The organism is Leeia oryzae DSM 17879, assembly GCF_000376945.1.
GTDB classification, from domain to species: domain Bacteria; phylum Pseudomonadota; class Gammaproteobacteria; order Burkholderiales; family Leeiaceae; genus Leeia; species Leeia oryzae.
On sequence record NZ_AQXU01000017.1, the window covers coordinates 57,672 to 162,628 of the forward strand.

The 104,957-nt window shown below is 54.4% G+C and carries 91 protein-coding genes and 1 tRNA gene (1 of these 92 only partly in view); 33 read left to right on the top strand and 59 right to left on the bottom strand.

Annotated elements, in window-relative coordinates; genetic code table 11:
- From F552_RS0104425 to F552_RS0104455, 5 genes are all read right to left on the bottom strand, one after another.
- A protein-coding gene (locus tag F552_RS0104425) for a nitrate/nitrite transporter (RefSeq protein ID WP_018150517.1) crosses the window boundary here: on the bottom strand, positions 1–12 show its 5' end (the start). The gene continues 1,200 nt to the left of window position 1, outside the view; 12 of the gene's 1,212 nt are visible here — the first part of the coding sequence; the start codon lies at positions 10–12; its stop codon lies beyond the left edge, outside the window.
- 354 nt (positions 13–366) lie between these two features.
- Positions 367–1,587, bottom strand: coding sequence for a CmpA/NrtA family ABC transporter substrate-binding protein (locus F552_RS0104430; protein WP_156802219.1), 1,221 nt, complete (start codon positions 1,585–1,587; stop codon positions 367–369).
- 328 nt (positions 1,588–1,915) lie between these two features.
- On the bottom strand, positions 1,916–2,470 hold the full coding sequence (locus F552_RS0104440; protein WP_018150520.1) for an ANTAR domain-containing response regulator: 555 nt from the start codon (positions 2,468–2,470) through the stop codon (positions 1,916–1,918).
- A gap of 202 nt (positions 2,471–2,672) precedes the next feature.
- Positions 2,673–4,868, bottom strand: a complete 2,196-nt coding sequence (gene katG, locus F552_RS0104450) for a catalase/peroxidase HPI (RefSeq protein WP_018150522.1) — start codon at positions 4,866–4,868, stop codon at positions 2,673–2,675.
- 659 nt (positions 4,869–5,527) lie between these two features.
- The gene (locus F552_RS0104455) at positions 5,528–6,148 is read right to left on the bottom strand and encodes a glutathione S-transferase family protein (RefSeq protein WP_018150523.1); all 621 of its coding nucleotides are present in this window, start codon (positions 6,146–6,148) and stop codon (positions 5,528–5,530) included.
- Between the two features lie 513 nt (positions 6,149–6,661).
- On the opposite strand from F552_RS0104455, the gene amaB reads away from it, so the two are divergent.
- From amaB to F552_RS0104485, 5 genes are all read left to right on the top strand, one after another.
- Complete coding sequence (amaB, locus tag F552_RS0104465; protein WP_018150524.1) at positions 6,662–8,161, top strand: L-piperidine-6-carboxylate dehydrogenase; 1,500 nt, start codon at positions 6,662–6,664, stop codon at positions 8,159–8,161.
- A gap of 90 nt (positions 8,162–8,251) precedes the next feature.
- The gene (locus tag F552_RS0104470) at positions 8,252–9,397 is read left to right on the top strand and encodes a branched-chain amino acid ABC transporter substrate-binding protein (RefSeq protein ID WP_018150525.1); all 1,146 of its coding nucleotides are present in this window, start codon (positions 8,252–8,254) and stop codon (positions 9,395–9,397) included.
- Positions 9,398–9,429: 32 nt separating this feature from the next.
- Positions 9,430–10,656 carry a D-amino acid dehydrogenase gene (locus tag F552_RS0104475; RefSeq protein WP_018150526.1) on the top strand — a complete coding sequence of 409 codons (1,227 nt, stop codon included), beginning with the start codon at positions 9,430–9,432 and terminating at the stop codon, positions 10,654–10,656.
- Between the two features lie 161 nt (positions 10,657–10,817).
- Positions 10,818–12,110, top strand: a complete 1,293-nt coding sequence (locus tag F552_RS0104480) for an NAD(P)/FAD-dependent oxidoreductase (RefSeq protein ID WP_018150527.1) — start codon at positions 10,818–10,820, stop codon at positions 12,108–12,110.
- A 392-nt stretch (positions 12,111–12,502) separates the two neighbouring features.
- Positions 12,503–14,164, top strand: a complete 1,662-nt coding sequence (locus F552_RS0104485; RefSeq protein ID WP_018150528.1) for a thiamine pyrophosphate-binding protein — start codon at positions 12,503–12,505, stop codon at positions 14,162–14,164.
- 210 nt (positions 14,165–14,374) lie between these two features.
- Here F552_RS0104485 and F552_RS0104490 read toward each other — a convergent pair whose 3' ends face one another.
- Together F552_RS0104490 and F552_RS0104495 are read right to left on the bottom strand one after the other, a co-directional pair.
- Complete coding sequence (locus tag F552_RS0104490; RefSeq protein WP_018150529.1) at positions 14,375–16,759, bottom strand: hypothetical protein; 2,385 nt, start codon at positions 16,757–16,759, stop codon at positions 14,375–14,377.
- 164 nt (positions 16,760–16,923) lie between these two features.
- On the bottom strand, positions 16,924–17,412 hold the full coding sequence (locus F552_RS0104495; RefSeq protein ID WP_018150530.1) for an Lrp/AsnC ligand binding domain-containing protein: 489 nt from the start codon (positions 17,410–17,412) through the stop codon (positions 16,924–16,926).
- Positions 17,413–17,673: 261 nt separating this feature from the next.
- Here F552_RS0104495 and F552_RS0104500 point away from each other — a divergent pair, with 261 nt between their 5' ends.
- Entirely contained in the window at positions 17,674–18,972 is a 1,299-nt protein-coding gene (locus tag F552_RS0104500) for a D-amino acid dehydrogenase (protein WP_018150531.1), read from the top strand.
- A 171-nt stretch (positions 18,973–19,143) separates the two neighbouring features.
- Positions 19,144–20,220, top strand: coding sequence for an alanine racemase (gene alr / locus F552_RS0104505; protein ID WP_018150532.1), 1,077 nt, complete (start codon positions 19,144–19,146; stop codon positions 20,218–20,220).
- A gap of 421 nt (positions 20,221–20,641) precedes the next feature.
- On the opposite strand, the gene rpmG is transcribed toward alr, so the two are convergent.
- The 3 genes from rpmG to radC all read right to left on the bottom strand — a co-directional run bounded on the left by rpmG (position 20,642) and on the right by radC (position 21,960).
- Positions 20,642–20,797, bottom strand: coding sequence for a 50S ribosomal protein L33 (rpmG, locus tag F552_RS0104510; RefSeq protein ID WP_013441158.1), 156 nt, complete (start codon positions 20,795–20,797; stop codon positions 20,642–20,644).
- Positions 20,798–20,864: 67 nt separating this feature from the next.
- Positions 20,865–21,098, bottom strand: a complete 234-nt coding sequence (gene rpmB / locus F552_RS0104515; RefSeq protein WP_018150533.1) for a 50S ribosomal protein L28 — start codon at positions 21,096–21,098, stop codon at positions 20,865–20,867.
- A gap of 187 nt (positions 21,099–21,285) precedes the next feature.
- Positions 21,286–21,960, bottom strand: a complete 675-nt coding sequence (gene radC / locus F552_RS0104520) for a RadC family protein (RefSeq protein ID WP_018150534.1) — start codon at positions 21,958–21,960, stop codon at positions 21,286–21,288.
- 204 nt (positions 21,961–22,164) lie between these two features.
- Between radC and coaBC the strand changes: the two genes are divergently transcribed.
- The 6 genes from coaBC (at position 22,165) to F552_RS0104555 (ending at position 28,038) form a co-directional block, all read left to right on the top strand.
- The gene (coaBC, locus tag F552_RS0104525) at positions 22,165–23,391 is read left to right on the top strand and encodes a bifunctional phosphopantothenoylcysteine decarboxylase/phosphopantothenate--cysteine ligase CoaBC (RefSeq protein WP_018150535.1); all 1,227 of its coding nucleotides are present in this window, start codon (positions 22,165–22,167) and stop codon (positions 23,389–23,391) included.
- 42 nt (positions 23,392–23,433) lie between these two features.
- Positions 23,434–24,162 carry a pyridoxine 5'-phosphate synthase gene (locus F552_RS0104530; RefSeq protein WP_026182391.1) on the top strand — a complete coding sequence of 243 codons (729 nt, stop codon included), beginning with the start codon at positions 23,434–23,436 and terminating at the stop codon, positions 24,160–24,162.
- Complete coding sequence (gene dut / locus F552_RS0104535; RefSeq protein ID WP_018150537.1) at positions 24,159–24,611, top strand: dUTP diphosphatase; 453 nt, start codon at positions 24,159–24,161, stop codon at positions 24,609–24,611. Before F552_RS0104530 ends, dut begins: the two co-directional genes overlap by 4 nt.
- Positions 24,612–24,853: 242 nt before the next feature.
- Complete coding sequence (locus tag F552_RS0104545; RefSeq protein ID WP_018150539.1) at positions 24,854–26,554, top strand: SulP family inorganic anion transporter; 1,701 nt, start codon at positions 24,854–24,856, stop codon at positions 26,552–26,554.
- A gap of 53 nt (positions 26,555–26,607) precedes the next feature.
- Positions 26,608–27,522, top strand: a complete 915-nt coding sequence (ylqF, locus tag F552_RS0104550) for a ribosome biogenesis GTPase YlqF (RefSeq protein WP_018150540.1) — start codon at positions 26,608–26,610, stop codon at positions 27,520–27,522.
- 57 nt (positions 27,523–27,579) lie between these two features.
- Positions 27,580–28,038 carry a DNA-deoxyinosine glycosylase gene (locus tag F552_RS0104555; protein WP_245546655.1) on the top strand — a complete coding sequence of 153 codons (459 nt, stop codon included), beginning with the start codon at positions 27,580–27,582 and terminating at the stop codon, positions 28,036–28,038.
- A gap of 12 nt (positions 28,039–28,050) precedes the next feature.
- Here F552_RS0104555 and F552_RS0104560 read toward each other — a convergent pair whose 3' ends face one another.
- Positions 28,051–28,665 (bottom strand): TetR/AcrR family transcriptional regulator, encoded by a 615-nt coding sequence (locus F552_RS0104560; RefSeq protein ID WP_018150542.1) that lies wholly within the window; start codon positions 28,663–28,665, stop codon positions 28,051–28,053.
- Positions 28,666–28,785: 120 nt separating this feature from the next.
- Here F552_RS0104560 and F552_RS0104565 point away from each other — a divergent pair, with 120 nt between their 5' ends.
- Positions 28,786–30,069, top strand: a complete 1,284-nt coding sequence (locus F552_RS0104565; RefSeq protein ID WP_018150543.1) for an MFS transporter — start codon at positions 28,786–28,788, stop codon at positions 30,067–30,069.
- Between the two features lie 82 nt (positions 30,070–30,151).
- Here F552_RS0104565 and F552_RS0104570 read toward each other — a convergent pair whose 3' ends face one another.
- Entirely contained in the window at positions 30,152–31,786 is a 1,635-nt protein-coding gene (locus F552_RS0104570; protein ID WP_018150544.1) for a methyl-accepting chemotaxis protein, read from the bottom strand.
- Between the two features lie 243 nt (positions 31,787–32,029).
- On the opposite strand from F552_RS0104570, the gene F552_RS0104580 reads away from it, so the two are divergent.
- Both F552_RS0104580 and ttcA read left to right on the top strand, forming a co-directional pair.
- Positions 32,030–32,272 (top strand): HP1242/YdcH family protein, encoded by a 243-nt coding sequence (locus F552_RS0104580; RefSeq protein ID WP_018150545.1) that lies wholly within the window; start codon positions 32,030–32,032, stop codon positions 32,270–32,272.
- Positions 32,273–32,494: 222 nt separating this feature from the next.
- Positions 32,495–33,439 carry a tRNA 2-thiocytidine(32) synthetase TtcA gene (gene ttcA, locus F552_RS18525; protein ID WP_156802220.1) on the top strand — a complete coding sequence of 315 codons (945 nt, stop codon included), beginning with the start codon at positions 32,495–32,497 and terminating at the stop codon, positions 33,437–33,439.
- A 279-nt stretch (positions 33,440–33,718) separates the two neighbouring features.
- Here the strand turns inward: ttcA and F552_RS0104590 are convergent, their stop codons facing one another.
- Entirely contained in the window at positions 33,719–33,901 is a 183-nt protein-coding gene (locus tag F552_RS0104590; protein WP_018150547.1) for a hypothetical protein, read from the bottom strand.
- Positions 33,902–34,121: 220 nt separating this feature from the next.
- Positions 34,122–35,438, bottom strand: a complete 1,317-nt coding sequence (locus F552_RS0104595; protein ID WP_018150548.1) for an NAD(P)/FAD-dependent oxidoreductase — start codon at positions 35,436–35,438, stop codon at positions 34,122–34,124.
- A gap of 258 nt (positions 35,439–35,696) precedes the next feature.
- Here F552_RS0104595 and gcvA point away from each other — a divergent pair, with 258 nt between their 5' ends.
- Complete coding sequence (gene gcvA / locus F552_RS0104600; protein WP_018150549.1) at positions 35,697–36,611, top strand: transcriptional regulator GcvA; 915 nt, start codon at positions 35,697–35,699, stop codon at positions 36,609–36,611.
- Positions 36,612–36,653: 42 nt separating this feature from the next.
- Here the strand turns inward: gcvA and mltA are convergent, their stop codons facing one another.
- The 8 genes from mltA to rpe form a co-directional block, all read right to left on the bottom strand.
- The gene (gene mltA / locus F552_RS0104605) at positions 36,654–37,832 is read right to left on the bottom strand and encodes a murein transglycosylase A (protein ID WP_018150550.1); all 1,179 of its coding nucleotides are present in this window, start codon (positions 37,830–37,832) and stop codon (positions 36,654–36,656) included.
- Between the two features lie 9 nt (positions 37,833–37,841).
- Positions 37,842–38,633, bottom strand: coding sequence for an indole-3-glycerol phosphate synthase TrpC (trpC, locus tag F552_RS0104610; protein WP_018150551.1), 792 nt, complete (start codon positions 38,631–38,633; stop codon positions 37,842–37,844).
- Positions 38,634–38,699: 66 nt separating this feature from the next.
- Complete coding sequence (gene trpD / locus F552_RS0104615; protein ID WP_018150552.1) at positions 38,700–39,743, bottom strand: anthranilate phosphoribosyltransferase; 1,044 nt, start codon at positions 39,741–39,743, stop codon at positions 38,700–38,702.
- Between the two features lie 54 nt (positions 39,744–39,797).
- Positions 39,798–40,367: an aminodeoxychorismate/anthranilate synthase component II gene (locus tag F552_RS0104620; protein ID WP_018150553.1), complete on the bottom strand. Its 570-nt coding sequence runs from the start codon at positions 40,365–40,367 to the stop codon at positions 39,798–39,800.
- 56 nt (positions 40,368–40,423) lie between these two features.
- The gene (gene trpE / locus F552_RS0104625; RefSeq protein ID WP_018150554.1) at positions 40,424–41,920 is read right to left on the bottom strand and encodes an anthranilate synthase component I; all 1,497 of its coding nucleotides are present in this window, start codon (positions 41,918–41,920) and stop codon (positions 40,424–40,426) included.
- A 311-nt stretch (positions 41,921–42,231) separates the two neighbouring features.
- Positions 42,232–42,897 carry a phosphoglycolate phosphatase gene (locus F552_RS0104630; RefSeq protein ID WP_018150555.1) on the bottom strand — a complete coding sequence of 222 codons (666 nt, stop codon included), beginning with the start codon at positions 42,895–42,897 and terminating at the stop codon, positions 42,232–42,234.
- A gap of 125 nt (positions 42,898–43,022) precedes the next feature.
- Positions 43,023–43,742: an SDR family NAD(P)-dependent oxidoreductase gene (locus F552_RS0104635; RefSeq protein ID WP_018150556.1), complete on the bottom strand. Its 720-nt coding sequence runs from the start codon at positions 43,740–43,742 to the stop codon at positions 43,023–43,025.
- A gap of 19 nt (positions 43,743–43,761) precedes the next feature.
- Complete coding sequence (gene rpe, locus F552_RS0104640) at positions 43,762–44,448, bottom strand: ribulose-phosphate 3-epimerase (protein WP_018150557.1); 687 nt, start codon at positions 44,446–44,448, stop codon at positions 43,762–43,764.
- A gap of 187 nt (positions 44,449–44,635) precedes the next feature.
- Between rpe and apaG the strand changes: the two genes are divergently transcribed.
- The 3 genes from apaG to F552_RS0104655 all read left to right on the top strand — a co-directional run bounded on the left by apaG (position 44,636) and on the right by F552_RS0104655 (position 48,226).
- Entirely contained in the window at positions 44,636–45,028 is a 393-nt protein-coding gene (gene apaG, locus F552_RS0104645) for a Co2+/Mg2+ efflux facilitator ApaG/CorD (RefSeq protein ID WP_018150558.1), read from the top strand.
- Positions 45,029–45,212: 184 nt separating this feature from the next.
- Positions 45,213–47,009: an ABCB family ABC transporter ATP-binding protein/permease gene (locus tag F552_RS0104650; RefSeq protein WP_018150559.1), complete on the top strand. Its 1,797-nt coding sequence runs from the start codon at positions 45,213–45,215 to the stop codon at positions 47,007–47,009.
- A gap of 218 nt (positions 47,010–47,227) precedes the next feature.
- On the top strand, positions 47,228–48,226 hold the full coding sequence (locus F552_RS0104655) for a serine hydrolase (protein WP_018150560.1): 999 nt from the start codon (positions 47,228–47,230) through the stop codon (positions 48,224–48,226).
- A gap of 162 nt (positions 48,227–48,388) precedes the next feature.
- Here the strand turns inward: F552_RS0104655 and F552_RS0104660 are convergent, their stop codons facing one another.
- From F552_RS0104660 to gltX, 18 genes are all read right to left on the bottom strand, one after another.
- Positions 48,389–49,816: a sensor histidine kinase gene (locus tag F552_RS0104660; protein ID WP_018150561.1), complete on the bottom strand. Its 1,428-nt coding sequence runs from the start codon at positions 49,814–49,816 to the stop codon at positions 48,389–48,391.
- Positions 49,816–50,496 carry a response regulator transcription factor gene (locus tag F552_RS0104665; RefSeq protein WP_018150562.1) on the bottom strand — a complete coding sequence of 227 codons (681 nt, stop codon included), beginning with the start codon at positions 50,494–50,496 and terminating at the stop codon, positions 49,816–49,818. Before F552_RS0104665 ends, F552_RS0104660 begins: the two co-directional genes overlap by 1 nt.
- A gap of 122 nt (positions 50,497–50,618) precedes the next feature.
- Positions 50,619–50,703: transfer RNA gene (locus tag F552_RS0104670), tRNA-Leu, on the bottom strand.
- 107 nt (positions 50,704–50,810) lie between these two features.
- Entirely contained in the window at positions 50,811–52,667 is a 1,857-nt protein-coding gene (locus tag F552_RS0104675; protein WP_033374732.1) for a polysaccharide biosynthesis protein, read from the bottom strand.
- Positions 52,668–52,729: 62 nt separating this feature from the next.
- Positions 52,730–53,323: a sugar transferase gene (locus F552_RS0104680; protein WP_018150564.1), complete on the bottom strand. Its 594-nt coding sequence runs from the start codon at positions 53,321–53,323 to the stop codon at positions 52,730–52,732.
- A 2-nt stretch (positions 53,324–53,325) separates the two neighbouring features.
- Positions 53,326–54,489: a DegT/DnrJ/EryC1/StrS family aminotransferase gene (locus F552_RS0104685; RefSeq protein WP_018150565.1), complete on the bottom strand. Its 1,164-nt coding sequence runs from the start codon at positions 54,487–54,489 to the stop codon at positions 53,326–53,328.
- Positions 54,490–54,497: 8 nt separating this feature from the next.
- Positions 54,498–55,724 (bottom strand): glycosyltransferase family 4 protein, encoded by a 1,227-nt coding sequence (locus F552_RS0104690; RefSeq protein ID WP_018150566.1) that lies wholly within the window; start codon positions 55,722–55,724, stop codon positions 54,498–54,500.
- Positions 55,721–56,830: a glycosyltransferase family 4 protein gene (locus tag F552_RS0104695; protein WP_018150567.1), complete on the bottom strand. Its 1,110-nt coding sequence runs from the start codon at positions 56,828–56,830 to the stop codon at positions 55,721–55,723. The genes F552_RS0104690 and F552_RS0104695 overlap by 4 nt, the downstream gene beginning before the upstream one ends.
- A 9-nt stretch (positions 56,831–56,839) precedes the next feature.
- Positions 56,840–57,940, bottom strand: a complete 1,101-nt coding sequence (locus F552_RS0104700; RefSeq protein WP_018150568.1) for a glycosyltransferase — start codon at positions 57,938–57,940, stop codon at positions 56,840–56,842.
- Complete coding sequence (locus F552_RS0104705) at positions 57,937–59,205, bottom strand: aminotransferase class I/II-fold pyridoxal phosphate-dependent enzyme (protein WP_018150569.1); 1,269 nt, start codon at positions 59,203–59,205, stop codon at positions 57,937–57,939. Before F552_RS0104705 ends, F552_RS0104700 begins: the two co-directional genes overlap by 4 nt.
- A 2-nt stretch (positions 59,206–59,207) precedes the next feature.
- The gene (locus tag F552_RS0104710) at positions 59,208–59,795 is read right to left on the bottom strand and encodes an acyltransferase (protein WP_018150570.1); all 588 of its coding nucleotides are present in this window, start codon (positions 59,793–59,795) and stop codon (positions 59,208–59,210) included.
- A complete protein-coding gene (locus F552_RS0104715; RefSeq protein ID WP_018150571.1) occupies positions 59,785–61,077 on the bottom strand; it encodes a lipopolysaccharide biosynthesis protein in 1,293 nt (430 codons plus the stop codon). Before F552_RS0104715 ends, F552_RS0104710 begins: the two co-directional genes overlap by 11 nt.
- A gap of 8 nt (positions 61,078–61,085) precedes the next feature.
- Positions 61,086–62,177: a DegT/DnrJ/EryC1/StrS family aminotransferase gene (locus F552_RS0104720; protein ID WP_018150572.1), complete on the bottom strand. Its 1,092-nt coding sequence runs from the start codon at positions 62,175–62,177 to the stop codon at positions 61,086–61,088.
- 62 nt (positions 62,178–62,239) lie between these two features.
- Positions 62,240–62,812 (bottom strand): acyltransferase, encoded by a 573-nt coding sequence (locus F552_RS0104725; protein ID WP_018150573.1) that lies wholly within the window; start codon positions 62,810–62,812, stop codon positions 62,240–62,242.
- A gap of 10 nt (positions 62,813–62,822) precedes the next feature.
- On the bottom strand, positions 62,823–63,968 hold the full coding sequence (locus tag F552_RS0104730) for an acyltransferase family protein (RefSeq protein WP_018150574.1): 1,146 nt from the start codon (positions 63,966–63,968) through the stop codon (positions 62,823–62,825).
- Between the two features lie 25 nt (positions 63,969–63,993).
- Positions 63,994–65,055, bottom strand: a complete 1,062-nt coding sequence (locus F552_RS0104735; RefSeq protein ID WP_018150575.1) for a Gfo/Idh/MocA family protein — start codon at positions 65,053–65,055, stop codon at positions 63,994–63,996.
- Between the two features lie 13 nt (positions 65,056–65,068).
- Positions 65,069–66,373 (bottom strand): nucleotide sugar dehydrogenase, encoded by a 1,305-nt coding sequence (locus F552_RS0104740; RefSeq protein ID WP_018150576.1) that lies wholly within the window; start codon positions 66,371–66,373, stop codon positions 65,069–65,071.
- 122 nt (positions 66,374–66,495) lie between these two features.
- Positions 66,496–67,905 carry a glutamate--tRNA ligase gene (gltX, locus tag F552_RS0104745; protein ID WP_018150577.1) on the bottom strand — a complete coding sequence of 470 codons (1,410 nt, stop codon included), beginning with the start codon at positions 67,903–67,905 and terminating at the stop codon, positions 66,496–66,498.
- Between the two features lie 144 nt (positions 67,906–68,049).
- Here gltX and F552_RS21135 point away from each other — a divergent pair, with 144 nt between their 5' ends.
- Entirely contained in the window at positions 68,050–70,551 is a 2,502-nt protein-coding gene (locus F552_RS21135) for a DNA translocase FtsK (RefSeq protein WP_033374772.1), read from the top strand.
- A gap of 113 nt (positions 70,552–70,664) precedes the next feature.
- Entirely contained in the window at positions 70,665–71,294 is a 630-nt protein-coding gene (coq7, locus tag F552_RS0104755) for a 2-polyprenyl-3-methyl-6-methoxy-1,4-benzoquinone monooxygenase (protein ID WP_018150579.1), read from the top strand.
- 82 nt (positions 71,295–71,376) lie between these two features.
- Here coq7 and F552_RS0104760 read toward each other — a convergent pair whose 3' ends face one another.
- The gene (locus tag F552_RS0104760; RefSeq protein WP_018150580.1) at positions 71,377–71,796 is read right to left on the bottom strand and encodes an OsmC family protein; all 420 of its coding nucleotides are present in this window, start codon (positions 71,794–71,796) and stop codon (positions 71,377–71,379) included.
- A gap of 279 nt (positions 71,797–72,075) precedes the next feature.
- Between F552_RS0104760 and rplM the strand changes: the two genes are divergently transcribed.
- From rplM to erpA, 6 genes are all read left to right on the top strand, one after another.
- Complete coding sequence (gene rplM, locus F552_RS0104765) at positions 72,076–72,504, top strand: 50S ribosomal protein L13 (RefSeq protein WP_018150581.1); 429 nt, start codon at positions 72,076–72,078, stop codon at positions 72,502–72,504.
- A gap of 17 nt (positions 72,505–72,521) precedes the next feature.
- A complete protein-coding gene (gene rpsI, locus F552_RS0104770; protein ID WP_018150582.1) occupies positions 72,522–72,914 on the top strand; it encodes a 30S ribosomal protein S9 in 393 nt (130 codons plus the stop codon).
- 188 nt (positions 72,915–73,102) lie between these two features.
- On the top strand, positions 73,103–74,131 hold the full coding sequence (argC, locus tag F552_RS0104775) for an N-acetyl-gamma-glutamyl-phosphate reductase (RefSeq protein WP_018150583.1): 1,029 nt from the start codon (positions 73,103–73,105) through the stop codon (positions 74,129–74,131).
- 98 nt (positions 74,132–74,229) lie between these two features.
- Positions 74,230–74,868, top strand: coding sequence for a hypothetical protein (locus F552_RS0104780; protein ID WP_018150584.1), 639 nt, complete (start codon positions 74,230–74,232; stop codon positions 74,866–74,868).
- Between the two features lie 11 nt (positions 74,869–74,879).
- Positions 74,880–75,305, top strand: a complete 426-nt coding sequence (locus F552_RS0104785; protein WP_018150585.1) for a bactofilin family protein — start codon at positions 74,880–74,882, stop codon at positions 75,303–75,305.
- 60 nt (positions 75,306–75,365) lie between these two features.
- A complete protein-coding gene (gene erpA, locus F552_RS0104790; protein ID WP_018150586.1) occupies positions 75,366–75,716 on the top strand; it encodes an iron-sulfur cluster insertion protein ErpA in 351 nt (116 codons plus the stop codon).
- A gap of 71 nt (positions 75,717–75,787) precedes the next feature.
- Here erpA and F552_RS0104795 read toward each other — a convergent pair whose 3' ends face one another.
- Together F552_RS0104795 and F552_RS0104800 are read right to left on the bottom strand one after the other, a co-directional pair.
- Positions 75,788–76,903 (bottom strand): anhydro-N-acetylmuramic acid kinase, encoded by a 1,116-nt coding sequence (locus F552_RS0104795; RefSeq protein WP_018150587.1) that lies wholly within the window; start codon positions 76,901–76,903, stop codon positions 75,788–75,790.
- 91 nt (positions 76,904–76,994) lie between these two features.
- Entirely contained in the window at positions 76,995–78,314 is a 1,320-nt protein-coding gene (locus F552_RS0104800) for a M23 family metallopeptidase (protein ID WP_018150588.1), read from the bottom strand.
- A 180-nt stretch (positions 78,315–78,494) separates the two neighbouring features.
- Here F552_RS0104800 and tyrS point away from each other — a divergent pair, with 180 nt between their 5' ends.
- On the top strand, positions 78,495–79,697 hold the full coding sequence (gene tyrS / locus F552_RS0104805; protein WP_018150589.1) for a tyrosine--tRNA ligase: 1,203 nt from the start codon (positions 78,495–78,497) through the stop codon (positions 79,695–79,697).
- Positions 79,698–79,796: 99 nt separating this feature from the next.
- On the opposite strand, the gene gabD is transcribed toward tyrS, so the two are convergent.
- The 5 genes from gabD to F552_RS0104830 form a co-directional block, all read right to left on the bottom strand.
- Positions 79,797–81,257, bottom strand: a complete 1,461-nt coding sequence (gabD, locus tag F552_RS0104810; RefSeq protein ID WP_026182395.1) for an NADP-dependent succinate-semialdehyde dehydrogenase — start codon at positions 81,255–81,257, stop codon at positions 79,797–79,799.
- A gap of 326 nt (positions 81,258–81,583) precedes the next feature.
- The gene (locus tag F552_RS0104815; RefSeq protein WP_018150591.1) at positions 81,584–82,858 is read right to left on the bottom strand and encodes a 4-aminobutyrate--2-oxoglutarate transaminase; all 1,275 of its coding nucleotides are present in this window, start codon (positions 82,856–82,858) and stop codon (positions 81,584–81,586) included.
- A 195-nt stretch (positions 82,859–83,053) separates the two neighbouring features.
- Complete coding sequence (gene recX, locus F552_RS0104820; RefSeq protein WP_018150592.1) at positions 83,054–83,542, bottom strand: recombination regulator RecX; 489 nt, start codon at positions 83,540–83,542, stop codon at positions 83,054–83,056.
- 101 nt (positions 83,543–83,643) lie between these two features.
- A complete protein-coding gene (recA, locus tag F552_RS0104825; protein ID WP_018150593.1) occupies positions 83,644–84,699 on the bottom strand; it encodes a recombinase RecA in 1,056 nt (351 codons plus the stop codon).
- Between the two features lie 153 nt (positions 84,700–84,852).
- Positions 84,853–85,608: a class I SAM-dependent methyltransferase gene (locus tag F552_RS0104830; protein ID WP_018150594.1), complete on the bottom strand. Its 756-nt coding sequence runs from the start codon at positions 85,606–85,608 to the stop codon at positions 84,853–84,855.
- A 144-nt stretch (positions 85,609–85,752) separates the two neighbouring features.
- On the opposite strand from F552_RS0104830, the gene F552_RS0104835 reads away from it, so the two are divergent.
- A complete protein-coding gene (locus F552_RS0104835) occupies positions 85,753–86,526 on the top strand; it encodes a helix-turn-helix transcriptional regulator (RefSeq protein WP_018150595.1) in 774 nt (257 codons plus the stop codon).
- 81 nt (positions 86,527–86,607) lie between these two features.
- Here F552_RS0104835 and astB read toward each other — a convergent pair whose 3' ends face one another.
- From astB to F552_RS0104890, 11 genes are all read right to left on the bottom strand, one after another.
- The gene (astB, locus tag F552_RS0104840; RefSeq protein WP_018150596.1) at positions 86,608–87,948 is read right to left on the bottom strand and encodes an N-succinylarginine dihydrolase; all 1,341 of its coding nucleotides are present in this window, start codon (positions 87,946–87,948) and stop codon (positions 86,608–86,610) included.
- Between the two features lie 21 nt (positions 87,949–87,969).
- Positions 87,970–89,349, bottom strand: coding sequence for a succinylglutamate-semialdehyde dehydrogenase (gene astD, locus F552_RS0104845; protein WP_018150597.1), 1,380 nt, complete (start codon positions 89,347–89,349; stop codon positions 87,970–87,972).
- A gap of 94 nt (positions 89,350–89,443) precedes the next feature.
- Positions 89,444–90,481 carry an arginine N-succinyltransferase gene (gene astA, locus F552_RS0104850; protein ID WP_018150598.1) on the bottom strand — a complete coding sequence of 346 codons (1,038 nt, stop codon included), beginning with the start codon at positions 90,479–90,481 and terminating at the stop codon, positions 89,444–89,446.
- A gap of 113 nt (positions 90,482–90,594) precedes the next feature.
- Positions 90,595–91,611 (bottom strand): arginine N-succinyltransferase, encoded by a 1,017-nt coding sequence (astA, locus tag F552_RS0104855; RefSeq protein ID WP_026182398.1) that lies wholly within the window; start codon positions 91,609–91,611, stop codon positions 90,595–90,597.
- Positions 91,612–91,631: 20 nt separating this feature from the next.
- A complete protein-coding gene (locus tag F552_RS0104860; RefSeq protein ID WP_026182399.1) occupies positions 91,632–92,846 on the bottom strand; it encodes an aspartate aminotransferase family protein in 1,215 nt (404 codons plus the stop codon).
- A gap of 242 nt (positions 92,847–93,088) precedes the next feature.
- Complete coding sequence (locus F552_RS0104865) at positions 93,089–94,084, bottom strand: GlxA family transcriptional regulator (protein WP_245546656.1); 996 nt, start codon at positions 94,082–94,084, stop codon at positions 93,089–93,091.
- Positions 94,085–94,210: 126 nt separating this feature from the next.
- The gene (locus tag F552_RS0104870; RefSeq protein ID WP_018150602.1) at positions 94,211–94,975 is read right to left on the bottom strand and encodes an ABC transporter ATP-binding protein; all 765 of its coding nucleotides are present in this window, start codon (positions 94,973–94,975) and stop codon (positions 94,211–94,213) included.
- 16 nt (positions 94,976–94,991) lie between these two features.
- Positions 94,992–96,110: a succinylglutamate desuccinylase/aspartoacylase family protein gene (locus tag F552_RS0104875; protein ID WP_018150603.1), complete on the bottom strand. Its 1,119-nt coding sequence runs from the start codon at positions 96,108–96,110 to the stop codon at positions 94,992–94,994.
- Between the two features lies 1 nt (position 96,111).
- Positions 96,112–96,837, bottom strand: coding sequence for an ABC transporter permease (locus F552_RS0104880; protein ID WP_018150604.1), 726 nt, complete (start codon positions 96,835–96,837; stop codon positions 96,112–96,114).
- Entirely contained in the window at positions 96,834–97,523 is a 690-nt protein-coding gene (locus F552_RS0104885) for an ABC transporter permease (RefSeq protein WP_018150605.1), read from the bottom strand. Before F552_RS0104885 ends, F552_RS0104880 begins: the two co-directional genes overlap by 4 nt.
- 156 nt (positions 97,524–97,679) lie before the next feature.
- A complete protein-coding gene (locus tag F552_RS0104890) occupies positions 97,680–98,459 on the bottom strand; it encodes an ABC transporter substrate-binding protein (protein ID WP_018150606.1) in 780 nt (259 codons plus the stop codon).
- 468 nt (positions 98,460–98,927) lie between these two features.
- Between F552_RS0104890 and F552_RS0104895 the strand changes: the two genes are divergently transcribed.
- From F552_RS0104895 to F552_RS20470, 3 genes are all read left to right on the top strand, one after another.
- Complete coding sequence (locus F552_RS0104895; RefSeq protein ID WP_018150607.1) at positions 98,928–103,748, top strand: NAD-glutamate dehydrogenase; 4,821 nt, start codon at positions 98,928–98,930, stop codon at positions 103,746–103,748.
- A 312-nt stretch (positions 103,749–104,060) separates the two neighbouring features.
- Positions 104,061–104,348, top strand: a complete 288-nt coding sequence (locus F552_RS0104900; protein ID WP_026182401.1) for a high-potential iron-sulfur protein — start codon at positions 104,061–104,063, stop codon at positions 104,346–104,348.
- A 49-nt stretch (positions 104,349–104,397) separates the two neighbouring features.
- Entirely contained in the window at positions 104,398–104,781 is a 384-nt protein-coding gene (locus F552_RS20470) for a hypothetical protein (protein WP_018150609.1), read from the top strand.
- Positions 104,782–104,957: the final 176 nt, after the last annotated feature.

The window sequence follows — 104,957 nt, forward strand, 5'->3', positions numbered from 1 at the left end:
ACGCTTATCCATCTTGTCAGTCCTCCAAATCGCTAAACCAAAAAAGAAAGGCGTCCGCGCATCACTCCTGTCAGGGAATGTGCGTGGACGCCTTTGTCCTGTTCCGTATCGCCCGTCATTGGGCAAATTGTTCAACTATCGATGGGCCGCCTTTGGCGCCAACATCACCAGCGGAGCATTGCACCTGCTGTGTGACTCACTCCTATATAAGCATCAACCGTGCCAGATGTTCAGATAAACCCATAACACATTGTTTTATATGTATTTATTAAAAATTCACCACCATTTTACCTGCTATGCGGGCCTGTTTTTAGCAGGTCATGTGCACAGTTGCAGTGCACCATTCCAAAATCTTGCACCATCCTGTTATCCGGCACGTATCTCAAAACCCGCCGCATAATCCTGCGGATTGCGGCCATCCCACACCCGGCCATCCATCAACCGGCTGCTGCGCATCGGGTCTGCCGGCACCGGCACCTTCAACTGGCTCGCCGCCTCGGCGTACAGGCCAATCTGGTTGACCCGCGTCGCCACGGCCAGATAATCCGGGTCCGTCTTCAGCATGCCCCAGCGCCGGTGCTGGGTCATAAACCACATGCCATCCGACAGATACGGGAAATTCACCCGTCCTTCATCAAAGAACTTCATGTGATGGGGGTCATGCCACTGTTTGCCCAGGCCATCGTCGTAGTCCCCCATAAAGCGGGGGGCGATGTCGGCTTCCGGCACATTCACAAAGGCCGGTCGGGCCATCAGGCTGGTCAGCCCCGCCCGGCTGGCACGGCTATCGATATACCGGCAGGCATCCAGCATGCACATCACCAGCGCCCGTGCCGTGTTCGGGTACTGCTGGACAAACGCCCGTGTCGTCCCCAATACCTTGTCGGGATGATCCGGCCAGATGTCCTGGCTGGTGGCCACGGTAAAGCCCACCTTGTCGTGGATGGCCCGCGCATGCCACGGGTCACCCGCACAGAAGCCATGCATGTGCCCGGCCCGCAGGTTATCCGTCATCTCCGGTGGCGGTATCACCACCGTGTTCACCTCGGTCAGCGGGTTGACACCCAGGCTGGCCAGCCAGTAATACAGCCACATGGCGTGCGTACCGGTCGGGAAGGTCTGCGCAAAGCAGTAGGCCTTGGGACGCTCATGGATTTTCTGCGCCAGCGATGCACCGTCCCGCACGCCGTCTTCCAGCAATTGCCTTGTCAGCGTGATCCCCTGCCCGTTCTGGTTCAGGGTCATCAGCACCGCCATGTCGTGAATCGGCCCGCCAATGCCCATTTGCAGGCCATACACCAGGCCATAGAGCACGTGCGCAGCGTCCAGCTCGCCACTCATCAGTTTGTCGCGCACCCCCGCCCAGGAGGCTTCCTTGCGCAAGGTAATATTCAGGCCGTATTTCTTGTCAAACTGCTGCATCACCGCCACTATCAATGGCGCGCAATCCGTCAGCGGAATAAAGCCGATGTTCAGGTCCGGTTTTTCCGGCGCATCGCTCCCGTGCGCCCAGACCATCGGCGAGCAGTTGCCGCCGCCCGCTTCATCGCCAGCGGCTTGTTGCATACATGGGGGACGATCAAACATCCGGGCTTCCTTATCACTCTGGGGGTCTCAGACAGAGAACACATCTAAAAAATGGGCGGTCGTCCCGCAACATCCAGGCATTTATTCCGGAGCATCGCGGCCATGCAGATAAACCAGCATTCAGGCTAACCGCTCATGCGCCATGGTGGCATCCACCACGGCGCAGAGCAGATTAGAGACTCTCTCCTGTCTGGCCACTTTATTAGCAATTGGTGTGCCAGCAGATTTACCCGGCTCAGGCAGGCTCATGCCGCCAAAGCCGGTCATCAAGCCCCATATAGGTGCGCCTGGGCCCGATGCCGGCACCACCAGAGTGCGTCATCCCGCCTTACAGCAAGTCCGCCATGGCCACCAGTTGGCGCGCTACCTCGCCCAGCTTCACGCCTTGTTTCATGGCCTGCTTGCGCATCAGTTCGTAAGCCTCCGGCTCCGTCAGCTGACGCTTCTGCATCAGGATACCTTTGGCTTTTTCAATGATCTTGCGGTCTGCCAGTTGCTGTTCGGCACTGGCCAGCCGCTCCCGCAGCTGCCGCTCTTCATCAAAACGGGCTTTGGCCACTTCCAGAATTGGCGCCAGACGAGACGGTGTCAGACCGTCCACGATATACGCGGTCACGCCAGATGCCACGGCAGAGCGGATCACCGCCTGGTCTGCCTCGTCAGAAAACATCACCACCGGACGGGGGGCGGAGGCATGCATGACAGACAATTGTTCCAGCGTATCGCGCGAGGGTGATTCCGTATCAATGATCACCACATCCGGCATCTGCGCTTCCACCGCATGCAGCAATGCACGTACCGACGATACCTCCGCGATCACCTCGTAGCCCACGGCCTCCAGTGCAGGACGCAGCGTACCCAAATGCTTATCGGTATCATTCACTAATAAAATTCTTAACTTCACACCACAAGGCCCCCATTGTCTCTCTTGCTGACTCAAGCAAGAAGCATGCGCGCCAAACGCCAAGAGGCCACCCAGTCATAAAAAAAGGCCTTGCGGGTCTTCATCAGACAATCCGCAAGGCCTTTCCAGCCGGTATTACCCGGCATACTACATCCTGATTTTCAAACAGCTACATGCTGCATCACGCCAGATCAAACCGGTCCAGATTCATCACTTTATGCCATGCCGCTACAAAATCCTGCACAAACTTCTGCCCGGCATCGCTGGCGGCATAGACCTCGGCCAGCGCCCGCAACTGCGAGTTAGAACCAAACACCAGATCCACGACCGTTCCGGTCCATTTCAACGCGCCCGTGGCACGGTCCCGCCCTTCCAGCACACCCTCGGCCGTGGCCGATTTCTGCCACGTCGTCCCCATGTCCAGCAGGTTCACAAAGAAATCATTGCTGAGCGTTTCCGGCCGCGTAGTAAACACCCCGTGTTGCGACTTGCCAGCATTGGCATTCAAGGCACGCATGCCGCCAATCAGCACCGTCATCTCTGGCGCGCTCAGGGTCAGCAACTGGGCCTTGTCCAACAACAGTTCTGCCATGGCACCTTCCAGCCCGGGGCGAACATAATTGCGGAAGCCATCGGCCAGCGGCTCCAGTACCGCAAAAGACGTTACATCCGTCTGCTCTTGCGATGCATCCATACGCCCGGCAGAGAACGGTACCGCTACCTCATGGCCAGCCTTCTTCGCCGCCGCCTCGATGGCGGCACCACCCGCCAGCACAATCAGGTCGGCCAGCGAAATCCGCTTGCCACCCGTCTGCTTGCCGTTAAAGTCTGCCTGGATGCCTTCCAGCGTCTGCAATACCTTCTCCAGTTCCGCCGGCTGGTTCACCGCCCAGTCTTTCTGTGGTGCCAAGCGAATGCGTGCCCCGTTGGCACCACCGCGCTTGTCACTGCCACGGAATGTCGAGGCAGACGCCCACGCCGTATTCACCAGTTGCGATACCGACAAACCGGATGCCAGCACCTGTGCCTTCAGGGCGGCAATGTCCTGGGCATCTACCAGCGCATGGTCAACTGCCGGAATCGGGTCTTGCCAGATCTGCACTTCTTTGGGCACCAAAGGCCCCAGATAACGCGCCACCGGCCCCATGTCACGATGCGTCAGCTTGAACCAGGCTCTGGCAAATGCATCGGCAAACGCTTGCGGGTTCTGGTGGAAGCGCCGCGCAATTTTCTCGAAAGCCGGGTCAAACCGCAGCGACATATCGGCCGTGGTCATCATCGGAGGATGTTTCTTCGCTGGATCATGCGCATCCGCAATCATGTGTTCCGGCTTCACATCCTTCGCCACCCACTGATGCGCACCGGCCGGGCTCTTGGTCAGTTCCCACTCGTAACCAAACAGCACATCAAAGTAACCGTTATCCCAGGTGGTCGGGTTGGGTTTCCAGGCACCTTCAATGCCGCTGGTGGTGGTATGCACGCCCTTGCCAGAGCCGAACTTGTTAATCCACCCCAGCCCCTGTGCCTCAATCGGTGCACCTTCCGGCTCTGGCCCCACCAAAGACGTATCCCCCGCGCCGTGCGCCTTGCCAAAGGTATGCCCGCCCGCCACCAGCGCCACGGTTTCTTCATCATCCATCGCCATGCGGGCAAACGTTTCCCGCACGTCCCGGCCAGACGCCACCGGGTCCGGGTTACCGTTTGGCCCTTCCGGGTTCACATAGATCAGCCCCATCTGCACCGCCGCCAGCGGATTATCCAGCTGACGGTCGCCAGAATAGCGCTTGTCACCCAGCCAGGTGGTTTCCGGCCCCCAGTACACGTCCTCTTCCGGCTGCCAGATGTCGGCACGGCCGCCGGCAAAGCCAAACGTCTTGAAGCCCATGGACTCCAACGCCACGTTACCGGCCAGAATCATCAAATCCGCCCAAGAAATCTGACGCCCGTATTTCTGCTTGATTGGCCACAGCAAACGCCGCGCCTTGTCCAGGTTACCGTTATCCGGCCAGCTGTTCAGCGGCGCAAACCGCTGCGCGCCCGCCCCTGCACCACCCCGGCCATCGCTAATCCGGTACGTACCTGCACTGTGCCACGCCATGCGGATAAACAGCGGCCCGTAATGGCCATAATCCGCCGGCCACCAGTCTTGCGAATCCGTCATCAGCGCCTGCAGGTCTTTTATCACCGCATTCAGGTCCAGCTGTTTGAAGGCTTCCGCATAATCGAAATCCTCCCCCATCGGGTTAGACTTTGGGGAGTGCTGATGCAAGATATTCAGTTTGAGCTGGTTCGGCCACCAGTCCGCATTAGAAGGCGCAGCCGCCACCGTATGCTTGATTTGACCGCTCGAGAAAGGGCACTTCGCTTCGTTTGACATGGCTATCTCCTGGCTTGGGTTATCCCCGCCACCACATTCCGTTGCATATCAGCACCTCAGAACCCGGCAGCACGGCAGATTGAAATGAGTCCAGCGATATACGTCCGGCGCACAGCGCCTTAGACCATACTCGCCCACAAACCGATCATCAGGCTAAAAACAGAAGATTCAACTCGCATCATGTTATTCCTCCTGAAGTTGTCTGTGTGAATCAATTTATGCTGATATCTTAGGCCCCATCATTCGATCAAACAAATTGATTGTTAGTATTTTATTGATAGTAAATTACTATCAATAAGGATTCCTACACACCCAGACTTGGGTTAAGAGATATTTTGATATGCAATGTGACGGGATGTTCCCGCGGGGGGAGTTAACAAGCTTGAGCGGGTTTGGGGAAGAGAGGAAGTGGCCAAAGAGCTGTATCTAGGCCAAGCAGATATTTTTCCTACTAATGCGTGGACGCCAGAGTCTCCCGGCTAAGTGGTGAGACACCTACCTTGAGTAAGTAGAGTCCCACCGACACCGGGAACAAACCAAACCACTACCTGTGGGTCAGGTCACCACCTAAGGACATTCTGGATGATGACCACACCCAGACCAGCAACGAGCACAATTCCATTTCGGGAGGGGACGTCAAAAAATTCTGCGACCACATATCAGGCACTGAACTTGGCGTAATACGCTGCAACCTCAGGGAGACTGGAAACCCGTCGCATGTGCTCGTTCAATGCGGGGGCGACCTTTTCTACAAGATCAGTGGGTACGTGGTCGAATCGTCCTGAATTGAGGGTGCGTACATCAACAAAGACTTTCAAGTCAGCCACAGTCAGGCGGTTGTCAGCAAAATATTCACCACCATGAGCGAGAAGTTGCTTCTGCAGCCAGCGCAAATAAACCGGCATGGACCCCTCAACCAATGCCAGTCGCGCAGCCTTTTGCTCTTCACCCTTCATACGGAATGTGGGTCCGATTTTGACGTTGGCTTCTTCAACCACGTACATGACTTCATCACACAAAAGGGCTTGAAACGGATCGGTAGGATAAAGACCGGCCAGCTTTCCTGCATAGCGTGTAATGGCATCGCACTGCGTGACCTGCACACCATCTACGGTCAATACCGGCACTTGGCCAAAGGGGGTAAATTTCCGAATCTCAGGGAATTCTGTTCCGGCAAACCGGTGATCCTCAAATGGAACCCCTCCGATGGAAAATGCCAGCCGTGCCGGCTCAGCGCGACCACCATGAAAGTCGAAATAGGTGAGCTTAATTGTGGGCATATCGGGTCTCCTTTGGCTAAATCTGCCGGCGGCAGTTTAATTGGTATTAACGCTCAGTTGCTCTTAGCGCAATTATCTGCTTAAACGTCAGCATAGGAAACCATGACTGCCTGCGCTTGGCCAACAATCTGCCCTTGTACAGAGTTACCCCACGTCCCCATGTTTCCAACTGTCAACACGCCCCCCTTTCCCACTAGAATCACCTTCATATACTCGCGCCAAACGAGCCTACGCTACACCCAAGTAGTATTACGTAGCGCGCACTTTTTCCAACCAGATGGCCACAACGCCAACAGGCCCATAACTGGCGCAACGCCTGCATCTGCCTGATTCTGCAATAAAAAATTTTCCGACCCTTTTAACCTTGCAGCGCAACATATAAAACCCGTCTTACACCCCGATCGCTCCTCCCTGTTTTCCGATCTGAAATTTTTTGTGCATCCATATTGACACCCGTCAACTTTACTCAAATAATAGGGCCTTAGTTTCTTATCGGAAATCTTTGGAGTTAATATGAAAATTGATGCCATTATGAGCGCCATGGGCGTGCCAGCTGCAGCCTACCAGGCACAAGGACTCACCGTATTCTCACCTGTTAATGGCGAGAAAATCGGCTCTGTCGCGACCATTCAGGCGAGCGATGCTGAAGCAGCGCTGGCGCTGTCTGTAAAAGCATCCAAGGAATGGCGTCATGTGACCGCCCCAAAACGTGGCGAGCTGGTGCGTATTCTGGGCGAATTGCTGCGCAAATATAAACAGCCGCTGGGTGAGCTGGTGTCTATGGAAGCCGGCAAGATCTTGCAAGAAGGTCTGGGCGAAGTACAAGAGATGATCGACATCTGTGATTTCGCCGTGGGTCTGTCCCGTCAGCTGTACGGCCTGACCATCGCGTCTGAGCGCCCGGGTCACCGCATGGCAGAAACCTGGCACCCGGTCGGTGTCTGCGGCATTATTTCTGCGTTTAACTTCCCGGTGGCCGTGTGGTCCTGGAACGCTGCGTTGGCGCTGGTTTGCGGTAACGCCGTGGTCTGGAAACCTTCCGAGAAAACCCCGCTATCTGCGGTGGCCGTGCAAGCCATCATGGATGAAGCCATCCGCATTTACGGCGCAGCGCCAGAAGGCCTGTGTCAAACCCTGATCGGTGGCCGTGACATTGGCGAACTGATGACCAAAGACCGCCGTGTCGGTATCGTCAGCGCAACCGGCAGTACCGAAATGGGCCGCGCCGTAGGCATTACCGTGGCACAACGCTTTGGCCGTTCCATTCTGGAACTGGGCGGCAACAACGCCGGCATCATTAGCGAAACCGCAGACCTGGACCTGGCCCTGCGCGGCATTCTGTTCTCTGCCGTAGGTACCGCCGGCCAGCGCTGTACTACCCTGCGTCGTCTGTTTGTGCACGAGTCCATCTATGATGGCCTGGTCAGCAAACTGAAAGAACTGTACGGCAAAGTGCGTATCGGCAACCCGCTGGAGAACGGCACCCTGATGGGCCCGCTGATCGACAAGGGTTCTTTTGAACGCATGCAATCTGCCCTGGCAGCTGCCAAAGAGCAAGGTGGCCAGGTAACGGGGGGAGAGCGCGTCACCGTGGCCGGCTGTGAAAACGGCTACTACGTGAAACCGGCCATTGCCGAAATGCCGTCTCAAACCGCGATTGTGCTGCAAGAAACTTTCGCACCTATCCTGTACGTGATGAAGTACAGCAACTTCGAAGACGCTATCGAAGCCAACAACGCTTCTCACCATGGTCTGTCTTCTTGCGTCTTCACCACCAACCTGCGTGAAGCTGAACTGTTCACGTCGGACTTTGGTTCTGACTGCGGCATTGCCAACGTCAACATCGGGCCAAGCGGCGCAGAGATCGGCGGCGCGTTCGGTGGCGAGAAAGAAACCGGCGGCGGCCGTGAGTCTGGCTCTGATGCATGGAGAGGTTACATGCGCCGTGCGACCAACACCATCAACTATTCCAAAGAACTGCCACTCGCGCAGGGTATCGATTTCAGCCTGTAAGCAATTTTCCAGTCTGTGAAGTAAACCGGGGAGCCCGCTCCCCGGTGCAGTGATGTTTTGCCTTAAAAACCTAAAAAATGGAGAGGGTTCATGAATAAGCAATTAACAGTCACAAAAGTAGCATTTTCACTGGCAATGGCCGGCATGATGATGGCCGCCAATGCAGATACGATCAAGATCGGTTTCTCTGCCGTGATGTCTGGCGCCTTTGGCCACTACGGCAAAGACATGGAAAACGCGGCCAAAATCGCGATTGAAGAAGCCAATGCCCAAAAGATCAAGATTGGTGGCTCTGTCGCCAACTTTGTGCTGGTGTCTGAAGACGACCAGGCCGACCCGCGTACAGGCGTAGCAGTTGCCCAGCGTCTGGTCGATGCAGGCGTTGCAGGTGTGGTAGGCCATTTTAACTCTGGCACCAGTATCCCTGCTTCCAAAATCTATGCATCAGCTGGCATTCCACAGATCAGCCCGGCATCCAGCAACCCGCAACTGACCGCTCAAGGCTTCAAGAGCACCTTCCGCATCATCAACACCGATGCGCAGATGGGCTCTTATGCCGGCAGCTATGCGGTAAAAGAACTCAAGGCCAAGCGCATTGCGGTCATTGACGACCGTACCGCTTTTGGTCAAGGCATGGCTGACGAATTCAGCAAGGCCGTCAAAGCCGCTGGTGGCACTATCGTGTCTCGCGAGTTCACTACCGACAAAAACACTGACTTCATGTCCGTGCTGACTTCTATCAAGTCTGCCAAAGCCGATCTGGTGTTCTTCGGTGGTCTGGATGCACAAGCCGGCCCGATGGCCAAGCAGATGAAACAGCTGGGCCTGAATGCCCCCCTGATGGGCGGCGGCGGCTTCACCACTGACAACTTCATCAGCCTTGCAGGTAAAGACAGTGCAGAAGGCACCCTCTCTTGGGAATACGGTCTGCCAGTAGACAAAATGCCAAAAGGCAAACAGCTGGAAGAAAAAATGAAGAAAAAGTTCGGGACCGATATCCTGGCTTACTCTCCATTTACCTATGACGCCACTTGGGCCATGATCAATGCCATGGCAAAAGCCAACTCTGCAGACCCGAAAGTCTACTTGCCAGCACTGGCCAAGATTGACTTCCCTGGTGTCAGTGGCCGTATTGCGTTCACCAACACTGGCGACATGAAATACGCCGCCGCATCCCTGTACAAAGTGAAAAACGGCAAGTGGGAAAACCTGCTGATCCAGCAAGGTAGCAAGTAAGCACGGTCGAATGACGTTAAAGGAGCTTTGGCATGAAAGTCATCGTGGTGGGAGCAGGCATTATTGGCGTGACCACGGCTTACTTTCTTGCCAAGGCTGGCCATGAAGTGACGGTAATAGACCGGCAATCCGGCCCTGCAATGGAAACCAGCTTTGCCAACGCAGGGCAGATTACCCCCTCTTACACCGGCCCATGGGCAGCCCCCGGCCTGATCATGAAAGCCCTTGGGTGGATCATCAAGGATGATGGCCCGCTCAAGGTGCGCTTCGGTTTGTCGCTGGAACGCTATCAATGGCTGTTTGCCCTGTACCGGCAATGCACTACCGACCGTAACGAGCAGAATTTCCGTCAGATGATGGCAATCTCCTGTCGCAGCAAGCAATTGCTCCAGGAAATCCGCACCACGCTGCCGCTGTCATTTGACCATGCCGCCAAAGGCAATATAGAAGTCTTTACCAACCCGGATAATTTCCGGGCGGTGAGCCAGCAAATTGGCCGCATTCGCGAGTTCGGGCTGGATTTTCAGGTACTGGACGCCGCAGCAGCGGTCGCACTGGAACCCGGTTTGAATCGGGATGTTCTGGCAGGTGCCATTGCCCTGCCGGCAGACGAAACCGGCGATTGCCACCGGTTTACCAACGAACTGGCCACCGTGTGCCAATCCATGGGGGTGGTGTTCCATTTCAATACCCCGGTCAGCCAGCTGATCCAGCGCGCGGGCCGCATTGTCGGGGTAAAAGCAGGTCAGGATGAGTACCTGTCGGACAAGGTCGTCCTCTGCGCGGGTAGTTACACCAACCAGCTACTGGACGGGTTTGGCATCCGTTTACCGGTATACCCGGTCAAGGGGTATTCCCTGACACTGCCGGTCGTCAATGCGGCACAGTCGCCACAATCAACCGTGCTGGATGACCAGTACAAAGTGGCAATCACCCGGCTGGGAGATCGTATCCGTATTGGCGGTTTTGCAGAAATCTGCGGCTTTGACTTGTCCCTGCCCGATAACCGCCGGCAGATACTGGAATCTGCGCTGCTAAGGTTATTCCCGCAGATTGCTTACCAACCGCAAGACGCCACTTTCTGGTGCGGCCTGCGGCCCATGACACCCACCGGTGTACCCGTCACGGGTCAATCCGGTCTGGAAAACCTATACATCAACACAGGTCACGGCACGTTTGGCTGGACCATGTGTTTAGGCTCTGCCGAGCGGCTGGCAAACGAGATGACCAGCACCACCAAGGCAGTGGCAATGCATTAACCGGTTTACTCTGCACCACGATGCTTTCTCTGGGCTTGTGGTTTTGACGGGCCTCTTCGGAGGCCCTTTTTCTGACAACAGATGGTTGAGCGCGGCGTTGTGCCGTGCTTTGATTCAGTTTTGGTCGGCTTGTATCGACAGTTGATAAAAAGGTTTTTGACATGCTTGGCGATAAAAAATCTCACGGCTTATGGGAAGCCTCCGCACCAACGCCCCCAGCAACAGCGCCATTAAACGAAGACCTGACAGTGGATGTGGCCATTATCGGCGGCGGTTACACGGGCTGTTCTACAGGTCTGCACCTGGCCAGAAACGGCGTATCGGTCGCGGTGCTGGAAGGCAATGAAATCGGCTTTGGCGGCTCTGGCCGCAATGTGGGCCTGGTCAATGCCGGCATGTGGGTGCAACCGCAAGATGTGCTGAAAGAACTGGGGGATGTATACGGCAACCGCCTGCTGACCCAGCTGGGCGCAGGCCCGGCCTATGTGTTTGAACTGGTCAATCGCTACAACATGCAGTGCGAGGCCGTCCCCAATGGCACACTGCATTGTGCCGTAGGCCAAAGCGGCCTGGAAGAAATCAAAGCCCGCGAAGCCCAGTGGAAAGCCCTGGGCGCACCGGTAGAGGTACTGTCTGCAGAAGAAACCGCCAGACGTACCGGTACCAACGCTTACACCGGCGCGCTGCTGGATAATCGCGCCGGCACCATCCAGCCGCTGGCCTACGTGCGCGAGCTATCCAGAGCCGCCATTCAGGAAGGCGTCAAACTCTATACCCATACCCGAGTCAAACATTACGAGGAAAGCAGCGACGGCTATGTGGTACGTACCGAAAATGGCCATTCCGTGAAAGCCAAATGGGTGGTACTGGCCACCAACGCCTACTCGGCCGAGGACAGCAACCTGCCCAAGCTGCGCGAAGAACTGGTACACCTGCCCTACTTCAACTTTGCCACCAAACCGCTGTCGGCAGAGCAGAAAGCCCGCGTCCTGCCGGGCCGCGAAGGCGCATGGGATACCTGTGAAATCCTGACCTCTTTCCGCTTCGACCAGCAAGACCGTCTGGTATTTGGCAGCGTGGGCGCGCTACGCGGCATGGGCAGCACCATCCACAAAGACTGGGCCAAACGCGCCATGTACAAGCTATTTCCGTTCCTGAAAGGCGTGGAGTTTGATTACGAATGGTTCGGCATGATCGGCATGACACCCAACAACCTGCCACGCTTTCACATGCCCGGCAAACGGGTCATTTCGTTCAGTGGCTACAACGGCCGCGGCATCTCCCCGGGTACGGTATTTGGCCGGGAAATTGCCCGCCTGATTCTGGGCGAAGTCAGCACCAGCGAGATGCCGCTGCCGCTGTCCGATATCGACGAGGCCAGCTTCCGGGGTGTAAAAGAACTCTACTACGAAGTCGGCTCCCAGGTTGCACACGCGGCAACCGCCAGACTCTAAGGCACACGGTCACAGACCATTGCGCCAGACATGAGGGCGATCGGGGATCAACACCAGATTCCCCCTCGCCCTTTTTTATTTGATCAGACACACGCACATAGCATCAGTCCTGATTGACTTACCATGATGTTGTTGCGGATGAGAAACCATCCAGACATCTGGCGACCAGCTTGGCAGGCTGGATAACGTCAGGCGCCCCATGGCCTCTGCCTTATAGCGTGCGAATCTTGACCAAAAGTGGTTGCCAAACCGGATACATGTTACTAATATGGAAACTAAGTTTCTTATAAGAAATATTTTATCCTGCACAACGTGAGATCAACCCCCATCATCCCGCCCAGGCAAACACAACACCGCCCGACCAGACCGGATGATGCAAAGAAGGTGAACAAATGACAGCAACTCAAGTAGAAAACCGCACAGGTGGACAATTGTTGGTCGATAGCCTGCTGGCCTTGGGCGTAAACACCGGTTTTTGCGTCCCCGGCGAAAGCTATCTGGCAGTGCTGGATGCGCTCTTTGATGTAAAAGAACAATTCGAGCTGATCACCTGCCGTAACGAAGGCGGCGCCGCCTTTATGGCAGAAGCCTACGGCAAGCTCAAAGCCAAGCCGGCCGCCTGCTTTGTCACCCGTGGCCCCGGCGCCTGCAATGCCAGCATCGGCATTCACACCGCCTTGCAAGACTCCACACCACTGTTATTGTTCATCGGCCAGGTATCGCGCGACCAGCTGGGCCGTGAAGCCTTCCAAGAGGTCAACTACCGCGAGATGTTCAAACCGCTGGCCAAATGGGTGACCGAAATCGACGACGCCCGCCGGATTCCGGAAATCCTGCAACGCGCATGGCAAATTGCCACCTCCGGCCGCCCCGGCCCGGTCGTGGTCGCCCTGCCAGAAGACATGCTGACCGACACCGTCGCCCGCAGTGTATTGCCAGCACAAACGGTACGTTTTGACCCACCACTGCCAGCCACCGCCCAAGACGCCATCCGTGCCGAGCTAGCCCAGGCCAAACGCCCGCTGATCATTGTCGGTGGCGGCGGCTGGACAGAAGACGCACGCCAAGCTTTGGCCAACTTCGCCAGCGACTGGCACCTACCCGTGGTCGCCAGTTTCCGCCGTCAGGATGTCTTTAATAACCTGCACCCCAACTACATTGGCGAACTCGGCACCTCCGTCAGCCCGCAACTAGCCAAACGGGTAGAAGAAGCAGACCTGCTACTGGTCATCGGCTCCCGCCTGTCAGAAATGACCACCAACGGCTACACGCTGGTGCAATCGCCCGTCCCTGCCCAGCGGCTCATCCACCTGCATCCGGACGAAGCCGAAATCAACAAAGTCTTCCGGGCCACCGTCGGTGTTGCAGTGAGCGTCAATGAAGCTTCCACCAGTCTGGCCAGCATGTCCGCCAGCCCGCAAGCCCCCGCATGGGCAGACTGGCTGGCCGCCGCCCAGACCGCGTATGCAGATAATCTGGCCTCTGCCAACATCATCGGCGACGTCAACATGTTTGCCGTCATGCAAACCGTCAACCTGCTGGCCCCGCACGACGCCATTTACACCAATGGCGCCGGCAACTACACCGGCTGGCTGCACCGCTTTCACCGCTACAGCACCTACCCGTCCCAGCTCGCCCCCACCAGCGGCGCCATGGGTTACGGCCTGCCCGCCGCCATCGCCGCCGCGGTAACAGAACCAGACCGCACCACCATCTGCTTTGCCGGTGATGGCTGCTTCATGATGAACGCCCAAGAACTGGCCACCATAGCCCGCCATCAGCTCAAGCTCATCATCCTGCTGATCAACAACGGCGTCTATGGGACGATTCGCATGCACCAGGAAAAACACTACCCGGACCGCAAAATCGCCACCCGCCTGGAAAACCCGGATTTTGTCGCATACGCAAAAAGTTTCGGCCTCAACGGCGTGCGCGTCACCAAAACGTCAGAATTTGAAGCCGCCTTTGCCAATGCACTAGACAGCACAGAAACCACGCTGATCGAAATCATGGTAGACCCAAGACAAGTATCAACGCGAAGTGTCGCGGCGTAACACGCCGGAAAAATGATGGCCCATGACCTGTTGGTAGAGGAAGCGTTGCTGACAGGTTGTGGGCATACTCTTAGTTGCGTCCAACTTAAATTGTCATGGATCGGACGTAACAACTGAATCAGAGAGCCTCAGAAGTTGGTCACGGCTCTTGACTAAGCGCAGAAGTAGTTCAGCAGCTAAAATGACTCCAAGTCTCATTGTCCCAAATTGTTAACGTAAAAATCCTAGACTAAACACTTGTGGCCGCAATTTTTCGCTCAACGTTTGGTACGCCAATTCAAAAGGGGAAAAGTTGATCGGCACACTATCCCCACTTGCACTCCTGGCTGATAGCGCCTTGCGAATTTGGTACCAACCAACATCAGGGCGGTTTAGTTTGAATTCATTTCGAACCCCATAGACATCTGTTTGAGTAAAGTAGATTTTCCATAAGTTACGACCAGCCTCCAAAACCGCTTTGGCTTCGCTAGATAGGACTTTCCCGGCCAGATATTGCACCATAAAATCGGACTCGAACCGGTCTGGTGCTCCCACCTCACTCTCTGTGAAGGGGATAAAGTGGTTAACCAGCGACCAAATTTTTCCGTCCCATTCAAGTCCATCAGCGCCAGCAGTGAGATTGCTGCCATTGAATAACATCCACAAAAGACAATCCATTTTAAATTCTTCAGCCAATTCGTACGCTGGCTGCAAAAATTGGTCACGGTTATTGACCCATGTAGGTTTAACGATTCGTCTCATAGTGAAAACCACAGCTGCCTGCCACAAGTTCTCGGCGATAATATAACATCCCCCACCATTACCACCTGTAAAAATAGACGAAGTTAGGCAGGTTTCCTGTTGAGCATGCTGCAAATCGTTATTACTTGCGTAAAGATAGCCGAGGAAGTTGTCACAAGACTTTTTCTTCCTGGGATTACTTGACACTTTTAGGGCATTAGACAGAGGTAAGGCAAACTCTTTATTCGTAGCGGGTTTGTCCATCCACGCATTAAGATAGGTCGTTTTTGGCAGATTATAGAACTTCTTCTCACCAATTTGCTGTGCTTTCTTGTCCAGTACATCTACAGCAATTTCCGTAATGGGCGCTCTTTTCTTCGCAGTCTGACTAGTTTTCCAAATCAGAAAGCCAATCGGAAAGTCGCCGCTCAAGCCGTCAAACGCTTGGCTATGTACAATAAACCCCCCTTGATATTCCGCATTCCAAGTGTTACGGAATTTCTCGAAATTGGGAGCATTCACGTATTTCAGCGTACTGAACATTGCCAAAGTGGCTGTAGGCAATTCCTTTGCGATACGGGCCAGAAACTGGACAAATAGCTCTTTACTAGCGTAACCCATGTCAGTCATGATGCCATTGATACGGGTCTTTTCTACACCTTTCTTGTTTTTGTTACCTTTGCCAATGCCAGCGCCTGTTTCCCCATAAGGAGGGTTAATCAGCACTAATATCTTTTTACCCGCCGCAATTGCATCGCGTAGACCCTGTGGCACTTTGTTTGTAAGATTGTAATCAATCTTACCATTGTCACTAATGTCATCATTCAAATAATCATATTGGAAACGCTGAGCAGCCACACAAGTTTTAGTAGCTTTCATGACATCTACATCAGCTTGATCGAGCGTAGACATGTAAATATTGCGCGGATTGCTATGCTTGACTTCAAGATTGCCTACGCCGCAACACATATCCCAGACGATATATTCACGTTGCCAGTTTTTACCAAGAGTCTCTGCTAGCTTGTCGTAAGCTTTATCCACCACGTGCAGCGGAGTGTAAAACGCTCCTTTGAAGCAACGTTCATCTAGTGGAATCAGACTGTCGCGGCGTTCCAGCAAATAGTCACGATATTCTGATTTTGGAGGTTTATGGTAGATAGCCCAGAATTGGCGATAACCTTCTTTGTTACCAAGCTCGTACATACGGCCAGCAAGACTAAATACCGGCGCGCCATTCTTATGCAATAATTCGGCAGGCAGGTTAGCGTGGGTGGATACGGTACCATCGTGCATAATATCTGCAAAAAAGAGCAAGGCGTAGTTTTCTTCCTCAACCCCTGCAATCTCGCGCCCAATCATAACTACCCATTTATCAAATACCTGTTTCAGGTTGTCAGGCGTAATTTGGGTTCGAATTATGTCGCCTGATTCGATAGCCGCTTTGACGGTGCTAATGAATTCGTTTTCATGGGTTGAAATTTTGAAAGAGACAAAGTGTGTGCCAATATGCGCAGAAATTTCATCCAACGCCTCTTGTGTATACTGACTGGCAGATTTTCCCCACTTGACTGTTTTCTTAGCTAAGAATGGTAGTACATCAGCACTTTTCATTAGCGCAGCTTTTTCAGTGTCGATGACCGCTAGAAATGGCGGTACTGTCTCGCCAACGTTAAGTGCTACCTGCACATAATGCAATAGTTGGGTAAACATGGCATAGCTGGAGTGCTTGCCTGTGTCTTTGGCTTCAAACCAAATTTCCTTGGTCTGAATATCAATTAAACCTTTGGTAAACCCTTTCAGGCCCAAAGCTTTGATATAGGCATCTTTTACATCTTCTTCAGACTTTGCGTTTTGCAACTGGCTATAGAGAGTCACGGTAGGCTTACTCGGCTATTATGGTTAGGGAACAGCAATTTGAATTGCAATTTGAGCATCCGCAGACACCCCACATCACATACCCATTAAGCATAAATGTTTTGAGGCCGCTTATTTTGTCATAATAATACTGACAGACACAAACAAGCATCCCTCACAAAAAATTAATCCGCAATCGGCATCGCCAGACTTTCCTTCACCTCCTCCATCACCACATAACTCTTGGATTCGGTTGCGCCCGGCAGTTTCAGCAGAATATCGCCCAGCAGTTTCCGGTATTGAGTCATTTCGCCAATACGCGCCTTGATCAGGTAGTCAAAATCACCGGATACCAGATGGCACTCCATCACATTGGGCAGCTTTAGCACTTCGCGCTTGAACTCTTCAAACAGGTCGCCGGATTTGGACGCCAGGCGGATTTCGACAAACACCAGCAGGTTGGCCCCCAGCGCCTTGGGGTTCAGCCGGGCATAGTAGCCTTCGATTATCCCGTCGCGCTCCATGCGTTTGACGCGCTCGGAGCACGGCGTGGTAGACAACCCCACCTTTTCGGCCAGATCGGTCATGGCGATGCGGCCATCCTGCTGCAGCACTTTCAGGATCTTCCGGTCCAGCTTGTCCAGCTCCCGTACGGTTTGGTGCCTTGTTCTCATATCAAACTCACTGTTTATGTGTCATTTATTCAAAATATACCTTAAAAATAGGCTATTAAATAGTGAAAAAAACTGGTTTTGTTTCAATATACTTCGTAAAAAATCTTTTCAACAAATTTGACGAAATGTTGAGAAAAAGAACACAACCGGGAACGGTAGCGCCAGTAGCAGTTTTCTGTAACGCTATACCTGCCGTTCTTCGCAGTACAACCAAATTTTATGTTTGATCGCCCTCGGGCAATCTTGGTGGAGAGAAGAGCAATGCGTGCACTTGTGATGGGTAGCGGAATTATCGGCGTTAGTACAGCGTACTTTCTGGCCAAAAACGGGTTTGAAGTCACCGTGATCGACCGTCAGGACGGTCCGGCACTGGAAACCAGCTTTGGTAATGCAGGCCAGATTTCTCCAGGCTACTCTACCCCATGGGCTGCACCTGGCATCCCGACCAAAGCCATCAAATGGCTGTTCCAGCGCCATGCTCCATTGGCCATCAAGGTAGACGGTTCTCTGTGGCAATGGCAGTGGATCGCGCAGATGCTGAAAAACTGCAATGCCGAAAGCTACGACATCAACAAAGAGCGCATGATGCGTTTGTCAGAATACAGCCGCGACGTCATCCGTGACCTGCGCCGTGATATTGGCATCCAGTACGAAGGCCGCAGCAAAGGCACCCTGCAACTGTTCCGCAAACAATACCAGCTGGACGCTGTGGGTAAAGACCTGGCAGTACTGGAACGCTGTGGCGTGGCGTACGAACTGCTGGACCGCGAAGGTTGTGCCAAGGCTGAACCTGCACTGGCCAAAGACCAGGTTGTGGGTGGCTTGCGCCTGCCAAACGATGAAACGGGCGACTGCCAGATTTTCACTTCTGAACTGGCCAAAGCAGCAGCAGACCTGGGCGTGAAATTCCGCTTCAATGTCTCTATCGATGCATTGCTGACCGAAGGCGACCAGATCAAGGGCGTGAAATGCGGCAATGAGACACTGACGGCAGACCACTATATCGTGGCACTGGGCAGCTACTCTACCCCAATGCTGAAGCAGATCGACCTGCCAATCCCTGTGTACCCGGTCAAAGGCTACTCGCTGACCGTGCCTATCACCAATGCAGACGCCGCACCGGTTTCTACCATTCTGGACGAAACCTACAAAGTCGCGGTGACCCGTTTTGACAACCGGATCCGCGTAGGCGGCATGGCTGAACTGTCTGGCTTTGACCTGAGCCTGAACCCGCGCCGTCGCGAAACGCTGGAACTGGTAGTTGGCAGCCTGTACCCGAACGGTGGCGACCTGCCTGCCGCGACATTCTGGACCGGCCTGCGCCCAATGACACCAGATGGCACCCCGATCATCGGCGGCACCCGTTACAGCAACCTGTCCCTGAACACCGGCCACGGCACACTGGGCTGGACCATGGGTTGCGGTTCCGGCAAGCTGCTGGCCGACATGCTGGCACAAAAAGCCACCGACATCCGTACCGACGGCCTGACCATGGCCCGTTACGGTGCCGAGGTCAAACCAGCCCGTGCATTTGCACAGCTGGCTACCGCCAAAGGCTGATTACCCGGCCAGGACTCACCCGTTTACGCCAGTCTTGACCCTGTCAGGCTGGCGTAAATCACATTTAAACATCCCCGCCTGCATGCATATGGCCGGCAGGTGATAGAATCTTTTCATTACCCCCACACCTGAGCTGTGTGCAGGTGTCAGAATACGTTGAGCGAGTTTCACATGAGCAGACCTACCTACGCCGATATCCGGCTGGACCATCTGGTACACAACTACCGTCTGGCCAAAGCCCATCATGGCGGCAATGCACTGGCCACCATCAAAGCCAATGCCTATGGCCATGGTGCCATCCAGTGTGCAGAAGCATTGCATGAAGAAGCCGACGGCTTTGCTGTTGCTGCCATTGAAGAAGCCATCCAGCTGCGCAAGGCCGGCGTCACCAAGCCCATCCTGCTGCTGGAAGGTTTTTTTGAAGCCGCAGAGCTTGAACTCATCAACCAGTACAATTTCTGGACCGCTGTCCACCACCGCTGGCAAGTCGACGCCATCCTGGCCGCTTCCCTGAAAGCCCCGCTGAACGTGTGGCTGAAAATGGACTCTGGCATGCACCGAGTAGGCCTGCACCCGCAAGAATACGCCACCGCCTACCGCGAGCTGCAGCAATCCGGCAAGGTCAGCAATATCGTCAAAATGACCCACTTTGCCCGTGCGGACGAACCGAACCATCCGGCCACCACCCAGCAGATCAAAACCTTCGAGCAAGGCACCGAAGGTCTGGGGGGCGACAGCAGCATTTGTAACTCCCCTGCCATCCTGGCCTGGTCAGATGCTTACCGTCACTGGGCACGTCCCGGCATCATGCTTTACGGTGCAACCCCGTTTGCAGAAGCCCAACCGCTTGCCAGCCAGCTAAAACCCGTCATGCAACTGACGGCCGGCATCATTTCCGTGCGTGAACTGGAGGCAGGCGAGCCGATTGGTTACGGCGCACGCTTCATCACCGAGCGCCCGACCAAAGTCGGGGTCGTCTCTTGCGGTTATGCCGACGGCTACCCGCGCCTGGCCCAGACCGGCACCCCGGTCATGATCGATGGCCAGCCCTCCCGCCTGATCGGCCGCGTCTCCATGGACATGCTGACCGTAGACCTGACCAATATTGCTGGCGCCGGCATCGGCAGCCGTGTAGAGCTCTGGGGAGACCACATCCCGGTCAGTACCGTGGCAGAATCTGCCGGCACCATCCCTTACGAAATCCTGTGTAACATCAAACGTGCACATTTCAGATATTCCGGCGTCTGATTCACGTAAGGCAAAGACATTAATAAAAAGGGGCTGTTTTCTGCATAGAAAACAGCCCCTTTTTAGTTTAAGCATCCAGCCAGGGCAAGCGAACACCCTCTCCTGCCACACAACCCCTCAACCAATCACAACATCGTCACCCGTAGGGTGCAAGGTGCGTAGCGATTTCCACCCAATCATCGTTGGCAATCTCACACGCATCCAGCATTCAGAAACAGTATTTGGGGCATATCACTTCGCACCATGCCTCTGCCAGCTCAAGCCGCCATGCAGACAGATACCAGAGCCAGGCAACCTCATGAGATAGAGACAATGGAGCGTGGCCTTCACGCACAACGAAAGAAAGCACACGATAACTGGCGCACAAAAACAAAAAGCCTCCGGTAACGGAGGCTTTTTGTTCAGAACATCAAAACCAGACTTATTTCAGTTTGGTTTCTTTGTACATAACATGCTTGCGAGCGACTGGATCAAATTTTTTGATCTCCATCTTTTCTGGCATGGTACGTTTGTTCTTTGTAGTGGTGTAGAAATGGCCAGTCCCTGCTGAGGACTCTAGCTTGATTTTTTCACGCATGATTTAACCTTTCAATCTTAGGCGACCGGCGGGAAAAACCTGCCATTTCGCACTTCAAACAGATAGCTTACAGTGCGCCTGCTGCACGCAGATCAGCTAGCACAACTTCGATACCTTTTTTATCGATCAGGCGCAGACCTGCGTTAGATACACGCAGACGAACCCAACGATTTTCGCTTTCAACCCAGAACCGGCGGTATTGCAGGTTAGGAAGGAAACGACGTTTTGTTTTGTTATTGGCATGGGAAACATTATTCCCCGTCATCGGCGCTTTGCCGGTGACCTGACATACACGCGCCATGGCCTGACTCCAGTCTATAAATCTAAATAGCGATTTCGGAAAAGGCGAATTTATACCATGTTCCGGAAACTAACTCAAGTGCTTATGCACATTGGAGGGCGTATTCTACATGAATTCGCTATGAATTGCCGATTTAATTCACTCTCTTTGAAATTCTGCTGCAATGGCCCATAGGCCCGTTGCAGACTTACAACCATCCCGACTCGGCAAAAGACAGGCTCTTGTTGCCCCCAACCACAATATGATCCAGCAGTCGGATCTCCAGTGATGCCAGCGCCTGTTTCAGGGCAGCAGTCAGTTGATGGTCGGACTGGCTGGGTGTCAGCACGCCGGACGGATGATTATGCGCCAGGATCAAACCGGCCGCATTTAACAGTAGCGCCTTGCGGGCCACTTCTCTTGGATAGAGATGACTCTGGTTGAGTGTGCCTCTGGCCAGTTCTTCTATGGATAACACACGGTTCTGGGTATCCAGAAAGACGCCGACGATTGACTCATAGCTTAGCGACCCCAGCCGCAAGGTCAGGTATCGCTGTGCATCGGCAGGCGAAGCAATGGCCGGTTTCATTTCCAGTTCTTCGGCCAATGCGCGGCGGGACATCTCCAGCACGGCTTGCAGCTGGGCATACTTGGCCGCCCCCATACCCTTCATTTCTGACAGTTGCGCCTGGCTGGCCCCAAACAGCGCCGTCAATGACCCGAATTCGTTCAGCAGCTGTCTTGCCATATCGACAGCACTGCAGCCTTGCACCCCAACGCGCAGAAAGATTGCCAGCAGCTCCGCATCTGACAGGCTGGCTACCCCTTTTTGTAGCAGCTTTTCCCTTGGCCGCTCTTCCAGCGGCCAGTCCAGTATCTTCATGCATACCCCGTTAATGACATTTGCATTTATTGTAACGACAAATCACACAATATGCCAAACGGGTTAAAATTGCGGTGAGTCAGGTCACATACCTGAACAACTTGATACGCCATCCCGTCTTTTAGTCGCCAGCACCGCTTGGGAATGTAATAATATGCAGGTGCACGCAAACAGGCGTGCGTTGACAGATTTTCAGGTGGCGTGATGGCATTTTCGATCAGAAATTTGGTGCTGGGTGTAACCGGCGGCGTGGCTGCATACAAGGCAGCAGAACTGACCCGCTTACTGGTAAAGGCAGGTGTCGGTGTCCGCGTGGTGCTTACCGAAGGGGGCGCCCAGTTTGTCACCCCGCACACCTTTCAGGCGCTCTCCGGCCGGCATGTATTTACCAATCTGTGGGATACACGGGTACCCAATGGCATGGCCCATATCGACCTCTCGCGTGAAGCGGGGGCGATTCTGGTGGCGCCTGCGACGGCAGACTTCATGGCCAAGCTGGTGCATGGCACGGCGGATGATCTGTTGTCTACCCTGTGCCTGGCGCGTGAATGTCCTTTGATCATCGCGCCGGCCATGAACCGGCAAATGTGGGAAAACCCGGCCACCCAGCGCAACGTAAAACAGTTACGGCAAGATGGCGTGATCATCCTGGGGCCGGATAGTGGCGATCAGGCCTGTGGCGAAACCGGCATGGGCCGCATGCTGGAGCCGGAAGACCTGATGGAGCTGCTGGATGCGGCATTCCAGCCCAAGGTGTTGCGTGGTCAAAAAGTCATGATTACTGCGGGCCCGACATTCGAGAAAATCGATGCCGTGCGCGGCATTACCAACCAGAGCTCTGGCAAGATGGGTTTTGCCGTTGCCAAGGCCGCACGGGATGCCGGTGCCGATGTCACCCTGATTGCCGGCCCGGTCAGCCTGCCGACACCCGCTGGCATCAGACGCATTGATGTAGAAAGCGCGCAAGACATGCTGCAGGCCGTCAATGCCGGCATTACGCTGCAGGATATCTTCATCGGCGTGGCCGCCGTAGCAGATTACCATCCGTTGCAGCAGTTCGAACACAAGCTGAAGAAGGATGCCAATATCCTGCATGTAGAGCTGGCGCCCAATGCAGACATTCTGGCCAATGTAGCCAGCCTGCCAAGGCCGCCTTTCTGCGTCGGCTTTGCAGCAGAGAGCCAGAACCTGCTGGATTTTGCAGAACAGAAACGCAAGAAGAAACACCTGCCGCTGTTGGCCGCTAACCTGGTGCAAACCGCGTTTAACAGCGATGAAAATGAACTGGTACTGCTGGACGATGCCGGCCGGCATCACCTGCCCAAGTCAGACAAGCTGACACAGGCGCGCCAGCTGATCGCCCATATTGCCAAGCTGATGCAGCATGGCAACCCGACAACCCCGGTGAAACATATCGACCAGTCTGCCTGAGCAGGCTGGTGTTACCCAGTAAAATGAAGGCCCCCTATGGTCATGACCCATTTATCCGTCAACCTGAATAAAGTCGCACTGGTCCGCAACTCGCGCGGCCACAACCAGCCCAACCTGCTACAAGTGGCGCTGGATTGCGAAAAATTTGGTGCGCAAGGCATTACCGTACACCCGCGCCCGGACGAACGCCACGTTACCTATGCGGATCTGGCGATTCTGAAGCAGCATATTGCGACAGAGCTGAATATTGAAGGCAACCCGACCCAACGGTTCATTGATGAAGTGCTGGCGGTGAAACCGGCTCAGGTCACGCTGGTCCCGGACGCACCGGATGCGCTAACCTCCAATGCGGGCTGGGATACCCTCGCCCACAAGGATTTTCTGACCGAGGTCATCGCAGAGTTCAAGCGCCATGGCATCCGCACGTCCATCTTTGTCGATCCGGTAGAAGCCATGGTTGAAGGTGCCAAAGCGACCGGGACAGACCGGGTAGAGCTGTATACCGAAGCTTATGCGCGCGACTACCATCAGGATCGCGCCCGTGCGCTGGCACCCTATCTGGCCGCCGCCAAGCGCGCAGAAGCGCTGGGCATTGGTCTTAATGCAGGCCACGACCTGAATCTGGACAACCTGCGCTACTTCCAGCAAAACATTCCGCAGTTACTTGAAGTCTCAATTGGGCACGCTCTGATTTGCGATGCGCTGTATCTGGGGCTGGAAACCACCATTAAACGTTATCTGACTGAATCACACGCCAAGGATGCTGCATGAAGCCTGTTATCGACCTGAAAATTCTTGATCCGCGCCTGAAAGACAATCTGCCGGCGTATGCCACCCCGGGTGCTGCCGGGCTAGACCTGCGTGCCGCCATTGAAAAACCGCTGGTCATCGAACCCGGCCAAACAGAGCTGGTCCCGACCGGCATTTCCATTCATATTGCCGACCCCGGTCTGGCCGCCATGATTCTGCCGCGCTCCGGCCTTGGACATAAAAACGGGATCGTCTTGGGTAATCTGGTGGGGTTGATCGATTCGGATTATCAGGGTCAGTTGTTCATTTCTACCTGGAACCGCAGCAAGGTCGCCTTCACCCTGAACCCGCTGGATCGTCTGGCTCAGCTGGTGATCGTACCGGTGGTTCAAGCCGGGTTTAACGTGGTGGACGAATTCACCAGCAGCGACCGGGGCGAAGGCGGCTTTGGCAGCACCGGCCAGGCCTGATCTGCTGCCGAGTGATGCATGCATGACGCTTAAATATGGCATGCATCACTTTTTCTTCCTCATCCCCTCCGTGTCACAACCACTCATCTCGTCATTGTCACACTGCATTCGCATGGCAAAACCTCTTCTGATAAACCATACTGGGTTTATGGGGATATAAAAAACCGGCCTTTTGCAGCCTTCCAGCTGACCAGACCAGGCAAGATCACATTCCCCCGCGATTTCACACATGGAGCAGGGCAATGCAGGCATTTACTTTCCGGCCACAATTCTTCCACCATGTCCGCCATTATTCTGCCGCCCTGTTCAAGGCGGATTTGCTGTCCGGCATCACGGTCGGCATCGTTGCCCTGCCGCTGGCCATGGCCTTTGCAATTGCCAGTGGCGTGCCGCCGCAAGCCGGGTTGATTACCGCCATTCTGGCCGGGCTGATCATCTCTGCGCTGGGCGGAACCCGCATGTGCATCGGCGGGCCGACCGGGGCCTATATCGTCATTCTGGCGGGCATTGTGGCCAAATACGGCCTGGCCAACCTGTTTGTCTGTACGTTCATGGCTGGCATCATCCTGTTTCTGATGGGCATGATGCGGCTGGGTCAAATCATCAAGTTCTTTCCCATGCCACTGATCACCGGATTTACCAATGGCATTGCCGTACTGATCTTCTTAACCCAGCTGAAAGATTTTTTTGGCCTTAGCGTACAAAAGATGCCCTCGCAGTTTTTTCTGGCCATCAAAACACTCTGGGAGTACCGCTTGACGGTAAATATCCCGACCACCCTGCTCGCAACGGCCTGCCTGCTGCTGATCCTGACCTGGCCAAAACGCTGGAACAAGCGCCTGCCCTCCCCCTTTGTCGCGCTGGTCGGCAGCAGCGTGGTGGTTGCGCTCATCAATACCCCGTTTCATCTGCAGCTGGCCACCATCGGTAGCCGGTTTGGTGGTATTCCGCAGGGTTTACCATTGCCGCAATGGATCCCCATTGATCTGGCGAATTTTTCGGATTTGCTCAGCCCGGCACTAACCATTGCCATTCTGGGGGCGATTGAATCGTTATTGTGTGCAGTCGTGGCGGACAACCTGACCAGCGACAAGCACGATGCCAATCAGGAACTGATGGCCCAAGGCATCGCCAATATGGTGGTGCCGTTTTTCGGGGGGATTGCCGCCACCGGCGCCATCGCCCGCACAGCTACCAATATCCAGAATGGTGGCAAAACACCGTTTGCAGGCATCTTTCATGCCCTGCTGTTGCTGCTGATCATGGTTGTGGCGGCACCACTGGCCAGCTATATTCCCATGGCGGGCCTGGCGGCTATTCTGGTCTCGGTTGCCATTAAAATGGGAGACTGGGATATCCGCAAGGCACGGCAGTTTCCCAAGCGCGACACCATGGTCCTGGCGCTAACCTTTGCCTTGACGGTCATCTTTGACCTGACAGTGGCCGTACAGATCGGCCTGCTGCTGGCAGGGTTGTTCTTTGTCACCCGAATGTCGGCACAAACCTCGCTTAACCGGCTGACGCCAGCCCATGCGCAACTGTTCGAACGCCAATCCATTGTCGGCAAGACCATCCCCATGGGGGTACATGCTTACCGTGTAGAAGGTGCCCTGTTCTTTGGCTCGGCCGACAAGCTCGACCAGTTGCTGAAGCTCGACCCTCGCGAGGCCTGCATCATCATCCTGCAATTGCACCGGATCGTCTTGCTGGACACCACCGGTTTGCTAACCCTGGCGCTGCTGCACAGCAAACTGGCAGCCAAAAAACAACAGTTGATCCTGTGCGGCGCCAACCCGGACATGCACCAATTACTGGAAGACGCCGGGCTTGTCAGACTGCTGGGTGAAGACCATATTTACCCCGATCTTGCGAGCGCTTTACAACACGCAGCCGCCATTTTGCCAACAGAAAGCATCAAAACAGGCACAATCATCGAAACCTGAACAAATGACAGGTACAATAGCGCCCTATTCAACCTGAGCAAGAGTAACAAGCAATGTCTATCCAATGGTTCCCCGGCCACATGAATGCAGCCCGCAAAAAAGCGGCTGAAACCATGGAAAAAACCGATATGGTGATCGAGGTCGTCGATGCACGCATCCCGCACGCCAGTCGCAACCCGATGCTGGAAGAGCTGCGTTTGCACCGCCAGCGCCCGGCCCTGCTGTTGCTCAACAAAACCGACATTGCCGACCCGGCCATTACCAAAGAGTGGCTGGATCACTTTAACAGCCAGCCCAACATGAAGGCGGTGGCCATCAGCTGCAAGAAGCCGGCAGATGTAGCCCGTATTCCGGACTTGTGTCTGAAGCTGACCCCGCACCGTGGCACGGCGCAAAAGCCGCTGCGCATCATGATCATGGGGATTCCCAACGTGGGCAAATCCACCCTGATGAATGCCTTGCTGAAACGCCGCGTAGCAGCCGTGGGCGATGAACCCGCCGTGACCAAATCCCAGCAGCGCCTGGACATCAATGAACGCATGATGATCACCGATACCCCGGGGATGCTGTGGCCCAAGATCAGTTATGCCCAGGACGGCCTTAAACTGGCTGCCAGCCATACCATCGGCCGCAATGCATACTACGAAGAAGAAGTGGCCACTTATCTGGGGGATTACCTGCTGAGTCACTACGCTGAACTGCTGGCAACCCGTTACAAGGGCATTGAAGGGGTGACAGACGGTGTCGCGCTGATCGAGCACATAGCCAAACGGCGTGCCTTCCGCATGAAGGGGGGCGATCTGGATCTGGAAAAAGCAGCCATGACCCTGCTGACCGATTACCGCAGTGGCGCACTGGGGCGCATCACGCTGGAAACCCTGGCCGAAGTCACCGAGATGCTGGCTACGCCACCAGAACCGCTACCGGAAGAAGAAAACGACGAAGACGCCGGCCAGGCCGCGGACTAAGCGCCAACGCAAGTCCACCAACGCATGACAACGCCGGAAAACACTTGCTTTGCCCCCGTGACAGATCGACATACGCGGGTCTTGGTATTGGGGAGTTTGCCCGGCGTTGCCTCGCTGCAAGCGCAGCAATACTACGCCCATCCGCGCAATCATTTCTGGCGCCTGATAGAAGCAGTCATCCAGTCACCACTCTGCGTGCTGCCCTATGAGCAACGACTGAACACACTGCTGGCGCACCACATTGGCCTCTGGGATGTTGTCGCCAAAGCCAGACGCCAAGGCAGTCTGGATAGCCAGCTCAGGGATATCCATCACAATGACCTGCAAGACCTGCTGGCGCAACTGCCGGATATCCGGCTGGTTGCTTTCAATGGCCAGACAGCGGGCAAGGCACATATCCAGCTACCAGCTCATCAGCCCTATTGCATCCTGCCATCCAGCAGCCCGGCCTTTACCATGCCGTTCGAACACAAACGTGACGCATGGCTGCAACTGGCGACGGTGCTGAACACCTGAACCACAGGTTACCTACTGGCAACCGGCGGCGGCAATCAAGGCGGCCGCGGCCGCAGGCAGATGCTCCAACACCGAATGCCCTGGCTCATAGGTCTGACTGGCCGCATAGGCACCTTCGGTCAGCAACGCCAGCCCGCTGGCCAGCATGGCTGGCGACTTCGCCCCCGCCTGGGTCGCCAGTGCCAGAAAACGCTCATAAAGCTTGCCCTTGTTATCTGCCACAAACTGCCGTGCAGCTGACGTCCGCGCCGGAAACTCCACCGCCATGTTCACAAACGCGCACCCCCGGTAACCCGGTCGACGCACGCGCAAGGCCAGATCATCAAAAAACTGCTGCATCTGCTTGGCCGGCTGATCCGGATGCTTGGCAATGCTTGTCTCGAAATATCCCCAGAATGTCTTGTCCCGACCTTGCAGGTAATACATCAGCAGCGCATCTTTAGAGGCAAACTGCCGGTACAGGCTCATCTTGTTGACACCCGCGCGCAGCACCACCTCGTCTACGCTGACAGCGTGAGCACCTTCTTGATAAAACAGCTCGTCCACTGCCTCCAGAATACGGGCCTGGGCATCTGCACTGCGAATCTGTTTGCGCTTGGTCTGCGGGGTTTCGTTCGGGGTGGTCATGGGGTTCACTCAAAAAATATGTGTCATCGGGTTTGACATGTTACTAACCAGTACTATACCATTCAACAAAATGTTACCAAACAGTAACATTTAATTTATCACCAGACTAAGGGCACGACGATGTCAATGATTGCCAACTGGGCCAGATCCCGCTTTCACTATGCATGGATCGTACTGGCCGTCACTTTTCTGATCATGCTGATCACGGCAGGCACACGCGCCGCCCCCAGCGTGATGATGCTGCCACTGGAGCAAACCTTTGGCTGGAGTCGTGCCACCATCTCCATGGCGCTTGCCATTAATCTGGCGCTTTTCGGGCTGATTGGCCCGTTTTCTGCCGCCGCCATGCAGCACTTTGGTATTCGTCGCACGGTACTGGCCGCACTGGCTGTGCTCGCCATCAGCGTAGGCATGTCCAGCCTGATGCAAGCCTCATGGCAGATGTGGCTGATCTGGGGCTTTATTGTGGGCTGTGCCACCGGCGTCACCTCAACCACGCTGGGCGCCACCATCGTCAGCCAATGGTTTAGCCAGCGCCGCGGCTTTGCCATGGGCCTGCTCACGGCCAGTTCGGCCACCGGGCAACTGGTCTTCCTGCCCTTGCTGGCCACCATTGTCACGCATTACGGCTGGCGTCCCGTCGTGCTGACAATTGCTGTGGGTGCGCTCGTACTGTTGCCATTGGTCTACTTCCTGCTGCCGGAAAAACCGCAGTCGCTGGATTTACCGCTGTATGGCGATGAACCGGATGCCCCGGCAAGTACCAGCCAAGAACCTCGCCCCAACCCGATCACCAATGCCTTTCTGGCCCTCAAAAAGGCCGCCAAGGTCAAGGATTTCTGGTTGTTGTTCTTCAGCTTTTTTGTCTGTGGCGCCACCACCAATGGTTATATCGGTACCCACTTTATCGCCATGTGCGGTGACTATGGGCTGAACGAGGTGAAGGCCGCGTCGATTCTGGCCGCCATGGGGGCACTGGATCTGGTCGGGACTACCTTGTCCGGCTGGATGTCTGACCGCATGAACAACCGTGTGTTGCTGTTCTGGTATTACGGCCTGCGTGGGCTGGCGCTGATCTACCTGCCAATGGCATTCGGGCTCAGCTATTTTGGTTTGCCGGTGTTTGCCTTGTTCTATGGTCTGGACTGGGTGGCAACCGTACCGCCAACCGTTCGCTTGACCAACGATGTCTTTGGCAAAAAAGATGCGCCCATCATCTTCGGCTGGATTGTGTCCGGCCATCAGCTGGGCGCTGCGTTCTCGGCCTTGATGGGCGGCGTGCTCCGTAACAATCTGGGCAATTACACATTGGCGACTACATTGGCCGGTGTGCTGTGCCTGGCCGCTGCGATTGTCGTCTTGCGCATCAACCGCAAACCGGTGCTGGCGGTGAACCCTGCTTGATGAAAAAAATCCCCCGCCTTGTCAAAGACGGGGGATTTTTTTGCTTACCTCTGCACAGCCTACCAGCAACGTCGGTCAGTTATTACGCCTTGAAGGCGTCAATCTGTAGAATCAGCTCGTCGGATGAATGCCCGAGCTGGCGAGCCGTGGTCAAAATCGCCGTCGCATCTTTTTCGCCCGCATGCAACACCCCCGCCAACCCGTCCAGCTGCTGGGTAATGGCCTGCACCGCTTCGCGAATATCATTGGCGCCCGAGCGGGACTCATCTACCACATCCCCCACACGCTGCATCTGGGCAGTCATTTCCTGCATGGCGTGCATGGCCCCCTGACTGCGCTCTACCAGCGCACGCGTACCAGTGGTATTTTCATGAATACGGCCAGAGACGTTTTCGATCGAGGTGACAATACGCTCGATCACCGTATTGGTCTGCTCCAGCGCCACATCGGTCTGCAAGGCCAGCTTGCGTACTTCGTCCGCCACCACGGCAAAGCCGCGCCCCTGCTCACCCGCCCTTGCAGACTCAATGGCTGCATTCAGCGCCAGCAGGTTAGTCTGTTTGGATATCCGGCCAATATCCGCCAGTACCACACTGATATTCTGGGTTTCTGTCGTCAGCGCATGCAGTTCGGACGCCAGCTGATCACTTGCCTGCGCGCTCTGCTCGACCGTGCTGGCCATGGCAGACACCACTCCGCGCACTTCATCCAGCCGCTGGCGCGCATCTGCCAGCTCCTTAACGGCTGTATCCGATAATCCGGCAGCACTTTCTGCGCGTGCCTGAATGGTCCCCGCATATCCGGCCACGTCCCCCAGACTGACCGCGCCAGACTGCACCTGCTGGCGCATGGCATCTGATGCATGCACAAATTCACGGGCGACGCGCGCATTCTGGTCTGCCCCATGCTTTGCCTGACGGAAAGCATGGCGAATCTGCTCCAGCAGGGCAGACAGGCTTTTTGCCATCATGCCCAGTTCATCATGCCGGCGGACCGACAGTGGATGCGTCAAATCCTTTGCCATGGCAATGGTGGTAATTTCCGCCGTCAGCGATGACACCGTACCGGCCAGCATCCTGGAAAACCACCACGACAAGAAAATACCCAGACACAGCAGCACGCCACCAATGGCAGACAGCTTGATCAGGTTATCCAGCAGCAAGCCCTGAATATGACTAACGGTCACATCCACCCCCACCACGTATTTCTGACCCTGACGGTCTTTGAGCGGCAAAAATACCGAACGGAAGGTTCCGAACTTGTCAGAATACTCATCAAACAGCGGGGTCCCCGTCCGGTCTGCTTCGGCCACTTTCGGGCTGGCATCGTCATACACTGCCAGATGTTTGGCATAATTGCCTTTGGCAATATCTTCATCTGAAGCGCCATCATTGAGGTAGTACACCTTGCCGTTTTGCACCATCATCACATAGGCAAACTTCAGCCCGACATCCTGCGCATAATTCCCCAAGCGGGCAGTTGCCTGCTCGTACTCACCCGGTTTCAGGCCATCGGCGGCACGCAGGCGCAGCAGATAGTCATCCCCCAGCATTCTGGGTACGGCATGGGCCGCGGCAGACAAACGGGTATCCATTTCATCACGCAAATCTCTGGATTTTGCAAACTGGGCATACAAGACAAAGGCCGCAATGGTGACCACATTCATCAAGACCAGCAACAGCAGGATGCGGGTTTGCAAGCGCAAACGACTTAACATATTCAACATCTTTCCCCTAAGCATGTCGGTTAATTTTATTTTGATGCCAGCATGGCATTTATGCCGTAATTCTAGCACTATAACATGTCAGTTTTTATACGGCACGACACGCCTTGCATAGCCGCCATCAGGCAGCCACAAGCCAAACAGCTGGGTTTGATCTTTTTGATATAGGTCAAACCGAATATTGCCCTGCCTGTCTACACTGAAACTGTCAATTCGAAACAACAAAAGGACGCAAGAATGCACGTAGAACACCATCCACTCGTTAGCGAATTCCCGGAATTGCGTGATCAGATTCATGTTCTGAAAACAGGTAATGCCCATTTTGCCAAGCTGTTCGATGAATATGAAAATGTGGACAAAGCTGTTTGCCGCGCAGAAGATGGCCTGGAAGCGCTGTCGGATGTGGCACTGGAAGACATGAAGAAACAACGTCTTCAGCTGAAAGACAAACTGTACGGACTGCTGACTGCAAGCAACTGATTGCACCAGTTCTCCTGAATGCCAGAGGCCTGCAACCTCTGGCATTTTTCATTTGGGCTACCGGTAATCTCCTGAGGCAGATCAATTCTTTTCTGTATCTTTTCTGCTTAAAAAGCATTTTGAAATCAAAGCCTTGTACCACTATGCGGGGTATGAGATAATCCGCGACCTTACAGAACCCGTATCAGAGACAATATCATCATGTCTTCAGCCGAAAATATCATGTTAGAAGCCCCGTCAGACGCACAAGACCTGGCGGCGAAAGAGCTTGCCGAAAAAGACAAGAAGCAGCGTTTTGAAATGAACAAGCTCAACAAACGCCTGCGTCATGCCGTTGGTGATGCCATTCGTGATTACAACATGATTGAAGAAGGCGACAAGGTCATGGTGTGCCTGTCTGGCGGCAAAGACAGCTACGGCATGCTGGACATCCTGATGAGCCTGCAGCGCAACGCACCGGTCAAGTTCGAACTGCTGGCCGTTAACCTGGACCAGAAACAGCCAGGTTTTCCGGAAGACGTTCTGCCCGCTTATCTGAAATCGGTAGGCGTACCGTATCGGATTATCGAACAAGATACCTACAGCATCGTGAAACGGGTGGTTGAAGAAGGCAAAACGACCTGTAGCCTGTGCTCGCGCCTGCGCCGCGGCATCCTGTACCGGGTTGCAACGGAAGAAGGCTGCACCAAGATTGCCCTGGGCCACCATCGTGACGACATTCTGGCGACGTTCTTCCTGAACTTCTTCTATGGCGCCAAACTAAAAGGCATGCCACCCAAACTGGTGTCGGACAACGGCGAACACATGGTGATCCGCCCGCTGGCGTATGTACGCGAAAAAGACCTGATCCGTTACGCCAAGCTTAAAGAATTCCCGATCATTCCGTGCAACCTGTGCGGTTCGCAACCCAACCTGCAGCGGCAAGTGGTAGGCGACATGCTGCGCGACTGGGACAAGAAGCACCCAGGCCGCCTGGAAACCATGTACAACGCGTTATCCAACGTGGTGCCAAGTCACCTGAATGACCATGATCTGTTTAACTTCAAGGACCTGAAATCGGACGGTATCTTGCCAGAAGGCGGCGATACCCTGTTTGATGAAGAAGAAGTTGCGCCAGTCAACGAGATGTCCCGACTGTTTGCGCCACAAAAGCTGAATCTGGACTAACCATCACATCCTGTGAGGGTCTGTGTCCATATGCTGGATGCAGATCTTTCCACCGGTTTCCCGGATCGACAGACAAAAAAACGCCCCACGATGGTTGCAGTCCATATGAGTGGGGCGCGTACCTACACGATGAAACTTTTTAATTCATTCTGATGGCGACAATAACGAGATTCATCAGAATTTTCAAGCGGTAACACTACACCATGCCCATATAAAACGGGCAAAGCGTCAAAATCAGTGCCGACTGTTTCTTATTTGCAAATCTTCACGGGCAAATAATCAGTCATAGCCAAGGACGGCGACATCCTGCGTTTCACTGTCTTCCTGGGGTGCTTCTTCAGCAGCCAGAAAAACCTGTTGCTGACCGCCCACCATGATATTGCCCAGTGGCCAGTCGCCCAACGAAAACAGCGTCTGGATATCACGCTCGCCCTGCTCCAACATTTGTTCAATCACTTTCATGTTCCCCTGCATCCTGGTGTTTAAAAGTTGCCAGTGGTCACCCGGTTATTACCGGGTAGCTTCCTTCCTGTGGCACACAAACTTTATTCTTGTCATGATAAAAACAAGGATTAACAATCACCGCTAACCCCTGATTTCTATAGAGTAATTTTCACAAGTTACCCATTGCTTCACAAGCGATATAAATTCATAAGATTGTGAATAAACGGAACCAAGTTGGTCAGTGCAGCTTCACATGAGGCTCAACCCGCCGGGTCAGCAGACGCCCGGCTGCCGCCATCGATGTCCGGCATACACCATGCAGGGCCATCTTGTGTTTGCCGTACAAAAACAGGTACATCAGCCGTGCAAACTGCCCCTGCACAAACAGACTCTTTCTGGACAGCGAGCTCATCAGGCTGCCCACTGTACTGTATTTGCCCAGGGAGATCAGGGACCCGAAATCGGTATACACAAAGGGTTGCAGCGGCTTGCCCTGCATCAGGCGCACAAAATTCTGTTCCATGTGTCTGGCCTGCTGGTTGGCAGCCTGCGCTCTGGGAGGCACCCAACCGGTGCCGTTCGGGCACGCGGCACTATCACCCAGCACAAAAATGTCTTCATCTTTTGTGGTCTGCAAGGCAGGGGTTACCAGTAGCTGGTTGATGCGATTCACCTCCAGGCCATCCAGCTCGGCCAGAAATGCCGGCGCCTTCACCCCGGCCGCCCACACCACCAGCTCCGACGGTACCTGCTTGCCGCTTGCCGTTTCCACCAAGGTACGGGTCACACGCGTCACGCGCTCACCGGTCAGTATCTCGACATTCATCTTGTGCAGCAGCTTCATGGCATTGGCGGAAAGCGCCGGCGGCAGGGCTGGCAGCACACGCTCGCCAGCCTCGATGATGGTCAGCTTGATATCCTGGTCCGGATTGATCGACTCACGGCCATATGCCACCAGTTCTCTGGTGGTATTACGCAACTCTGCTGCCAGTTCCACACCCGTGGCGCCCGCCCCGATAATGGTTACATGGAGCTGTTCCGGCCGCATCGGGTCGGTCTGCAGGCTGGCGCGGACACAGGCGTTTACCAGCCGGTGATGAAACAGAGAAGCTTGCGCCGGTGTATTAAGGCTAATCGCATGTTCCTTGACGCCTTCGGTCCCGAAATCATTGGTAAGGCTGCCAACGGCAATCACCAGCGTGTCATAGGCGATATCCCGTCTCGGGACCAGGACATCCCCCTGTTCATCCAGCGTTGGTGCAACGCGGATGACTTTCTGCTGACGATCGATCCCGTCCATCTTGCCCAGACAAAACCGGAATCCGTGCCATCGTGCTTGCGCCAGATAATCCAGCCCTTCCTTGTCCGGGTTCAGGCTGCCAGCCGCAATTTCATGCAGCAGTGGCTTCCAGATATGTGTTCTGGACTGGTCCACCAGCGTCACTTCCACCTGATTTTTGCGTTTGAAACGATTACCCAGACGGGTCGCCAGTGCCAGCCCGCCAGCACCGCCGCCGACAATCACGACCCGATGCGTTTTGGTATTTGCAGACATACGGTCTTTACTCCTTGGATTTACACAATCTTTTGCCTGGGCATTGCATCTGGCTCGTCATTAGCATATCGACATCTACACATGACAGGCAGATGACAAATATTTGAAAACATTCCGTAAATGCACTATCTTTTAGACATGGAAGACAGCACAAACCGGCAACATCAGCAGTAACCCTTGTTTTTACTGAATTCTACGGTTTAGCACCTGTGAAGCAAGCGATAAAAAATCAGCATATTGTGAACAAAAGGAATACATATGCGCCGCAAGATCCCCAGCATAGAATCCCTGACGGCCTTTGAAGCCGCGGCCAAGCACCAGAGTTTTACCCGTGCAGCCGAAGAGCTTTCCCTGACGCAAAGTGCGATCTGCAAGCAAATCGCCAGTCTGGAAGCATTTCTGGGTGTGGATCTGTTTAGCCGCGCCAAACGGCGGGTATCACTAACCGAGGCAGGCAAGGTGTATGCAAAGCAGGTGCAAGAAGATCTGGACCGGATAGAACGCAATGCGCTATCCATCATGGCGCACGAAGGGGTGGGCGGTATTCTGGAGCTGGCCGCCATCCCGACCTTTACCACGCGCTGGCTGATACCAAGGTTACCGTTGTTTTATGCGGCGCACCCGGATATCACGCTAAACATCACCACCAAGGCTGAGCCTTTTCTGTTTACCGATACGCCGTTTGATGCGGCCATCCATTTCGGGACAGACATCTGGCCGGGCGCCAGGGCCGAATACCTGTTCGGGGAAGAAACGGTGCCCGTATGCAGCCCGAAGCTGTTGGACACCCAGCAATGCAACGACATTACGGATCTGGCCAAGCTGACGCTTTTGCATCAGTCGGCCCGACATGATGCCTGGCGGAAATGGTTCAATGCGGCCGGTTACCCGCATCAGAATGCCATGGTCGGACCCAGGTTCGAATTGTTCTCTATGCTGGTAGAAGCCGCCAAGGCAAAACTCGGCGTGGCGCTTGTACCGCGGTTTCTGGTACAGGAAGAATTATCGACAGGTGTGCTGGTGATTCCGTTTAATCTGTCGCTGAAGACAGACATGGGCTACTACCTGGTGTATCCGGATAACAATGCAAACAACACGGCTCTACAGAAGTTCAGCGAATGGCTGCTGGCGCAAGCCCGGGAATACGAAAGGCAAATGGCCAATAACCTTTAGATCTGGCCGGTTTGCCGCTCAATATGTGGCAACGAATGAAGACTAACGCGGCATCTCCGCCGGTAAAGGCTTGCCTTTTGGCCATAGCACCCAATACTTGAGCGGCTGGCGCATCCTGCCTGCCAGCTGGCCAGCGGCATCCCCGAGGCCGGTAAACAGGTCGGCCCTCACCGCGCCACGGATGGCGCCACCGGTATCCTGCGCCATCACCAGCCGCCGTGCCGCCTGAGTTGAATCTGGCAACTGAGTCTCCAGCAGCACCGGCGCGCCCAGCGGCACGCTCCGCGTATCCACGGCAATGCTGTACCCTTCTGTCAACGGCACATTCAGGCTGCCAATCGGGCCTTCATTGCTGTCCGGCAATTGGCGGAAAAACACATAACTCGGGTTCACGTTCAACAGGCCTTGCAAGCGGCTCGGGTTACGCTTGGCCCAGGCCTGAATGCCTTGCATCGAGGCCTGATCCAGCGTCAGCTCCCCCCGGCGAATCAGCTCTCGCCCGATAGACTGGTATGGGTAACCATTCTGGTCGGCATACCCCAAGCGGACTTGCCTGCCATCTGCCAGCCTGATCCGACCCGATCCTTGCACTTGCAAGAAAAACAGCGCCACCGGGTCATCTACCCAGGCCAGTACCGGCGTATCTGCTGGCAGCTTTCCGGCCTCTATGGCCTCTCTCGACCAGTAGGGCAACACCCGCTTACCCTCAACCCGACCGCGTACACGGCTTCCTTTGAGCTCCGGATACAACGCAGACATATCCAGCGTCAGCAAATCGGCAGGTACGCCATAGACCGGATAATTGAAACGGGAAGTCCGGCTCAGACTGCCGGACAGATACGGCTCGTAGTAGCCGGTCAACATGCCGGACACATTACCGTCCGTTGTCGATACCTGATACACATCAAACTGACTTTGCCACCAGTTGACATCATTCAAGGCAGATTGATCGGCCTGACACAGAGCAGCCCACTGACTGTCTGCTGCCAGAACCCGGCACCCGGTCTGCCAAGCAGCACCGCTGCCTGCCATTTGCCAGCCAGATGGCACGTCAGACCATGCCACCCGCTTCCATTTGACATCGGGTACAGCCGGCTTGGCAGTGTCTTGTGACACCACGGGCGGCACCACCGCTACCGGTGTGGCAGGGCGTTGTGGGCCTGCACAGGCCGCCAGCAACAACGCGGCAACCGTTACGGCACTGACACGGAGTCTCCGCATGAGACGGCCTCAGGCAAAGAATTGCTGTAGGGCAACGCCCGGGTCGGGCTGCCGCATGAACGCTTCGCCCACCAGAAAGGTATGCACGGCATTGTCGCGCATCAGCTTTACATCGGCGGGCTGCAAAATGCCGCTTTCAGTCACCACAATCCGGTCTGCAGGAATCCGGTCCAGCAGGTCCAGCGTCGTTTGCAGGGTAACGTCAAAGGTACGCAGGTTGCGGTTATTGATGCCCAGCAGCGGGGTTTTCAATTGCAAGGCACTGGTCAGCTCATCACCGTTGTGAACTTCCACCAGCACAGCCATACCCAGCTCAAACGCACGCGCTTCCAGTGTTTGCATCTCCGGCAAGGTCAACGCAGCCGCAATCAGCAAGATGCAGTCTGCCCCCATGGCACGCGCCTCATCGACCTGCCAGATATCAATCATGAAGTCTTTACGCAGCACAGGCAGCGTACATGCCGCCCGCGCGGCTTTCAGATAGGCCTCGTCGCCCTGAAAAAACTGACGGTCTGTCAGTACAGACAAACATGCCGCGCCGCCGCGCTCGTATTGGGCGGCAATTTCTTCGGGCACAAAATGTTCACGGATCAACCCCTTGCTGGGGCTGGCCTTCTTGATCTCGGCAATCACGGCCGACTGGCCGGCCGCATGTTTGGCACGGATTGCGCCGACAAAATCCCGGGCCGGTGGCGCAGCCTGCGCCCGCCGGGCCATCTCGGCATCAGACACCTGCTGTTTGCCAGCGGCGACTTCCTGCGCTTTTACATCCAGGATTTTTTTCAAAACATCAGAAGACATGTTCCCTACTCCAGCGGATGCCACCGCCTTTAAATAATCACAACTGCCCGTCCAAATTGGTCTGGCTTAGCCTAGGCGCTTGGTAAACTGCACAAATTCGTCCAGTTTGGCGCGCGCCGCACCGCTTTGCACCGCCTCACGGGCCAGCAGCACCCCGTCTTGCAATGACTTGGCTACGCCTGAAGACACCAGCGCTGCCCCCGCGTTGGCCAGCACAATGTCACGCGCCGGGATATCTGTCCCTTCCAGAGCGGCAATCAGTCTGGCTTTGGACTCTTCCGGATTAGAGACTCGGAATTGCTCCAGTTTGTACACTGGCAACCCAAGCATCTCCGGATGAATCACATATTCCTTGATCTGGCCATCCACCAGCTCGCCAACCAGCGATTCACCGGTCAGGGTAATTTCATCCAGGCCAATGGTACTGCCGTCTTGCGGGCGGCCATGCACAACCAGTACATGGTCACTGCCCAGGCGCTGCAATACCCGTACCAGAATACCCACCAGATCCGGGTGAAATACGCCCAGCAGCTGGTTTTTTGCCCCGGCCGGGTTGGTCAGCGGTCCCAGAATATTGAAGAGTGTCCGCACCCCCAGCTCTTTGCGCACCGGTGCCGCATGCTTCATGGCACTGTGGTGGTTCGGCGCAAACATGAACCCGATACCGGTGGCGTCAATACATTCGGCTACTTGTGCCGGGGTCAACGACAGATTTACACCCAGCGACTCCAGTACATCGGCACTGCCGGAGCTGGACGACACCGACCGGCCACCATGCTTGGCCACGCGTGCCCCCGCGGCTGTCGCGACAAACATGCTGGCCGTCGAAATATTAAAGGTATGCGAGGCATCTCCGCCGGTACCAACAATATCCACCAGACGGTCGTGATTGGCGACGTCAACCTTGGTCGCAAACTCGCGCATGACCTGAGCGGCAGCCGTAATCTCGCCCACCGTTTCTTTTTTGACCCGCAGACCGATAATCAACCCAGCCATGACGGTAGGGGACATTTCACCCTGCATGATCATGCGCATCAGGTGCAGCATTTCATCGTGGAAGATTTCCCGGTTTTCAATCACGCGGACCAGGGCTTCTTGTGGGGTAATCATGTGTTTCTCCTATTGATCAGCAACGCCGTTGCCCATCATTTGCATGTGTCAGGCTCAGGCGACGCCGTCCAGGAAATTCTTCAGCATGGCATGGCCGCACTCGGTCAGAATCGACTCCGGGTGGAACTGTACGCCATGGATGTTCAGGGTCTTGTGACGCACCCCCATGATTTCGCCGTCTTCGGTCCAGGCCGTCACTTCCAAACAATCTGGCAGGGTTTCGCGTTCGATCACCAGCGAGTGATAGCGGGTGCATGTCACCGGGTTTGGCAGGCCGGTAAAGACACTGATATTGGCATGCGATACCGGCGAGGTCTTGCCGTGCATCAGCTGTTTGGCGTGGATGATGTTGCCACCAAATGCCTGGCCGATGGACTGGTGCCCAAGGCAAACACCCAGAATCGGAATTTCCCCGGCAAAACGCTTGATCGCCGGTACAGAAACCCCGGCTTCATTGGGAGTACACGGGCCGGGAGACACCACCAGATAATCCGGTTTTAGCGCGGCGATTTCTTCCAGCGTGATTTCATCATTGCGAAACACCTTAACGTCCTGTCCCAGCTCTCCCAGATACTGGACGATGTTGTAGGTAAAACTGTCGTAATTGTCGATCATCAATAACATGATTCATTCCTTTAATGTGTGCGTGGATACAAGCAGGGGTTGCAACAGGCGGCTTACTACAGCCGGTTGCCCCACAGGTTCAGACGCTCCACATCCAGTCCTTGCTGCACCATCTCTGCAGCACGCAGTACGGCACGGGCCTTGTTCAGGGTTTCTTGCCATTCGGATTCCGGCACGGAATCTGCCACAATACCGGCCCCCGCCTGCACATACAGGGTTTTGTCCTTGATCACGGCAGTCCGCAAGGCAATCGCCAGATCCATGTCGCCAGAGAATCCCAGATACCCGACAGCGCCAGAATAAATACCGCGTGCTACCGGTTCCAGTTCGTTGATGATTTCCAGCGCCCGCACCTTCGGTGCGCCAGACACCGTACCGGCCGGGAAGGTGGCTTTCAGCACGTCCATATTGCCGACACCTTCTTTCAGACGACCTTCCACACTCGACACAATATGCATCACGTGCGAATAACGCTCTACCACCATCTTGTCGGTCAGCTTGACGCTGCCAATATCGGCAATGCGGCCCACGTCATTACGGCCGAGGTCGATCAGCATCAGGTGTTCGGCACACTCTTTCGGGTCTGCCAACAACTCTTGTTCCAACTGCAGGTCATGTTCGTGGTTCTTGCCGCGCGGACGGGTACCCGCAATTGGTCGCACCAGGACGCTATCCCCTTCCCTGCGCACCAGAATTTCCGGCGATGCGCCCACGATATGGAAATCTCCCATATCGTAGTAGAACATGTAAGGAGAAGGGTTCAGAGAGCGCAACGCGCGATACAGCGACAGCGGATTTTCCGGGAACGGCATGTCCATGCGTTGTGCCAGCACGACTTGCATGGCATCGCCATCAAAGATGTAACGCTTGGCAGCATTGACAGCATCCTTGAAGGCGGCTTCACCAAACGAGGACGTTGCCTGCTGCACGGACGTTTTGCCCTGCAACGGCAAAGCAGCCGGCTCACGCAGCATCAGCGCCAGTTCGGTCAGGCGAACCAGCGCCATATCATAGCTGTTAGGGATGTTCGGGTCGGCATAAACGACCAGATGCAGCTTGCCGGTCAGGTTATCAACAACCGCCAGCTGCTCGGATTGCAGCAGCAAAATGTCAGGTGTGCCGAGATGGCCGGGCTTGTTGATCTCCGCCAGGCGTTTTTCGCAATAACGGATGGTCTCATAACCGAAGTAACCAACCAGCCCCCCGTTAAAACGGGGCAATTCCGGTAGCGGCGCGGCATTGAAGCGTTGCTGGTAAGACTGGATAAAATCGAGCGGATCACCCTCAAACGATTCGACAATGTCGACACCGCGGTGAACGTCTACCTTGTTGGCATTGACGACCAGCCGGGTCTCGCACGGCAAGCCAATAAAGGAATAGCGGCCAAAACGCTCGCCCCCCACCACGGATTCCAGCAAATAGGAATACGGCTTATTGGCCAGCTTGAGATAAACGGAAAGCGGAGTATCCAAATCTGCCAGCAGTTCTACAGTGACAGGAATACGGTTGTAACCTTGGCGGGCAAGCGCCAAAAAAGCGTCGCGACTGAGCATGCGTAATCTCCAGAGAAAAAGTGTAAGTCAAAACAATGGGGGTGCGCTTACGCGTTCCGCCATCGCCATTCCAGCCACATTTCACTAGAGTAAAACGCCATGATGATTCAATCTGCCTTGAGAAATTTGAAATTTTCTGCGAAAAATCGGGTGAATCCGAGAATTTTTCTGCACTGCCAACTATTCTTGCCGATTTTAGAGGAAGACACAAGTCAAAAATGACTGCATTGCACCAATTTCACCCGGGCTTGCGCAAAGTTAATACGCAACCGGCTGTTCGCAGCAAAGACGCAGTCCACTTCAAGCGAACATCACTCTGGCAATAATTCAACCAGCGCATCACAGGTACTGATCACCCTGTCCGCCCCCAGCGCGGCCGCATTCTCTGCATAACCATAATCCACCACCCAAACCGGGCACCCGGCCGCGCGGGCACTCTTCACATCATTTTCCGAGTCCCCGACCATCAGCAAAGTATGCGGAGATACCCCGAGGACCTCGGCGGTATACAACAAGGGCATCGGATGCGGTTTTTTCTCTGGCAGGGTATCGCCGCCGATGATCAACTCAAAATATGGATCAAGCGCCAGCACATCCAGCAACGGTTCCGTGAAATGCAGCGGCTTGTTGGTGACGCACGCCAGTTTCAGGCCTTGACGTCGCAAGGCTGCCAGCGTTTCTGCCACCCCGGCATAAGGCAAGGTATGCCGCGACAAATGGGTACGATAAATTTCCTTGAAAAGCGTGTTACCTTGGCGTTGCAAGACACTATCATCCGGCTCGGCCGATTTATCATCGGCCAGTACCCTGGCGATCAGCGACGCCGCGCCATCGCCGACAAAGCTCTCGACACGGGACTCAGACAAGGCAGGCAGACCCAGCGCCTTTCTGACCTCGTTGGCAGAAAATGCCAGATCCTTGATGGAATCCACCAGCGTACCATCCAGATCAAACGCAACAGCCTTGATATCCATCATCAACAGGTTTCAACTCAAGTTAGAAATTAAGCACACAAATCCGAATGGCCAGGCCGCTTCCCGCCGACCACCTGATTCATAACAACACGCAATTGGCGTACGACCAGACAGGGTAGAGACGTCCCCTACCCCCACTGCCGCACATCTGTCACGTCACCATGCTGCATGCTATCTGACAACACATAATCCACCAGTTTTACCGCCACCTGAGCCGGGGCAGACAACAGGCCTTGATCATGCAAAGCGACAAAACGGTCCAGCAGCGGAAAGTCCTCTTCTGAGGCATGCCGGATTTCATCCTGCATGCCTGTATCCAGCACCCCTGGCGCCACAGACGCCATACGAAAACCCGGCAGCCCTTCTACGCCGGCAACCCGTACAAAGTGGTCCAGGCCGGCCTTACCGGCGCAATAGGCACCCCACCCCGGGTACGCCGAATGTGCCGCACCTGACGAAATGTTCAACACCCGGCAGGGCAAACCGGCTGCTTGCACACACTGCAACAAGGTGGATGTCAGCAACATGGGAGATACCAGATTGATCTGGATGGCAGCGGCGGTTTTTGCCAGATCCATCCGCTGGATCGGGGCAATCGGTTGAACCGAGCCTGCATTATTGATCAATACAACCTGATCAATGCCTGACCAGTCCAGCTGATGCAGCAGATCAGCGAGCAGACTGGCTGCACTTTCCGGCTGTGCCAGATCAACCACAACAGACTGCCAGCGAGGGTCTGCCACCGGTGTACGTGACAGGCCGATGACCCGGTCACCGCGGGCCTGCACGTATTCGGCCAATGCCAGACCCAAACCGCGCGAATGGCCAGTAATGAAAAAGAGATTCACCCTACCCCCTTGCCAGAGATCAGCGCTTGGCTACCTTGGCCAGTTCGGCACGCATGGCATCAATGGTTGCCTTGTAATCTTTGGTACCATAAATGGCAGAGCCTGCCACAAAGGTATCCGCGCCAGCGGCGGCAATTTCGGCAATATTGTCGACCTTTACGCCACCATCAATTTCCAGCCAGATTTCACGCCCGGTCCTGGCGGTGTATTCGTCGATTTTCTGACGTGCCTGACGCAGCTTGTTCAGCGCTTCGGGAATGAATTTCTGCCCGCCAAACCCCGGGTTCACGCTCATCAGCAACACCATGTCGAGCTTGTCCATCACGTGATCCATCAAGTGCAGCGGGGTAGCCGGGTTAAATACCAGGCCGGCCTTGCAGCCGTTTTCCTTGATCAATGCCAGCGACCGGTCGATATGTTCGCTCGCTTCCGGATGGAAGGTAATGATATTGGCCCCCGCCTTGGCGAAGGCCGGAATCAGGTTATCCACCGGTTTGACCATCAAATGCACGTCAATCAGCGCATCCGTCTCTGGGCGAATGGCTTCGCACATGATGGGGCCAAAGGTCAGGTTCGGGACATAGTGGTTATCCATCACGTCAAAGTGAATGATATCTGCCCCGGCGGCAATCACGTTCACCACTTCCTCGCCGAGACGGGCAAGATTGGCAGAAAGAATACTGGGGGCAATGCGGAAATCAGACATGATAAAAACCTGGATTCGGGAGGAAAGATGCCCGCATTTTACCCTGTGAGAGCAGGAAAAGCGACGTTTGGCGCATCCACTATTAACACCAGATATCTGTCTGTTTTTAACGCGGAAATTTACGGTTTCACGGTGTGATCTGTGGCATAATAACGGGTGATTTTATCCAGCCCCAGAGCCAAACTACATGCCTGTACAAGACGATTCCAAAGAATACGCCATTGAAGTCAGTGTTCGCCCCGTTTATATCGAAGAACAATCTGATCCGGCAGAAAACCGTTTTGTGTTTGCGTACTTCATCAAGATCCAGAATACCGGCACGATTGCCGCTAAACTGATCTCGCGCCACTGGATCATTACCGATGCCAACATGAAGGTTGAAGAAGTCAAAGGCCTGGGTGTGGTCGGCGAACAACCGCATCTGGAACCGGGTCAGGTATTTGAATACAACAGCGGCTGCATGCTGGAAACCGATGTCGGCACCATGGAAGGCAGCTACCAGATGGTGGCGGCAGACGGACATACCTTTGATGCCAGAATTCCCATGTTTACGCTGAGCATCCCGCGAACCTTGCACTAGGCACAGCACCATTACCCGGCCTGGCCCCGCTTTAACGGCGACGGCCAGGCCAGTTCCACCAGATCAGTGCGATGATCAACAGCAAGAAAATAATGGGCTCAAGATAGGCCAACTTGTTCTCCCGGGAACATTAACCGCACCATCCATTGACCAAATGGACAAACGGCAAACAGAAAAAAGACACATGCGAATCTCACATACCGGACCTGCACCCAAAAGACGCGACGACTGGCAGACCATCAAAACGCTGCTGCCTTACGTCTGGCAATACCGCATGCGCGTATTTGCGGCGCTGTCATTTCTGATTTTAGCCAAAATCGCCAACGTCGCGGTACCGTTGGTACTAAAAGAAGTTGTCGACTATTTTGAAGGCAAAGGAGCAGCAGTTGCCATTGCGGTGCCCATTGGGGCAATTGCACTGTACGGCTTGCTCCGGTTTGCGGCCAGCAGCCTGGGTGAGTTGCGCGACGCCGTCTTTGCCAAGGTAACCCAGGGCGCCATTCGCCGGATTGCGTTGCAGGTATTCGAACATCTGCACCGCCTGAGTCTGAGATTCCATCTGGAGCGCCAAACCGGCGGCATGAGCAGGGACATCGAGCGCGGCACCAAGGGCATCTCCTTCCTGCTGAACTTCATGCTGTTCAACATCATCCCGACGCTGGTGGAGATTATCCTGGTCGCCGCCGTACTCCTGAAGAAGTACGACAAATGGTTTGCCATTGTCACCTTCGTATCACTGGCCATCTACATCGTCTTTACACTGGCGGTGACCGAATGGCGCATGGTGTTCCGCAGAACCATGAACGACATGGACTCAAAAGCCAACAACAAGGCTATTGATTCGCTGATCAACTACGAAACCGTCAAATATTTTGGCAACGAAAAATTTGAAGCCAGCCGCTACGACCGCAATCTGACCACATGGGAAACCGCCGCAGTCAAAAACCAGGTCTCGCTGGCCATGCTCAATGCCGGTCAGGCCAGCATTATTGCTGCTGCCGTCACGGTCCTGATGTGGCTGGCCGCCAATGGCGTGGCAACCCACAAGATGTCGGTGGGGGATCTGGTACTCGTCAATGCCTTCATGCTGCAACTGTACATCCCGCTCAATTTTCTGGGGTTTGTGTATCGGGAAATCAAGCACTCGCTGGCCGACATGGAAAAAATGTTTGACCTTCTGAAGATCAATACCGAAGTCAAAGATGCCGCAGACGCCAAGACACTGGATGCCCGCAGCGCTGAAGTGACGTTTGATCAGGTTGATTTTCATTACGATGCCAAGCGCAGCATCCTGAAACAAGTCAGTTTCAGCATTCCCGCAGGCCATACCGTGGCCGTGGTAGGGACCAGTGGTGCCGGCAAGTCCACTCTCGCCCGTTTGCTGTTCCGTTTTTATGATGTCACCGGCGGGGCGGTCCGGGTCAACGGAACCGATATCCGTGCGTTAAGTCAGGAGAGCTTGCGTAAGCATATCGGGATCGTGCCGCAAGACACCGTGCTCTTTAACGACAGTATTTACTACAACATTGCCTATGGCAGACCGGATGCCAGCGAAGAAGAAGTGATTGAAGCCGCCAAAGCCGCTCACATTCACGAATTCGTGCTGACCCTGCCAGATGGCTATAAAACAACAGTGGGCGAGCGCGGCTTAAAACTGTCGGGTGGCGAAAAACAGCGCGTTGCCATCGCGCGAACCATCCTGAAAAACCCGCCGATTCTGGTGCTGGACGAGGCCACATCGGCACTGGACACGCGAACTGAACAGGCGATTCAGTTAGAACTGCAACAGATCACGAATAACCGTACCACCTTGATTGTAGCGCACCGCCTGTCCACCATCGTCCATGCCAATGAAATACTGGTCATGGAGCATGGTGCCATTGTCGAGCGCGGCAGTCACAAAGACCTGCTGAACCAGCAAGGTGTATATCACCGCATGTGGTCCCTGCAGCAGCAGGATAGCAGCCAGGACGAGAGTTGATAATTTACATAATAATGCTTGTGTAAATATATAATTTTGTTTAACTTTATCTAAAAGTAGCCTATCCTTTGGGAAAAGGCTGGTTAACATTGTTTAACCTTTTAAAAAAGATAGTAAATTAGTTGATTCCAGCATGAAAATTCGCACACTTTCTTTTAAGCCCCTGTTGGGCACCGTTAGCTGTCTGATCCTGAGCTGCGTAATCAGCACTCAGGCAGATGCCCGTGACAAGTAAAGAACAGAGCAAGGCAGTCGCACAGCACAAAAAACATGCTGCAACTGCCAAGGCAAGTCCTGTAAAGGCCCAACCTCTTAAAGCACGCAACAAATCCCGCCAGGTGATTGTTGCCAAAGCGGCGACAAGCCATGTCGTCCTTCGCAAGGTCGCACCAGAAGCCGTTGTGCCTGCGGAAGTCTCTCTGACAGACATCAAGTCAAATGCCGTGATGGTCCAGCATGCAGATACCGGTGATGTGATTTTCGCCAAGAATGCCAGCACGCCTGTACCGATTGCATCACTGACCAAGCTGATGACAGCCGTTGTACTGCTGGATTCCAAGCTGGCGATGGACATGCCGCTGACGGTAGAAGCTGATGACGTAGACAATCTGCGCCATAGCACCTCGCATCTGCCAGTGGGTGTGACAGCAACCCGTCAGGATTTGTTGCGCCTTGCCCTGATGGCCTCTGAAAACCGTGCTGCAGCAGCTCTGGCACGCACTTACCCGGGCGGTACACCTGCCTTTGTTGCACGCATGAACCGCAAGGCCCAAAGCCTGGGCATGACCCACACGCATTATGAAGACTCCAGCGGTCTGGGCAACGGTAATTTCTCTACAGCCGAAGATCTGGCAAAACTGGTCGCCGCCGCTTCCAGCTACCCGCTGATTCGCGAATTCTCTACCACCGACACCTACCTGTTCAATCCGCTGGCAGGTGGCCGTCCAAGACAGTTTGGCAACACCAACCCGCTGGTCAAGAATGGCCAATGGGACATTGATGTATCAAAAACCGGCTTTACCAATGAAGCCGGTAAATGCTTGGTGATGAAGGCACGAATTGCCAACGAACCGGTCGTGATTGTGCTACTGGATTCCACCGGCAAAATGACCCGTGTAGGCGATGCGCAGCGTGTTCGCAAATGGCTGGAAAACCACCCTGCCAACCTACACCGCGCAGCCATTGCACAAGCCAACCATCCACGTCCAACCACATAAACCATCGATACCTGACGTATCGTCAGGGTCAGACGTAAAAAAGCCCAGTATTTTATACTGGGCTTTTTTACGTCTATCGGTATCGGCCATGAACATATGTCTGCCAGCAGTTGAAACCACACAGGCCTCACCATTCGCGTTCTGCCTTGCCTCTGCCCGCCATTAGTCCCCTTCTAGCGGCAAACTCACCGTCACCAGCAGGCCATGCGGCACGGCATCTTGCAGCGTGACGGAGGCATGGTGCCGATGTGCAATTTCCTGAACAATGGCTAGCCCAAGGCCACAGCCACTCCCTGTCTGGGCGACACGGTAAAAACGCTCAAAGACCCGCACTTTGTCTTCTTCCGGAATGCCGGGGCCATCATCCTCAACCTGGATCGCAGCGAACTCACCATCACGGATCAGCCGGACCGTAATCGCCCCGCCCTTGCCCGTGTAGTGAATGGCATTGTCGATCAGGTTCATCAGCATTTCTCTAAGGAGTGCCGAATTACCCGCTGTCAGCATCGGCGGTACATCCGCCTCACATCCCAGATCAATACCGGCTTGCAGCGCCCGTGGCACCGCCTCGGCAGTGGTTTCCCTGACCAGTCGCGTCAGGTCAACTGGTGCCCTTAAGAGCGCCCTTTCCTGATCCGGCTCGGCCCTGGCCAGCGTCAGTAGCTGATTGACCAGATGAATGCTGCGGGTGGCACTGGTTTGCACCAACCGCAGGCGTTCACGCAGCTTGTTGACGTCTGTCTCCTCCATGGCCAGTTCAGTCTGCGACTTCAGGCCGGCCAGCGGGGTTCGCAACTGATGCGCGGCATCCCCAATGAAGCGCCTCTGGGAGGCTATGCTGTGGTTCACGGCCACCAGCAAGGCATTCAGCGCCTCCGCCAGCGAACGTACCTCGGCCGGTGCACTTTCCAGCTCGATGGGTGCCAGATCCCGTGCGTTGCGGTTTTCCACCAAGCGTCTCAGACGACGCAGCGGCGTCAAGCCACGACTGATCCCCCACCACACCAGCACACTGGTGGCGACCATCAGCAGCGACAGCGGCAATGCCGTGGCGTACAGGATTTCACGGGCCAGCTGCTCGCGGGCACTCACCCCTTTGGCCACCTGCACCAGCAGCAACTGGGGTTTTTCCGGCGCGCCATAATCTACATACAAGGCCGCCACCCGTACCGGAATGTGCCCCGCCAGCTGGCCATCATAGAAAAAAGGCTGGTTCCGGACAATAGGCTGGTCCGCAGGTACCGGCGGCAGATTGCGGTTACCCAGAATAAACTTGCCCGGTGGCGTGCTCGCCATATAGAACACCATATCGTCCGGATCTTCTTCCAGAATCTGTTGTGCGGCTCGCGGAAAATCAATGAAGAGGCCACCACCCAGCGGCTTTACCTGCCGGGCCAGTGCCTTGGATGATTGCCACAGGCTGTGGTCAATCGCGATATTGGCATAACGCAGCGCCACATGATAAGAAACGCCAGCCGCAGCCACCCACAACACCAACTGCGGCAACAATAGCCAGACCAGCAACTGCCGCCTGAGCGACAGACGCGCCGGCTTGCTTTTGTGCCGGTATGGCAGCTCGGGCAGCGACATTACGCGCCTTCCTCCTGACACTCCAGCAGATAGCCCAGCCCACGCACTGTACGGATATTGACCTTGCAAGGTTCCAGTTTCTTGCGCAAGCGGTGAATATACACCTCAATGGCATTCAGGCCGACATCGACCGTGCTGTCATCTGCCAGCTCACCGGCAATCTGTTCTTTGGTAACCACTTTGTCGCGCTGGGAGATCAGGATATCCAGTACCGCCAGTTCCCGGGCAGAGAGATCAAGCGGCACAGTATCGTACCAGACCCGTTGCGCAGCCCGGTCCAGCTTCAGTTTGCCCAGTTGCTGCACGGAAGGCGGCAAAATCTGGCTACGACGCAGCAACGCACGCAAGCGTGCTTCCAGTTCAGGGAATTCAAACGGCTTGGTCAGGTAGTCATCCGCCCCGGCATCCAGCCCGGCCACGCGGTTGTCCAGGCCATCCAGTGCGGTCAGCAAGACAATCGGGATGGAGGGTTTGAGCATCCGCACCCGCCGCAGCAAGGTCAGGCCATCTACGGTCGGCAAGCCAATATCCAGAATGGCCACTTCATAGTCGCCATTGACCATGCGCCGCTCTGCCACGCCACCGTCTGTCTCCCAGTCCACCTCGAAACCGCTCTTGGTCAAACCGGTGACCAGAGCATCAGCCAGAATGGGGTCATCTTCTGCTAAGAACAGGCGCATGGGTGCATCAACCTAAGAAATGATGAAAATAGTATATTGGTTTTACCGCAAGACACGGCCAAGCGCAAGCCAGGCTCGATATGAAAAAAGCCGTGTGGCATGACCACACGGCTTTTATATTCTGGTGGGGGATGAGAGACTCGAACTCTCACACCTCGCGGCGCTGGAACCTAAATCCAGTGCGTCTACCAATTCCGCCAACCCCCCGATGCCTGTTTTGTTGCCAAATCAAGCGAGAACGAGATAATGCCACAAAGCCCGGGGGGAGACAAGCCAATTTTCCTGAAAATGCAAAAAATAGCGGCCGATGGCAATCAAGCCTGAAACCCGGCCACATGCTGGCTCAAGTGACTGCGCAAAGCCGTTTCATCCTGTTCATTGCATACGTCTTCCAGTGCCTTCATGGCCTGCTCAAGATCCTGCTGGTTCCAGGCAGGTTCATTGGCTTTCATGATACGTGGGTGTGCTGTAGCGGTGGCATCATCATCCACCAGCAATTCTTCATACAGCTTTTCACCCGGCCGCAACCCGGTATGGGCGATTTCGATGTCCCCATTGGGATGAGCGGTATCACGGACTTCCAGCCCGGACAAATGCACCATTTTCCGAGCCAGATCCATGATGCGCACCGGTTCTCCCATGTCCAGCAGGAACACCTCGCCACCATCCGCCATTGCACCCGCCTGTATCACCAACTGGGCCGCCTCCGGAATGGTCATGAAATAACGGGTAATGTCCGGATGTGTCAGGGTGATCGGCCCGCCTTTGCGGATCTGCTCTTTGAACAAGGGCACCACCGAGCCACTGGAACCCAGTACATTGCCAAACCGGACCATGCTGAACACGGTTTTTTGCCCGGGAATGCTGGCCAGTGCCTGCAAGGATAATTCTGCCATCCGCTTGCTGGCACCCATGACGTTGGTGGGGCGAACCGCCTTGTCGGTCGAGATCAGAATAAAGCGTTTGACCCCGGCGGCCTGAGCAGCCAGCGCGGTATTCAGCGTGCCAAAGAAGTTGTTGCGAAACCCTTCGAACGGGTTGGCTTCGACAATGGGTACATGCTTGTACGCGGCCGCGTGGAACAGGGTATCGACCGAGTATTGTTCGCAAATACGGGTCACACGCGCTTTATCAGTCACGGAGCCAAGGAGCGCATGAATCTCGACTGGCTGGGCACGGTGGTGCTCCATGCTGCGCAATTCCTGATCAATCCGGTACAAGGCAAACTCGGTCAGCTCCAGCAGCACCAGCACTTTGGGGCGCTGCATCAGAATCTGTCGGCAAAGCTCGGAGCCAATGGAACCGCCAGCGCCAGTGACCATCACCACCTTGTCTGTCAGGTTGGCCTGCATCAAGGCCGCGATCGGTTCTACCACTTCGCGGCCCAGCAGTTCTTCGATCGTCACTTCTCGAATGTCCGACAGGCCGACCTTGCCTTCTACCATGTCCTTCATGTCCGGCACGGTTTTCAGCTGGACGTGCAAGGGTTCGAACAGATTCAGGATATCGCGCTTTTTGGCACGGGAAATCGAAGGAATGGCCAGCAGCACCTGTTGCACGCCCATCTCTTCGATGATTTGCGGCGCGTTTTGCGGGTCACATACCCGTACGCCGGCGATGATATGCCCGTGCAACTGTCGGTCGTGGTCAAAAAACACCACCGGCTGATAATGACGGTCAGCTTCCAGCGCCATGGCCAGTTGCGAGCCCGCACGCCCGGCGCCGAAAATGGCCACCGGCACCCGGTCCAGGCGCTGGTTTTCCAGGGTGCGCAACAGTCCGCGTGCCAGATAACGGGTCGCGCCGATATAGACCATGGCAATGATCCAGTAGATGACGAGCGCACTGCGCGGCATGTGCTCGAAACGCCCAAACGCCACCACGGCCACCAGCAACAATACCGACAACGTCACGCCGCTGAACACGGTGATCATGACTTTTTCGTCCATATAGCGGACGACGGCACGGTAAAGCCCCATCTTGATGAAGACGGGGATGGCTACTAGTGGGGCAATCGGTAGCAGGGGCCAGTATTGATGCAAATCATGCGGCCATCCACCAAAACGCAGGATGATGCCCGTCAGCAAGGCCAGTGGCAGCAAGATGGCGTCCATCGCCACTAGAAACCACAGGCGCTGGGATCGGCTTAATCGGTCAAAATAGGGATGCATCCGTAAACTCTACCTAACTCCACAATCAAAAGGGGGCCATTTCAAATTGGCACTCGGCATGGTCATCGCAAAATCGCCAGGACTGTCTTGAATATCAGCACGATATCCAGTCCCAGACTCTGCCTGGCCACATACTGGCAATTCAGCGCCAGTTTGGCCGGCATGACTTCTTCAATATAAGTTTTCTCGGGGTTGGCAGATGCGCCAAGCAGCGCATTTTCATGCCGGTATTCAATACTGGCGAGATCGGTAATCCCCGGGCGTACTGACAACACCTGCCGCTTGATGTCCTCAGGATATAGCGCCACATATCTGGGCACCTCCGGGCGCGGCCCGACCAGGCTCATCGTCCCTGCCAGCACGTCAATCAATTGCGGCAACTCATCGAGCTTGTAGTGGCGCAAAAACTGCCCGCTGCGGGTAATCCGATTATCCTGGCCCACCGTAATCTGCAGCCCGCTTCGCTCTGCGTCTACGCGCATGGTACGGAATTTATGGATACGAAATAGCTGGCCAAAACGCCCTACCCGTTCTTGCCGGAAAAACACCGGACCAGAAGAATCGTACTTGATCCAGAGCGCCACCAGCACAAACAGCGGCAACAGGCACAGTAGCCCGATGCCTGCCAGCAGAAGGTCAAACAGCCGTTTCAGCACGGTCAGTGCCCCAGAATCCGGCGTACCGTATCGATCACGCGCGTCTGGTCTTCTTCCGTCATGCGGGTATACAGCGGCAACGTGACTTCCTGCTCGAATGCGGCCTGTGCAACCGGGAACATCTCCGGCGTCAGCTGGTAGCCATCACGCCAGACCGGATGCAGATGCAGCGGAATGAAGTGCACCGATGTCCCGATGCCGGCCTCGGCCATTTTCTGGATGAATTCGTCGCGACTAACGGGGGCTTCTGCCGTCAAACGTACCGGGTACAAATGCCACGCATGCAGATCACCGGCATGGGCGGGTCTTGCAGGCAGCACCAGCGGCAGCCCTTGCAGCTCGGCATCAAAGCGCTTGGCCATGGCTTCGCGCTTTTCATGGAAGGCGGGGAGTCGTTTCAGCTGGTGGATGCCCATGGCTGCCGCAATATCCGGCATATTGTATTTGAAGCCGGGCGCGACCACTTCATAGAACCAGGCTGGGGTTTTGGAGACATAGCGATCAAAGGCATCCCGACTGATCCCGTGCAAACGCATGACCTTGCAACGGGCAATCAGGGCTTTGTGACGGGAAACCACCATGCCGCCTTCGCCGGTGGTCATGGTCTTGTTGGCATAGAAACTGAAGACGGTGATATCGGAGGCCAGCGTACCGATATTCGCCCCTTTGTAGGTCGTCGGCAGCGCATGTGCCGCATCTTCTACCACTTTAAGACCATGCTCTTTGGCGATAGCGAGGATGGCGTCCATGTCACAAGCCAGCCCGGCAAAATGCACCGGTACAATCGCCCGGGTTTTGTCGGTAATGGCGGCGCGAATGGCGGCGGGTGAAATGTTCATGGTCACCGGGTCAATATCCACACACACCGGATGTGCCCCCAGATAACGTACGACTTCCGCCGTGGCGGTGAAAGTATACGTTGGTACAATCACTTCGTCGCCGGCAGACACGCCGACGGCTTCCAGGGCCAGATGCAGGCCGGCGGTTGCCGAGTTGACCGCAATGGCTTCTACGTCCCCGCCGACAAAGGCGGCAAAATCCGCCTCGAACTGGCGGGTTTTCGGCCCGGTGGTCACCCAGCCAGAACGCAGGGCGTCGACAACTTCATTGATTTCATCCTCGCCAATTTCTGGCAAGGCAAACGGCAAGAATTTTTGTTCGCTCATAAGTGCACCTATTGCATGGCCGCGACAAACCGCGCAGCCAGAACCTTGTAATCGTGTTTTGCCAGTACGTATTGCTGGCCCGCCTGCCCCATCCGGCTGCGTTCTGCCGCCGACAGGTTCATCATGTCTTTCACTGCCCGGGCAATAGCCGCCGGGTCTTCTGCCGCCACACTGATACCGCAACCGGCTTCTTGCACCATATCGTTTCCGGCGGTCACCGAATGCACCACCGGCTTGCCTGACATCATGTAGTCAAACAGCTTGTTGGGGTTGATGCCAAACCGGTAAATGGGCAACTTGCGCCAGCCAATGAACAATGCATCCGTTTGCGCCAGAAAAGCCGGTACGGCGGTTTTGGGAATGCCCGCCAGAAAGACCACATTATCCAGACCCAACCGGATAGCTTCGGCTTGCAGTGCCTGCTTGTCCGGCCCTTCCCCCACCAGTACAAAAGTTACCGGCACGTCTTTCAACTGACTGGCAGCTGCCAGCATCACGTCCAGCGCATTGGCAAGGCCGTGGCCCCCCGCATAACCGATCACGAAACGTCCCTGTGCGCGCAAACCTGACAATACCTGCTGATGCACCACCGGCAGCTCGGTCGTATTACCCTGCCATTCGGCAACGTCCACGCCGTTGGGGATCACCACGTATTTTTCGGCCGCCATTCCGTGGGCCATCATGTAATCTTTGGCGCATGGCAGCATGGATACCACGACATCGGCCGTACGGTATCCAAAATCTTCCGCCCATTGCAATAAACGGATGAACGGATGTTTGGGTGACATGCCCCCCACTTCAACCGGGGTCAGCGGCCACAGATCATGCACCTCGTACATCAGTCTGGCACCGGCCTTACGGGCAATACGGGCGGCCAGCAGGGTATCTAGCGGGTAAGTGGAGGACGCAATCACGACATCCGGCTTGAAAGCTGACTGGTAGCGTCCGGACATGCGCCACGCTCGCCACAAAAAGGCAAAAATATTCTTGACCCTGGCAACCCCGTTGCCTTCATACGCTGGTGTTTTGCACCAGGTATAGGTAATACCATCCACCTGTTCGACCTGACAGCTATCTTCCAGCACGGGGTTTACCTGCCGCAGGTGCGAATAATCGGCCGCCAGCATGTGGACCTGATGCCCGGACCTGACCCACTCTCTGGCCAGATAATAGGGGCGAAACTCCATGCCGTGTCGCGGAGAACCTGCATAGTGGTTGATATACAGAATCTTCATGCGTGGACACCTGGCTTGAGTGTCTCGTACAGGCTGGCCAGCTTCCGTGCCTCGTTGGCCCACTGGTATTTCTGCTCCACAGCGCGCCGGCCGCTCATGCCCATCTGGCGCGCACGCTCATCATCAGAGAGCAACGTCGTCATGGCAGAGGCAGTCGCCTCGATATCCATCGGGTCAACACAGACCCCGCATGCAGCATCTTCCACAATCTGGCGCCACAACGGAAAATCCGAGGCAATCACCGGGATGCCTGCCGCCATATATTCGAATAGCTTGATCGGCAAGGCATCCAGATAATTCGGGATCGGATGCAAGGTAACCAGCCCCACCTTGGCACGTCCTAGCAGGCTGGCCACCCCTTGGCGATCCAGCATGCCGGCAAATTCGGTTTTCTGCCAGCCCGGGGCGGCTTTGGCCGTTGCTTCCAGGCTGGTTTCATTGAATGCGCCCGCCAGCAACAAGGTCGCATCGGTCTTGTCGATGGCCCCCAGCGCTTCCATGATGCCTCGCACCCGGGTAATCCCGCCGATATAGCAAACCGCGCGTTCTTTCTGATGCCAGTCTGCGGCCGGCGTCAGCTCTTCCAGAATCGGGAAATTGTTTACATCGACCGTATTCGGGTTATGCGGCAAAAACCGGTCACGGATGGTTGGCGTCGCCGCCACGACCGCACTGAAGCGCGCCACGGCAAAATTTTCCAGCGCCTCAAACGTGCGCGAGATGCATTTGCGCAGCCAAGGGCGAATCCATGGCTTGGACAAGATCTGCAGCGGCACGTCTTCGTGCACATCGTATACCACCATGCGGTCTGCCAGGCGTAACAACAGGCCTACCGGGATCAGTTCCGGGTCATGAAAGTGATAGGCATCGGCATCCAGCCTGAAGGCAGCACGCAGCACACGCCAGACGCTCTGGGTCATCCGGCCGGCACGCCCGGTGGCCTTGCCGACATCCAGCACCTCGACGCCATCGCGGCTGGTATTGCCCAAGCCATCGGCCACCACCAGGGTCACACGGTGCCCCGCGGCAACCAGCGAGCGGCATTCCTTGACAAAGACACGGATGTCGAACCGGGGGTGGGCAGAGGTTAAAACAGCAATATGCATAAATGACTTTTAATGAATGGCCGCAGCATGCGGCGACAAAATCGATGCATACAGTGCCGCAAAACGGCTCATATTGCCTGCATACATCGCTTTTTCTTCGATACGTTGATAATTGCCTTGCAACAAAGGCTGTACATCCGGGTTGTCAGCCAGTTGCATGGCTTTTTCCAGCACGTCTGCCAGCGATGACATCTCTGTGCAGATAAATCCATTCACCCCGTCTGTCACCCACTCGCGGTTTGCAGGCAAATCCGAGAGCACCGGGATGCAACCGTACCCCATGGCCTCCAGCAGGCTCACCGGCGTGCTGTCACTTTCGGGTACACTGACGAAAATCCGCGCCGCTTCGTAATGCTGCAACAGTTCCGCATGCGGCAAAAAGCCGGAAAATACAATCTGATCGTTGACCTGCCGCTCGGCAGCCAGTTTTGTCAGAGCGCCGGTATCTTCGCCTCTGGCGGCCACCTCCAGCGTCCAGCCATCCGCCTTGCCCTCGGATACCAGCCGGGCAAATGCAGAGATAATCGCATCAATACGGTATAACGGCTTGTGTAAACGGCAAGACAGCAATCGTTTAGGCCGCTCCGCAAAATTGTAGGGAGGCGGAGGCAACTGCTCCAGGCCAAACAGTAGCATTTCCCGCTTGAGCGGCTTGCCCGCCAGCTGGCTGGCAGCATCCAGCAAATAGTCAGAATCTGCCGTCACCGCCGTTGCAGCCCGCAAATTATACCGAACCATCTGATGCATCAGCCAGTTGCGCTTGGGCAGCAACAAGACATCCGAGCCCCAGCAAGACAAAACCCAGGGGGTGGTCGACCCGGACAGTGCCCTGGCGGCATGCCAGGCAACACTGTTGGCCTGTTGTACATGCACCATGTCCGGCTGATATTGCTGCAGCACTTGCCGGATAATGCGAGTCGTTTTAAAGGATTTCAGCGAAAAATTGACGATATGCACCGCCGCCAGATTGTCCGGGCGATAGCTTGCATCCGGTTGTCCGTTACTGATCAGGACAACCTTGCCGCAATACCCCGCTATCCCGCGCAAAAAACGCTGGGTATGGATGGAGTCACTACCGATCAGCACCAGGGTTTGACACACGGGCGTCATGCAGAGACCTCATCCATGGCGGCACGCAGCTGCTTTAGTCTGGCATCATCAAGCCGGACATGTCGTCCCAGTGGCAGGTTCATCATGCGGCTGGCGACTCGCTCACCAACCGGGCAACTGCCCTCTTGATAACCATGACCATGACTGCCCGTCGGGTGCACCACATGATTAAACCAGCTGCCCAGCTGGATACCAGTCCGGGCCTTGATATGGGCCATGAAAGCCGGACGGGTCCAGCCACGCGCCACCGCCTGATCGGACAGCATGAATGGGAAGCGTAACAGCGTATCTTCTGCGCCAATTGCCGGAATCTCGATAGCGGTGACCGCCGACAGTGCTGCCACGTACTGCCCTGCCTGTTGTCGCCGCAACGCTTCCGTCGTCGCATAATCAGTCAGTTGTTGCACCCCCAGACAGGCCCCAAAAGGAGACATCGCCGAAGGATAACCCGTCGGCATTTGCCCGGCCAGCTCGGCTGCCGGCGTGGCAAACAATAAGCGCAGGCGACGCAAAATACCTTGCGACCATCGCCCCAATCTGGGCCAGCCACTGGCCCCCAGCAAATGCGTCTTGACGGTGGTCATTTGCCGGAATTGCGTCAATGCGCTCGGCGCAGGCAAAGGTGCAGCCTGCTGATCAAATTGTTCATAGCGGTGTTGCAAATCGGGACGATTGATGCGCAAAGCCCCCCCCATGCCGGTGGTGATGCATTTGGAAAACTCGAAGCTGTAAAAAGCTGCATCAGCCTGTTGCCCCAAGTCCGCCTGCCCCGCCTTTGCACTGGTCAGTGCATGTGCCATGTCTGCAACCAAGATGGCTTGGGGGTATCGTTCACGCAGCCGATCCAGGCGGGACATCATCTGGTCCGCTGCCCCTTGCATGCCGAAATTGGCCGGCAAAACAATCATTTTGGTGTGTTCATCACATGCAGCCAACAACGCGTCAAAATCAAAATCCAGTGTCTGGGGGTCAATATCGACATAGCGCACGTTAGCCCCCGCAAAATGCAAGGCATTCGGCACTACCACGCACGTGTAGGCAGGCAGGATGACCTGATCCTGCGCCGATAACCCGAGTGACTGGGTCAGCCGGTACAGCCCCATACGTGCCGCGCCAAACAGCCAGATGGCTGAAGCACTGCAACCCAGCGTTGTCGCGAGTGACGTACGGAAATATTGCAGCCAGTAGCTGCCGGTCCCCAACGGGAAGCGCACCACGGCACGGCACCACATCGACCAGTTAAGCGCACTGCATACCAGAGACATGTCTAGGCGCCTTTCTGTCCGTCAAGACGCTTTACCGGTCTGGCCGGGCTGCCTGCGTATAACCAGCCAGAAGCGAGCCGGCCTTTCACCACAGAGTTCGCAGCAACACACACGTTATTCTCCAGATGGCTACCGGGCAAAATCACGCTATGCGCACCAATAAACACGTTATTGCCGATCACCACATCTGCCCCGGTTTTGGCATCTATCATCAGGCCATCTGCAACAGGCTGGTTGCTGACGCAGAAAATGCTGCAATGAGGGCCAATTGCCACCTGGTTACCAATTTCCAGACGCTGATTTTCGACCAGCAGATAGCCACCTGGTGCAATATGCGTGCGCCTGCCCAGGCTCACCTGCCCGCCAGGGGTCGACATGACCTTCACCCCCTGATACAGGATGGCCCGTTCTGCCAGCGACACCGTCATGGGTGCCAGCAGGTAAACACCCGGTTCGATCACCGCTTGCGGTGCCAGCGATGCCCCCAGCAACTGCCAATAACACGATGCAGCGCGCTGACGCAGTCGCCAGCATAAGCGCAATAGCTTCCAGACCAGTTGCTGACGCATTGTCATCGGATTATCCGCCATGCGTCACTCCGTCCTCTAATCTGGCCTTGTCGTCTTTGGCAATTGCTCGCCACATCCAGCCAAGATAGCCGATGAAATACAGCATCATGAAGGCAGAAACGAGGGCCAGACCCTGCTCGACTGACGGCAACACGGTGACACCCAGCCATAGGCCGGAAAGGTAAGCGGCGATCCCGATCACCGCAAAAGAAAACGAAGCTTTTTGCTTGCCAAGCACCAAAGGAAGCGACGCCAGCGGCGAGGCCACAAAATACAGCAACATGTAAGGTGCCAGCCATTGGGAGTAGCGCCCTGCCTCCGCCCAGCGACTACCAAAGACATGTACAAATAGCCATTCCCCGCCAATCAGCAAGATCAGTGTCGGGACAATGGCAACTGCAAATAGCAAGGCCAGCATGCGCTTGAACAAGGGTAGCAATGCCTGGTGCTGATGTCGTGTTTCTGCCATGCGCTGGTACAGTACCTGGCCCACTACGCCACCCACCAGCCCGACCGGGGTTTTCAGCACCCGGATGGTCAAGCCATAAAAACCCAGTGCTTCGTGGCTGCCATAATGCGCCAGCAGCCATAAGGCACCTGTTTCCTGGCCGGCCGTGACAAACGCATGCATGGAGTTGATTGTCGGAAACGATTTGTACTCCCGGGCCAGCACCTTCATGCGCTGCCAGGAAACCTGTCGGAGACTGGCAAACCCGGTCACCAGATGACGCCAGCCCAGCATCAGGGTTGATAGCAACTGACCAGCCACCTGACCAAAGATCAAGCCTTCTTCGCCAGCCTTCAGCAACCCGCCGCTTACTTGAACTGCCACCATGCCGCCACTTTGTACAAACCGGGACCCCGCCAGTACTCGGTCTTGCCGCTGCCGGTTGGCCCAGTTGGTCAAGGCCTGGCTAAACCCGGCCAGCATCACGGTAACTCCCAATAGCGGCAGCCAGGTGCCAATTTCCGGATGCCCCAGAAAATGTGCAATCGGCTGGCCAAACAGTAGTGATACCGGCAACAAAAGCACCGCCCACAGCACCGATACCATCAGCGACAAGGCCAGCAAATGGGCGGCATCCCGTTCTTCTTTGGGCAACACAATGGCCAGTTCGTAGCGACCCGTCGCCACCACGGCCAGATTGCTCATCAGACCGCTGTAGAAGGCAAACAGGCCAAAGTCATCCGGTGCATACATGCGGGTCAGCAAAGGCGCGGCCAGCAGCGGCAATGCCTGTGCCAGCGTAGCCCCTGTCAGCAGAGTCAGAATGCTTTTGAAGAAATGCCGCTCAGAAGACACGGTTGCCCTTAAGCGATGGCTGCAGTTAATGCAGAAATGACTTTATCCTGGGTCGCATTGTCCAGAAACGGATGCATCGGCAAACTCATCACACGCTGGCCAGCAGCCTCGGCAATCGGGAAGCTGCCGACGCCCTGTCCCAGGCTGGCAAATGCCGGTTGCAAATGCAGCGGGATCGGATAATGAACCGCTGTCGGTACCCCCGCAGCTTTCAGCTTGGCTTGCACGTCATCGCGGTTATCCACCTCGACCGTATATTGGGCATACACGCTGGTAGAACCTTCAGCCAGATGCGGTGTACGCACCACCCCCTGCAATAACTGGCTATAACGTGCACCGATCCGTTCCCGCGCCGCCACTTCATCCACAAAGGTTTCCAGCTTGGCCAGCAAAATGGCCGCCTGCAGGGTATCCAGACGTCCGTTCAGGCCAATCACCGGATGATGATAACGACGGTCCTGACCATGAATACGGATTTCGCGCATTTTCTTGGCCAGCGTATCGTCATTGGTAAAGCAGGCACCGCCATCGCCGTAACAGCCCAACGGCTTGGACGGGAAGAAGCTGGTCGTCGCAATGGTCGACAGACCACATGACTTGCGCCCCTTGTATGATGCCCCAAAGCTTTGCGCACCATCTTCCACCACTACCAGTCCATGCTTGTCAGCGATGGCATTGATTGCATCAAAATCAGCACACTGCCCATACAGGCTCACGGGCATGATCGCGCGGGTTTTTGGCGTAATCGCCGCTTCAATCAGCGCCGGGTCGAGGTTGTAGGTCTCAGGATCGATGTCGACAAAAACCGGGGTGGCCCCAACCAGCGCAATCATCTCGCCCGTGGCAATAAAGGTAAACGGGGTGGTGATCACCTCGTCCCCCGGTCCGATACCGAGCGCCATCAAGGCAATCATCAGGGCTGTTGTACCATCGGCCACCCCGATACAATGCTTGACACCCACATAGTCCGCCAGCTTGACCTCCAGCTCAGCCACTTCGGGTCCCATGATGTATTGACCATGGTTTAACACCGCATGAATGCGGGTATCAATGGCGGATTTGCTATGCTGGTACTGCGACTTTAAATCGATAAAATCCATGATGTTTCAAGGCTTTCTGCAATATATTCTGTCTGTTTTTTAAGCTGATTCATGTCAGCAGGCTAGTCGGCGACGCGCTGGCAGCTGTTGTCATGAATATCATAACGGCTCTGGCAATGGGCACAGGTCACCCGACCAGAGCCCGCTGGCAATTTCTCGCCGCACTCGCACATCCAGCCAATCCGTTGGGCTGGCGTCCCTACCATCAGCGCGTAAGGCACCACATCCTTGGTTACCACCGCTCCGGCACCGATAAACGCATAGGCACCGATTTCATGACCGCACACCACGGTGGCATTGGCGCCAATGGTTGCACCTTTGCGTACGACGGTGCGACGGTATTCATTCTTGCGTGAGACATGGCTGCGCGGATTGTGCACATTGGTAAAGACCATGCTCGGTCCGCAAAACACATCGTCTTCCAGCGTCACGGCATCATAAATCGAGACATTGTTCTGGACTTTGACGTTATTGCCGATCTCGACATCGTTACCCACAAATACATTTTGGCCAAAGGAGCAGCGCTCGCCAATGCGAGCCTGACCACAAATATGCACCCAGTGCCAGATGCGCGTATCGGCACCAATCTGTGCACCTTCATCAACAATGGCGGTGGGATGAACGGAGAAACTCATATCATTAAACTCACTTATTCTTCAAAATGTCCGGCGACAATCCCGGATTCATGCTGTTTTTGCTTGTCAGCAGATGAGCAGTCACCCGCCGCCCCCAGCCCGGACTTGGTACTTCCAGATAGCGGTGCAACAGTGTCGCCATGGTCAATGCCAGTGCTGCGCTGAGAGCAATTGCTAACAGCGCTGGCACCCCAACCAGGATCAAGGCACGGATCGCCACATACCCCAGCACGGCATGTACGCAATAGAGCGGATAACTCACATCCGCCAGCTTGCGGGTGATGCGGTTCAGCTCGATCTTGTCGCGCAACCGATATGCCAGCACAAAAGCCGTAAAGGCCAGTGCATAGCTGCCCACCAGACTTGGCGGAAACTCAAGCCAGCGAATCAGTATCCAGAAGTACATCCCGGTTCCCAGCGTGATCCAGACAATGGCTTCCATCGTCTGCATGGTCCGCTTGAACAGCCAGTGAAACACAATGCCAATCGAAGCAAACAGCAGATACGCCAAGGTCGGATACACCGCGACGCCCTTCCAGACGCAGGCGCCAGCTGCCAGAAACAGGCCTAGCGGCATCAGTAACACCCAGCGACTGCCGCTTTTTAACCAGGGCGCAAACAAGAACGCCAGCGCGTAGAATTTCATTTCCACATCCAGCGTCCAGACAACCCCGTCGATATTCGCCCCGCCCAGCAGGTCGCGTGGCCCCGGCAACAGGTGCAGCCCGACATCCTTGAGCGTATACGGGAACGTGTGTCCGGAATACCAGGCTACCAGCGCTACCAGACCGCAGGACACCACAAAACCACCCCAGTAGGTCGGCAGAATACGAAAACACCGGCTGATCACAAAGCTGGCACGTGTGGTATCGGGCCGAAACGAATAGGGCAGGACAAAGCCACTCAGCAAGAATAAGGCTCCTACCGCAATGGCCCCCAGATTAAACGGTAGCCAGGCCAAGAAAGCCTGATGTCCAGGAAAAGCCTCGGCCCCGACCGGCATTACCGGCATGCCCGTCAAATCCGCCACCCTGGCTGGCCGCTGCCAGAACATCAGCAGGTAATGAAATACCAGCACTGAAATGGCAGAAAGCCCTCGCAACAAATGTGCGAAGGCTACCGGATCATGCTTTTGCGCGGATGCGGCTTGGCTCATTGAGGACAATCAGTCAAAAGTAGCATCAATAATCGAGTGGCAGGCTAACACGTTTGCCATCTCTGGCAGACAGATAAGTGGCAATCAGCAATTCCAGCGATTTCAGACCTTCACGACCATCCGTTTCCGGCGTAGCCTTGCCCTGCATGACTTCGATCACGTTGTTGTAATACAGCGGATGCCCAAAACCGTACACGCTGGTGGTCTGATAACTGGCTTCCTTGACGGACACGTCTTCCGGACGCTTGTCGGCAAACTCCCAATGCTGGATCTCGTTCACGGCGACCCCACCTACCCGCACGGTCCCTTTTTCACCGATGATGGTAATAGAACCTTCGAGGTTTTTAGGGTACGTCAGCATGGTCACGTTCATGGAGCCCAAGGCACCACTGCGCCATTTGATGCTGATCACACCCGTATCTTCTACTTCGATATCGCGTTCCAGAGTCGCCGTGTAGGCTTGCACGCTTTCCACCGGGCCAATCAGCCAGTCCAGCAAGTCCACATAGTGGCTCGCCTGGTTCATGAAGGCGCCACCATCAAACTCCCAGGTACCACGCCATGCGGCGGTATCGTAATAGGCTTGCGGACGTGTCCAGAATACGTTCACGTTGACCATGTAGATACGACCAAACCGCTTTTCTTCCACGGCCTTTTTCAACAGTTGCAAGGTAGCATTGCGACGATTCTGTTTGACCACAAACAGGCGTACATTGGCCTTGTCGCATGCTTCTACCATGCGTTGGCCATCGTGCCAGCGGGTCGCCATCGGTTTTTCCGTCATCACGTGCAAACCGGCACCGGCAATCTGGATCGCCTGATTCGGATGCAAGCCGCTAGGGGTGGTCAGCACCACAACGTCGGCAGTGGTATTCTCCAGCAGCGCATCCAGTGATGAGTGACCTTTGGCACCGGTCCGCTCTACGGCTGCCGTCAATGCCACCGGATCAATGTCACAGACATCCACAATTTCCACGCGGTCAGCGTGGCTTTCCATGGCAGCAAAATGGTTCTGGGCAATACGGCCGCAGCCTACAAGGGCAAAACGGATTTTACGATCGGTAATCGCAGGGGGAAAATTTTGCATCTGTCACGTATCCTTAGGCTTTTACCAGATGATCAAATGGCTGCTGATAGCGACCACGACTGTCGACAATCAGCTTGGCGTTCTGTTTGATCAGCTCATAGTCAAAACGATCATGGTCTGTTGCCAGCAGAACGCAATCATAACTGGCCAGCGACTCGGCAGTCAGCGCTACGCTCGACAGATCAAAATGGTGCTCACGCATTTTCGGGAATACCGGCACATGCGGATCACTGTACGCCACCTCGGCGCCCAGATCGCGCAGCTTTTCCATCAGGAAGACAGAAGGAGACTCACGCATGTCATCCACGTTCTTCTTGTAGGCAATCCCCAGCACCAGCACCTTGCTGCCGTTAATGGATTTCTTGCGGGTATTGAGAGCAGCGGCTACCTTGCCCACGACCCAGTCCGGCATGCCGGAGTTGACTTCACCAGCCAGCTCGATAAAGCGGGTATGCAAACCATACTCACGCGCTTTCCAGGTCAGGTAGAACGGGTCGATCGGAATACAGTGACCACCCAGCCCCGGGCCAGGGTAATACGGCACAAAACCAAATGGCTTAGTGGCCGCAGCACGAATCACTTCAAAAATGTCGATGTTCATTTTGTCGGCCACGATCTTCATCTCGTTGACCAGGCCAATGTTTACCGCACGGTGAATGTTTTCCAGCAGTTTGGTCATCTCGGCTGCGCGGGTGCTGCTCACCGGCACGACTTTGTCGATCACGGCGCTATACAGGGCCACACCGGTTTCCAGACACGCCGGGGTTACCCCGCCACACACCTTGGGAATGGTACGGGTCGTAAAGTTCGGGTTACCCGGGTCTTCGCGCTCTGGCGAAAAGACCAGAAACACATCCTCGCCCACCTTGAAACCGCGTGATTCGATGCGAGGCAATAGTTCTTCATCGGTAGTGCCAGGGTAAGTGGTGGACTCCAGAGATACCAGATGTCCCTTGCGCAGATAAGGCACCAGGGCATCGATCGTATTCAGCACATAGGACAAATCCGGTTCACGATATTTGTTCAGCGGGGTCGGTACACACAAAATCAGGGTATCAGCCTCACCGGCACGGCTAAAGTCGGTGGTCGCTTCAAAACCTTGCTGGCGTGCAGAGGCGATCGAGTCTGCAGAAATGTGCTCGATATAAGACCGGCCGGCCATCAAGGCATCTACTTTGCTGGTATCAATATCGAACCCCAGTACCTTGTAGCCAACCTCGGCAAAGCGCAACATCAAAGGCAAGCCGACATATCCAAGGCCGACGATGCCGATACGGGCATCTTTACTGGCAATTTTATCTAGCAAGGATTGCTTCATTTTTCATTTTCTCTGTAGGTCACAGCGCTAACGCTGCCAACATGTCACATTATTCGGGCATCAAATCAGATACTTAACGCCTGCCACCCGATCCGGATGACAGGCAGTGGCAAATATCCGGGTCAGCTACCCAGTCTTTGCAAGACCAGTTCTTTTGGCAACGCGGCCAGAACGGCATCTATACTCGGCGTTTGGGTTGTGCCGCACACAAGTGCACGCACAGGCATCGCTACCTGCGGGAATTTCAGTCCGGACTCGCCCACCACAGCCTTCATGGTGGCGGCAATCGCTTCTTTGCTCCAGTCAGTCACTGACAGTTTTTCAGCCAGCGCTCCCAACCATGGCTGAACCGCTTCAGTCACATGCTGCGTCACCAGCTCGGCCGGTGCAGCCACAGGAACAAAGAAGAATTTGACTGCCTCAGCCAGATCCTTGACGGTTTCCGCACGGTCTTTATACAGGGCAACGGCCGATTCAAGACGGGCTGCATCCACATCCGTCACACCGGCTGCGGACAAGAATGGCAGTGCCAACGCGGCCAGGCGAGAAGCCTCAGACTGCTTCATGTAGTGCGCATTCACCCATTTCAGCTTTTGCAAATCAAACCGTGAAGGCGAGCCACTGACATTACGGGTATCAAACCACTCGATAAACTGGGCGCGGGTAAACAACTCGTCGTCACCATGCCCCCAGCCCAAACGGGCCAGGTAGTTCAACAAGGCTTCCGGCAAAATGCCCATTTCCTGATACTGCATCACGGAAACCGCGTCGAAACGCTTGCTCATTTTCTGGCCGTCTTCACGCAGAATCATCGGTACGTGGCCATACTGTGGCAGCGGCGCATTCAGGGCCAGCAGAATATTGATCTGGCGAGGGGTGTTGTTTACATGATCATCACCGCGAATGACCTGGGTAATGCCCATATCCCAGTCATCCACCACCACGCAGAAGTTGTATGTAGGGGTACCGTCAGGACGGGCAATGATCAGGTCATCCAGCTCTTCGTTACTGAACTCGATACGCCCCTTGACCATGTCATCCCAACCTACCACACCAGTCAACGGGGTTTTAAACCGGATCACCGGCTCAACACCCGCAGGCACGGCCGGCAACACTTTGCCAGCCTCAGGACGCCAGCGCCGGTCATACCGCGGTTTCTCGCCACGCGCTTCCTGCTCGGCACGCATGGTCTCGAGTTCTTCCTTACTGCAGTAACAGTAATACGCCGTCCCGGCTTCCAGCATCCCTGCCAGCACTTCCTTGTAGCGTTCCATTCGTTGCATCTGGAAGAACGGACCTTCATCATATTCCAGGTCCAGCCACTCCATCGCGTCAAAAATGGCTTTCACAGACGCTGGCGTGGAGCGTTCAAGATCCGTATCCTCAACACGCAAGATGAATTTGCCGCCGTGATGACGTGCGTAAGCATAGGAAAACAGCGCAGTACGTGCGCCGCCGATATGAAGAAAACCGGTAGGACTTGGTGCAAAACGGGTACGAACACCAGACGAAACAGCAGCCTGAACAGACATGTCAATCACTCGATTCTGTAAATTGATATTAAACCTAATCGCGTATTTTACGTCATAGCCATGCCTTCCGGCTATAATCACGAAATCATTACATGACATAAACCCACAATGAGTATGTTGTCGAACAAAAAAAATGGCCGCAGCATGGCGCAACCCGCCCTGGCACCGCACATGTTTTCCCTGCTCAGAGAGTCATGGTGGCTATCGCTGGTGGCTGCAGCCATCTATCTGGTCCTGATCCTGATCAGCTTTGATCGCAGCGACCCCGGCTGGTCACACAGCGCGACACACACCAACATTCACAACCATGGCGGCCAGTTTGGCGCATGGCTGGCGGACCTGATGCTCTACATGTTCGGATTTTCGGCGTGGTGGTGGGTCATCCTCTGCCTGTCGGCCATACTGTGGGGCTACAAACGACTGGACGCCCTCGCCAACGCCAATCGCCCCGTGCTTGTCATCGCCATCATCGGCTTTGTGGTTCTGCTTGTTTCAAGCTGCGGCCTGGAATCACTACGCCTGTATACCACCCATGTCGAACTACCGGACGTTCATGGCGGCATGCTGGGAGAAGCCATCAGCACCCCGCTCTCCCGACTGTTTGGCTTTACCGGTGCTACCCTTGCCCTCATCGCCGGCTTCTGCATCGGTTTATCGCTGTTTACCGGCCTGTCCTGGTTACAACTGATTGAAAACATCGGTGCATTTCTGGAGTATGCGTTCGACCTTTGCATCGGACGCTGGCAAGCCCATCAAGACCGTAAAGTCGGCGAAGTCGCCGCCGCTCGTCGCGAGCAGCAAGTAGCCGAAGAGAAAAAACGCCAGCAGGACCTGCCACCGGTCGAAGTCGTGGTGCCAGGCGCTAAAATCGAGCCATTGCTGCGCAATCGCAACGAGCCATTACCAGAGCCAGAAGCACCCACCTTCACATCCATGGACGAGTACCCGGACGAGGAGGACAACACCCCGGTTCTGAACGACGCCATTGCGCCATGGGATGAAGAAGGTAGCCTGGAGATCCCCGAAGCAGCAGAACCTGAAGCCCCCGTTGTAAGGGCGCCTCGTGCAGAACAGATCATCCCGTCGGTCAAAATTGAGCCCTCTAAGCAGGCCCTGAAAGAAAAACAGGCACCACTGTTTTCCGACCTGCCGGATTCACCGATTCCACCACTATCGCTACTGGCCATGCCGCCACTGGAAACCGAAACGGTAGCCGCCAGTACCATCGAATATACGTCTCGCCTGATCGAACGCAAACTGGCCGACTTTGGCGTTCAGGTGCAAGTCGTTGCCGCCTACCCGGGCCCGGTCATTACCCGTTACGAAATAGACCCTGCCAGTGGTGTCAAGGGCGCACAGATCGTCAACCTGGCCAAAGACCTGGCCCGTGCACTCGGCCTTGCTGCCATCCGGGTTGTTGAAACCATTCCGGGCAAAACCTATATGGCCCTGGAACTGCCCAACCCGAGACGGCAAACTGTACGGCTTTCTGAAATCCTGAGCGCAAGCGTCTATGGTAATTCGCCATCCCCGCTCACGCTTGCCATGGGCAAGGACATCTCCGGGCAACCCGTGGTGGCCGATCTGGCCAAGATGCCACACTTACTGGTAGCCGGCACGACCGGTTCAGGCAAGTCTGTCGCCATCAACGCCATGCTGCTGTCCCTGCTTTACAAGGCAACACCCCAGCAAGTACGTCTGATTCTGGTCGACCCGAAAATGCTGGAAATGTCCGTGTACGAAGGCATTCCTCATCTACTGGCACCCGTCGTGACAGACATGAAACAAGCTGCCAATGCGCTTAACTGGTGCGTGGCAGAAATGGAGAAACGCTACAAACTGATGTCCTTCATGGGCGTGCGGAACCTGGCTGGCTTCAACCAGAAACTGATCGACATGGAAAAACAGGGCCAAAAAGCAACCAACCCGTTCAGCCTCACGCCAGACAATCCCGAGCCGCTGGAACACCTGCCGATGATTGTTCTGGTCATCGACGAGCTTGCCGACCTGATGATGGTCGCCGGCAAAAAAATCGAAGAACTGATTGCACGCCTGGCACAAAAAGCACGTGCAGCGGGCATCCACCTGATTTTGGCCACCCAGCGGCCGTCTGTCGACGTGATTACCGGCCTGATCAAAGCCAACATCCCGACGCGAGTGGCCTTCCAGGTCTCCAGCAAGGTAGACTCGCGCACCATCCTGGACCAGATGGGTGCAGAAGCGCTTCTGGGGATGGGCGACATGCTCTATCTGCCACCCGGAACCGGTTATCCGCAGCGCGTGCACGGCGCATTCGTGGCCGACGAGGAAGTCCACCATGTGGTCAGCTACCTGAAGCAGCATGGCGAACCGAACTATATTGAAGGCATACTCGAAGGCATGGTCGGCGATGGCAGTGCTGGCGGAGATCCATTCAAAGGCAGCATTCTGGAGGGCGATTCGGAGAATGATCCGCTCTACGATGAAGCAGTGGCATTCGTGATTAAAACCCGTCGCGCCTCTATTTCCTCAGTTCAGCGGCAGTTACGCATCGGCTACAACCGCGCCGCGCGCCTGATTGAGCAGATGGAGTCGTCCGGCCTCGTCAGCGCCATGGAAACCAACGGCAACCGGACCGTGCTGGCACCTGCCAGAAACGAAGAATAATCGGCCATTCGCCAGAAAAACGGACAAGGGACCAGCAAATGCTGCATCACATTTTGCGTCCCATCCGGTAAACTACCCTGTCACAGCAACCGGCTTTGAGTGATCAATACCTTATGGCTTCACCACTAGACCTCTTCATTACCGAACTCGACAAAGGGATTCGCACCCTTTTTGCAGATGCGCATAGCCGCCGGGAACATCCCGATACCCACATGCCAGACAATGACATGAGTGAAAGCGAGAAATTGCATGCGGCAAGACTGATGCGCATCAACCACTGCGGTGAAATATGCGCTCAGGCGCTATACCAGGGCCAAGCACTGACGGCCAGAGATCCTAAAAACAAGCACGCCTTCGCCGAAGCCGCCTGGCAGGAAACCGAACACCTGGCCTGGACGGCCAAACGCATTGACGAACTGGGTGGCAGGAAAAGCCTGCTTAACCCGATCTGGTATACAGGATCTTTGGCTATCGGCATTACAGCCGGACTGATTGGCGACAAATGGAACCTGGGATTTCTGGCTGAAACCGAGCACCAGGTGGCAAAACATCTGGACGAGCACATGGAAAAACTCCCTCCACAAGACGCCAGGAGCCATGCCATTCTCTCCCAGATGAAAACTGACGAACTGGAACACGCAGACCAGGCCATCGATCACGGTGCAGCCAACCTGCCCCTGCCTGTGAAAGCCCTGATGCAACTAACGTCAAAAGTCATGACCAGAAGCAGCTACTGGATCTAACCCCGTTTGTCTGCCGCAAAAAAACAAAACCCCGGCACACTGACCGGGGTTTTGTTTTTTTCTACAGCCATCGCCTGGCAAATCAGGCAGCTTCAACCACTTCAACTGAATGTGTCACTTCAGCGGTTTTGCTGAGCATAATGGTGGCAGAACAGTACTTTTCTGCAGACAAGGCCACGGCACGCTCCACCGCCTCCGGTTTCAGCGCCTTGCCAGTCACGGTAAACTGCAGATGGATGCGGGTAAATATCTTAGGGTCCGTCGCGGCACGTTCTGCACTGACCTCCACCTCGCACCCGGTGACTGCATGGCGGCCTTTCTCAAGAATCATCACCACATCATAGGCAGAGCACCCACCGGCACCCATCAGCAGCATTTCCATCGGGCGCGGACCAAGGTTACGACCACCCGCATCAGGCGGCCCATCCATCAGCACGGCATGGCCACTTTCGCTCATTGCCAGAAAACTTCTCTCTTCAACCCATTTAACACGTGCTTTCACAACAAAACCCCTTATCTTGGATAGGATGTATTCACGACCTGATATATAATCATGCATCGGTAGTCAGACCATAACGTCACCTCTGAAAACAGGGAATGTTGTTATTTCCCCCGTACAGAACGCCTGAATGGAAATAATTCTATCAGGAGACTCCCTTTTAAGTGCAACTTCATATAGAATAATTGGCTCGATGCAAATTCTGGATTTGACATCTACAGAATATTCTGTAAGAATCTTGCACTTTCTCGAAACGACTTGTTTACTTGGAATTTATACAAGATGAAAACCTACTCTGCCAAGCCGCAAGACATCCAGCGCGAGTGGTTTGTGGTGGACGCCTCGGACCTAGTGCTGGGTCGTCTGGCAGCCGCCATTGCCCACCGTCTGCGCGGCAAACACAAAGCAATCTACACCCCGCACATGGACACAGGCGACTTCATCGTCGTTGTTAACGCGGACAAAGTTCGCGTAACTGGTAACAAGGCTGAAGACAAAGTTTACTACCGCCACAGTGGCTATCCAGGTGGTATCTATGCTCGCACCTTCACCGAAATGAAGAACCAGTTCCCAGAGCGCCTGATTGAAAAGGCTGTTAAGGGCATGCTGCCAAAAGGTCCATTGGGCTACGCTATGCTGAAAAAGCTGAAAGTGTACTCCGGTGAAAGCCATCCTCATACCGCACAACAGCCTAAAGTGCTGGAACTGTAATTCAGGGATATTGAATCATGATCGGTAAATACTACTACGGTACCGGCCGTCGCAAAAGCGCAGTAGCCCGTGTGTTCCTGGCTTCTGGCTCTGGCAAGATTGAAGTTAACGGCAAGCCTCTTGACGTTTTCTTCTCTCGTGAAACTGGCCGCATGGTTGTTCGTCAACCACTAGAACTGACTAATCATCTTGCTACATTCGACATCAAAGTCAATGTAAACGGTGGCGGTGAAAACGGCCAGGCTGGTGCAGTTCGTCACGGCATTACCCGTGCACTGATCGAATATGATGCGACACTGAAACCAGCACTGTCTGCTGCTGGCTTCGTGACACGTGATGCTCGTGAAGTTGAACGTAAAAAAGTTGGTCTGCACAAAGCACGTCGCCGCAAACAGTTCTCCAAGCGTTAATTGTTTGTGCCAACAAAAAAACCGCCCTTGGGCGGTTTTTTTGTTTCTGGCTTCCAGTCATATTCCCTTACCCCTCCCCTAAGCTGTGATTTCAGCTTGCCCTGTGTCTACTGCCCTATTATCATGGGCAATTCGTCGAAAACAAAACAGCGTAAACGCTGTGAATCCATGCAGAGTAAGGAAAAGGAATGATTAACGTAGGTATTGTTGGCGGAACCGGTTACACCGGTGTTGAGTTGTTGCGCATCCTGTGCGCGCACCCACATGTGAAACTGAAAGCGGTGACTTCGCGCAAAGAAGCAGGCATGCCGGTTGCCGATATGTTCCCTAGCCTGCGTGGATTCGTCGACATTGCCTTTTCTGACCCGGACAGTGGCGAATTAAATCAATGTGATGTTGTTTTCTTTGCAACACCAAACGGTATCGCCATGCAGCAGGCCCAAGCACTACTGGATGCCGGCGTAAAGGTAATTGATCTGGCGGCGGACTTCCGCATCAAAGACCAGACTGTGTGGGAAAAATGGTATGGCATGACACATGCAGCGCCCAAGCTGATTGCCGAAGCAGTTTATGGTTTGCCCGAACTTAACCGGGAAAAAATCAAAGGCGCACGCTTGGTTGCCAACCCGGGTTGCTATCCGACTGCGGTACAACTGGGTTTTCTGCCCTTGATTGAAGCTGGCGTGGTTGATACAAGTCATTTGATTGCCGACTGTAAATCAGGTGTTTCTGGCGCCGGTCGGAAGGCAGAAGTACACGCGCTGCTGGCCGAAGCAGGTGACAACTTCAAAGCCTACGGTGTTGCTGGCCACCGTCATTTGCCCGAGATTCGTCAGGGCCTGAGTCAGATGCATGGTGCGGATGTCGGACTGACCTTTACCCCGCATTTGCTCCCAATGATTCGCGGCATTCATGCCACGCTCTATGCAAAGCTGACCAAAGATGTGGATTTGCAAGCCCTGTACGAAGCACGTTACCAAAGCGAACCGTTTGTAGACGTGTTGCCTGCTGGCTCGCACCCCGAAACCAGATCAGTGCGCGGTGCCAACGTATGTCGCATCGCCGTACACCGTCCACAGGGCGGCGATACTGCCGTCATTCTGGCGGTTGAAGACAACCTGGTAAAAGGTGCTGCCGGACAGGCCGTGCAAAACATGAACATCCTGTTTGATCTTCCCGAAACAACCGGCTTGCAACTGGTTCCGCTATTGCCATGATGCTGGCCATATAAGTGATCCATAGAAGATTTCGCAAGAGAAATGCCCTTACCGCGCCCAGGCTGTCGGTAAGGGCGCATCCCACATGGTTTGCCCGTGTGGTGACCATCCTCCTGTTACTGGCCGTGATTGGTGTTTGCAGCGGTCTGGCGTATCTTGCCGGCTCACTCAGCCAGGGCGAATTCAGGGGCATTACGTTACAGGATGTCATCAACCTGAAACGGCAAGTAAATAATCTGACACTGGATAACCGGTTGCTTCAAAAGCAAGCCCGCCAGTTAAGCATGATGCATCAGATCGACAGCACGGCACAAAAGACACTGGATGCCGAGATTCCGGCTTTAAAAGCAGAAAACCTGTCTTTACGACAGCAGCTTGGCCTGTTTGAAGAAATGCTGAAACGGCCTGACGGCCATGGACAAGCGGCCGTTGAGTTATTCAACGTCTTTGTCCAGCCCGACGGACAATGGCACTACCATTTATTGCTGAATGCCGGAACAGACGGCACCATTTTCACTGGCAAGTATCAAATATCGTGGCCTGCCAGTAGCTCGGTCAATGCGGGTCGTATCCCTTCTCAAGCGGGTGATAGCCAGTTCCAGCTGAATTTTCACAGCATGACACGGCTGGAAGGAAATTTACCAGGCTCCCTGCCCTCGGGAACCCCTTTATTGATTGAAATACTGCCAGAGCGGCCTGGCAGCACAAGCATTCGTTATCAGTACACTCTGCCCTGAGGAACATATCCATGTTTGGAAACAAGCACCATAAGCCACAAAATCGCATCGATAGTCTTATTGGCCACGGCACCAGTATCGAAGGTGATCTGCATTTTAGTGGTGGCCTGCGCGTGGATGGCACGATCAAAGGCAATGTTATCGCGACTGGCGACAAACCCGGCACACTCGTTCTGTCAGAAAAAGCCGTGATTGAAGGATCTATCCGGGTTGGTCACCTGATTGTTAATGGCAGAATCCATGGCCCTGTACTGGCCAGCCATTATCTGGAACTACAGCCAAAATCGCAGGTTACTGGCGACATTCATTATCGGACACTGGAAATGCACCCAGGCGCCATCATTGAAGGACAACTCTTGCACCTGCAAGATTCTGCCGAATTACCGGTGATTGCGATTACCCATAAAACAGACGAGTCCCCCGCTAGCACAGATTGACCTTTGCGAATATAGGGCGGATAATAACCAACTAAATTACTAGGTTTTAAGGAGTACCCAATGAGTGAAGTAGCAGAAATCCCTAGCTTCTTGGTATTTACGGACAATGCGTCTAACAAAGTTCGTGAGCTGATCGAGGAAGAAGGCAATCCGGATCTGAAACTGCGCGTTTTTGTAACGGGCGGTGGTTGTTCTGGCTTCCAGTATGGCTTTACGTTCGATGAAATCAGCAATGACGATGATACCCAGGTCGAGAAAAATGGTGTCACCCTGCTGATTGATCCGATGAGCTACCAATATCTTGTTGGCGCAGAAATCGATTACACAGACGGGATTGAAGGCTCTCAATTTGTCATCAAAAACCCGAATGCCACCTCTACGTGTGGTTGTGGCTCTTCTTTCTCTGCCTGATCTGAAAGACGTCCCCAAACAAAAAGCCTGCGATATGCAGGCTTTTTGTTTTTGGTTGGTGTCTTAACCCCTTATGCAGGGAAATAAGCACCCAGGATGCGCTCTCCTCTAGCACCGGTCACCTGAGGCAAATTCCCTGTCTGCCGCTGGCAGAAACGCCAGGCCAGCCAGGCAAACGCAAATGCTTCCAGTGTATCGCCAGGCACACCAGTATCGTCTGTTACGCCGATATGCGTATCTGGCAGCAGGCTGGCGATATGCTCCCGCAGTGCCATGTTATGTGCGCCGCCCCCACACAGGTAGAGTATCTCCGCCTCAGGTAAATGTATCTTCACTGAATTTGCCACAGAAGTGGCGGTGAGTGCCAACAAGGTGGCCTGAACGTCCTGCGCTTGATACTGATGCAGTTCATGGCTTTCCAGCCATGCCGGATTAAACAGATCGCGTCCGGTACTTTTGGGTGGAGGAAGATGGAAAAACGCATGCGCCAGCCAGTCCGCCAATAATGATGGAATCAGGGTTCCCGACTTTGCCCACGCCCCTGCCTTATCGTACGGGAAACCCGTATGCTTGCCACACCAATAGTCCATCAGCAAGTTACCCGGGCCGGTATCGAACCCCCTGACCATGCCCCCTCCTGCAGGCAAGCAGGTCAGGTTTGCAATCCCGCCAATATTCAGCACACCAACATGCTGTGTATCGCTTGCAAACAGGTTGAGGTGAAACGCAGGCACCAATGGGGCACCCTGCCCGCCTGCTGCAATATCGCGACTGCGGAAATCTCCCACCACGGGGATGCCGGTCAGCTCAGCCAGCAAAGCATGATTGCCGATTTGCAGCGTATATCCGTAATCCGGCCGGTGACGAATGGTTTGCCCGTGATTACCGATGGCGAGAATGTCTTCCGCCCTGACATTGGCCTTGGCCAACAGTAGCTGTACCACTTCTGCATAGCGGATTGACAGCTCGTTTGCCGCTCGGGCCGACAAATGCAACTCGTCCGGTTGCGCCGTATTCAATGACAACAGCAAGGATTTCAGTTCTGCATCAAACGGGATATAGGCATCAGCCAGGGTCTGTGGTGCAGGGTCAAATGTGGCCAGCACGGCATCCACACCATCCAGACTGGTGCCCGACATCAGCCCGATCACCAGTTTTTGTTCAGATGAGATATTGCTCGGCACCATATTCCATTTTCTTCATGTTGATTGTTGATAACAAAAAACCGGCATTTGCCGGCTTTTTGTCGTAATGCACTGCAAGCAAGCTAACGTGGCATCAGTCCAGGTTGCGCACGCTCATATTATCCAGCAAATCGAACTTGGCTGTCAGTACACGGGTGTCTTGCTCGAATTTCGGCAGCAACTTCGCATCCAGCGGCTGAGCCACCGGCACGACGGTTGAAAGCGGATCTTTTGCCTCGCCAGCCACACGGAACTCATAATGCAGATGCGGACCTGTTGCCCAGCCAGTTTGACCAACAAAGGCAATGACGTCGCCTTGGTTCACTTTTGAACCCACCTTAAGGCCTGGTGCAAAACCAGACAAATGTGCATATACCGTGCTGAAATCGCCAAAATGTTTTACTTCTACCACATTGCCAAAGCCGTTTTTGGTACCGGCAAATGCAACAACGCCATCAGCCGTCACTTTGACTTTGGTACCGATAGGCGCGCCGTAATCTACGCCCTTATGCTGCTTCCACATGCCCAGAATCGGGTGCAAGCGCATGGCAAACCCGGATGTAACACGCGTAAACTCCATTGGCGACTGCAAGAAAGCCTTACGCAGGTTTTTACCGTCCGGCGTATAGTAATCGGTGTGGCCAGTGGATGGATTGGTAAAGCTGACAGCGCGGTATAACTTGCCATTGTTGACAAACTCGGCAGCCAGCAAGCGGCCGGTTTTAACAACTTGGCCATTGTTGGCAAATGTTTCATAAATTACTTTGAAACGGTCGCCCTTTTTCAGACCTTTATGGAAGTTGATTTCCGAGCCGAACATGTCGGCCAGTTCTGTCGCAATACTGTCTGGCAAATCTGCGGCATCAGTTGCAGCAAACAAAGAGCTTTTGATCGTGCCGGCCTTCATGGCAACATTGAAGTCCAGCTTCATGTCGCCACGGCTGACCGTAAACCCGTCTCCGGCCGGTTCAACCTTGACTTCTTTGCCTTCACCATCAATGTAACGCAAGCCCAGTAGCTCTCCGTTGTCATTGGTGGTTGCCTGAATCGTTTTGCCTGCCTTGAGCTGTTGCAACCCCTTTAATTCACCCTGCTGGCGAAGAAACTGCAAGGCTGCCGGGTCGGAAACCCCCATGCGGGACAACAGGCTACCCAGGGTGTCGCCTGACTGGATACGTTCTTCTTTATGAAAAACATCGACAGTACTCGACTGGATTTCCGGCAGAGCGAGCTGGCTGACGACCGTTTTCATCTCGATCGGTGCAGTGGTGGCATCTTGCGACCCGACCACGGCAAAAGCGCCTGCCCCACCCAGAAGTGGCAGACTGGTCAGAACGATTAACCATTTGATTCGCTTCTTGCGCTCGGATTGCTGGACGTTTTCGGTTAGAATAGGCGTTTTGTTAAGCGTCATTTAGATTTGATTTGGTTGGTATTTTTCAATCTACGGAGACTAGCAGAAAACCCGCTTATTGAGAATATCCACTCATCTGAAAGCGGGCTTGGCCGCTCCCAAAAATGGCGCTGTTTGATCGTAATGAAGGGTTAGTACAAGCCCCCTTCGGTTACCCCGACACATGATAAGAGGTTTTGCATGTCTACCGATATACAAGCTGCACTGGCAGAAATCAAACGTGGTGCAGATGAAGTCCTGATTGAAGCGGACCTGATTGAAAAGCTGAAAGAAAAACGTCCTTTGCGCATCAAGCTGGGCCTGGATCCGACCGCGCCGGATTTGCACTTGGGGCATACGGTAGTCATCAACAAAATGCGCCAGTTCCAGGAACTGGGGCATACCGCCATCTTCCTGATTGGTGACTTCACGGGCATGATCGGTGACCCTAGCGGCAAAAATTCTACCCGTCCGCCGCTGTCGCGCGAGCAAATAGAAGCTAACGCCAAGACCTACGCAGACCAGGTGTTCAAGATTCTGGATCCGGAAAAAACCGAGATCCGTTTTAACTCGACCTGGTGTAATGAACTGGGGGCTGCTGGCATGATCCGCCTGGCAAGCCGCCATACAGTGGCCCGCATGCTGGAGCGTGATGACTTTAAAAAGCGCTTCAACAACAATCAGCCAATCGCTATCCATGAGTTCTTGTACCCGCTGATGCAGGGCTACGATTCTGTTGCCCTGGAAGCCGATGTCGAGCTGGGTGGTACGGACCAGAAATTCAACCTGCTGGTCGGTCGCCAATTACAGAATGAATACGGGCAGAAACCTCAGTGCATCATTACCATGCCGTTGCTGGAAGGCCTGGATGGCGTGAACAAGATGTCCAAGTCATTGGGCAACTATATTGGCATTACAGAAGCACCGAACGACATGTTCGGCAAGCTGATGTCCATCTCTGACGAATTGATGTGGCGATATTTTGATCTGCTTTCTTTCCGCCCGTTAAGCGATATTGCCAAGCTGAAAGAAGAAGTGGGAGCAGGCCGTAATCCGCGCGATGTGAAGTTTGAACTGGGCAAGGAGCTGGTCGCTCGCTTCCATGGTCAGGCAGCCGCAGATGCCGCACAGGAAGCCTTCTTGAACCGCTTCCGTGATGGCGCCATCCCTGATGACATTGCAGAAATTACCATTGAAACCGTAGAAGGCAAAATCGGGATTGCCCAGGCGCTGAAACAGGCCGGTCTGGTAGCCAGCACCTCTGAGGCATTCCGGCAAATCGAGCAAGGCGGCGTAAAAATTGACAGCGAGAAAGTCGCTGACAAGGGTCTGCAGCTAGAAAAGGGAGCCACCCTGATTCTGCAAGTTGGCAAGCGCAAGTTTGCAAAAGCTACGCTGAGTTAAGCAAGTACTTCGAGGGTGGGGATGTTCTCCTCTCTCGCACCAAAAACAAAGCCCGGTAACAACCGGGCTTTGTTTTATATGCAGCAGGCAAACAAGTGATTACTTGTCGACGCCACCGATACACAGATACTTGATCTCAACGTAGTCTTCGATACCGTACTTGGAACCTTCACGGCCAAGACCGGACTGTTTCACGCCACCGAATGGGGCTGCTTCGTTAGAGATGATACCGGTGTTGATACCGACCATGCCGTATTCCAGACCTTCAGAAACACGCCAGATACGACCGATATCACGTGCATAGAAGTATGATGCCAGACCGAACTCGGTGTCGTTAGAATAACCAAGTACTTCTTCTTCGGTTTCAAACTTGAAGATTGGTGCCAGAGGACCGAAGGTCTCTTCGCGGGCAACCTTCATCTCTTTGGTCACGCCAGTCACGATAGTTGGCTCGAAGAAGCTGCCACCCAGTGCGTGGCGTTTGCCACCGGCGATGACTTTACCGCCTTTGGCGACTGCATCTGCAATGTGCTCTTCGATTTTCGCAACCGCTTTGTCGTCAATCAGCGGGCCTTGGGTTACGCCAGGCTCGGCACCGTTACCCACGTTCAGCTTGGCAACTGCGGCGGCGAATTTCTCGTTAAAGGCATCGTACACACCAGCCTGTACATACAGACGGTTTGCACACACGCAAGTCTGACCTGCGTTACGGTATTTGGAGATCAAAGCGCCTTCAACCGCAGCGTCCAGATCGGCATCGTCAAACACGATGAATGGTGCGTTGCCACCCAGTTCCATCGATACTTTCTTGATGGTACCTGCAGTTTGCTGCATCAATACGCGACCGATTTCGGTTGAGCCGGTAAAGCTCAGCTTGCGAACGATGTCGTTGGTGCTCAGTTCGCCACCAATGGCAGCTGCAGAACCGGTTACCACGTTGATCACACCAGCAGGAATGCCAGCGCGCTCTGCCAGCACCAGAATGGCCAGTGCAGACAGCGGGGTTTGTGTTGCAGGCTTGATCACCATGGTACAGCCGGCAGCCAGTGCTGGCGCAGCCTTGCGGGTGATCATGGCATTAGGGAAGTTCCATGGTGTCACGGCGGCACAAACACCGATTGGCTCTTTGATGACAACCACGCGCTTGTCATTGGCAGGCTGTGGAATCACGTCACCATAAATGCGTTTGCCTTCTTCGGCATACCATTCGATGTAGCTGGCACCGTAAGCGATTTCGCCTTTGGCTTCGGCCAGTGGCTTGCCTTGTTCAGCGGTCAGGATAGCAGCCAGGTCATCTTGTGCAGCCATCATCAGGTCAAACCATTTGCGCAGAACGACTGAACGCTCTTTCGCGGTTTTCTTGCGCCAGGTCTTGAATGCAACATTTGCAGCTTCAACCGCACGGCGGGTCTCTGCCACACCCATTTTAGGAATAGAACCAATGACTTCACCGGTTGCAGGATTGGTCACCGCAATGGTTTCACCGTTATCTGCATCTACCCATTGGCCATTGATATAACACTGGCTTTTCAACAAACCCTGGTCTTTTAGCGTTAGCATTTCTTTGCACTCCACCTATCTGGCCTTGACCTAGTGACAAGGCGAAAACCGATAAAAGGTGCTGTCGTCTGACAGCATCTGTATTCGAATAATTAAAGCTTTGGTACATAAAACATTAGCCGAAAACTGGTTTCGGCTAATTTACATCAGAGACTTCTGCAATGCAGGCACTGTGGAACACGGGCAGTACGTTGCATTAAAGCTTGCCATACCTGATGATCTGACGTTGCCACGGTTAAATTGTATTCAATACAACAATCCGTAGCCAACCGACTCACCAGCATCAGGTTGGCACTCGCATGCCAACCTGACTGGCTACCCGATAATTACTGGGCTTCTTTCATCGCAGCTGCAAGTACTTGCAGGCCTTCATTCAGCACGTTTTCCTGGATGGTCAGTGGCATCAGGAAACGAACCACGTTGGCGTACACACCGCAAGTCAGCAAGATCAGGCCTTTTTCCAGAGCGATTTGCTGCACGCGCTTGGTGAAGTCAGCATCTGGCTCGTGTGTGCCGGCTTTGTTGAACTCAACGGCAATCATGCCACCCAGACCGCGGATATCGGCGATTTGAGGAACAGAGGCTTTCAGACCATTCAGGGTTTCTTTCACTTGCTGGCCGATCCAGTTAGCACGTTCGGTCAGTTTTTCTTCCTGAATCACGTCGATAACAGCGTGAGCAGCAGCGATTGCCAGCGGGTTACCTGCATAAGTACCACCCAGGCCGCCAGGAGCTGGTGCATCCATGATTTCGGCACGGCCACAAACGGCTGCCAGCGTGAAACCACCGGCCATGGATTTAGCCATGGTCATCAGGTCTGGCAATACATCGTAATGTTCCATGGCGAACAGTTTGCCGGTACGTGCAAAACCGGTCTGTACTTCATCAGCAATCAGCAGGATGCCGTGGTCGTCACAGATCTTGCGCAGTGCACGCATCAGTTCTGCAGGCGCTGCATAGAAACCGCCTTCGCCCTGAACAGGTTCCAGAATGATGGCAGCAACACGCTTAGGATCGATAGATGCCTTGAACAGCACATTGATCGCATCCAGAGAGTCTTGCACAGATACGCCGTGCAGTTCGCATGGGTATGGTGCGTGGAAGATTTCAGCCGGGAAAGGACCAAAACCAACTTTGTAAGGAACAACCTTGCCGGTCAGCGCCATGCCCATCATGGTACGGCCATGGAAACCGCCAGAGAAGGCAATCACGCCAGAACGGCCAGTGGCTGCACGTGCGATCTTGATGGTGTTTTCAACAGCTTCTGCACCAGTAGAGAAGAACGCGGTTTTCTTGGCGTGGCTACCCGGGGTCAGCTTGTTGATTTTTTCTGCCAGCGTGACATATGACTCGTAAGGCACAACCTGATAACAAGTGTGAGAGAATTTTTCCAGCTGGGCAGCAACTGCGGCAGTCACTTTAGGATGACGGTGACCAGTGTTCAACACGGCAATACCACCTGCGAAGTCGATGTAGCGACGACCTTCGATATCCCACAGCTCAGAATTTTCTGCACGGTCAATAAAGAACGGTGCCATCACGCCAACGCCGCGTGGGGTTGCATCATTCTTACGCTTCAAAAGGGATTGGTTGTCTGCCATGTTGCGTCTCCTAATTAACAAGGGAAAATACCCAGCGGGTGTTTAATATTTAACCACACCAAGATATCAGAACTTGCAACGAAAAACCAGTGGCGTGATGAATAAAATAAACAAAAAATCTGAAATACCCGTTTTTGTTATGGTAAGTGTTTAATTTAACACCCCACCCACCATGGCTTTGGCAACCAGTCTGGCTCAGTCGTCTGTACCCGTTTCATCACCACCCAGCTCTTCCTCCGTCATGGATAGCACCTGCTGGATGGTACGGGCAGAGAACCCCCTGCTGGCCATGAAGCGCATTTGCTTGAGTTTTTCTTGCGGGGTTTGCGGCAAGCAGTTGAATTTCTTTTCCCAGACCTGAATCGCGCGTTGACGCTCATCGGTTTCCAGGTGCTCCAGGGCATCCATCGCCGTGGACTTGTCGATCCCTTTGTCCTGCAGCAACTGTTTAAGATATCTATCACCATATCGGCTAGCGCGTGACTGTACCCATTGTTCTGCCGCTCGCTGATCAGAAAGCCAGTTTTTGTCGCCCAGTTTATCCAGCACCAGCGCCAATTCTTCCGGTGTTTCGGCATGCGGCTTTAACTTTTGTGCCAGTTCTTTGCGTGAATACTCTCTGCGCGACAAGAGGTTGATCGCACGAGCTTCCAGACTCATTTTGCGCTGATTTGGTTTATCCACAAACCGCTTCCTCTGATAGTGAAAAGCACACAGGCCCCCTGATGTCTCCATCAGAGGGCCTGCTTTGCAGCTTGATCGGCCTCAGCCTTGGCAAGCTACGCTTATACTTCGTCCGCAGACAGCTCAGCTTCTGCCTTCTCTTCTTCTGAAGGAATAAAGGCTGGCGCTGCAATCCCTACTGCCTGACGCACTTTGGCTTCGATTTCCTGGGCAATGGCCGGATTCTCTTTCAGATACTCGCGGACATTGTCTTTACCCTGACCAATCTTGCTACCGCCGTAGGCATACCAGGCACCGGATTTTTCGATGATTTTGTTGGCCACCCCAAGTTCGATGATCTCGCCTTCGCGCGAAATGCCTTCGCCGTACAGAATGTCAAACAGGGCTTCGCGGAATGGAGGAGCCACTTTGTTCTTAACGACCTTCACACGGGTTTCGTTACCAACAACTTCTTCGCCTTTCTTGATGGCGCCAATACGACGGATATCCATACGCACCGATGCGTAGAATTTCAGCGCATTACCACCGGTAGTGGTCTCCGGACTGCCAAACATGACGCCGATTTTCATACGGATCTGGTTAATGAAAATCACCAGTGTATTGGTACGTTTGATGTTGCCGGTCAGCTTACGCAGGGCCTGGCTCATCAGACGGGCTTGCAGGCCGACGTGGCTATCGCCCATCTCGCCTTCAATTTCAGCCTTGGGGGTCAGCGCAGCCACAGAGTCGACCACGATGATGTCAATACCACCAGAACGCACCAGCATGTCGGCGATTTCTAGCGCCTGCTCACCGGTATCAGGCTGGGAAATCAGCATTTCACCAACATTGACACCCAGTTTCTGCGCGTATTGCGGGTCCAGGGCGTTTTCTGCATCGATATAGGCAGCCACACCACCTTGTTTCTGGATTTCTGCAACCACTTGCAGACACAGCGTGGTTTTACCGGAAGATTCTGGCCCGTAGATTTCTACCACGCGGCCTTTTGGCAGGCCACCCACACCCAATGCAATATCCAGCCCCAATGAACCGGTGGAGACAACCTGCAGATCATTTTCGATCTGGCCTTCGCCCATCTTCATGATGGAGCCTTTGCCAAACTGCTTTTCGATTTGGGCTAGGGCTGCGGCCAGTGCTCTGCTTTTATTTTCATCCATGGTGGCTTCCTGATGTGGTTGATTGATAAGTTGCAACCATTATAGAACGATCGTTCTTTTGTTGGCAAGTCCCATATTATAAAGTATCTGGATGACAAAACACTGACCTTCCGTCTTGCGAGTACCCAATTTGGCGTACCCGTCGCATCTGGATTACTTGCTGGCAGTCAGCCACGCCGTATCTGTCACAAAAGAATAATCTTCTGCGACCTGGAAATAGCGTTTTGCTTCTTCCGGCAAATCCCCAAAGACAGCCTTCAGCGCTGCAATCCGCGCCTCTGACGTACCAATGCGCTTGACCCAGCTGGCAAATGCCAGTGGGAGCTTCCAGCTATCATGATCATGTACCTTGAAACCGGTATTTTCGAGCATGGTTTGCCATTCCGAAACACGATAATCCCGCACATGCGATGCATCCCGCAAAATCTCGACGGTCTGCAGCACGGTATCCAGCAACGGCGTTTCCGGGGCAATCACGTCAATCACGATGCATTTGCCACCGGGTTTCAGTACCCGGTACATTTCTTTCATGGCGGAAGTCATGTCTAGCCAGTGGTGGGCAGAGTAGCGCGTCACAACCAAATCGAAACTGGCATCCTCAAAAGGCAAGGCTTCCACCGGTCCGTGGAAGGTCCGGATATTGGCCAGTTGCCGCTCGGCAGCGGTTCTGGCCACCACCTCCAGCATACTCGCAGACAAGTCATAAGCAACCACTTCGCCCCCAGACGCGGCCAGGGCAAATGACACATGCCCGGCACCACAGCCAAGGTCCAGCATGCGTGCAGGCTGCTCCAACATGGCCAGCTGTTGTACACGCTCCAGATCTGCGCCCTGGGCGTGCACCGTGCTGGTCAGATAATTTTCGGCCATATTGCCAAACTGTTGCGCAACCAATTGCTGAGATTTCATGATGCATCCTTTTTTCTTTGCAGAAGACACAGACTACGTCTTGCTTTATCCTGTAACAAGACAACAATTTATACTGGTATAAATACTACCAAGTTAGATGAAGCACCCCGTCCATCATCCTCTATTGGCATGCGAGCTGACCCTATGAATGCACACGAACTCGGCCTGTTTATCCGGACACATCGCGAGCAACGCAGACCTGAAGATGCTGGACTTCGCTCCATCGGTCGACGCCGCACGCCGGGGCTACGACGGGAAGAACTGGCCCAGCTTTGCGGGGTGAGCAGCACCTGGATTACCTGGCTGGAACAAGGGCGTGATGTGCAGGCCTCCACAGCCACACTGGAAAAGCTGGCCAAAGCCTTGCAACTGACGGATGCAGAGCAACATTACCTGCTGACTCTGGCAGGCAAAACACCGGTAGCTGACGCCCTCCCGACCGTTAACCTGAGTGAATCCTTGCGGCAAGCCGTTCATCAGGTTGCAGGCCCCAGCTATATTCTGGATAAGGCCTGGAACGCCATTGCCTGGAACACTGCGGCAGAAACCTTGTTCACCGGATGGCTAGACCCCGCAGCCCCTAGTCGCAATCTGTTGATATATACCTTTTTGTCGCCACACGCCAAGGCGTTGATTCATGACTGGGAAAACAGGAGTCAACGCTTGGTCGCCGAATTCCGGGCTGATTGCGTACAGCAGCGGCAGCAACCCGAGATTGACCAACTGATTACCACACTTAGCGCGCAATCCGCCAAATTCAATGATGACTGGAAACATTATCAGGTGATTGAGCGTGAAGGCGGGGAGCGCATTTTCCACCATCCGGATGCAGGGACACTGGTGTATCAGCAACATACGTTTTACCCTGCCATCCGTTCTGACCTGAAGTTTGTCATGCTGATACCGGCGGCGGGATAAAAAAAGCCCGGTCATAAAGACCGGGCAAGCAGAGTACGCAAGCCAAATGGCGCGTTCAGGAAAACAACCAATAAAAACAACTTACAGCTGGAATGGATACACAGAACCCAAACGCAGAATCTGCGTCAACTCATCCAGTGCAGTACGGCATTCAACATACAATTGCGGGTCGGCCAGATCGGCCTCGGTCAGAGAATCACGATAGTGTTTCTCTACCCAGTTGTTCAGCGTACCGAACAGCTGGTCATTCATCATGATGGCGGGGTTCACGGCACCCAGCTCTGCCTCGGTCAACGCGACACGCAGGCGCAGGCAAGCTGGCCCACCGCCATTCTGCATGCTTTGCTTCAGGTCAAAGATGCGCACTTCATTGATCGGGCCACCACTACTGGTCAGTTCTTCCAGGTAGGCAGCCACCGCAGGGTTGATACGGCACTCTTCTGGTACCACGATGATCATCTTGCCATCCGGTTTGCTCAGCAGCTGGCTGTTGAACAGATAAGACTTCACTGCATCCTGTACGGACACTTTGGCGGTCGGTACTTCAATGGCAATAAAATCACAACCTTTGGCGGCCAGCTTCTGCTTCAGTTCAGCCAAGACCTTTTCCTGGTCCAGAAAGCTTTCCTGGTGGTGGAACAATACGTTGCGGTTCCCCACAGAAATCACGTCGTTGTGGAAAACGCCCTGGTCGATCACGTCCGGGTTTTGCTGTGCATACACGACACTGCTTTCGTCCAGACCGTGCAGGCGAACAACCGCCTCACAGGCTTCCAGCGTGTGACGTGCAGGGTATTTCTTCGGCTCGACACCGGCACTGAATGCCTTGCGACCATACACAAACAGCTCGACACCCGGGGCACCGTATTCTGCACAGAAGCGTGTATGGTTTGCCGCACCTTCATCACCAAACGCCGCCACTGGGGGCAGTGCTTCATGGTGAATGAAGTAGTACTCATCCGGGAACATGGCCTGCAAGATGCGGCTGGTGGTTGGGTGTTCGATGGCGCGGTGGAACTTGTTATTCAGGTTGGCGGCAGTAAAGTGCAGGCAACCATCCTGGGTATCTGCCGACGGGCTTACCGTCGCCGCGTTGGCCGTCCACATGCAAGAAGCCGATGACGTTGCCGCCAGAATCGCAGGCGCATGCTTGGCCGCCTGACGGATCACGTCGGCATCTTTTCCGACAAAACCCAGTGCGCGCAGGGTTTGCAGGCTAGGACGCTCTTGCGGTGCAAAGACGCCCTGCTTGAAACCAAGATCCGCCAGCGTTTTCATCTTCAGCAGGCCTTGCTTGGCTGCCAGACGAGGATTGGACGCTTGTTTCAGGTTGCTGGTAGACGCCACATTGCCGAAAGACAAGCCGCTGTAGTTATGGGTTGGCCCGACCAGGCCATCAAAGTTTGCTTCAAAAGCACGCATGACTATTTCCTTCCGCAACCATTAAAAAACCAGACCAGGGCTCAGCTGTGCCGGCACAGCCAGCTGGTCACTTTCAAGCGATGCCATCGGCCATGCGCAGTAGTCCGCTGCATAGTACGCACTTGGACGATGGTTTCCAGACTCGCCAATCCCGCCGAAAGGCGCAGCACTGGAGGCACCGGTCAACGGTTTGTTCCAGTTGACGATGCCAGCGCGAGCCTCGATCAGCAGTTGGTCAAACAAATCACGGCGATCCGACAACAGGCCAGCAGCCAGACCATAGCGGGTCTGATTGCCGATCCGGATCGCATCATCAAATTGCTGGTAGCGCACGACTTGCAGCAAGGGACCAAAGAACTCTTCGTCTACCAGTTCTGTCACGCGGGTCACGTCGATAATGCCAGGGCTCAACAGTGCAGTGCCCTCTTCCAAGCGTTTCATTTCCAGTAGCGAGGTAGCCCCTTTCGCCAGCAGGTTCTTCTGGGCATCCAGCAAGGCTTGTGCCGCTGGCAGAGAGACCACTGCGCCCATGAATGGCTGCTCAGCATCATCAAAGCGACCTACCTTGATCCGGCTGGCAACCTCTACCAGACGGGCAAGGAACTTGTCACCCGCTTCGCCCGCCTGGACCAGCAAACGGCGGGAGCAGGTACAGCGCTGGCCTGCAGATACAAAGGCAGACTGGATGGTGTGATGCACAGCGGCATCGATATCCGCCACGTCCTGCACGATCAGCGGGTTATTCCCTCCCATTTCCAGGGCCAGGATTTTTTCTGGCTGACCAGAGAACTGTTTGTGCAGCAATTTGCCGGTGGCTGAGCTGCCGGTAAAGAACAGGCCGTCAATCCCCGTGTGGCCAGCCAGCGCAATACCGGTTTCCTTGGCACCGGTCACCAGATTGATCACGCCATCCGGAATCCCTGCCTCTTGCCACAAACGAACGGTTTCTTCTGCCATCCAGGGGGTCAGTTCGCTAGGCTTGAAAATGACGGTATTGCCGGCCAGCAGCGCCGGCACAATATGCCCATTCGGCAAATGCCCCGGGAAGTTGTACGGACCAAAGACGGCAACCACACCATGCGGGCGATGACGCAACACGGCCTGCCCGTCAGGCATGGCGGTGGTTTTCACCCCGGTACGTTCATCGTATGACTTGATCGAAATCTCGATCTTGTTGACCATGGTGGCCACTTCGGTCGTGGCTTCCCAGCGCGGCTTGCCGGTTTCGGCGCCAATCACATCTGCCAGCTTGGCTTTGTTGGCATTCAACAGCTCGGCAAACTTGCGCAAAATGGCAATACGTTCATCAAGCGGGCGTTTGGCCCAAGCTGGAAATGCGGCACGAGCAGCAGCAACGGCTTCATCCACGTCATAGGCATTGGCAGCTGCCGCTTGCCACAAGACCGCCTGCGAAACCGGGTTGGTCGACTCAAAGACCGAGCCGGGCCGTGCTTCCAGTGGCCATTGATAAAAAGTGCTGGATGCAGCGCTGACATTAACGAATCTCCTTTGGATTAAGCGTGACAGCTCTTACCAGGTCACCGGCGACAACGCCAAGTGCCTGAGCTGCCTTCTCAGTTAGCGGGAAGACTTCGCCCGGCTCGTCAGCCTGGGCCATCATCACACGAAAATCTTGATACTTGGTATTGGATACCAGATAGGTCAGTGCCTGAGGGGAATGCTCGGTCTCTGGCACGATGGCAACCTTATATAAACGGCTGTTCTTGACGGCGCGCACATCCTCGACATAAGCCTCGATGGTTGGACCCGCATCAAAAATGTCGACATACCCTTCATAGCGGAACCCCTCTGCTTCCAGCATGGCCCGTGCAGGCTCGGTCTGGGCGTGCACCTTGCCGATGACGGCCTGGGCTTCCGGTGACAGGAAAGTGACATACAGCGGGTGCTTTGGCATCAGCTCGGCCACAAAGGCTTTCTGCCCGATCCCGGTCAGATAATCGGCATGCGAGAAATCGATCGAGAAGAAATGGCGCCCCAGACTTTCCCAGAAAGGTGACAACCCGTTCTCGTCGGATACCCCGCGCATTTCAGCAATGATCTTTTTGGCAAACCGGTCATGAAACTCGGCCAGAAACAGGAAACGGGACTTCGACAGCAAAGAACCATTTCGGTTTTTGCGGAAATCCGGCTCAAGAAACAAGGAACACAACTCGCTATAACCGGTGTGGTCGTTACTCAGGAACAGGGTCGGCATCTGGGTATAGACATCCAGCTCTTTGGATGCGTGCACCAGCGTCCCCACACGGTAGTTGTACCAGGCTTCGGACAAGCCAACAGCGACCTCGATCGCACAAATACCGCCTACATGGCCGGTATCGACATCTTCCATCACGAACAGATAGCACTGTTCTGCGCGGCTGGCTTCGCCATTCATGGTGCGAATGGCGCGGTCAATGCGCGCTGCCAGACGCTGCTCATTTTGCGGCAAAGAAGTGACACCAACGCCTGTTTTGCCTGCCAATAGCATCAAAGAGGCCAGGTCGTCGCTGCGAATAGGACGAACAATCATCATATCAGTGAATTCCTGAAAGAAACCGGGCGAGTTACCCGTATCGGGTTAAGCCAGCACAATCACCGACAAGCGCGGGTGCAACCGTGCACCGCCGCTTGCGAGCGACATATGGATCAGAGTGGTACGAGTCTGATTTCATCATCATCATCCAGCTCCAGGGCATCGGCCACCTGCGGGGCCAGCGCCACAATGTCCGGCAACTCGGAAGGAAGTTGCAAAAGCATGGACCGGAAACGATGCAACGCAGTGTTACTCACCAGGTACCATACTTCGCCAGCCAGTTGCCGTCCGCGCCGTGTGGGACGTACATGGCTATGTTGAACAGTCTTGAGGTTTTCGCGACGGGCACGCACTACCGGACCGCCATCGAAAATCTCGATGTAATTGTCAGCTTCAAAACCTTCATTCAGCAGAATGTCGAATGGCAGTCTGGAGCCGGGATGCACCTGACCCATGGCCTGCTGCGCCTCGTCAGGCAGCAGCGGGACATAAATCGGGTAATGCGGCATCAGCTCGGCAATAAAGGTTTTGTCCTTTACGCCAGAGTAATACTCCGCTTGTACGTAATCGATACCAAAGAACTTGCGGCCGACCCCTTCCCAGAAGGGTGCCCTGCCCTGGGCATCACTCACCCCAGGCAGAAACGCCATCATGTTTTCGGCAAACCGTTGCGGATGCTGTGCTGCAAACAGCAAACGGGCGCGAGACAGCATCTTCGGGTAGTGGGTATTGGCCAGTTCCGGATCGATATAGAAAGAGCACAGCTGGCTATCACCGGTCAGATCATGCGACAGCGTCAGCGCGTGAATCCGGTTATGTACCCGTAACTCACGCGACGCATGCACAATGATGTCGTTGCGATAGACATAAAACGGTTCGGAAAAACCCGTGTAGGCAATGATGGCCGCCGTACCATGCAACAGGCCGGTGGCCGTATTTTCCAGCACAAAGAAATAACTCTCTTCGCCGTATACCTCAACCTCGGAATCCAGTGCGTGCACAGACGCACTGATCTTCTCGAACAGTTTGTCACGATGTGCCGGCAAAGTATGAACGGCAGCACCACTTGCAGTGGCCATGCGCTCTACTTGCGACAGATCTGATAACCGGCTAGGGCGTACAATCAACACAGGCTGATCCCTCAGTGAAATTAAGCATTCACTACGTGTGCCACTGCGCGCTCGAAGCGTGCCAGGCCTTCTGCAATATCCTCTTCAGGGATAATCAGCGAAGGCGCAAAGCGCACCACATTCGGACCAGCAATCAAGGCCATCAGGTTTTCTTTTTCTGCCGCATTGGTAAATGCCTTGGCTTTACCTTGGTAGTCCGCATTCAGCACACAACCGATCAACAGGCCAGAACCGCGGATACTGCTGAAAATGTTGTAACGCTGATTGATGTCAGACAGACCCTCAACAAACTTCTGATGACGCCATTTCACGCCATCCAGCACTTCCGGGGTATTCACGATTTCCAGCACCTTGCCAGCAACGGCACCTGCCAACAAGTTACCACCGTAAGTGGTACCGTGCGTCCCTGGCACCAGGCTCGCCGCTACTTTGGCCGTGGTCAGAATGCCGCCAATCGGGAAACCGCCGCCCAGTGCTTTGGCCATGGAGAGGATATCCGGCGTGACGTTGTGGTTCATGTAGGCAAACAATGAACCGGTACGACCCACACCAGTCTGTACTTCATCAAAAATCAGCAAGGCGTTGTGCTGGTCACACAGCATGCGCAAGCCTTCCAGGAACCCTGGATCAGCCGGCAGCACACCACCTTCGCCCTGAACAGGTTCCACAATCACGGCACATGTCTTGTCAGAAATGGCTGCCTTCACAGAGGCCAGATCGTTAAAGTTTACGTGAGTGATACCACCAGGCAGCGGCGCAAAATCTTCAGAATACTTAGGCTGCCCACCAGCGGTCACAGTAAACAGGGTACGGCCATGGAACGAGTTCACAAAAGAAATGATCTCGTGCTTTTCCGGACCATAATGGTCGCGTGCATATTTGCGTGCCAGCTTCAGAGCGGCTTCGTTTGCTTCTGCACCAGAGTTACAGAAAAACACGCGTTCGGCAAAAGTACTGTCTACCAGTTGCTTGGCCAGTTTCAGAATCGGCTCATTGGTAAAGCCATTGGATACATGCCACAGTTTTTGCGCTTGCTCATGCAGCGCCTCTACCAGTGCCGGGTGTGCATGACCCAGACTGTTTACGGCAATACCACCGGCAAAGTCGATGTATTCTTTGCCTTCTTGATCCCAGACGCGTGAACCGCTTCCTCTTACAGGAACGAAACTGGATGGTGCATAGTTTGGCACCATGATTTCATCAAAAGTCTGGCGTGTTACGGTGTTCTGAGACATGATTTCCTCATTCATAAGCGTGGTTATATCTGATATTTTTAATCATTTTGCAGCAATGAAATGCTCAATCCTTGCAGAAGGCATTTCTTTATTCTTCATCCATCCCGGCATTGGCGGGACTTGGGCTAAAACCAGACAGCACAAGCCATGAATAGATGATTTAGCTTAACTGATTCCATTCTAGCGAAAATCAAACCATTTCCATTTCTACAATGCGACACTATCGTACACAAAGAAGCGTTCTAGCTTTCTGTGTCCACGCCAGACATGGCACGTTGGCTGCGCTCGTCCCGTGGCGTGAGTCCGAAATGGCTCCGGTAGGTGCTGGAAAAGTGTGGACCGCTGGAAAAACCACATGACAAACCGATTTGCACAATGGATTTGCTGGTGGTCAGCAATAACTGGCGAGCACGGTTTAAGCGTAACTCAAGATAATATTTGGACAGTACGCTATTGAGATATTGCTTGAATAGCCGTTCCAATTGGCGGCGCGACAAGCCAACATAATGCGCAATATCATCGGTGGTTAAGGGCTCTTCGATATTGGCTTCCATCAACATCACGGCTTCAGACAATTTTGGCTGACTACCGCCGATACGGTTCACCAGTGGCACCCGCTGCTTTTCATGTGGCGCACGGATGCGCTCCAGACACAAACGCTCAGACAAGGTTGCCGCCTGCTCCGTCCCCTGGCGTTCGCCAATCAGATGCAAAATCAGGTCCAGCGTGGCCGCCCCACCCGAGCACGTCACCCGATCGCGGTCAATTTCATACAGGTTGCTGGTCAGGATGACCTGCTCGTATTCATCACTGAACCGGGCCTGTTCGGACCAATGAATGGTTGCACGATAACCGTTCAACACCCCTGCTCGTGCCAGCCACCAACTACCGACATCGATGCCCCCCAGAATGACCTGCTTCTGTGCATGCTGGTTCAAAAGCCCCATCAGGCTGTCTACATCACGCACCATGGCCACTTCTTCTGCCAGTACCAGCAGCACATCCAGGGATGGCGCATCGGCCAGAGCCAGATCCACCGTCCACAGGCCACCGCCATATAATGGCACCGGCTTACCATCCATGGACAAGGTCAGATAATGATAGGCACGGGAGCCCAGTTGACGATTAATACGGGAAAGCGGATCGATGATCGTACCGATACCCAGCAGAGAACACGGAGGCAGTAATAAAACCCCCACGCGCCAGGGTGGTAATGCAGCATCGTTCGAAAACATCATGATATAAATGGCTGCTGTGTGACTGTCGCCAGATGGCATATGCACAACTGGCGACAGTATATTTGCTAAAAGTTACGATTTACCTGCTTGAATCGTAGCATTTAAACAGAGGCTTGAAACCAGAATTTATTTCAAGCTGCCTGACAGGAACTGCTTCAGACGCTCACTGCGGGTATTGTCGAATACCTCAGAAGGCTTGCCTTCCTCTTCGATTTTACCCTGATGCAAGAAGATCACGTGATTGGACACGTTACGGGCAAACCCCATTTCGTGGGTCACAACCACCATGGTACGGCCTTCTTCTGCCAGCTTCTGCATCACTTTCAACACTTCGCCCACCAGTTCCGGGTCCAGTGCAGAGGTTGGCTCGTCAAACAGCATCACTTCCGGCTCCATTGCCAGCGCACGGGCAATGGCCACACGCTGCTGCTGGCCGCCAGACAAATGTGCCGGATATTTGTCTTCAGAATTCTGCAGGCCCACCTTTTCCAGATACTTGCGCGCACGGCCAACAGCCTCGTCCTTGGACAAGCCCAGTACGTGGATCGGACCTTCAATGATGTTTTCCAGTACGGTCATGTGAGACCACAGGTTGAAATGCTGGAACACCATCGCCAGTTTTGTACGCATCTTTTGCAGCTGTTTAGCGTCCGCAGCTTTCAGGTTGCCCTGCTTGTCGGCAACGGTATTGATCACCTCACCGCTCACCTCGATCGTGCCGGCACTTGGCTGTTCCAGGAAATTGATACAACGCAGGAACGTACTTTTCCCAGAGCCGGAAGAGCCGATGATACTGATCACATCGCCCGCCTTGGCAGACAAAGAAACGCCTTTCAGAACTTCATGAGAGCCGTATTTTTTATGAATATCTTTAACAACTAACTTATCCATGCCAATTAATCCTTTTTCATGCACCAAGTAATTTGCCGGTTCTAAGCGCTTTGGCGCCGGCAATACGAGCAATATCCATCCCGGTATGGGCAAAACGAATAAAGTGCCGCTGGTAGACAACTCCATCCACTTCAGCAAACAGCGTTGTCACTTCATCAGAATGAGGGTTCACGATATCCAGTACAGGGTCACCTGCCCGCACATAGCTGCCCACCGCTACACGATGAACAATCACCCCGGAAACCGGCGCAGTCAGCGAGACCGTCCCGCTTAGCGGGGTTGCCGGATAAGACAACGCAGGCATAGGCGGTGCTTCGCCATCCACCACACCAAGCCAGGTCAGGTAGTTCAGAATCGCCTGTGCATCCTTTTGGGCGTGCTCATAGGCAATGTCTGACTGTCCGCGCAACTCAACCGTGACACAAGCAGTACCGTCAGGGATCGGAAACGCCTCACCATAGTGGTCACGCAATTTCCACCAGATCTGGAAAGACGCATCGTCAATCGGGGCGCCACCGCACTCCAGCGAAATCAGGGAGGCTTGCGACCCCAGATATCTCGCCAGTGGCTCAACCATCGGCCAGACGCTGGTGCCGGTATACACATGCATCACGGCTTCCCAGTCGCAATGCAAATCCAGAAACACATCTGCGTCAATCAGCATGGTCAGCAAGGTCAGCCGAAGCGACTCCAGCTCGCTCGCCGGCTTTTTGCCTTCCAGAATGCGTCTTGCTTCAGCACGAATCAGCGCCACATTCTGGTCTGCATCAGCCGTCAGCTTACCTTCCACTGCAGCAATCAGCTCCCCGGAAATATCTGCATAGTTCCGGTTAAAGTTCTCGCCACTGCCCATCTCGAAGCGGCCCAGAAAAGACTGCTGCAAGCGCTGGTTCAAACCGATCGGGTTACAGACTGGCACCAGCACAACTTCGCCGCGCAAGGCGCCCGCCTGTTCCAGACGGGTCAGATGCTGACGCAGTTGCCAGGCCGTCAGCATGCCGGGCAATTCATCCGCATGCAAAGAAGATTCGATATAAATCTTTTTGCCAGTACCTGGCGTACCAAAGTGGTAGCTCACCACTTCTCTTTGGGTACCCAGATCGGGTGACAATAAGGGATGACGTTGCACTTTCATCTTATTTCGCCCTTCTTGGCTGCAGATAGGCCAGCCAGCGACGCTCCGCACGACGGAAAACCCATACCAGCGAGAACGTGATGCACAGATAGATCAGCGCGGCCAACCCGAAGGCCTCGAACGACCTGTAAGTAGCGGCATTGGCATCCCGGGCCACTTTCAGCAGATCCGGCACCGTGGCACTAAAGGCAATCGGTGTGGAATGCAGCATGAAAATCACTTCGTTGCTGTAGGCAGGCAATGCACGGCGCAGTGCAGACGGCAAAATGATCCGGCGATAGGCCGTGAATTTGGTCATGCCATAGGCACGTGCCGCTTCAATTTCGCCGTAAGGTGTCGCCTTGATCGCACCGGCAAAGATTTCAGTGGTGTAGGCACAGGTATTCAGTGCAAACGCCAGGATCGTACAGTTCATGCCTTCCTTGAAGAAGGAATTCAGCACGTCCACATTCCGCACCACATCCAGACTATACAGACCGGAATAGATCAGCAGCAGCTGCACATACAGAGGGGTACCTCTGAAGATGTAGGTATAAAACCATACAGGCTTGGATACCCATTTGTTTTTGGAGACACGCGCCACCGACAGTGGAATCGAGAGGATGAAACCCAAAAACACAGAGATCGCCAGCAACCAAAGGGTGATCACCAGGCCAGACAGCTTGTAGCCATCCGTCCAGAGATAAGCCTTCCAGTAGGTATCAACAATGTCAATAAAGCCGTTCATAGATCCGCACCCCTAACACCAACGGAATATTTCTGTTCCAGCTTCATCAAAATCACGTTTGAGAGCGTGGTCAGTAACAGATAAATCACACCCGCCATCAACGTAAAGAAGAACATGTGAAAAGTCGCCTTGCCTGCATCAGACGAAAGCTTCACTACATCGGCCAGGCCGATGATGGAAACCAGTGCGGTACTCTTCAATAGCACTTGCCAGTTATTACCAATACCAGGCAGTGCAAAACGCATCATTTGGGGGAATAACACGCGGTGAAAGACTTGCCAGTGGCTCATACCATAGGCAAAACCGGCTTCCAGCTGGCCTTTAGGGACAGACAGGAAAGCACCACGGAATGTCTCTGTAAAATAGGCACCGTAAATGAAACCAATGGTAATCACGCCAGCCGTAAACGGATCAATATTGATCTGTGCGACGTGCATCCATTCGGTCAGGTGGTTCAGCCAGATTTGGCCGCTATAGAACAGCAACAACATCAGGACCAGATCAGGAATACCGCGAATGATCGTGGTATACGCTGTAGAGCCCCAGCGAAGAACCGGATTGTTTGATAACTTGGCACCAGCACCAAGCAACCCGATCAAAAATGCAACCAGCATCGAAAACAGCGCAAGAACAATTGTCAGCTTTGTTCCTGCCCACAAGAGCGGGCCATACCCATAAAGAAACATATGTCTACCTCTTTCTGTCACAGGGTGTGTATTGTTTTAGTTGCCCCGGAGACAGTGCAAGAACCGGTCAGGTTCCCAGTTAAGTCAATCCGGTCAGGCAGACCGAACTCGCCAATTGGCAAGCACAGTCGCCCGACCAAACACTACGCTGGCGAATTACCCACCATATACGTCAAAGTCAAAGTACTTTTTCTGAATCTTGTTGTAAGTACCATCTTTCAGCATGTCGGCAATGGCTTTGTTCATTGCGTCACGCAGTTCGGTATCTTCCTTGCGCAGACCAATACCAGCACCTTCGCCCATGATTTGCTTGTCGTTAACAGCTGGACCAGCAAAAGCAAAGCCTTTGCCTTGTGGTTTCTTCAGGAAACCTTCGCTAGCCATCACGGCATCCTGGAAAGCACCATCAATACGGCCTGCCACCAAGTCAGCCATCACCAGATCCTGGTTTTGGTAAGGAACAACTTCTACACCAGCAGCAGCCCATTTTTGCTTGGCGTAATCTTCCTGGATGGTGCCTTGCTCAACGCCGATACGCTTGCCTTTCAGGGAAGCGGCTGTTGGCTGAATGCCAGCGCCAGCCTTGGCAACCAGGCGAGATGGGGTATTGAACAGTTTAGATGTGAAGTTGATTGCTTCCATCCGTTTTGGCGTGATGGACATGGATGACAGGATGCCATCGAATTTCTTGGCTTTCAGGGCTGGGATCATGCCGTCAAAGTCATTTTCTACATAGACGCATTTTGCTTTCAGGCGACGGCAGATTTCGTTACCCAGGTCAATATCGAAACCGACAATCTTGCCATCGGCAGATTTGGATTCAAACGGTGCGTAAGTCGCATCAACACCAAAGTGAATTTCCTTCCAGTCTTTGGCAGAAGCGCCCAGAGACGCAGCCAAAGCCATCACAGACAGAGAAACCATAACTTTTTTCATGAAAACCTTCTCCTCAGTTTCATCTAAATCGAGCAAAGTGCCCTGAACAAGATACTATCTCACACAACCTAAGTTGTCTATACAATCACTTCATGATCGACTGACTGGCTTTTAAACCGAATCGTGTGGCGCATCATGTCATGAAAATAAGGCGCTCACAATGATACAAAACGACAGAAAGTGCAATATTTTGCGCGTTAAACAATTGTGACAAAAAGCAAAAAAAACGAACAAATTTTATTAAATTCAAAAACTTATAGCATTCACATTTATTTTTGGCATATGTAAAAACCTTTTTGGCACCTCCTCTTTATGTAACTTGGTGTCGCATTCCGGAAATATACAATCAACCACACACGTCTAGAATGTAGCCCTAGGAAGCGGCATGCCTTATCATTATGAAAGAGCGATGTTTCTGGAGAACACAAAACACGCTCACTACCCTCGTGAAAAGAGAGATTAAATAAAATGACCCATCCCCCCCTGTCTGACCTGTCTGCTATTGTCGAAGAGACATTAGCGATAGCCCGTAACAAACAAGCAGCAAACCAACTTGCAAGCACAGAATCTTTCATCAAAGCCTATTTTGAAGATGGCTCCCCCGATGATCTGTCCCAAATCGCCGCCGTAGACCGTTATGGCGCAGCCATGAGCCACTTACAGCTAGCCCAGCAGCGTGTCGCTGGTGAAGCCAATATCCGCATCTACAACCCCGAGTTTGATGTACATGGCTGGCAGTCCACCCACACCGTGATCGAAATCGTCAACGACGATATGCCGTTCCTGGTGGATTCTGTCACCATGGCCCTGTACTCACGCGGCATTGCGCTACATTTACTGGTTCACCCGGTTCTGGCTGTTGTCCGTGCAGATAAAGGCAAGTTGTCTTCAGTTAGCGTTGCCAATGATCAAAGCACACACCGCGAATCCTTCATCCACATCCAGATCGACCGTCAGTCTGACAAAGCCGCACTGGAGTCTTTGAAACAGGCACTGGAACAAGTGCTGAAAGACATCCGTGCCGCCGTCAACGATGAAAAAGAAATCCGTCAGCGTCTGCATGAAGCCATCGACTCTCTGGCTGACGCCCCTAAGCAGGCAGGTGATGTCGAAGAGTTCAAGGCATTCCTGAACTGGATCGACCAGAACAACTTCGTTCTGCTGGGTTATATTGATTACCAGGCAAAAAGCGGCAAAGCGACTGAAATTACTGCTGTTGCCAATAGTGGCCTGGGTGTCCTGCGTGAAGGCCATCATCCAAGCTACGCCAACTGCCTTGCCGGTATTCCTGGCGAGCTGACCGAGCTGAAGAAACGCCCTGAAGCGTTGACGCTGGTAAAAGCCGATGCAAACTCAACCATTCACCGCCCGGGCCACCTGGATTTCATCGGTGTAAAACGTTATGACGCCAAAGGCAACGTCGTGGGCGATCGCTGCTTTGTCGGCTTGTATACAGCTACGGCATACCACACCTCGCCAAGAGAAATTCCTGTTCTGCGTCAGAAAGTTCAGTTTGTTCTTTCTTCTTGCGACTTCATCGAGAATTCGCACAAAGAAAAGACCTTGCTCAACATTCTGGAAACCTACCCGCGCGATGAGCTGATCGAAATCCCGAATGAAACCCTGCTGAGCATTGCGCAAGGGATTGTCGGCTTGCAAGAGCGCCCACGCGTACGCGTTTTCCTGCGCGAAGACCGCTTTAATCGCTATGTCTCTGCGCTGGTATTCTTGCCGCGTGACGCCTTTAATACCGAAGTACGCCTGAAGATGAACCGCATTCTGCTAGAACACCTGAACGGTGAAAGCAGCGAGTTCAACGTTACTTTGTCTGAAAGCAGCCTGGCACGCATTCACTACAATATTCGCCTGCCTGCAGACCATGCACAAAACATCAATCCTCACGACATCGAAGCAGAAATCGCACAAGCGGTTCGTGGCTGGAAAGATGAACTGCAACATGCGTTGATCGAGCAGTTTGGCGAAGAACGCGGTAATGGCTTGTTCCGTAAATATGGCAATGGCTTCCCTGCTGCCTATCGCGAAGAATTCCTGCCACGCAGTGCTGTTTCCGACATCGAGAAAATGGATGCATTGTCAGCAGACAATGATCTGGCCATGAAACTGTACTCGCCACTGGGTGCAGATGGCAGTGACCAGCATTTCAAACTGTTCCGCCTGAACCACTCCATTGGCCTGTCAAGCGCCTTGCCGATGCTGGAAAACCTCGGAGTAACCGTACTTGACGAACATCCTTACCGTATTGAATTCGGTAATGACGAACAAGTTTCCATCAGCGATTATGGCCTGCAAATCAGCCATGAAACGGCTCGTGAAGCCTTGCAACAGAATCCGGCCATCCGCACCGCCTTCCAGGAGCTGTTCGACCGCGTTTTCCATAAAGTGTGCGAGAACGATGGCTTTAACAAGCTAACCCTGCTGGCAGGTCTGACATGGCGTCAGGTCAGCGTCGTGCGTGCTTATGCAAAATACTTGCGCCAGGCCGGCATGACCTTCAGCCAGGCCTATGTTGAACAATGTCTGGCACATTACCCGGCCATTGTGAACAAGCTGGTCGAACTGTTCGAGCTCAAATTATCGCCAAGCAATCACAATGCAACCTTTGCTGCCCACGCAGAATCAGAAATCCGTACAGCGCTAAATGATGTCGCCAATATCGACGAAGATCGCATCCTGAACGGCTTCCTGACCCTGATTCTGGCAACACGCCGGACCAACTACTGGCAAACCGGCAAAGATGGTGAGCCAAAGCCATATCTGTCATTCAAGCTGGAAAGCAGCAAGATCCCGTTCCTGCCGGATCCAAAACCACTCTTTGAAATCTGGGTGTACAGCCCACGTGTAGAGGGTGTTCACCTGCGTGGTGCCAAAGTTGCCCGTGGCGGTTTGCGCTGGTCAGATCGCATGGAAGACTTCCGTACCGAAGTGCTGGGTCTGGTTAAAGCACAGATGGTTAAAAATGCCGTGATTGTGCCAATGGGCTCCAAAGGTGGCTTTGTATGTAAACAACTGCCTCCGATGACAGACCGTGAAGCCTGGCTGGCAGAAGGCATTGCCAGCTACAAGACATTCATTTCCGGCCTTCTGGACATCACCGACAACATCGTTGCCGGCAAGATTGTGCCACCGGTCGACGTTCATCGTCTGGACCCGGATGATCCATATCTGGTAGTTGCCGCAGACAAGGGCACCGCCACCTTCTCCGACATTGCCAACGGCATTTCGGCAGATTATGGCTTCTGGCTGGGTGATGCATTTGCCTCTGGCGGTTCTGCCGGTTACGACCACAAAGGCATGGGCATTACGGCCAAAGGTGCATGGGAATCGGTAAAACGCCACTTCCGCCATCTTGGCATTAATACACAGACCACAGACTTTACCGTTATTGGTATCGGTGACATGTCTGGTGACGTATTTGGTAATGGCATGCTGCTTTCACGCCACATCAAACTGATTGCCGCATTTGACCACCGCCATATCTTCCTGGACCCGAATCCGGATCCGGAGGCGAGCTTCATCGAACGCGAGCGTCTGTTCAAACTGCCACGTTCAAGTTGGGAAGACTACAACAAGGCACTGATCTCCCAGGGCGGCGGCATTTACCCACGCAATGCCAAGTCGCTGACCCTCACGCCAGAGATCAAAACATGGCTCGGCGTAGAGTCAGATACACTGACGCCAAACGAATTGATTCATCTGATTCTGAAGGCGCCTGCGGACCTGCTGTATAACGGCGGCATTGGTACTTATGTAAAAGCCTCTACCCAGAGCCATGCGGATGCCAGTGACCGTGCCTCTGACGCAATTCGTGTTAACGGTAACGACCTGCGTGTCAAAGTCCTGGCTGAAGGCGGCAACCTGGGTTGTACGCAACTGGGTCGTATCGAATTTGCCATGAATGGCGGCCGCATCTGTACCGATGCCATCGACAACTCAGCAGGCGTTGATTGCTCGGATCACGAAGTCAACATCAAGATCTTGCTTGGCCAAATCGTCTCTGGTGGCGACATGACGCTAAAACAGCGTAACGTGCTACTGGCAGAAATGACCGACGAAGTGGGGCAACTGGTACTTGCCAACAATTACCTGCAAACGCAAGTTATTGCGGTAGGTCAGCAGATCGCTCCATCCATGCTGAACACCCACGCCCGCTTCATCCAGCATCTTGAAAATACAGGCCAGATGAACCGCCGCCTGGAATTCCTGCCGGATGAGGCACGCTTTAACGAGCGTCGCCAGGCCAAACGTGGTTTGACCCCGCCAGAAGTTGCGGTGTTGGTCGCCTACAGCAAGATTGAGCTATATCAGCAACTGCTGGATAGCGACTTGCCAGACCAGAGCGATTTTGAAGACCTGCTGGTTGAATACTTCCCGCAACCACTGCAAGCCCGCTTCCGTGAGGCAATGGGCAAGCATGTGCTGCGTCGTGAGATCATTTCCAACCAGCTCGCCAACGAAATCGTCAACCGGATGGGTAGCACATTCGTGTTCCGCCTGCAGGAAGAAAGCGCTGTTTCAACGGCAGATATCGTCCGTGCATGGCGTGCGGCCAGCGAGATTTACAGCGCTCGCGGTCTCTGGCAGCAAATCGAAGCACTGGATAATGTGGTACCTGCACAAACCCAGGCTGACATGATGCTGCAGGTCAGAACCCTGATTGAACGGGCAACCCGCTGGCTGCTGCGTAATCGCCGCCCGATTACCCCTGTCAATGACATCATCAAAGCCTACCAGTCACAGGTAGCTGACCTTCTGGCCAATATCAGCACGCTGGTACCGTCTGCTGATTACGCTGCCATTGCCAAGCGCGAAGCACACCTGCAAGAAGCACAGGTGCCTGCCGCACTTGCGACACTGATCAGTCGCATGGATGAGCTGGTTTCAGCCTTTGATATCATTGAAGTTAGCGAACAAGGCAAGATGTCGTTGAATGATGTTGCCGTCAACTACTTCGAGCTTGGGCGCTCACTCCAGCTGGATTGGCTGCGCCAGGTAATCACTCGCCTGCCTCGTGACAACCGCTGGCAGTCACTGGCGCGTACAGCACTTCGTGATGACTTGTATCGTCAGCAACGTGCACTGCTTTCTCGCGCATTGAGCGAAACAGCAGGTACCGAAGCTCAGGCTCAGGTCAATGCCTGGTTGCAGAAAAATGAACGTGCAGTTGGCATCTGCCAACAAATGTTCGGTGAACTGCAATCATACGATCAGCTGGACTTGGCCATGCTGTCAGCAGGTATGCGAGAGTTGCATAATCACCTGATGGTATAAAGCTCTCAGCGCTACCCTTCCCGACCGGGAAGTTGAAAAAGCCACCGAAAGGTGGCTTTTTCATTTGATAGCTGGCAGCATGTTCATACTGCTGACCCCAAAACCAGTCTGAACTAGCTTGATATAGCCACAAGGTGCGGTAGATTCCCTGGAAATTTGATCCCTGTCAGATTTTTTAAATCAGAATAACGTTATCATTATGAGGTATTGTAAACAGTTGGCTATTAGCAGTACCTTAGAGATTCCTTGGAACTCGACCAACCAAAGCTTTGTTAATTAGCACATTTCATGTCGCATATTGGAGAAATATAGATGAATCGCAGAACATTCATGCTGAAACTGGTTCCAGCTGCAGGTTTGGCCTTGGCTGCTGGCAAAATGGCATTCGCAGCTGACCTGACTGAAGCTGATCCACAAGCCAAAGCCTTGGGTTACAAAGCTGATGCAACCAAAGTAGACAAAACCAAATTCCCTAAATACGCAGCGCCACAACAATGCAACAACTGCGTCTTGTTCCAGGCTAACGGCACCTGTCCTATCTTTGCAGGTAAAAAAGTATCACCAAAAGGCTGGTGCAACTCTTATACCAAAAAAGGCTGATTGTCGGCTAAGCTGAGTACCATGACAAAAGCCCACATGCATCTTTGCTGTGGGCTTTTTCTCTTCATCTAGCAGTTCACCTTCACCCGCTGCCTCAGGCTTTCCGCACGCCACCCGGCTGAACCTGGGCGGCTTCCGCTTCTACCGCTTCCTCCCGCAAGCCCTGCGCTTCATCGCCGGCTTCGGCCAGATGGGCTGGCTAGCCGGCACCACCTACCTTGCCGACTGCCCAGGCTTTTCCCCAGAGGAGTCCCGGCAACTGCTCACCGAACTTCAGCGCACGACAGGATGGACGCTCCTCACCCTCGATCCCTACGGTCTGAACCTGTCTACCTCCACAGACACCAACCTACGCGTGAGTACACCATCCCCACTCCTCGCCCCTGAAGCCTTCGCCGCCTGGTCGCGTCAGATCCTCTCCACACTGACCTAAGGCCACTATGAGGGATGTATGGGCAACCCTTGCCATTCATTTTCCCGGCCCGCTATTCCCCCGTCCCAAACGTAAAAAGCCCCTGATCGTCAGATCAGGGGCTTCCTGTGGGGTGCCCGGCAGTGTCCTACTTTCACAAGCGCAATGCTCACTATCATCGGCGCTACGTCGTTTCA

Bases quoted from the DNA above. Each gene is read 5' to 3' on its own strand.
- F552_RS0104430 (WP_156802219.1), bottom strand. From the start codon at position 1,587: ATGTTTGATCGTCCCCCATGTATGCAACAAGCCGCTGGCGATGAAGCG.
- katG (WP_018150522.1), bottom strand. From the start codon at position 4,868: ATGTCAAACGAAGCGAAGTGCCCTTTCTCGAGCGGTCAAATCAAGCAT.
- F552_RS0104455 (WP_018150523.1), bottom strand. From the start codon at position 6,148: ATGCCCACAATTAAGCTCACCTATTTCGACTTTCATGGTGGTCGCGCT.
- amaB (WP_018150524.1), top strand. From the start codon at position 6,662: ATGAAAATTGATGCCATTATGAGCGCCATGGGCGTGCCAGCTGCAGCC.
- F552_RS0104470 (WP_018150525.1), top strand. From the start codon at position 8,252: ATGAATAAGCAATTAACAGTCACAAAAGTAGCATTTTCACTGGCAATG.
- F552_RS0104475 (WP_018150526.1), top strand. From the start codon at position 9,430: ATGAAAGTCATCGTGGTGGGAGCAGGCATTATTGGCGTGACCACGGCT.
- F552_RS0104480 (WP_018150527.1), top strand. From the start codon at position 10,818: ATGCTTGGCGATAAAAAATCTCACGGCTTATGGGAAGCCTCCGCACCA.
- F552_RS0104485 (WP_018150528.1), top strand. From the start codon at position 12,503: ATGACAGCAACTCAAGTAGAAAACCGCACAGGTGGACAATTGTTGGTC.
- F552_RS0104495 (WP_018150530.1), bottom strand. From the start codon at position 17,412: ATGAGAACAAGGCACCAAACCGTACGGGAGCTGGACAAGCTGGACCGG.
- F552_RS0104500 (WP_018150531.1), top strand. From the start codon at position 17,674: ATGCGTGCACTTGTGATGGGTAGCGGAATTATCGGCGTTAGTACAGCG.
- alr (WP_018150532.1), top strand. From the start codon at position 19,144: ATGAGCAGACCTACCTACGCCGATATCCGGCTGGACCATCTGGTACAC.
- rpmG (WP_013441158.1), bottom strand. From the start codon at position 20,797: ATGCGTGAAAAAATCAAGCTAGAGTCCTCAGCAGGGACTGGCCATTTC.
- rpmB (WP_018150533.1), bottom strand. From the start codon at position 21,098: ATGGCGCGTGTATGTCAGGTCACCGGCAAAGCGCCGATGACGGGGAAT.
- radC (WP_018150534.1), bottom strand. From the start codon at position 21,960: ATGAAGATACTGGACTGGCCGCTGGAAGAGCGGCCAAGGGAAAAGCTG.
- coaBC (WP_018150535.1), top strand. From the start codon at position 22,165: ATGGCATTTTCGATCAGAAATTTGGTGCTGGGTGTAACCGGCGGCGTG.
- F552_RS0104530 (WP_026182391.1), top strand. From the start codon at position 23,434: ATGACCCATTTATCCGTCAACCTGAATAAAGTCGCACTGGTCCGCAAC.
- dut (WP_018150537.1), top strand. From the start codon at position 24,159: ATGAAGCCTGTTATCGACCTGAAAATTCTTGATCCGCGCCTGAAAGAC.
- F552_RS0104545 (WP_018150539.1), top strand. From the start codon at position 24,854: ATGCAGGCATTTACTTTCCGGCCACAATTCTTCCACCATGTCCGCCAT.
- ylqF (WP_018150540.1), top strand. From the start codon at position 26,608: ATGTCTATCCAATGGTTCCCCGGCCACATGAATGCAGCCCGCAAAAAA.
- F552_RS0104560 (WP_018150542.1), bottom strand. From the start codon at position 28,665: ATGACCACCCCGAACGAAACCCCGCAGACCAAGCGCAAACAGATTCGC.
- F552_RS0104565 (WP_018150543.1), top strand. From the start codon at position 28,786: ATGTCAATGATTGCCAACTGGGCCAGATCCCGCTTTCACTATGCATGG.
- F552_RS0104570 (WP_018150544.1), bottom strand. From the start codon at position 31,786: ATGTTAAGTCGTTTGCGCTTGCAAACCCGCATCCTGCTGTTGCTGGTC.
- F552_RS0104580 (WP_018150545.1), top strand. From the start codon at position 32,030: ATGCACGTAGAACACCATCCACTCGTTAGCGAATTCCCGGAATTGCGT.
- ttcA (WP_156802220.1), top strand. From the start codon at position 32,495: ATGTTAGAAGCCCCGTCAGACGCACAAGACCTGGCGGCGAAAGAGCTT.
- F552_RS0104590 (WP_018150547.1), bottom strand. From the start codon at position 33,901: ATGAAAGTGATTGAACAAATGTTGGAGCAGGGCGAGCGTGATATCCAG.
- F552_RS0104595 (WP_018150548.1), bottom strand. From the start codon at position 35,438: ATGTCTGCAAATACCAAAACGCATCGGGTCGTGATTGTCGGCGGCGGT.
- gcvA (WP_018150549.1), top strand. From the start codon at position 35,697: ATGCGCCGCAAGATCCCCAGCATAGAATCCCTGACGGCCTTTGAAGCC.
- mltA (WP_018150550.1), bottom strand. From the start codon at position 37,832: ATGCGGAGACTCCGTGTCAGTGCCGTAACGGTTGCCGCGTTGTTGCTG.
- trpC (WP_018150551.1), bottom strand. From the start codon at position 38,633: ATGTCTTCTGATGTTTTGAAAAAAATCCTGGATGTAAAAGCGCAGGAA.
- trpD (WP_018150552.1), bottom strand. From the start codon at position 39,743: ATGATTACCCCACAAGAAGCCCTGGTCCGCGTGATTGAAAACCGGGAA.
- F552_RS0104620 (WP_018150553.1), bottom strand. From the start codon at position 40,367: ATGTTATTGATGATCGACAATTACGACAGTTTTACCTACAACATCGTC.
- trpE (WP_018150554.1), bottom strand. From the start codon at position 41,920: ATGCTCAGTCGCGACGCTTTTTTGGCGCTTGCCCGCCAAGGTTACAAC.
- F552_RS0104630 (WP_018150555.1), bottom strand. From the start codon at position 42,897: ATGATGGATATCAAGGCTGTTGCGTTTGATCTGGATGGTACGCTGGTG.
- rpe (WP_018150557.1), bottom strand. From the start codon at position 44,448: ATGTCTGATTTCCGCATTGCCCCCAGTATTCTTTCTGCCAATCTTGCC.
- apaG (WP_018150558.1), top strand. From the start codon at position 44,636: ATGCCTGTACAAGACGATTCCAAAGAATACGCCATTGAAGTCAGTGTT.
- F552_RS0104650 (WP_018150559.1), top strand. From the start codon at position 45,213: ATGCGAATCTCACATACCGGACCTGCACCCAAAAGACGCGACGACTGG.
- F552_RS0104655 (WP_018150560.1), top strand. From the start codon at position 47,228: ATGCCCGTGACAAGTAAAGAACAGAGCAAGGCAGTCGCACAGCACAAA.
- F552_RS0104660 (WP_018150561.1), bottom strand. From the start codon at position 49,816: ATGTCGCTGCCCGAGCTGCCATACCGGCACAAAAGCAAGCCGGCGCGT.
- F552_RS0104665 (WP_018150562.1), bottom strand. From the start codon at position 50,496: ATGCGCCTGTTCTTAGCAGAAGATGACCCCATTCTGGCTGATGCTCTG.
- F552_RS0104675 (WP_033374732.1), bottom strand. From the start codon at position 52,667: ATGCATCCCTATTTTGACCGATTAAGCCGATCCCAGCGCCTGTGGTTT.
- F552_RS0104685 (WP_018150565.1), bottom strand. From the start codon at position 54,489: ATGAGCGAACAAAAATTCTTGCCGTTTGCCTTGCCAGAAATTGGCGAG.
- F552_RS0104690 (WP_018150566.1), bottom strand. From the start codon at position 55,724: ATGAAGATTCTGTATATCAACCACTATGCAGGTTCTCCGCGACACGGC.
- F552_RS0104695 (WP_018150567.1), bottom strand. From the start codon at position 56,830: ATGCATATTGCTGTTTTAACCTCTGCCCACCCCCGGTTCGACATCCGT.
- F552_RS0104700 (WP_018150568.1), bottom strand. From the start codon at position 57,940: ATGACGCCCGTGTGTCAAACCCTGGTGCTGATCGGTAGTGACTCCATC.
- F552_RS0104705 (WP_018150569.1), bottom strand. From the start codon at position 59,205: ATGTCTCTGGTATGCAGTGCGCTTAACTGGTCGATGTGGTGCCGTGCC.
- F552_RS0104710 (WP_018150570.1), bottom strand. From the start codon at position 59,795: ATGGCGGATAATCCGATGACAATGCGTCAGCAACTGGTCTGGAAGCTA.
- F552_RS0104720 (WP_018150572.1), bottom strand. From the start codon at position 62,177: ATGGATTTTATCGATTTAAAGTCGCAGTACCAGCATAGCAAATCCGCC.
- F552_RS0104725 (WP_018150573.1), bottom strand. From the start codon at position 62,812: ATGAGTTTCTCCGTTCATCCCACCGCCATTGTTGATGAAGGTGCACAG.
- F552_RS0104730 (WP_018150574.1), bottom strand. From the start codon at position 63,968: ATGAGCCAAGCCGCATCCGCGCAAAAGCATGATCCGGTAGCCTTCGCA.
- F552_RS0104735 (WP_018150575.1), bottom strand. From the start codon at position 65,055: ATGCAAAATTTTCCCCCTGCGATTACCGATCGTAAAATCCGTTTTGCC.
- F552_RS0104740 (WP_018150576.1), bottom strand. From the start codon at position 66,373: ATGAAGCAATCCTTGCTAGATAAAATTGCCAGTAAAGATGCCCGTATC.
- gltX (WP_018150577.1), bottom strand. From the start codon at position 67,905: ATGTCTGTTCAGGCTGCTGTTTCGTCTGGTGTTCGTACCCGTTTTGCA.
- F552_RS21135 (WP_033374772.1), top strand. From the start codon at position 68,050: ATGGCGCAACCCGCCCTGGCACCGCACATGTTTTCCCTGCTCAGAGAG.
- coq7 (WP_018150579.1), top strand. From the start codon at position 70,665: ATGGCTTCACCACTAGACCTCTTCATTACCGAACTCGACAAAGGGATT.
- rplM (WP_018150581.1), top strand. From the start codon at position 72,076: ATGAAAACCTACTCTGCCAAGCCGCAAGACATCCAGCGCGAGTGGTTT.
- rpsI (WP_018150582.1), top strand. From the start codon at position 72,522: ATGATCGGTAAATACTACTACGGTACCGGCCGTCGCAAAAGCGCAGTA.
- argC (WP_018150583.1), top strand. From the start codon at position 73,103: ATGATTAACGTAGGTATTGTTGGCGGAACCGGTTACACCGGTGTTGAG.
- F552_RS0104785 (WP_018150585.1), top strand. From the start codon at position 74,880: ATGTTTGGAAACAAGCACCATAAGCCACAAAATCGCATCGATAGTCTT.
- erpA (WP_018150586.1), top strand. From the start codon at position 75,366: ATGAGTGAAGTAGCAGAAATCCCTAGCTTCTTGGTATTTACGGACAAT.
- F552_RS0104795 (WP_018150587.1), bottom strand. From the start codon at position 76,903: ATGGTGCCGAGCAATATCTCATCTGAACAAAAACTGGTGATCGGGCTG.
- F552_RS0104800 (WP_018150588.1), bottom strand. From the start codon at position 78,314: ATGACGCTTAACAAAACGCCTATTCTAACCGAAAACGTCCAGCAATCC.
- tyrS (WP_018150589.1), top strand. From the start codon at position 78,495: ATGTCTACCGATATACAAGCTGCACTGGCAGAAATCAAACGTGGTGCA.
- gabD (WP_026182395.1), bottom strand. From the start codon at position 81,257: ATGCTAACGCTAAAAGACCAGGGTTTGTTGAAAAGCCAGTGTTATATC.
- F552_RS0104815 (WP_018150591.1), bottom strand. From the start codon at position 82,858: ATGGCAGACAACCAATCCCTTTTGAAGCGTAAGAATGATGCAACCCCA.
- recA (WP_018150593.1), bottom strand. From the start codon at position 84,699: ATGGATGAAAATAAAAGCAGAGCACTGGCCGCAGCCCTAGCCCAAATC.
- F552_RS0104830 (WP_018150594.1), bottom strand. From the start codon at position 85,608: ATGAAATCTCAGCAATTGGTTGCGCAACAGTTTGGCAATATGGCCGAA.
- F552_RS0104835 (WP_018150595.1), top strand. From the start codon at position 85,753: ATGAATGCACACGAACTCGGCCTGTTTATCCGGACACATCGCGAGCAA.
- astB (WP_018150596.1), bottom strand. From the start codon at position 87,948: ATGCGTGCTTTTGAAGCAAACTTTGATGGCCTGGTCGGGCCAACCCAT.
- astA (WP_018150598.1), bottom strand. From the start codon at position 90,481: ATGATGATTGTTCGTCCTATTCGCAGCGACGACCTGGCCTCTTTGATG.
- F552_RS0104860 (WP_026182399.1), bottom strand. From the start codon at position 92,846: ATGTCTCAGAACACCGTAACACGCCAGACTTTTGATGAAATCATGGTG.
- F552_RS0104865 (WP_245546656.1), bottom strand. From the start codon at position 94,084: ATGATGTTTTCGAACGATGCTGCATTACCACCCTGGCGCGTGGGGGTT.
- F552_RS0104870 (WP_018150602.1), bottom strand. From the start codon at position 94,975: ATGGATAAGTTAGTTGTTAAAGATATTCATAAAAAATACGGCTCTCAT.
- F552_RS0104875 (WP_018150603.1), bottom strand. From the start codon at position 96,110: ATGAAAGTGCAACGTCATCCCTTATTGTCACCCGATCTGGGTACCCAA.
- F552_RS0104880 (WP_018150604.1), bottom strand. From the start codon at position 96,837: ATGAACGGCTTTATTGACATTGTTGATACCTACTGGAAGGCTTATCTC.
- F552_RS0104885 (WP_018150605.1), bottom strand. From the start codon at position 97,523: ATGTTTCTTTATGGGTATGGCCCGCTCTTGTGGGCAGGAACAAAGCTG.
- F552_RS0104890 (WP_018150606.1), bottom strand. From the start codon at position 98,459: ATGAAAAAAGTTATGGTTTCTCTGTCTGTGATGGCTTTGGCTGCGTCT.
- F552_RS0104895 (WP_018150607.1), top strand. From the start codon at position 98,928: ATGACCCATCCCCCCCTGTCTGACCTGTCTGCTATTGTCGAAGAGACA.
- F552_RS0104900 (WP_026182401.1), top strand. From the start codon at position 104,061: ATGAATCGCAGAACATTCATGCTGAAACTGGTTCCAGCTGCAGGTTTG.